Annotated in this window: 75 protein-coding genes, 1 tRNA gene and 1 pseudogene (2 of these 77 cut by a window edge); 35 read left to right on the forward strand and 42 right to left on the reverse strand. The window is 64.1% G+C overall.

Annotated elements, in window-relative coordinates:
• The 3 genes from rbsK to HU772_RS10650 form a co-directional block, all read left to right on the forward strand.
• Positions 1 to 749: the 3' portion of a ribokinase gene (rbsK, locus tag HU772_RS10640; protein ID WP_186661660.1), read on the forward strand. Its footprint begins 160 nt before the window's first position; 749 of the gene's 909 nt are visible here — the last part of the coding sequence; the start codon falls outside the window, past its left edge; it ends in the stop codon at positions 747 to 749.
• The gene (rbsD, locus tag HU772_RS10645; RefSeq protein WP_186661661.1) at positions 746 to 1150 is read left to right on the forward strand and encodes a D-ribose pyranase; all 405 of its coding nucleotides are present in this window, start codon (positions 746 to 748) and stop codon (positions 1148 to 1150) included. The genes rbsK and rbsD overlap by 4 nt, the downstream gene beginning before the upstream one ends.
• Positions 1151 to 1297: 147 nt before the next feature.
• Positions 1298 to 2308, forward strand: coding sequence for a nucleoside hydrolase (locus tag HU772_RS10650; protein ID WP_186661662.1), 1011 nt, complete (start codon positions 1298 to 1300; stop codon positions 2306 to 2308).
• Here the strand turns inward: HU772_RS10650 and HU772_RS10655 are convergent.
• Positions 2280 to 2492: a hypothetical protein gene (locus HU772_RS10655; RefSeq protein ID WP_186661667.1), complete on the reverse strand. Its 213-nt coding sequence runs from the start codon at positions 2490 to 2492 to the stop codon at positions 2280 to 2282. The two genes, HU772_RS10650 and HU772_RS10655, sit on opposite strands and share 29 nt — an antisense overlap.
• A 288-nt stretch (positions 2493 to 2780) precedes the next feature.
• Here HU772_RS10655 and HU772_RS10660 point away from each other — a divergent pair, with 288 nt between their 5' ends.
• Entirely contained in the window at positions 2781 to 3101 is a 321-nt protein-coding gene (locus tag HU772_RS10660; protein WP_186661668.1) for an I78 family peptidase inhibitor, read from the forward strand.
• A gap of 285 nt (positions 3102 to 3386) precedes the next feature.
• Here the strand turns inward: HU772_RS10660 and HU772_RS10665 are convergent, their stop codons facing one another.
• Positions 3387 to 3599 carry a cold-shock protein gene (locus HU772_RS10665; protein ID WP_012313861.1) on the reverse strand — a complete coding sequence of 71 codons (213 nt, stop codon included), beginning with the start codon at positions 3597 to 3599 and terminating at the stop codon, positions 3387 to 3389.
• 164 nt (positions 3600 to 3763) lie between these two features.
• A complete protein-coding gene (locus HU772_RS10670) occupies positions 3764 to 4066 on the reverse strand; it encodes a hypothetical protein (protein ID WP_186661669.1) in 303 nt (100 codons plus the stop codon).
• A gap of 337 nt (positions 4067 to 4403) precedes the next feature.
• Here HU772_RS10670 and thrS point away from each other — a divergent pair, with 337 nt between their 5' ends.
• The 12 genes from thrS to HU772_RS10730 all read left to right on the forward strand — a co-directional run bounded on the left by thrS (position 4404) and on the right by HU772_RS10730 (position 17429).
• The gene (gene thrS, locus HU772_RS10675) at positions 4404 to 6326 is read left to right on the forward strand and encodes a threonine--tRNA ligase (RefSeq protein ID WP_186661673.1); all 1923 of its coding nucleotides are present in this window, start codon (positions 4404 to 4406) and stop codon (positions 6324 to 6326) included.
• The gene (gene infC, locus HU772_RS10680) at positions 6326 to 6877 is read left to right on the forward strand and encodes a translation initiation factor IF-3 (protein WP_023629190.1); all 552 of its coding nucleotides are present in this window, start codon (positions 6326 to 6328) and stop codon (positions 6875 to 6877) included. Before thrS ends, infC begins: the two co-directional genes overlap by 1 nt.
• Before the next feature lie 63 nt (positions 6878 to 6940).
• Entirely contained in the window at positions 6941 to 7135 is a 195-nt protein-coding gene (rpmI, locus tag HU772_RS10685) for a 50S ribosomal protein L35 (protein WP_003250667.1), read from the forward strand.
• Positions 7136 to 7162: 27 nt separating this feature from the next.
• Entirely contained in the window at positions 7163 to 7519 is a 357-nt protein-coding gene (gene rplT, locus HU772_RS10690) for a 50S ribosomal protein L20 (protein WP_003250671.1), read from the forward strand.
• 111 nt (positions 7520 to 7630) lie between these two features.
• A complete protein-coding gene (gene pheS, locus HU772_RS10695) occupies positions 7631 to 8647 on the forward strand; it encodes a phenylalanine--tRNA ligase subunit alpha (RefSeq protein ID WP_186661675.1) in 1017 nt (338 codons plus the stop codon).
• A 31-nt stretch (positions 8648 to 8678) separates the two neighbouring features.
• A complete protein-coding gene (gene pheT, locus HU772_RS10700) occupies positions 8679 to 11060 on the forward strand; it encodes a phenylalanine--tRNA ligase subunit beta (protein ID WP_186661677.1) in 2382 nt (793 codons plus the stop codon).
• Between the two features lie 4 nt (positions 11061 to 11064).
• Positions 11065 to 11367, forward strand: coding sequence for an integration host factor subunit alpha (ihfA, locus tag HU772_RS10705; protein ID WP_009394049.1), 303 nt, complete (start codon positions 11065 to 11067; stop codon positions 11365 to 11367).
• Positions 11348 to 11704: a MerR family transcriptional regulator gene (locus HU772_RS10710; RefSeq protein WP_011533210.1), complete on the forward strand. Its 357-nt coding sequence runs from the start codon at positions 11348 to 11350 to the stop codon at positions 11702 to 11704. Before ihfA ends, HU772_RS10710 begins: the two co-directional genes overlap by 20 nt.
• Positions 11705 to 11803: 99 nt before the next feature.
• Positions 11804 to 11880, forward strand: a tRNA-Pro gene (locus HU772_RS10715).
• A gap of 492 nt (positions 11881 to 12372) precedes the next feature.
• The gene (locus HU772_RS10720; RefSeq protein ID WP_186661679.1) at positions 12373 to 13299 is read left to right on the forward strand and encodes a DUF4007 family protein; all 927 of its coding nucleotides are present in this window, start codon (positions 12373 to 12375) and stop codon (positions 13297 to 13299) included.
• Positions 13289 to 16597 (forward strand): ATP-binding protein, encoded by a 3309-nt coding sequence (locus HU772_RS10725; protein WP_186661681.1) that lies wholly within the window; start codon positions 13289 to 13291, stop codon positions 16595 to 16597. The genes HU772_RS10720 and HU772_RS10725 overlap by 11 nt, the downstream gene beginning before the upstream one ends.
• Entirely contained in the window at positions 16590 to 17429 is an 840-nt protein-coding gene (locus HU772_RS10730; protein ID WP_186661683.1) for an adenine nucleotide alpha hydrolase family protein, read from the forward strand. The genes HU772_RS10725 and HU772_RS10730 overlap by 8 nt, the downstream gene beginning before the upstream one ends.
• Before the next feature lie 155 nt (positions 17430 to 17584).
• Here HU772_RS10730 and HU772_RS10735 read toward each other — a convergent pair whose 3' ends face one another.
• The 3 genes from HU772_RS10735 to HU772_RS10745 all read right to left on the reverse strand — a co-directional run bounded on the left by HU772_RS10735 (position 17585) and on the right by HU772_RS10745 (position 23136).
• Positions 17585 to 19438 (reverse strand): hypothetical protein, encoded by a 1854-nt coding sequence (locus HU772_RS10735; protein ID WP_186661684.1) that lies wholly within the window; start codon positions 19436 to 19438, stop codon positions 17585 to 17587.
• A gap of 2 nt (positions 19439 to 19440) precedes the next feature.
• Positions 19441 to 21846: an ATP-binding protein gene (locus tag HU772_RS10740; protein WP_186661685.1), complete on the reverse strand. Its 2406-nt coding sequence runs from the start codon at positions 21844 to 21846 to the stop codon at positions 19441 to 19443.
• A gap of 162 nt (positions 21847 to 22008) precedes the next feature.
• Positions 22009 to 23136 (reverse strand): HNH endonuclease, encoded by a 1128-nt coding sequence (locus HU772_RS10745; protein WP_186661686.1) that lies wholly within the window; start codon positions 23134 to 23136, stop codon positions 22009 to 22011.
• A gap of 472 nt (positions 23137 to 23608) precedes the next feature.
• Between HU772_RS10745 and HU772_RS10750 the strand changes: the two genes are divergently transcribed.
• On the forward strand, positions 23609 to 23845 hold the full coding sequence (locus HU772_RS10750) for a hypothetical protein (RefSeq protein WP_028688843.1): 237 nt from the start codon (positions 23609 to 23611) through the stop codon (positions 23843 to 23845).
• A gap of 76 nt (positions 23846 to 23921) precedes the next feature.
• Positions 23922 to 24230, forward strand: coding sequence for a DUF3077 domain-containing protein (locus HU772_RS10755; RefSeq protein WP_186661687.1), 309 nt, complete (start codon positions 23922 to 23924; stop codon positions 24228 to 24230).
• Between the two features lie 137 nt (positions 24231 to 24367).
• Here HU772_RS10755 and HU772_RS10760 read toward each other — a convergent pair whose 3' ends face one another.
• A complete protein-coding gene (locus HU772_RS10760) occupies positions 24368 to 24757 on the reverse strand; it encodes a hypothetical protein (RefSeq protein ID WP_186661688.1) in 390 nt (129 codons plus the stop codon).
• Positions 24754 to 25317 carry a hypothetical protein gene (locus tag HU772_RS10765; RefSeq protein ID WP_186661689.1) on the reverse strand — a complete coding sequence of 188 codons (564 nt, stop codon included), beginning with the start codon at positions 25315 to 25317 and terminating at the stop codon, positions 24754 to 24756. Before HU772_RS10765 ends, HU772_RS10760 begins: the two co-directional genes overlap by 4 nt.
• A gap of 433 nt (positions 25318 to 25750) precedes the next feature.
• On the opposite strand from HU772_RS10765, the gene HU772_RS10770 reads away from it, so the two are divergent.
• Entirely contained in the window at positions 25751 to 26722 is a 972-nt protein-coding gene (locus HU772_RS10770; protein ID WP_217858722.1) for an IS110 family RNA-guided transposase, read from the forward strand.
• A gap of 41 nt (positions 26723 to 26763) precedes the next feature.
• On the opposite strand, the gene HU772_RS10775 is transcribed toward HU772_RS10770, so the two are convergent.
• The 8 genes and pseudogenes from HU772_RS10775 to HU772_RS10810 all read right to left on the reverse strand — a co-directional run bounded on the left by HU772_RS10775 (position 26764) and on the right by HU772_RS10810 (position 36347).
• Entirely contained in the window at positions 26764 to 27708 is a 945-nt protein-coding gene (locus HU772_RS10775) for a carbohydrate kinase family protein (RefSeq protein ID WP_186662424.1), read from the reverse strand.
• Positions 27709 to 27749: 41 nt separating this feature from the next.
• Positions 27750 to 29241 (reverse strand): annotated as a pseudogene (gene xylB, locus HU772_RS10780) (xylulokinase).
• A gap of 16 nt (positions 29242 to 29257) precedes the next feature.
• Positions 29258 to 30733, reverse strand: coding sequence for a mannitol dehydrogenase family protein (locus HU772_RS10785; protein ID WP_186662423.1), 1476 nt, complete (start codon positions 30731 to 30733; stop codon positions 29258 to 29260).
• 10 nt (positions 30734 to 30743) lie between these two features.
• Complete coding sequence (locus HU772_RS10790) at positions 30744 to 31856, reverse strand: ABC transporter ATP-binding protein (protein ID WP_186662422.1); 1113 nt, start codon at positions 31854 to 31856, stop codon at positions 30744 to 30746.
• 165 nt (positions 31857 to 32021) lie between these two features.
• Positions 32022 to 32855, reverse strand: a complete 834-nt coding sequence (locus HU772_RS10795; protein ID WP_011533227.1) for a carbohydrate ABC transporter permease — start codon at positions 32853 to 32855, stop codon at positions 32022 to 32024.
• A gap of 10 nt (positions 32856 to 32865) precedes the next feature.
• On the reverse strand, positions 32866 to 33789 hold the full coding sequence (locus HU772_RS10800; RefSeq protein WP_186662421.1) for a carbohydrate ABC transporter permease: 924 nt from the start codon (positions 33787 to 33789) through the stop codon (positions 32866 to 32868).
• Between the two features lie 70 nt (positions 33790 to 33859).
• Complete coding sequence (locus HU772_RS10805) at positions 33860 to 35170, reverse strand: ABC transporter substrate-binding protein (protein WP_186662420.1); 1311 nt, start codon at positions 35168 to 35170, stop codon at positions 33860 to 33862.
• Positions 35171 to 35441: 271 nt separating this feature from the next.
• Positions 35442 to 36347: an AraC family transcriptional regulator gene (locus HU772_RS10810; RefSeq protein ID WP_186662419.1), complete on the reverse strand. Its 906-nt coding sequence runs from the start codon at positions 36345 to 36347 to the stop codon at positions 35442 to 35444.
• Positions 36348 to 36664: 317 nt separating this feature from the next.
• Here HU772_RS10810 and HU772_RS10815 point away from each other — a divergent pair, with 317 nt between their 5' ends.
• Complete coding sequence (locus HU772_RS10815) at positions 36665 to 36967, forward strand: DUF3077 domain-containing protein (RefSeq protein WP_186662418.1); 303 nt, start codon at positions 36665 to 36667, stop codon at positions 36965 to 36967.
• 79 nt (positions 36968 to 37046) lie between these two features.
• Here the strand turns inward: HU772_RS10815 and HU772_RS10820 are convergent, their stop codons facing one another.
• Both HU772_RS10820 and HU772_RS10825 read right to left on the reverse strand, forming a co-directional pair.
• The gene (locus HU772_RS10820) at positions 37047 to 37811 is read right to left on the reverse strand and encodes a hypothetical protein (RefSeq protein ID WP_186662417.1); all 765 of its coding nucleotides are present in this window, start codon (positions 37809 to 37811) and stop codon (positions 37047 to 37049) included.
• A 63-nt stretch (positions 37812 to 37874) separates the two neighbouring features.
• The gene (locus tag HU772_RS10825) at positions 37875 to 39152 is read right to left on the reverse strand and encodes a bifunctional O-acetylhomoserine aminocarboxypropyltransferase/cysteine synthase (RefSeq protein ID WP_186662416.1); all 1278 of its coding nucleotides are present in this window, start codon (positions 39150 to 39152) and stop codon (positions 37875 to 37877) included.
• 221 nt (positions 39153 to 39373) lie between these two features.
• Here HU772_RS10825 and HU772_RS10830 point away from each other — a divergent pair, with 221 nt between their 5' ends.
• Positions 39374 to 39811, forward strand: coding sequence for a hypothetical protein (locus tag HU772_RS10830; RefSeq protein WP_186662415.1), 438 nt, complete (start codon positions 39374 to 39376; stop codon positions 39809 to 39811).
• A gap of 27 nt (positions 39812 to 39838) precedes the next feature.
• The gene (locus HU772_RS10835; RefSeq protein ID WP_186662414.1) at positions 39839 to 40267 is read left to right on the forward strand and encodes a PaaI family thioesterase; all 429 of its coding nucleotides are present in this window, start codon (positions 39839 to 39841) and stop codon (positions 40265 to 40267) included.
• A 27-nt stretch (positions 40268 to 40294) separates the two neighbouring features.
• On the opposite strand, the gene HU772_RS10840 is transcribed toward HU772_RS10835, so the two are convergent.
• Both HU772_RS10840 and HU772_RS10845 read right to left on the reverse strand, forming a co-directional pair.
• Positions 40295 to 41236 (reverse strand): SCO family protein, encoded by a 942-nt coding sequence (locus tag HU772_RS10840; RefSeq protein WP_186662413.1) that lies wholly within the window; start codon positions 41234 to 41236, stop codon positions 40295 to 40297.
• A gap of 114 nt (positions 41237 to 41350) precedes the next feature.
• Positions 41351 to 44746 carry an Ig-like domain-containing protein gene (locus HU772_RS10845; protein WP_186662412.1) on the reverse strand — a complete coding sequence of 1132 codons (3396 nt, stop codon included), beginning with the start codon at positions 44744 to 44746 and terminating at the stop codon, positions 41351 to 41353.
• A gap of 244 nt (positions 44747 to 44990) precedes the next feature.
• On the opposite strand from HU772_RS10845, the gene HU772_RS10850 reads away from it, so the two are divergent.
• From HU772_RS10850 to HU772_RS10860, 3 genes are all read left to right on the forward strand, one after another.
• Complete coding sequence (locus HU772_RS10850) at positions 44991 to 45737, forward strand: sulfite exporter TauE/SafE family protein (protein ID WP_186662411.1); 747 nt, start codon at positions 44991 to 44993, stop codon at positions 45735 to 45737.
• 76 nt (positions 45738 to 45813) lie between these two features.
• A complete protein-coding gene (locus HU772_RS10855; protein ID WP_186662410.1) occupies positions 45814 to 46365 on the forward strand; it encodes an isochorismatase family protein in 552 nt (183 codons plus the stop codon).
• A complete protein-coding gene (locus HU772_RS10860; protein WP_437182434.1) occupies positions 46362 to 47447 on the forward strand; it encodes a DUF1615 domain-containing protein in 1086 nt (361 codons plus the stop codon). The genes HU772_RS10855 and HU772_RS10860 overlap by 4 nt, the downstream gene beginning before the upstream one ends.
• A gap of 323 nt (positions 47448 to 47770) precedes the next feature.
• Here the strand turns inward: HU772_RS10860 and HU772_RS10865 are convergent, their stop codons facing one another.
• Genes HU772_RS10865 through HU772_RS10900 form a run of 8 tightly spaced genes read right to left on the reverse strand, consistent with a single transcriptional unit; the run spans position 47771 to position 53816 of the window.
• Positions 47771 to 48640, reverse strand: a complete 870-nt coding sequence (locus HU772_RS10865; RefSeq protein ID WP_186662409.1) for a metal ABC transporter substrate-binding protein — start codon at positions 48638 to 48640, stop codon at positions 47771 to 47773.
• Positions 48637 to 49536, reverse strand: a complete 900-nt coding sequence (locus tag HU772_RS10870; RefSeq protein WP_186662408.1) for a metal ABC transporter permease — start codon at positions 49534 to 49536, stop codon at positions 48637 to 48639. Before HU772_RS10870 ends, HU772_RS10865 begins: the two co-directional genes overlap by 4 nt.
• Positions 49536 to 50282 carry a metal ABC transporter ATP-binding protein gene (locus HU772_RS10875; RefSeq protein ID WP_186662407.1) on the reverse strand — a complete coding sequence of 249 codons (747 nt, stop codon included), beginning with the start codon at positions 50280 to 50282 and terminating at the stop codon, positions 49536 to 49538. The genes HU772_RS10870 and HU772_RS10875 overlap by 1 nt, the downstream gene beginning before the upstream one ends.
• Positions 50279 to 51187 carry a metal ABC transporter substrate-binding protein gene (locus HU772_RS10880; protein ID WP_186662406.1) on the reverse strand — a complete coding sequence of 303 codons (909 nt, stop codon included), beginning with the start codon at positions 51185 to 51187 and terminating at the stop codon, positions 50279 to 50281. Before HU772_RS10880 ends, HU772_RS10875 begins: the two co-directional genes overlap by 4 nt.
• A gap of 10 nt (positions 51188 to 51197) precedes the next feature.
• A complete protein-coding gene (locus HU772_RS10885; RefSeq protein WP_186662405.1) occupies positions 51198 to 51767 on the reverse strand; it encodes a DUF6162 family protein in 570 nt (189 codons plus the stop codon).
• Positions 51764 to 52081 (reverse strand): hypothetical protein, encoded by a 318-nt coding sequence (locus HU772_RS10890; RefSeq protein WP_186662404.1) that lies wholly within the window; start codon positions 52079 to 52081, stop codon positions 51764 to 51766. Before HU772_RS10890 ends, HU772_RS10885 begins: the two co-directional genes overlap by 4 nt.
• Positions 52078 to 52617, reverse strand: coding sequence for a PA2404 family protein (locus HU772_RS10895; protein WP_186662403.1), 540 nt, complete (start codon positions 52615 to 52617; stop codon positions 52078 to 52080). The genes HU772_RS10890 and HU772_RS10895 overlap by 4 nt, the downstream gene beginning before the upstream one ends.
• On the reverse strand, positions 52614 to 53816 hold the full coding sequence (locus HU772_RS10900; protein ID WP_186662402.1) for a PepSY-associated TM helix domain-containing protein: 1203 nt from the start codon (positions 53814 to 53816) through the stop codon (positions 52614 to 52616). The genes HU772_RS10895 and HU772_RS10900 overlap by 4 nt, the downstream gene beginning before the upstream one ends.
• Before the next feature lie 232 nt (positions 53817 to 54048).
• Here HU772_RS10900 and HU772_RS10905 point away from each other — a divergent pair, with 232 nt between their 5' ends.
• From HU772_RS10905 to HU772_RS10920, 4 genes are read left to right on the forward strand one after another with little or no spacing between them, the layout of a single operon-like run.
• Positions 54049 to 72651: a non-ribosomal peptide synthase/polyketide synthase gene (locus tag HU772_RS10905; protein WP_217858777.1), complete on the forward strand. Its 18603-nt coding sequence runs from the start codon at positions 54049 to 54051 to the stop codon at positions 72649 to 72651.
• Between the two features lie 12 nt (positions 72652 to 72663).
• Complete coding sequence (locus HU772_RS10910) at positions 72664 to 83646, forward strand: non-ribosomal peptide synthetase (protein WP_217858778.1); 10983 nt, start codon at positions 72664 to 72666, stop codon at positions 83644 to 83646.
• Positions 83646 to 92729 carry a non-ribosomal peptide synthetase gene (locus HU772_RS10915; RefSeq protein ID WP_217858780.1) on the forward strand — a complete coding sequence of 3028 codons (9084 nt, stop codon included), beginning with the start codon at positions 83646 to 83648 and terminating at the stop codon, positions 92727 to 92729. Before HU772_RS10910 ends, HU772_RS10915 begins: the two co-directional genes overlap by 1 nt.
• A 55-nt stretch (positions 92730 to 92784) precedes the next feature.
• A complete protein-coding gene (locus HU772_RS10920; protein ID WP_186657426.1) occupies positions 92785 to 93738 on the forward strand; it encodes an alpha/beta hydrolase in 954 nt (317 codons plus the stop codon).
• A gap of 200 nt (positions 93739 to 93938) precedes the next feature.
• On the opposite strand, the gene HU772_RS10925 is transcribed toward HU772_RS10920, so the two are convergent.
• The 6 genes from HU772_RS10925 to pvdM all read right to left on the reverse strand — a co-directional run bounded on the left by HU772_RS10925 (position 93939) and on the right by pvdM (position 103235).
• Positions 93939 to 96365 carry a TonB-dependent siderophore receptor gene (locus HU772_RS10925; protein ID WP_186657429.1) on the reverse strand — a complete coding sequence of 809 codons (2427 nt, stop codon included), beginning with the start codon at positions 96363 to 96365 and terminating at the stop codon, positions 93939 to 93941.
• 243 nt (positions 96366 to 96608) lie between these two features.
• Positions 96609 to 98258, reverse strand: a complete 1650-nt coding sequence (locus tag HU772_RS10930; RefSeq protein ID WP_186657432.1) for a cyclic peptide export ABC transporter — start codon at positions 98256 to 98258, stop codon at positions 96609 to 96611.
• Positions 98259 to 98274: 16 nt separating this feature from the next.
• The gene (locus tag HU772_RS10935) at positions 98275 to 99609 is read right to left on the reverse strand and encodes a lysine N(6)-hydroxylase/L-ornithine N(5)-oxygenase family protein (protein WP_186657436.1); all 1335 of its coding nucleotides are present in this window, start codon (positions 99607 to 99609) and stop codon (positions 98275 to 98277) included.
• A 116-nt stretch (positions 99610 to 99725) separates the two neighbouring features.
• Positions 99726 to 100586, reverse strand: coding sequence for a dihydropyoverdine dehydrogenase (pvdO, locus tag HU772_RS10940; protein ID WP_051101450.1), 861 nt, complete (start codon positions 100584 to 100586; stop codon positions 99726 to 99728).
• 14 nt (positions 100587 to 100600) lie between these two features.
• Positions 100601 to 101875, reverse strand: a complete 1275-nt coding sequence (gene pvdN / locus HU772_RS10945) for a pyoverdine-tailoring periplasmic protein PvdN (RefSeq protein WP_186657439.1) — start codon at positions 101873 to 101875, stop codon at positions 100601 to 100603.
• Positions 101876 to 101891: 16 nt separating this feature from the next.
• A complete protein-coding gene (gene pvdM, locus HU772_RS10950; RefSeq protein WP_186657450.1) occupies positions 101892 to 103235 on the reverse strand; it encodes a pyoverdine-tailoring dipeptidase-like protein PvdM in 1344 nt (447 codons plus the stop codon).
• A 172-nt stretch (positions 103236 to 103407) separates the two neighbouring features.
• On the opposite strand from pvdM, the gene HU772_RS10955 reads away from it, so the two are divergent.
• Positions 103408 to 103842 (forward strand): hypothetical protein, encoded by a 435-nt coding sequence (locus HU772_RS10955; protein WP_186657452.1) that lies wholly within the window; start codon positions 103408 to 103410, stop codon positions 103840 to 103842.
• Positions 103843 to 103886: 44 nt separating this feature from the next.
• Here HU772_RS10955 and pbpG read toward each other — a convergent pair whose 3' ends face one another.
• The 5 genes from pbpG to HU772_RS10980 form a co-directional block, all read right to left on the reverse strand.
• Positions 103887 to 104816 (reverse strand): D-alanyl-D-alanine endopeptidase, encoded by a 930-nt coding sequence (gene pbpG / locus HU772_RS10960; RefSeq protein WP_186657454.1) that lies wholly within the window; start codon positions 104814 to 104816, stop codon positions 103887 to 103889.
• A 516-nt stretch (positions 104817 to 105332) separates the two neighbouring features.
• Positions 105333 to 106436 carry an acyltransferase family protein gene (locus HU772_RS10965; RefSeq protein ID WP_186657456.1) on the reverse strand — a complete coding sequence of 368 codons (1104 nt, stop codon included), beginning with the start codon at positions 106434 to 106436 and terminating at the stop codon, positions 105333 to 105335.
• A gap of 296 nt (positions 106437 to 106732) precedes the next feature.
• Positions 106733 to 106915: a hypothetical protein gene (locus tag HU772_RS10970; protein ID WP_186657458.1), complete on the reverse strand. Its 183-nt coding sequence runs from the start codon at positions 106913 to 106915 to the stop codon at positions 106733 to 106735.
• Between the two features lie 103 nt (positions 106916 to 107018).
• Positions 107019 to 107972, reverse strand: coding sequence for a siderophore-interacting protein (locus tag HU772_RS10975; RefSeq protein WP_186657461.1), 954 nt, complete (start codon positions 107970 to 107972; stop codon positions 107019 to 107021).
• A 57-nt stretch (positions 107973 to 108029) separates the two neighbouring features.
• Entirely contained in the window at positions 108030 to 108905 is an 876-nt protein-coding gene (locus HU772_RS10980) for a helix-turn-helix domain-containing protein (protein WP_186657464.1), read from the reverse strand.
• A 169-nt stretch (positions 108906 to 109074) separates the two neighbouring features.
• Between HU772_RS10980 and pobA the strand changes: the two genes are divergently transcribed.
• Entirely contained in the window at positions 109075 to 110262 is a 1188-nt protein-coding gene (gene pobA / locus HU772_RS10985) for a 4-hydroxybenzoate 3-monooxygenase (protein WP_186657467.1), read from the forward strand.
• Between the two features lie 56 nt (positions 110263 to 110318).
• Here the strand turns inward: pobA and HU772_RS10990 are convergent, their stop codons facing one another.
• A complete protein-coding gene (locus HU772_RS10990; RefSeq protein ID WP_186657470.1) occupies positions 110319 to 110966 on the reverse strand; it encodes an ankyrin repeat domain-containing protein in 648 nt (215 codons plus the stop codon).
• Positions 110967 to 111134: 168 nt separating this feature from the next.
• Here HU772_RS10990 and HU772_RS10995 point away from each other — a divergent pair, with 168 nt between their 5' ends.
• Complete coding sequence (locus tag HU772_RS10995) at positions 111135 to 112016, forward strand: LysR substrate-binding domain-containing protein (protein ID WP_134693019.1); 882 nt, start codon at positions 111135 to 111137, stop codon at positions 112014 to 112016.
• Positions 112017 to 112030: 14 nt separating this feature from the next.
• On the opposite strand, the gene HU772_RS11000 is transcribed toward HU772_RS10995, so the two are convergent.
• Positions 112031 to 112759 (reverse strand): DUF899 domain-containing protein, encoded by a 729-nt coding sequence (locus tag HU772_RS11000; protein WP_186657471.1) that lies wholly within the window; start codon positions 112757 to 112759, stop codon positions 112031 to 112033.
• Positions 112760 to 112910: 151 nt separating this feature from the next.
• Between HU772_RS11000 and HU772_RS11005 the strand changes: the two genes are divergently transcribed.
• Positions 112911 to 113243, forward strand: a complete 333-nt coding sequence (locus HU772_RS11005; RefSeq protein ID WP_186657473.1) for a YdcA family protein — start codon at positions 112911 to 112913, stop codon at positions 113241 to 113243.
• On the opposite strand, the gene HU772_RS11010 is transcribed toward HU772_RS11005, so the two are convergent.
• Complete coding sequence (locus HU772_RS11010; protein WP_186657475.1) at positions 113244 to 113897, reverse strand: HAD family hydrolase; 654 nt, start codon at positions 113895 to 113897, stop codon at positions 113244 to 113246.
• Between the two features lie 495 nt (positions 113898 to 114392).
• On the opposite strand from HU772_RS11010, the gene HU772_RS11015 reads away from it, so the two are divergent.
• Positions 114393 to 114578 carry a hypothetical protein gene (locus HU772_RS11015; protein WP_186657477.1) on the forward strand — a complete coding sequence of 62 codons (186 nt, stop codon included), beginning with the start codon at positions 114393 to 114395 and terminating at the stop codon, positions 114576 to 114578.
• Between the two features lie 14 nt (positions 114579 to 114592).
• Positions 114593 to 115343, forward strand: partial view of an iron-containing redox enzyme family protein gene (locus HU772_RS11020; protein WP_186657980.1) — the 5' portion only. The gene runs 569 nt beyond the window's last position; 751 of the gene's 1320 nt are visible here — the first part of the coding sequence; it begins with the start codon at positions 114593 to 114595; its stop codon lies beyond the right edge, outside the window.

A 115343-nucleotide genomic window follows, 5' to 3' on the forward strand; every position in this document is an offset into this window, starting at 1 on the left:
CCAGCGTGGCGATGGTCGGCAATGTCGGTGACGACGCCTATGGCCAGCAGCTGCGTCGGGCGTTGCAAGTCGAAGGCGTCGATTGCCAGGGCGTGGGCACCTGCACGGGCGTTTCCAGTGGCGTGGCCTTGATCGTGGTGGATGCCGCCAGCCAGAACGCCATCGTCATCATCCCGGGCGGCAATGGCCTGCTGGGGCCCGAGTCGGTGCGCCGCTTCGACGCGCTGCTGCAACAAGCCGAAGTGATCATCTGCCAGTTGGAGGTGCCGGCGGCCACCGTGGCCTGGACCCTGGCCCGCGGTCGCGAGCTTGGCAAGACGGTGATCCTCAATCCAGCGCCGGCCACCGGCCCGCTGCCGGCGGAATGGTTCGCCCATATCGACTACCTGATCCCCAACGAGAGCGAGGCCGAGGCCCTGGCCGGGGTCAAGGTCGACGACCTGGACAGTGCGCGTCGGGCGGCCGAACGCCTGCGCAAGATGGGCGCGGGCAAGGTGATCGTCACTCTGGGCGCTGAGGGCGCTCTATTGGTCGATGCCGCTGGTAGCCGGCATTTTCCGGCCCCGCGCGTGCAGCCGGTGGATACCACCGCGGCGGGCGATACTTTCGTCGGCGGCTTTGCTGCCAGCCTGGCGCGTGGTCTGCCCGAGGCTGAGGCGATCGGCTTCGGCCAGCGCGCCGCTGCGTTGTCGGTGACCCGAGCCGGCGCGCAGCCGTCGATCCCTTACCTGAAGGAGCTGGCGCCATGAAAAAGACGCCGTTGCTGAATATCGCCCTGTCGCGGACCATCGCCGGATTGGGGCATGGTGACCTGCTGGTGATTGGCGATGCCGGCTTGCCGGTGCCGCCAGGGGTGGAACTGATCGACTTGGCGCTGACTCCCGGCATTCCGGATTTCGCCAGCGTGCTGCGCGTGGTGCTGAGCGAGATGCAGGTGGAGCGGCATGTGCTCGCCGAGGAGGTGTTCCAGGCCTTGCCGCCGGGGTTGGCCGAGGTCGAGCGGATGCACGCCGTTGGCGAGATCGGCCAGCGGGAAGTCATGAGTCATGCTGATTTCAAGGCCCTGTGTCGTCAGGCTCGGGCCGTGGTGCGTACGGGGGAGTGCAAGCCCTATAGCAATATTGCCCTGGTGGCTGGCGTTACCTTTTAGACCGAATGCGAGGGCTTTGCCCTCGATCGCGGCGCAAGGCCGCTCCTACAGAGGGGCAACCCGGTTCGTGTAGGAGCGGCCTTGTGCCGCGAAAGGGCCGCAAAGCGGCCCCTGTTGAATCCATCCCCTAGCAACAAGGAGTGCTGAATGTCCCTCAAAACCTTGCTCCAAGGAGCCGTCCTCATGTCCGCGCTGGCCGCCACCTCCCTGATGGCCGCGCCCCGCGACCTGATCATCGACACCGACCCCGGCGCAGATGACGTGGTGGCCCTGCTGTTGGCCATGGCCTCGCCAGAGGAACTGAAAATCCGCGCCATCACCACCGTGGCCGGCAACGTGCGCCTGGAAAAGACCTCGCGCAACGCTCGCCTGGCCCGTGAATGGGCGGGGCGCGAAGAGATCCCGGTTTACGCTGGGGCAGGGCGACCGATGGTGCGCACGCCGATCTACGCCGCCAACGTCCATGGCGAAGAAGGCCTCACCGGCGTGCAGGTTCACGAGCCGAACAAGCCCCTGGCCAAGGGCAACGCCGTGCAGTACCTGATCGACACCCTCAGCACTGCCGAGCCCCACAGCATCACCATTGCCATGCTCGGCCCGCAGACCAACCTGGCCCTGGCGCTGATCCAGAAGCCCGAGATCGTCAACGGCATCAAGGAGGTGGTGGTGATGGGCGGCGCCCACTTCAACGGCGGCAACATTACCCCGGCCGCCGAGTTCAACCTGTTCGCCGACCCCCATGCCGCCGAGGTGGTGCTGGCCAGCGGCGTCAAGCTGACCTACCTGCCGCTGGATGTCACCCACAAGGTGCTCACCAGTGACGCTCGCCTCAAGCAGCTGGCCGCGGTGAACAACCACGCCAGCAAGCTGGTGGTGGACATCCTCAACGCCTATATCAAGTTCGACATGGACAACTACGGCATGCTTGGCGGCCCGGTACATGACGCCAGCGTCATCGCCTACCTGCTCAAGCCCGAGCTGTTCAAGGGCAAGCAGATCCATATGGTGGTCGACAGCCGTGAGGGCCCGACCTTCGGCCAGACCGTGGCCGACTGGTATGGCGTGCTCAAGCAGCCGGCCAACGTGATGTGGATTGAAGAGGGCGACGCCCAGGGCTTCTTCGACCTGCTCAGCGCGCGGCTGGCGCGATTGAAATAGCCTCGCTTGGCGCGTAGCGCTCGAGCACCTGCTCGATGAAGCTGCGCGCCGCCTCGCCACCACGATCGCGCACCAGCAGGTCGACGGCGATCAGCATCAGTTCCTCGGGGGTGCCAGGGCTATAGGCGCTCTGGCCCTCGTCCCACTTGACCTTGATATCGGCATCGATGCTGTGGCTGCTCATGGGGCGGTTCTCGCTGGGGCCTGGGGGATAGGTTGAATACCGCGTCCTGGCGTTCGAAGGGGAGACGTTTCGCGCTCCGCTTCTTGCAGTAAATCATGCCTTTGCCGCAGGGGCCCTGCGACTTAAGCATAAGCGCCGGGCAGGGGAGAACCGCAGGTTTGGTGCAAAATCCGGTCACGATTGCGTTTCGCGTCTAGCATCGTAGTCAGGCAGAATCGTGCGGTTTTGCAACAAACAGTTGGAGGAACTGTCCGAGAGTGCAGTTCCCAGATCGATTTAGGAGGATTCATGTTCCGTACCCGCGCTTCCCTGGCGACCCTGCTGGTGGCTTCCGTTCTGGCTGGTTGCAGCACTGGTGGTTCTACGGGGGGCAGCAGCGCTCCCGCCACCCCGGCTGACAACCATGGCCGCTGCGAAGCCAGCGGCGCCGATTTCACCATCGGCAAGGTGGCCAGCCCGGAGTTGCTGGAGCAGGCGCGCAAGGCCAGCGGCTCGCAGATGGCACGCGTCCTCACGCCGCATGATGTGATCACCCTGGAATACCGCTCCGAGCGGTTGAACCTGAATGTCGATGACAAGGGTGTGGTCACCCGCGTCAACTGCGGCTGATCCGACCCCGGCGTAAAGCCGCTCCCACAGGGAACGCGCCAACCTCAAGCCATGCGCTTCTCCTGTAGGAGCGGCCTTGTGTCGCGAAAGGGGCGCGCAGCGGCCCCAGGTTCTTAGCCACAGCACAGGTCGCCGGGGCCGCTTTGCGGCCCTTTCGCGACACAAGGCCGCTCCTACAGGGGGACTTGGCCAGCCTTCCAGTTCGAGGTAGCCGATTCCGATGGGCTGCAGCGCAGCCAATAAAAAACCCGCCACAAGTGGCGGGTTTTTTACAGCTATCCGAAATTACTCCGGACGAACCTGTGCAGCCTGCATGCCCTTCTGGCCTTTCTCGGCAACGAAGGAAACGGTCTGGCCTTCTTTCAGGCTCTTGAAGCCGTCGGATTCGATGGCCTTGAAGTGAACGAACAGGTCGTCGCCGCCGCCTGCTGGAGTGATGAAGCCGTAGCCTTTTTCATCATTGAACCATTTGACGGTGCCTTGTTGGCGATTGGACATGAGGTGAATCTCCAGAAACATGATTTTTATCGGGGTGCAACGTTGCCGAGGCCACAGGAGCACCGGCAACATCATAGTGCATTTCTGCGAATCTAGCGCCTCTTACCTTCGCAGGATGTTGATCCAGGGCAAAAGATGCCAGGGATGGACCTGAACGGCCCAAGTTATTTAGGTTTGCAGGCCGCCTGCACCACGCTCTGGGCGCGCTGCATCAGCTTGGCGTCGACGCCGTCCTTGCTGTCGAGGTCCTCGATCTCCTTGTCGGTGAAGTTCTTTTTGATGGTCTGGGCACCGCAGTCGCAGTGTTTTTTCGCCATTGCCGCGTTTACGCCCTGGCCGGTGGCTACTTGCTGGCATTGAGCCATGTAGGCTGCTTCCTTGCCCGCAGGGAAATTGCCCGCATTGGCAGCCAGAGGCAGCAGCAGGGCGCTTGCGGCACAGACGGCCAGAAGAGACAGAACTCGCATAACCAGACACTCCTTGGGTTAAGGTCTCATCAAGAGTAGGTTGCTTCAGAAGGTCTGATAGGAAATTTTCCGTACAAGTTCACCACCCCAGCGTAATTTCCAAATATTTCTACGAGCCACGCAACCTGCGTGCTAGCATGCTTGGCTTGCAGCTCGCCACTTGTAGCTTGCAGCTTCTTTATTACCTTCCAGTCACTCTGGTTCGTCCCTGGCAGGCCGAAAGGTCTCTGCCACTGTGAGGCAGGCTTTCCCGCGGGAAAGGCAGGGCGGATCTTGTACTGGCTCATCCCAACCCACGTGACCTTTGGTAGGGGTCACCACTAGGAGAGGAGGCGCCATGCCCGTTATTACTCTTCCCGATGGCAGTCAACGCACGTTCGACCAGCCGGTATCCGTAGCCGAAGTCGCCGCATCCATTGGTGCGGGCCTCGCCAAGGCCACCCTGGCCGGCAAGGTCGACGGCAAGCTCGTCGATGCCTGCGACAAGATCGACCACGACGCCACCCTGCAGATCATCACCCCTAAAGATGAAGAGGGACTGGAGATCATCCGTCACTCGTGCGCCCACCTGATCGGCCACGCAGTGAAGCAACTGTATCCGACCGCCAAGATGGTGATCGGCCCGGTGATCGACGAAGGTTTCTACTACGACATCGCCTACGAGCGTCCCTTCACCCCGGACGACCTCGCGGCCATCGAAAAGCGCATGCAGCAGCTGATCGATACCGACTACGACGTCGTCAAGAAGATGACCCCGCGCGCCGAAGTCATCGACGTGTTTACCCAGCGTGGCGAAGACTACAAGCTGCGCCTGGTCGAGGACATGCCGGATGAACAGGCCATGGGCTTGTACTATCACGAAGAATACGTCGACATGTGCCGTGGCCCGCACGTGCCGAACACTCGCTTCCTCAAAGCATTCAAGCTGACCAAGCTGAGCGGCGCCTACTGGCGCGGCGATGCCAAGAACGAGCAGCTGCAACGTGTGTACGGCACCGCCTGGGCCGACAAGAAGCAGCTGGCCGCCTACATCCAGCGCATCGAAGAAGCCGAAAAACGCGACCACCGCAAGATCGGCAAGCAGTTGGACTTGTTCCACTTGCAGGAAGAAGCGCCGGGCATGGTGTTCTGGCACGCCAACGGCTGGACCGTGTACCAGGTGCTCGAGCAGTACATGCGTAAAGTGCAGCGCGAGAACGGCTACCAGGAGATCAAGACCCCGCAGGTCGTCGATCGTATTCTCTGGGAGCGTTCCGGCCACTGGACCAACTATGCCGAGAACATGTTCACCACTTCGTCGGAAAGCCGTGACTACGCGGTGAAGCCGATGAACTGCCCGTGCCACGTGCAGGTGTTCAACCAGGGCCTGAAGTCCTACCGCGACCTGCCGCTGCGCCTGGCCGAATTCGGTGCCTGCCACCGCAACGAACCATCTGGCGCCCTGCACGGCATCATGCGCGTGCGTGGCTTCGTGCAGGACGATGCGCACATCTTCTGTACCGAAGACCAGGTGAAGAAGGAAGCCGCCGACTTCATCAAGCTGACCTTGGACGTCTACAAGGACTTCGGTTTCACCGATGTCGCCATGAAGCTGTCGACCCGTCCGGCCAAGCGCGTGGGTTCCGAAGAGCTGTGGGATCGCGCCGAAGGCGCCCTGGCCGACGCCCTGAACGATTCGGGCCTGGAGTGGGAATACCAGCCGGGCGAGGGCGCGTTCTATGGTCCGAAGATCGAGTTCACCCTGCGCGATTGCCTCGGCCGTAACTGGCAGTGCGGCACCCTGCAGTACGACCCGAACCTTCCAGAGCGTCTGGATGCCAGCTATATCGCCGAAGACAACAGCCGCGTGCGTCCGGTGATGCTGCACCGCGCCATCCTCGGTTCGTTCGAGCGTTTCATCGGCATGCTCATCGAGCACTACGCCGGCGTGTTCCCAGCCTGGCTCGCACCGACCCAAGCCGTGATCATGAACATCACCGACAAACAGGCCGATTTCGCCCTCGAGGTGGAAAAAGCCCTGAACGGAAGCGGATTCCGTGCCAAGTCGGACTTGAGAAATGAGAAGATCGGCTTTAAAATCCGCGAGCATACTTTGCTCAAGGTCCCATACCTGCTGGTTATAGGGGATCGCGAAGTCGAAACGCAGACCGTCGCCGTACGCACCCGTGAAGGCAAAGACCTCGGCTCCATGCCGGTGGCTGAATTCACGCAGCTGCTCAACAGCGCTGTCGCCCAGCGCGGTCGCCTAGAATCGGAGTAATGACTATTAAGCGTGAAATGAGAAACGATAAACGAACTGCACCGAAAGCCCCGATCAACGAGAATATCTCGGCACGCGAGGTTCGGTTAATTGGTGCTGACGGCGAGCAGATTGGCATCGTCTCGATTGATGAAGCGCTGCGTATCGCTGATGAAGCGAAGCTGGATCTGGTGGAAATCTCTGCAGACGCGCAACCGCCCGTCTGCAAGGTGATGGACTACGGCAAGCACCTCTTCGAGAAGAAGAAGCAGGCCAACGAAGCCAAGAAGAACCAGAAGCAGATCCAGATCAAAGAAATCAAGTTTCGTCCAGGGACGGAAGAAGGGGATTACCAGGTAAAACTACGCAACCTGGTACGTTTCCTTAGCGATGGGGACAAGGCCAAGATCTCTCTGAGATTCCGCGGCCGTGAGATGGCCCACCAGGAGCTGGGCATGGAGCTGTTGAAGCGGGTCGAAGCTGACCTCGTGGAATACGGCACCGTTGAGCAGCATCCGAAGATGGAAGGACGCCAGCTTATGATGGTCATCGCCCCCAAAAAGAAGAAGTAATCTCCCGGGCACGGCAGGCCTGATGATTATTGTGTAATTTTTATTCGAATGCGGAGTTCCAACATGCCAAAGATGAAAACCAAGAGCGGTGCTGCGAAGCGCTTCCTGAAGACGGCTTCCGGCTTCAAGCACAAGCACGCTTTCAAGAGCCACATCCTGACCAAAATGTCGACCAAGCGTAAGCGTCAACTGCGCGGTGCCAGCCTGCTGCACCCGTCTGACGTGGCAAAAGTCGAGCGCATGCTGCGCGTTCGTTAATTCTGGTTAAGATAGAGGAAGTTACTCATGGCTCGTGTTAAGCGCGGCGTTATCGCTCGTAAGCGTCACAAAAAAATTCTGAAACTGGCTAAAGGTTACTACGGTGCACGTTCGCGCGTATTCCGTGTAGCCAAGCAAGCGGTCATCAAGGCAGGCCAATACGCCTACCGCGACCGTCGCCAGAAGAAGCGTCAGTTCCGCGCACTGTGGATCGCTCGTATCAACGCCGGTGCCCGCACCAACGGTCTGTCGTACAGCCGTCTGATTGCTGGCCTGAAAAAGGCGTCGATCGAAATCGACCGTAAGGTTCTGGCCGATCTGGCAGTGAACGAAAAAGCGGCGTTTGCTGCGATTGTCGAGAAGGCTAAAGCCGTACTGGCTTAAGTACCCACGACAATCATCCGGCGGCGCCTGCGCCGTCGGGTGTAAAACGTCATCGGATAGGGGAAGAGCCTTCAAAAGCTCTTCCCCTATTTTCGTATCTGGAGTCTGTACATGGAAAACCTGGACGCGCTGGTCGCCCAAGCCCTAGAGGCCGTGGAACGCGCTGAAGACATCACTACCCTGGAACAGATCCGGGTTCAATTCCTCGGCAAGAAAGGCGAGCTGACCCAGGTGATGAAGACCCTGGGCAACCTGCCAGCCGAAGAGCGCCCCAAGGTTGGCGCGCTGATCAACGACGCCAAGGAACGCGTCACCGACGTGCTCAACGCACGCAAGGCCGGTTTTGAAGAGGCTGAGCTCAACGCTCGCCTGGCCGCCGAATGCATCGACGTGACCCTGCCAGGCCGTGGCCAGACCACCGGCGGGCTGCACCCGATCACCCGTACCCTCGAGCGCATCGAGCAGTTCTTCACCCACATCGGCTACGGCATCGCCGAAGGCCCCGAGGTCGAAGACGACTACCACAACTTCGAAGCGCTCAACATCCCCGGCCACCACCCGGCCCGGGCGATGCACGACACCTTCTATTTCAACGCCAACATGCTGCTGCGCACCCACACCTCGCCGGTCCAGGTACGCACCATGGAAAGCACCCAGCCGCCGATCCGCATCGTCTGCCCAGGCCGTGTGTACCGTTGCGACTCGGATATCACCCACTCGCCGATGTTCCACCAGGTCGAAGGCCTGCTGATCGACCGCGGCATCAATTTTGCCGACCTCAAGGGCACCATCGAAGAGTTCCTGCGGGTGTTCTTCGAGAAAGAACTGGCCGTGCGCTTCCGCCCGTCGTTCTTCCCCTTCACCGAGCCGTCCGCCGAAGTCGACATCCAGTGCGTGATGTGTTCCGGCAACGGTTGCCGCGTGTGCAAGCAGACCGGCTGGCTGGAAGTGATGGGCTGCGGCATGGTCCACCCGAACGTGCTGCGCATGTCTGGCATCGACCCGGAAGAGTTCCAGGGCTTCGCCTTCGGCATGGGCGCCGAGCGCCTGGCCATGCTGCGCTATGGCGTCAACGATTTGCGTCTGTTCTTCGACAACGACCTGCGGTTCTTGGCTCAATTCCGCTAGGCCCAATCGACGCAACTTTCAGGAGAACAGCATGAAATTCAGTGAACAGTGGCTGCGCGGTTGGGTAAACCCGCAAGTCTCCCGTGACGAACTGGTCGCCCGCCTGTCCATGGCCGGCCTCGAAGTCGACAGCGTAACCCCCGCTGCCGGCCAGTTCAGCGGCATCGTGGTGGGCGAGATCCTCACCACCGAACAACACCCGGACGCCGACAAGCTGCGCGTATGCCAGGTGAGCAACGGCGCAGAGACCTTCCAGGTGGTCTGCGGCGCCCCGAATGCCCGCCCAGGCATCAAGATCCCGTTCGCGATGATCGGCGCCGAACTGCCGGGCGACTTCAAGATCAAGAAAGCCAAGCTGCGCGGCGTCGAGTCGTTCGGCATGCTCTGCTCGGCTTCCGAGCTGCAGATCAGCGAAGAGAACGACGGCCTGCTGGAACTGGCGGCTGACGCCCCGGTTGGCGAAGACATTCGCAAGTACCTGAACCTGGACGACGCCAGCATCGAGATCGGCCTGACCCCGAACCGCGGCGACTGCCTGTCCCTGGCCGGTCTTGCCCGTGACGTCAGCGCCCTGTACGACGTGCCGGTCACCCGCCCGGTGGTGCCAGCGGTACCGGCCGCCCACGACGAAGTGCGCCCGGTCGAAGTCAGCGCCCCGGCCGCCTGCCCACGCTACCTGGGCCGCGTGATCCGCAACGTCGACCTGAGCAAGCCGACCCCGCTGTGGATGGTCGAGCGCCTGCGCCGCAGCGACGTGCGCAGCATCGACGCCGCCGTCGACATCACCAACTACGTGATGCTCGAACTCGGCCAGCCGATGCACGCCTTCGATCTCGCCGAAATCAACGGCGGCATCCGCGTACGCATGGCCGAGGAGGGCGAGAAGCTCGTCCTGCTGGACGGCCAGGAAGTCGCCCTGCGCGCCGACACCCTGGTGATCGCCGACCACACCCGCGCCCTGGCCATTGCTGGCGTGATGGGTGGCGAGCACAGCGGCGTCAACACCGAGAAGACCCGCGACCTGTTCCTCGAGAGCGCCTTCTTCGAGCCGATCTCCGTCGCCGGCAAAGCCCGTTCCTATGGCCTGCACACCGACGCCTCGCACCGCTACGAGCGCGGCGTGGACTCGCAACTGGCCCGTGAAGCCATGGAGCGCGCCACCGCCCTGATCCTCGAGATCGTTGGCGGCGAAGCAGGCCCCGTAGTCGAGACCGTGAGCGAGCAGCACCTGCCGAACATCGCGCCGATCACCCTGCGCGCCGAACGCATCACCCAGATGCTTGGCATGGAGATGGACGCCGCCCAGGTCGAGCAGCTGCTCAACGCCCTGGAGTTGAAAACCAGCGCAAACGGGGCAGGGCAATGGACTGTCACCGTCCCAAGCCACCGCTTCGACGTCAGCCTGGAAGTCGACCTGATCGAAGAGCTGGCCCGCCTGTACGGCTACAACAACCTGCCGGTCCGCTACCCGCAGGCCCGCCTGGCCCCGCAAGCCCGCCCGGAAACCCGCGGCGAGCTGCCGAACCTGCGTCGCCTGCTGGTTGCCCGCGGCTATCAGGAAGCCATCACCTACAGCTTCATCGACCCGAAACTGTTCGAGCTGTTCACCCCAGGCGTCGAGCCGCTGCTGCTGGCCAACCCCATCTCCAGCGACATGGCCGCCATGCGCGCCTCGCTGTGGCCGGGCCTGGTCAAGGCGATGCAGCACAACCTCAACCGCCAGCAAGACCGCGTGCGCCTGTTCGAAAGCGGCCTGCGCTTCGTCGGCCAGCTCGGTGACCTCAAGCAGCAGCCGATGATCGCCGGCGTCGCCACCGGCAGCCGCCAGCCCGAAGGCTGGGCCAACGGCCGCGACGGCATCGACTTCTTCGACGTCAAAGCCGACGTGGAAGCCCTGCTGGGCTACTCCGGTGCCCTGAGCGACTTCAGCTTCGTCGCCGGCAAGCACCCAGCCCTGCACCCAGGCCAGACCGCCCGCATCGAGCGCGACGGCAAGGAAGTCGGCTACCTCGGCGCCATCCACCCGGAGCTGGCCAAGACCCTCGGCCTCGACCGCCCGGTGTTCGTCTTCGAGCTGGTGCTCGGTGATGTCGTGGAAGGCCGCCTGCCGAAGTTCAGCGAGCTGTCCAAGTTCCCGGAAACCCGCCGTGACCTGGCCTTGATCGCAGGTCGTGATGTGGCTTCTAGCTCGGTGCTTGAAGTAATTCGTGACAATGCAGGCGAATGGCTCACAGACCTCAGGCTGTTTGACGTCTACCAGGGTAAAGGCATTGATCCTGATAGAAAAAGCCTGGCCGTCGGCTTGACCTGGCAACATCCATCGCGCACTCTTAACGACGATGAGGTGAATGAAACCCTGCAAACCATCCTCACCTCGCTTGAACAAAGGTTGAACACCACGTTAAGGAAATAACGGCATGGGTGCTCTGACGAAAGCTGAGATGGCCGAAAGGCTGTACGAGGAGCTGGGGCTTAACAAGCGTGAGGCCAAGGAGCTGGTCGAGCTGTTTTTCGAAGAAATTCGGCACGCGCTTGAAGACAACGAGCAGGTCAAGTTGTCCGGTTTCGGCAACTTCGACCTTCGCGACAAACGCCAGCGGCCGGGCCGCAACCCTAAAACAGGGGAAGAGATCCCGATCACCGCGCGCCGTGTCGTCACCTTTCGTCCAGGGCAGAAGCTGAAAGCCCGGGTAGAGGCCTATGCTGGAACCAAGCCATAACGACGAGCTGCCCCCCATCCCGGGCAAACGCTACTTCACCATCGGTGAAGTCAGCGAGCTCTGTGCGGTAAAACCGCACGTGCTGCGCTACTGGGAGCAGGAATTTCCGCAGCTCAACCCGGTGAAGCGCCGTGGCAACCGGCGGTATTATCAGCGGCAAGACGTGCTGATGATCCGCCAGATCCGCGCTTTGCTGTATGACCAGGGCTTTACCATTGGCGGGGCGCGGTTAAGGCTCTCCAGTGATGAGGTCAAGGATGAGTCCAGCCAGTACAAGCAGCTGATTCGGCAGATGATTGCGGAGTTGGAGGATGTGTTGGTGGTGCTGAAGAAGTGACCTGGTTGACGACGAGTGGAAATTTTTGAAAAAAAGCTTCCATTATTCAAAAGGTTAGGTTAAATTCTTCAACGTTCTCAGCGGTATCGAGAATGATGTCGGGGCGTAGCGCAGCCCGGTAGCGCACTTGCATGGGGTGCAAGGGGTCGAGTGTTCGAATCACTCCGTCCCGACCAAAATACTCCAAAGAATCCAGTCACTTAGCGGTGGCTGGATTTTTTTATGGCTGTCCGCTTTTCTCTCGTTAACAATTTCCCTCACTTTCTGCCCCGCCGAATTTCAACTGTTAGTTAATCAAAAATTCAGAATCGGCAGAGTCTTGGTAATTTGCGTCCGCTCATACGGAGTGGCAATTACCCCTCCGAGTTTCGGTGGCCTCGAGCTCACCTTGCGAAGGCATACGACTTCGCGTTCCGTAGAATTCCTAACCGCGAAGCGGAGCCTAATTCGATAGCAAGCAAGAATCGTATCTACATTGCAGGCTTGTCCTTGCACGGAGCCGTAAGCCTACCGTCGGTACCGGTGAGTCGTGGATGAAATCGAGACCAGCTTTTGTAGAGTGATAGGAGGTTCCTATACAATGCGCCCTTATCACCTTGGACGACTGGATGGGTCCTCCAGGCCGGACCTCTGGTACTGGAAAGGGTAAGCATTTTGGGATGGGGCCAATGACTTCGATGCACGATGGCAAGATAGACGCCCATTTTTCTGGGCATGAGACGTTTCCGCTTCGTCAGATGTGGCTAAAAAAAGCGGTTGAGACCGCAGATGCAGATGGGCTCGTGCCCAAGACCACTTTCACTGACGATAGGGCTATCGCAGAATTCGGTGTAGGCCGAAACATGGTTGCGGCTATCAAGCATTGGGCACTTGCGTGTGATGTTTTGGTGGAGGATGAGTCACGACGTAATTTCCAGCTCAGCCCGGCAGGTAGAGAAATCTTCCTCGATGAGGGTTTGGATCCATTCTCTGAAAATCCTACTACCGCATGGTATGCACATTGGTGCTTGGCCGGTCGCGGGAACCGTTCCACCACATGGTATTGGCTTTTCAATGTATTCACCTCGCAATCATTCAGTCGAGACGAGGCGCTGCCTACGCTCACCAAATTTGCCCAAGCCATTTCTGGCGGGAGAAAACTGTCTAGCGCAACGCTGAGTCGCGATTTGGATACATGCTTGCGAGGATACGCTCCTAGATCCGCAATGTCCTCGGTTGAGGAAGCTGCTGAGCCTATGCTTGCTGAGCTCGGTTTACTCCAAGAGGAGCGAAAAGGCGTCTTCTCCTTCCGGCGCGGACCTAAATCAACGCTTACTGACGCTTTCTTCACATGGGCCCTCCTCGATTTTTGGCAGCGGCACCGGGTAGGTGAATCTTCCCTCACATTTGAAACCACAGCCTACGCGCCAGGCTCTCCTGGTCGAGTCTTCAAACTCGATGAGGAATCAGTAGCGGAACGTCTTTTCACTTTAAGTGAGCTTACTGACGGCAAGCTACGGTGGTCTGATACCTCCGGACTACGTCAGGTTTACCGCGGTGATTTTGAATGTGAATTGATGATGGCCAAATTGTTGAGAGAGTCCTATGTCCGTTGAGCCTGATGTTTTGCTCGAGCCCGCGCCAGTGAGAATCGAACGACACTATCGGCGCTCAGTCCGGATAGATGCAGATCTTGGACGGGATGATGCTTTGGACGGCTATGTGCTGACCGAGACTGCACGTGAAGCGCTTTCGATCATGACGCGACAGATCGTTGGCAGTAGTCAGCGCGCGTTCACTTGGACAGGTCCTTATGGAGGAGGGAAGTCGTCTCTGGCTCTCGTCCTAGCTGCTGCTATCGCCGATGATGCATCATTGCGCGAAAAGTCGGAGTGCTTCGTTGATAAGGTTCCCTCATTTCGAGAGGCGTTTAACACTGACGATGGCAGCTGGCTTGTTATTCCGGTTGTTGGACGTCGCAGCAGTATCCTCGCAGAACTTTCCAAGTCGCTTAGTAAAGCCACCGGTCGGTCGGAATCAGCTGATAGCTCAGATGCATTGATACATGCGTTGGTGAGTGAGGCTGAAAAGGATGGCCGTGCCGGCGTACTTCTAATTGTCGACGAAATGGGGAAGCTGCTTGAGGCATCAGCCGCGGGTGGTGACGATGTTCACTTCTTCCAAGATCTGGCGGAAGTCGCGGCTCGGAGCCGGGGAAAACTAGTCGTTTTGGGTGTTCTTCATCAGGCGTTCCGACAATACGCATCCCGTCTTGGCATTGAAGCAAGAGAAGAGTGGGCTAAAGTTCAAGGGCGTTTCTCAGACGTCTCTTTTGTTGCCACGGGTGATGAAGTAGTCGAGCTCATAGGAAGGGCGATCCATTGCGATATTGCCCATCCAAACACAGCCGATATGAGCGACACTATTGGAGCTGCCATTTCCGGCCGTCGTCCTGCAGTAGGGTGTGGTATGGGATCTCTTCTTGATAAGTGTTGGCCACTTCATCCAATAACTGCAGCGTTACTTGGACCTGCTTCTCGTAGGCAGTTTGGCCAAAATGAGCGAAGTGTTTTTGGGTTTCTAACATCGCTTGAGCCCCACGGTTTCCAAGATTTTCTTTCGACTTGGGATCAGCAATCTGTTTATGGGCCAGATCTTTTTTGGGATTATCTGCGAGCAAATCTTGAGCAGGCCATTCTCGCTTCTCCTGACGGGCACCGCTGGGCTCAGGCTGTTGAGGCAGTAGAGCGCGCTGCTTCCAAGGGTGCCACAGAAATAGAAATTTCGCTGGCAAAAGCACTCGCGTTGATCGACATGTTCCGCAGTGTTTCGGGACTTGCGGCAGATGAGGCTGTGCTGCACACCGTTTTACCTGGCTACTCGAAAGTTGAGATAGCCCGGGCTATGGAGCGCTTGGCGACTTGGCGGGTGGCGCTCTATCGAAGTCATCTCGGGGCCTGGACCATTTTTGAGGGCAGCGACTTTGATATTGATCAAGAAGTCGCGAAAGCTCGGGCGACGTTCGTGGAGGCTGACACGAAAGCATTGACGGCGCTGGCGAGTTTGAATCCGATCATCGCCAAGCGTCACTACCACTCCACCGGTACGTTCCGATGGCTAGGTGTGACTATGCATTCTGTGCAAGAAGCAGAGAGATTGTCGAAAAGCTACGAACCCGATAGTGGAGAGTTTGGTAGGCTGGCATTGGTTCTCCCTGAACGTGCGTCCACGCTCGAGGATGTGGCTAGGACCCTAAGCAAGCTGCAGAGTAACTCGAAGAAGACGCTGTTCTTCGGCATCCCGCCTAACCACCAGCTCATAGCTGACCTTGGTGCTGAGCTTATGTCATTGCGACTGGTTTACGAGAGCAGCCCTGAATTAGAGGGAGACTCGGTTGCTAGGCGCGAGGTGGCTGCGCGTTTATCTTCTGTAAAGGGCGCGATAGAAGAAGCGTTGCGTGAGGCTGTCGCGCGTGCCGAGTGGTTGTACGAGGGGCACTTTATAAGACCGGCTAGCCTGTCCTCACTTGCCTCGGACGTGGCAGCTCGAACCTTCAGCTCTGCTCCTCAAGTGTGGAGTGAGCTCGTAAATAGAGATGCCCTATCCAGTAATAGCGTGAAAGCACGCCGTGATCTGCTCCATCGTATGGTTCAAAATCCGCATGAGGAATGTTTAGGCATCGAGGGATACCCTGCAGAGCGGGGTCTGTACGAAACTCTTCTTTCCTCAACGGGGCTGCATCGTTTGGATAAGCAAGGAGTTTGGGGTTTCCAAGCACCCAAAGCAAGCAACTCGAGGAATTTCCATCCTCTGTGGAATGCAGCACTCAAGAAGTTCGCCAGCCAAATTGTCGGTCCGGTAGGGGTTAGGGAGCTTTACACCCTTTGGAGCGGCGCTCCCTATGGAGTGAAAAGTGGAATGCTCCCAGTGCTTGCTGTGGCGTTAATGCTCGCTCACTCTGACAAGGTTGCTATCTATCGGGACGGGATCTTTGAGCCTCGATTTACAGACGTCGACGTGGACGAAATGCTGCAAGACCCTAGCCGCTTTGCGCTTCGGTGGGTTGATGAAGATCTTGAAAAATCCCAGCAGCTTAAAACTATCTCGGCTGTACTGATTAAGTGTGGTTTTGAAGCTACTTCCGAATCTCCGCTAGATATTGCCAGAGCGCTTGTAAAGGTCATTTTCACTCAACCGTTGTGGACAAGGCGTACGCAGCAGTTGTCGGGGCTGGCACGTGCTGTCCGCGATCTCTTGGTGAAAGCATCTGATCCACATCAGCTGCTGTTCGTAGATCTACCGAGCGTTTTTGAGAATGGCGCTGTGCGAGATGGAGCTCTCCTTGAGAGTGTTCTATTGGAGCTAACAGAAGCGTTTCCAGCAATGTTGAGAAAGGTAGATAACCGGCTAGCAGAAGCCATTGACGCCAAAGAAGGAGATGATCCCGAACTCAGGGAGCGTGCCGGTTACGTCTCCAAAGCTACTGGAGATCTCCGCCTTGAGGGCTTTGCACTCCGCTTGCAGGAGCGGGATGGCACGGTTTTGGGGATGGATAACATACTGAGCCTGGCAGCGAAAAAGCCCCCACGCGATTGGACTGATTTAGATGTAGACGCTGCCTTGATTGCAGTAGCTGATCTGTCGCTTGCTTTCAGGAGGGCCGAAGCGCTGATCGCGGTGAATGGTAGAGCACCAGGGCGTGAAGCCTTCTCTATTGTGATTGGTTCCGGCGGGTCGTCAGATGTGGTCAACAAGACCTTTGAGGTTGCCGGCAGAGATAGGGAGGCAGTTTCAGGTGCAGCCACGAAGGTTCTGGAGTTACTGCGTAACTCCGGGCTTGAGGGGGATCTGCTCCTCGCAGCTCTTGCTCGGGCTGGATCCACGATCGTGAACGAAGGGCCAGGTCATGCGTGAGCGTCATCTGTTGGGGCTTTCTGGGGGACGTGATAGCGCTGCTCTAGCGGTATACATCCGCCAGACCAGGCCCGAATTGGATATCGAATATTTCTTTACCGACACCGGTGAGGAGCTGCCAGAGGTGCAGGACTTTCTCGGCCGGCTTGAAGGATTTTTGGGTAAGCCAATCCTGAGGCTGAATCCCAGGAGAGATTTTGAGTTCTGGTTAAGGGAGTACAACAATTTTCTTCCTTCACCTCAGACACGCTGGTGTACGCGGCAATTGAAGCTTGCACCCTTCGAGGAGTGGACTCGACCGATGCTAGCGGCAGGTGAGAAGGTTTTCTCTTACGTCGCAATCAGATCCGATGAAGACTATCGCGAAGGGTATGCCTCAAAGCATGAGAGCCTTAAGGTAGTGCTCCCTTTCCGTGAGGAGGGAGTAGATAAGCCCGGGGTTATCGAGATCCTGGAGTCCTCTGGTGTCGGCTTGCCCGAGTATTACGAGTGGCGAAGCCGAAGCGGTTGCACCTTTTGTTTCTTCCAACAAAAAATTGAATGGGTTCGACTGCGCGAACGGCACCCTGGCGCTTTCGAAGAAGCTAAGGCGCTGGAAAAGACAGCTTTGGATCATGGATCACCATTCACCTGGACTAAAGGTGAGCCGCTTTCTGATTTAGAAAAACCTACGCGCGTCGCTGCAATCCGTAAAGAATACGAAGCTCGTAAATTACGTGCCAAAGCACGGCGGTCAAGAAACCCTCTACGTCCATGGGAATACAACATGGATATCGATGATATTTATGGGGTCGATGAGGCTGACGGGGGCTGTAACATCTGTCATAAATAAAGCGGTCGCCCCAGTAGTGCTCTGCGGTTCCCCTAAACCAATGTGTACAAATGGTAACGAGCTGCCGAATTTCTCGACTATGTAATATCCTGGTCTGTTAAACTTGGTACGGCATTTGCAAAAAAAATTGCGAATGCCGTCCGTGTCATATTGAGTTAGGCGTGCCAAACGGCCAGCACTAGCTTTGCTTTATTCTGTCCGTTGCTAAGCCAGTTATCATGATTGATTAGGAATTTCAAATCTCTCATGGAGCTAGGCTTTTCTTTGCAGTAAATCAGTAGCGTCTCGTTTATGAGTTTGTTGCCGGCCTTGAGTTGTACCCCCATATATGCGCGTAGTAACTCTTCATTGATAGAGGCTGGAAACGCCTCAATGATGGAGCTCATACTTTCTCGATCTATATGAAGTTCGTCTGAGTTCCCTCTGCTCATGGCGTGTCCCGTTAAAGGGGTTCCTGCAAGTACAGACTCAGGGTCAGCTTCCGATAGTGTGCCGGCTAGTAAGGCAGTCCCTTGCAAATGCCAGCTAGACAACCTTCGCTGGAGTCCGACTCTCGATGCTCTCGAGCTATAGGTGGCTGCGATACTTTGAGCTTGGTCGAGGCGAAGCTCGCCTAGACCGGACCAGCCGTTTACAAAATCTTCCGCAAACTCTTGTATTGATGGTGTTCGGATGTTTCTTAAGTTCCATCCCAGGATTTCAGTTTCCGTATCGGTCGCTGTCGAGCTGAGGTAGACCATCGCCTGGTTTTTTTCTTGATTCAAGGGGCGCGAACGAACCCCGCTTATAAGCAATAATGATACCTTGTCGAATGCATCCTCTTTGGCTTGAGCAAGATCACATGCTTGCGTTAGATTAAGCCACTCTGTGCCATCATTAGAGCGTAGTACCATGCCAAAGCGAAGGCTCTTCTTTAGCCATTGCGCTTTGTTTAAAGCAGAGGACTGGGCAGGGTAAGTCGTATGATCAAGACTTGGTCCGCCACGCCACTCCATACTTCTCATAAGCCCTCGAATAGCTGCTCGAGAATCGCCTATCTCGGCCACTGGGGCTATAACATTTGTGTTGCGATGCTCCATCAATGAGTCGCCGAGCACGCGAAGTGAACTACGTATTCCAGTATACGACTCCAGTGCTGTCAGTAAGTGGCGACTAATGCATTCCTCCACGTAGCGGCAAAAGTCATCATTGTCCAATGTTGCTGTTTCGTGGAGTATGTCCATGGCTTGCAAGTCTAGCTCCCAAAGCTTATTTGCTTGGTCTCGAGCTGCAAGCTCTAGTCCTTTAGATGTCTCACTTACAAAGTCTTCGACTGCTGAAACGAATGGTCTGTCGGACGCTAGCTGATGCAGCGCAGTCTTCCAGTGGATTAAATCATCATCAGTCATAGGTTTGCCCATGATGCGCATTCTGGAACTTGATGCTTTCAGAAGTGGGCGGATACTGCGAAACTCGGACTGCAGTTGCGTGACGTGGGTTGACATCAATATAACTTGGAGTGGGTTGTCGCAGTCTTTGTGTGCGGTTATTACTGTGTCTATGAAGGGGAGCGTTTGCTGATTGGAGTTTCGAACTAAGTAGTAATCAACTATTATCAGGTCGTAGAATTTATCCGCAGGGATGAGCGGGGAGGAGTAGAAATCGATGTTTTTCGTCAGAAGTCCGCCATCTTCTAATAATTTTAGTACGCGTCTTACAGGTGCAGCGTTATCATGTCGGGCCTCTAATATTTTATGAACTGCGTCACTTAATCGGGTTGGCGCTTCTTCGAGTATGGCCTTATCGGAAAGCGGTGTGGCAAGGTCAGGAATTGTTTCTATTTTCAGACCATGCTTGGTTAAGACGCCGATATATGCCTCATAGTCAGGATCGTGAGGATCTCCAAGCAGTGCTGCGACGTCACCGTCGATGGAGAGCAGGTCTGCGGTACAAATATCGTTAGATAAGTCATCATCAATTATAGCAATTTTGATGATTTTTGCGTCTTGCAGAGATTTTTTGAGATCCATACCTATTCCTTGGGAAGCTCAAGTACAAAGCCCCGAAAACGGCCGTCATCGTCCGCTGAATCCAATACAAGCTTTGCTTCGTGATAAGTGGCAACCTCGGCTGCAATGAAAAGCCCGAGACCTTGGCCGCGTGGCCTTAGTGAAAAGCCCGCCGTGAATATTCTATTTTTATCGGCAGGTGAAATTCCAGGGCCGTTGTCCCTTAGAGTTAATGTCCGTGATTCAGGGTCAAGTTCGATGGAGATGCATCTGTCAGTTTGGCCCGGCTTGATACTTTGTTGTACCCAGTAGATGGAGTTTGTGATCAGGTTCTCAATTGCCAGGCTTACAAAACCTCGAACCATATTTACCTTTACTGGTCGAAGCTCTGGTTCATTTGAGATTATCAGCTTGCATTTTACTTCGTGGCGTTCAAATCGAGCCGCATAACCTTCAATTATGGTGTTTAGCAAGGCCGATAGGTCAAATACCTCTTTTCTATGTCTGCCGGACGGAGTGAGTGGGTCTAGTTGACGTAACCGAGTATTGATAGCTTTGATTTCAGCGTCTAGTTTTCCGAGCAGTGCTTTGGTTTGTGGTGATTCATCTTTAGACAGTTTTTGCATTAACTGCCTAGTGTGACCGGTTGTTCTCGTTAGCTCGTGGAGTACGCCCGACATAACCGTGCCAACTCCGGCTAGCTCAAGAATGTCTTCGCGGCGTTCTCCTGCTAGTTTGCTTGCCTCTTCGAATCTTGTTACTTCATTCTTTATGAAGTGAAGATGGTCTGCAATGGACTGAACAGAGCCTTGAACTTCTAGCGGAACCTTTGAGCGGATGTCAGTTAAGCCTTGTTCAGCTTGAACGACCCTCGCCCTTATCGTAGCTGGGGCGCTTTCGACAATGTCATCAAGTTTTGCTTTTTTCTCCTCGTGACCTTCATGTCCGATGTATCGCCGTAGCTCATCAATTGCGAATTTTGTCAGCATTTCTCGGACGAGGTTAGATTCAGGAGATTCGATAAGTCCTTCACGGTTTGAACGATCAACTAAGCCGGGATTCTCTGCTCTGGAAATCTCTAATGCGCCTACAGTTTGTATTCGGTTGACTGCAAAGCCCCCGCGTTTTAGCGCTGAGCTGTCTAAACCCAACCAGTCTTCACCGGTAGACTGTCCTGAGAATCCTACGCGAAAGCCGTCGCGATAAATTGCTATCCCGCCACTCCATATGTCAAGCTCTGCTTTCGCTGCCTTCCAGTTGCCATGTAATGTCGCTTGTTGGCGAAGTCTGTCACGGTTGAACCAGCGAATTGTCGCACGGATAGGGCCAATTTTTTTTAACGCAACTATGCTAGTGGTTAGCGCATGAGTAAGTTCGCTGGTGGTTCTTACAGTTATTTCTGGTTCGTTTCCCCGTTGATAATCAATTAGCTCAGTTCGCAGTGCTGGTCCGTTATTATCACTCAGTTCTTTTGGGTTGAATTCCAGCTCTATGTCGGTCTGAACGAGGTCGGTTAATAGTTTCTTCATTCCTTCAATGGGGATGCGGGCACCACCATTTATGTGGATGTCGATAGGAAAACCTAATATTTTTGTCTTTTCGATTGTGCCAGCTTGCAGGTTTTTATCTGCTCCTTCATTTGTTTCTTCCGGCTTTACGAATGGATTTTGCAAGCGACGGAGGAAATCTCCAATTAGCTTGTTCCTTATTTTTTCCTCGGTCCAGTGACTCTTCAAGGCCGAAATCGTTATGACTGTTCCCGATTCAGTCTGTCGAACGCGAGTGCTAGATTTTATGTCTAGACTTATGTCGTTGATGTCCTTGGTAGGGTCGTCAAATAATCGCCAATCAAAAAGTATTTCGTGTGCGTTTCCACCCTTGCTCCAAGAAGTTACTTTGGCACTGTCTCCAAGGCGCATCATTGCTAAGCGGCCGATACCTTTATTGCCTAAGATTTTGCGGCTAAGATCCTTGGAGTTATTGGTTGTTAATTTGGATGGTGTTCCAATTGCTAGGAATACGGATTCAAGTGTTTTTGCATCCATTCCGCAGCCTGAATCTTCAATAGAAATATAATTGAGTGATTCAATTGTTCGTGTTGCTTGCTCAGCTGTGGGGTGAGAGTCGAATTCCTCAAGTAGCTCTATTACTCTTGAGTGTTCGCTAGTGCCGTAGGTTTGTTCGGTGATTTCTTTTTTTATTTCTTGTATGACTGCTTTGAATGTTGGGGTGCCTTTGCTTCTATTGATCTTGCTGATGCTCTCGTCAACTACTGGCTGAGGCACAGGGATATGGATGTCAATTTTTACTCTGGGGGATTCTGCGTCAAACGCATTTTTAATGAGCTCATTAATTGCGACCTCGTCTGAGGTGATCAGTTCTGCACCAAGATGCACTAATGTCCTAGCTGCTACCGAAAATGTTGCCACGTGATTCAATTCCCTGAATAGATGTTAATAAGTACAGGTTTAAGCCAGGAGGATGACTTTACATCGACCTACTATCCATGAAGCCAGAGCACCCTGTAGCCATAGGGTCAAGATCCTCCCTAGGTTAGCATTTGTAGATGATGCCATGATGATGTCGTGGTCTCAATGCATGCCAGCCTCAGCTCTGTAGTGGTCAACTCGGCCTTCAATTGCTTTAAGTCGCAGCTTCAACTGCTCGTTAAGCAACATTCCGTGCACGCCTGAGTGAATCTCGCGATGGCAGGACGGGCAGACAGCACCTACGTATCGAGGGTGGTCGAGGCCTCCGTCGGAGAGCCGATTTACATGATGCGGTTCGAGGTACGGGGATCCATCCTTCTTAATGAAGGGGGCTGGTTTTTCACAGCTTTCACATAAGCCTTTGGCACGCATGAGGACGTAGTGAGCGACCTTTCGGCTGCGCTGGTAAATTTTGCGTTGCGCTGATTGGCCCATTGCATTCGTTACCGGCTTGCAGGCAGCCAGTGCGGCTATCCGAGCAGCCGTTGACGAATCTGCGAGTTCGACCTCTGCCTCTAACTCAGTTTCGATGTTCAGCTCTGGACTACCCACAGGTACCAATCTGAATACAAGAGCAGTGCGGTCCTCGCCATCAACATCCGGCTGGGTTCGTTCAAAGACGTCGGCGCAGCAGAACTCACCTATGTAGCGATTACCTTTTCCTTTACCGAGCGATGTGAACAGATGAAGCGCACGACCTGTCTCAGCATGCTCAGCGACAGCTCTATTGCCTCGGTTCAATGTCATAGGCCCACGCTGCCCCTCACCGGTGTAGAGAAACGCACCGTTCTCCCAGCGGTCGGCATAGCCGTATTGTTCGCCACTATCACCTGTAAACAAGAAAATCACTGGGTGGGTAGCGGATGCCGCTATGCCGCTCTGCCGGCTACCCCCGAATGGCCCGTTGATTTCAGTCACGCGATCGTAAATGGCCCCAGGCTCGAACTGCAGGACTGGTTCTAGACCAGTGCTTTGCAGCTCGATAATGGTAAACCCACGCTTTTCTAAATAGCGGTTTGTGAGGTGTCCGCCAGGGAATTGGCCCACTGCGATACCGGTAGCCAAGGAGACTATTTTCTTTGCTGGGTACGATGTACCCCCTACAGCAATCGCGTAGCGGTGGGCAGGGTTCGTCTCCCAACCATGCCACTCTCGTCTTCCTCTAAAGTCGCGGTCAAATTCCAGCAAAGCCTCGTCAATACGTTCCTTCGATACAGCTTTGATCGCCACGTGCGCTGCCCTTTGTCGCCGATGTTTGTAGGAAATTTCCCCATCGTCGCCAAAGTGATCAAACGGTTCAAGAAAAACTGGCAAAGCGCCACTGCGATCGTAGCGTCCGCGCGCGAGTTCGTATGCGTATCAGGTCCATATTCGTTGTGGCAGCAGGCGTGCCCAGGGTCTACGGAATCGGATTTTCCCTCTTCTCTGTAGTCCGTTTCCGAAACATACTTCTACCCCCTTACAGCCCGTTGCAGCCGCTGCATCACCCATCTAGTCTCGCCAAGTCGCTGCCAATTCAGCGACCGGTTTTGACAGACCGGGAAGATAGTAACGCGCGTGCATGGCCGTCTATGGTGGCTGTACGTGGGGCACTTCGGTGCGCCGGTTTCCTATTTTCCCGGTCTGTCAACCCGCGTACAGCTGCCACCTTTCTGTTTGACAGCAGAGAACGGTAGCTCCATTTGAAAATAGGAGCTCTACCATGCTGAAAATAGTCCCCGATCCACCCCTACACGACAAATACACCACCCACACCCTCGAAGACCTCCTGGTCCAGATCTCCGAGTACCTCGTCTGCGCCCTGACCGTCAGCCAGCAGACCGTCCTGCTCCACGCCAAACCCCCAGGTCAGGTCCTGACCCTCGCCGCCATGCACGAAATCGACAGCGCCCGCACCTTGGTGGAGGTGGCGCTGAGCCGCGTGCAATCCCGGCACTGACCTGGCGAGCCTGGGCTCGCACTGGATGTTCACCGATCAGGCCCCGCGCCGTTCGCGGGGCCGCAGGAGGAATGGTATGGATAAGGAATTGCAAATCCCGCGCATCAAGAAACTCGCCACCACCGGCGTCGGGCATTTTGGCGAAGGCGCGCAGGTGAGTGTGCAAGACCCGCTGTTCCGCGTGGTGGCGGGGCATCCGCTGGACCATGCGGTGGAGCAGGCGACCGTGCTGATGTGTGCGGTGCACATGATCAGTGATCTGGCGATGGTGGAGACTGATCATCTGCCTACGCTGCTGACGGCGGTGCATTACCTCAGTGGCATGGCCAAGGCGTTGGCCCAGGATGTGAATCATGGGTTGATGGTTGTGCGGGGGGCTGAGTAGGGGAGGGTATCTGGCTGGGGGCTTGGTTGTCTGGGCGGGCGCTATCGCGGGGCAAGCCCGCTCCCACGAGTCCGCGCCTGCGAGCCCGATTCCTCGAACCCGGTCCCACAGGGCTGCTCCCGCGTTTCGGATAGCCGTTATGGCGCCAGGTTCACGCCGTTACAGCGGCCCTTGGTGGAGAAATCGTTGATCTGCCGGGCCTTGTTCACCGACATCAGGATCGTACAGCCGCCAGGATGGGCCACGTCGTCCCAGTAGTTGGTATGGACCATCACGTTGCCTTGCATCTCGGCGGTGCTGCCGACCACCTCCTTTTGCACGTAGGTGGTATCGCGGTACCAGCCCAACTGCACCCCGCCGCCATCGGGCAGCGGCTCCATGCGCATGGGCGGGCCGAAGAAGTCGATGGCCTGCTTGGCGTCGCGCCCTTGCCATTGGTTGCCCGCCATCAGCTCCGACAGAGTCGGGATGCAGCCGGCCAGCGCCGGCAATAACAGGCCAAGGACCAGCAGAGGGCGTGTGTTCATCGTGGGGTGTTCGCCAGCATGTCGTCCAGCTCCTGCACCGCCTGGCTGTTGGCCTGCACGCCAATCAACTGGATGAACATGGCCTGGATGGTGGCGACCATTTTCGCCGTCGGCATCTTGCCGATCGACAGCATCTGGTTGCGTGCGCGGTTGTCGGGGGCGCAGACGAAGGCGAAGGTGCGCTGCAGCCAGTAGTCCTTTGGTGCGACCCAGTCTTTGGCGTTGGTTTTCACATCGCGCACGGCGCCGTCGAAGCGACGTATCGCCCGGGCGCTGTCCAGGCGGATCTGGCGCTGTTTGCATTTGACCTGCACCTCGTAGGCGGCGAGGGTCGGGAAGGCCGGGTCTTCGAACAGCTGCATGACCTGGGCCGATTGCACGCCACCGGGCTTTTGCAGGATGCCGGCGGCATCGGCGACGTAGACCTCGTTGTGCAGGCGTTCGCCTTTGCCGTAGATGATCCAGTAGTCGCCTGAGGCGGGTGCGGCGAGGGCCGGGGTGCTGCAGGTGAGGGCCAGGATGGCCAGCCATTGGCAGAGGGGTGGAAGTTTGTGACCCATGGCGTCCTTTCCTGGTTTTTGTAATTCAGAAGGGACTATACGAGCGCTGGGTGAGTAGGGTCGATTAGGGCGGTTGTGCTAATGGCTAAAGGCCTGTAACACGTTGAGGCAATAATGGTGGGTGAGGTCGGGATTGTGGTTTGAGCGAAAATCGCTGGGACCGCTTTGCGGTCCTTTCGCGACGCAAGGCCGCTCCTTGTATCTCGACTTTCGCCTCCCTAGAGGCGAAAGTTCTCGACTGATCATCGAGGGAAGGCCTTGAAGCAGAGCCGCTCCAAGGGCATCAAGCCCGCACTGTAGATAACGCTCTGGTCTTCCAACCCCACTCGACGAGTTCGAACGGTATCTAGTGCCCGCCCCCGGCGTGAGCACGCATTAACAAGGTTGAACTGAGTGTAGGGTGATCGACTTTCGTAGTTTGAAGGAGGAGATCATGTCCGTCTTTGTTGGCGTTGATGTCGCCAAAAAATCTTTCGACATTGCCATCCCGCTCCCCAATGGCAAGATGCGCACCAAAGCCAAGCTGTCCAATGATCCTGGAGGGTTCAGGCAGTTTAGCGACTGGCTTGAGCGCCATGCTGAACCAGGCGCCTGGATTGTTATGGAGGCTACAGGCATCTATCACGAAGCGCTGGCCGAGCACTGTCACAACCAAGGTTATCGGGTGTGCATTCTGAACCCGGCGGTGATTGCGAAATTCGCTGACGTGGAGCTTCGGCGCGTCAAAACAGATAAGGCTGACGCCAAAGTCATTGCTGCCTATGGCCAACAAAAGGCTGTCTCGCTTCGCCAGTGGGAGCCTGAGCCCCCTGCGCAGCGCCGCTTGCGTGCTCTGGTGCGGCGACTGGACGACCTCAAGGAAATGCGCCAGATGGAGCAGAATCGTTTGGATGTCGCACTAGATGCGGTACAGCAGTCGATTCAAGACGTAATCGGGCACATCAACGAAGAGCTGGAAAAGACCAGGAAGGCCATCGAGCAGACGATCGATGATGATCCAGACCTGCGCAAGCGACGTGAGCTGATTACCTCGATTGATGGTTTGGGTGACACCACTGCTACGTTGCTGCTCGCCGAACTGGGCGATCCACTGAAATACCAAAGCCCTTCTGCGATTGTCGCGTTTTCAGGCTTAAACCCAGTGGTGCAGCAATCGGGAGAGTTCATAGGTAAGAGCACTATTTCGCGTACAGGCGCCTCAAGGCTGCGTGCAGGCTTGTGGATGTCAGGCACTGTCTCAATCAGACATAACCCTGTTGTGAAGGAACTGGCAGAGCGGTTGAGCAGCCGGCACAAAGCTTACAAACAGATCGTCTGCGCGGCGATGCGCAAGCTGCTGCACCTGGTTTACGGGGTGGTGAAGTCGGGGATACCGTTTGACCCCAAAATCCCTCTTGCGGGGTGAGGGTCAAGACGGTATCTACAGGGGGCGGCGTTTGGGTTGGGTTAGGCGATAGGTGGCAGCTCATGCTCGAAGGGCAGGTTTGGGCCTGTTCGCGAGCAGGTGATTGCTGCGGCATGGATTGCGTAGGCGAGGATTGCATCGATGGTTTTATGGGGGAGCGTCGCTATCGCGGCCGGGCTGTCTGCACCGAGGCGAGCCAAGTAGGCGAGCACGGCGGCTTGGAAGGTGTCACCGGCGCCGACGGTGTCGCATACCGGCAACGAGGTATCTGCTGGGCGCTGCCATGAGCCATGTGCGCAATGCACGCTGGCACCATCCGCCCCATGAGTAATGAAAACCAGTCGGCAGCGCTCGTTTAGCCAGCCTTGAGCCACGTCACGGGTCTCCCGGCCTGGGTAGAGCAGGGCGATGTCTTCCTCACTGGCCTTGATCACATGCGCATACCCAGCAAACGCTTCCACCTGCCGCCGCCACAGCGCCACATCCGGCTGCGGATTCAGCCGCACATTCGGATCCAGGCTGATCAGCCGCCGGTCCCGCTCGCGCTCCACCAGCGCCATCAGCGTATCGGCCACGGGCTTCACCACCAGGGTGTACGAACCCACATGGATTCCCCGCACACGCTCATCCAGCTCCGGCAAATGCGCCAGCGTCACCTGCCGATCCGCACAGCCTTCACCGCGAAACTGATACTGCGCCGAGCCATTGGCATCCAGCCCGACCATGGCCAAGGTGGTCGGTGCATCGCTGGTTACCACATAGCGGCAGTCCACCCGTTCCTCTTCCAGTACCCGGCGCAGCCGGGCACCGAGGTAGTCGCTGGACAACCCGCCGAACAACGCCGATTCCACGCCCAACCGGCGCAGGCCGACGGCCACGTTGAACGGCGACCCGCCGGCAATCGCGGTAAACCCCAGCTCGCTGCTGCGGTTGCTGTTTTCCAGGCTGAACACATCGAACAGGGCCTCGCCACACACCAGGTACATGCAGTTCTCCAGAACGATAGATAAGGGAAGGATACCCGCACTCAGCGTGCAGGCAGTTGTTCCCGGTAGCGTTGATAGGCGACCTCGTACTCGGCCTGTTGCGCCGGGCGGGGCAGGGTTCGGGTGCTTTCGTCGAGGGCGACGCAGCGTTTGCACAGGGTTTCGAGGCTGTCGCCCTGGCCCAGCTGGCGGCCGAGGCTCCAGGCGGCCTGGATCGCGGCGCCCAGGGCGGCGGCTTCGGTCTGTTGGGGGCACACCACTGGCAGGCCGAGCAGGTCGGCCAGTGTCTGGCGCCATAGCGGGCTTTTCGCCGCGCCGCCGACCAGGCGGATTTCGCTGCCTGGCAGGCCGCTGGCGCGCAGCAGGTCGAGGCCGTAGCGCAGGCTGAAGTAGGTGCCTTCGAGCACGGCGCGGCAGAGGTTGGCGCGGGTCAGGTTGGCGCTGGTCATGCCGTGCAGGCTGGCCGTGGCTTCGGGCAATGCGGGTACGCGCTCGCCGTCGAAGAAGGGCAGCATCAGCAGGCCGTCGGCGCCGATTGGGGGCTTGGGCGGCGAGCTCAGTGAAACGCTCGAGGTCGAGCTCCAGCAGGTCGCGCACCAGGGCGCAGGCGCTGGTGAGGTTCATGGTGCAGATCAGCGGCAGCCAGCCGCCGCTGGAGGCGCAGAAGGTCGCCACTTCGCCCTGGGCGCTGACGTGGGGCTGGTCGGCGTGGGCGGCCAGGGTGCCGGAGGTGCCGAGGCTCAGGGTGATCATGCCGGGGGCGATATTGCCGGTGCCGATGGCGCCGAGCATGTTGTCGCCGCCGCCCGTGGCCACCCAGGTCTGCGGGCTCAGGCCGAGGGCCGTGGCGGCCTGTTCGCGCAAGGTGCCGATGCAATCGCCGGATTCGAGCAACTCAGGCAGTGCGGCCAAAAGACGCTCGCCCGGCTCGATGTGTTGAAGGACATCGGGTGCCCAGGATCGTCGGCGCACGTCGTAGTAGCCGGTGCCGGAGGCGTCGCCGGGTTCCGTGCAGGCGCGACCGGTCAGCCAGTAGTTCAGGTAGTCGTGGGGCAGCAGGAGATGGGCGAGGCGGGCGAACAGCTCGGGATGATGGTGCTTGGTCCACAGCAATTTGGACAGGGTATAGCCCGGCGCGATCACCAGCCCGAGGCGTTCGAGCGAGCCGTGGGCGCCACCGAGGGCATCGAGCAGTGCCTGGTTCTCGGGCGCGCTCTCGGTGTCGCACCAGAGCTTGGCCGGGCGCAGCACCTGGCCCTGGGCGTCGAGCATCACCAGGCCGTGTTGCTGGCCGGACACCGCCAGCGCGCGGATCGCGTGGCCATCCACACCGGCGTCACACAATGCAGCGGCCACCGCCGCTCGCAAGGCATCCAGCCAGTCGGCGGGGTCCTGTTCACGCCGGCCGTCACGGCCCTGGGGCGGGGCGTGGGCGGCGCTGCCCAGGCCAAGCACCTGGCCGCTGCCGGCGTCCAGCACCAGGGCCTTGGTGCCCTGGGTGCCGCAGTCGATGCCGAGGAACAATCCGTCCATTTCGAAACACTCCGTATCAGTCACCGAGGACCTGGCGCAGGGTTTCACCCACGCCGACTTCGCGCAAGCTGTCGTACAGGCGCTCGAAGGCGCTGACGAAAGCCTTGGACGCAGGGATGGCGCTGCCGAAGATCGCCTCGTCGCCCAGCACCCGGGCGGCCAGGCCGTCGCGCTGCACCACCCGGGCCTGGCAGTCGGCGGCGCGGGGGTCGGGGATGCTGTAGCGGGTGCCGTGTTCGTCTTCGCCGCGCAGGTACAGGGCCCAGGCGGCCACCACCAGGGCCACGCGCTCCAGCGGCTTGCCGTCGGCGATCAGGCGGCTGGCGGTGGGCACGATGAACTTGGGGAACTTCGACGAGCCGTCGGAGCACACGCGCTCCAGCTGGTCGGCGATGGCGCGGTTGGCGAAGCGTTCGCTGAGGCTTTGCTTGTAGCGCTCAAGATCGATGCCGGGCACCGGGGCCAGTTGCGGGGTCACGTCCTGGTCCATGAAGGTGTGCATGTAGCGGCGCAGCAGCGGGTCGGCGAGGGTTTCGTGGACGAAGCGGTAGCCTTGCAGGAAGCCCAGGTAGGTGAGGGCCAGGTGGCTGCCGTTGAGCAGCTTGATCTTCATCTCTTCATACGGGGTGACGTCGCGGGTGAACTGCACGCCGACTTTCTCCCAGGCCGGGCGGCCCGCGACGAAGTCATCTTCCACCACCCACTGCAAAAACGGCTCGCACACCACCGGCCAGGCATCGTCGACGCCGTGGCGTTCGCGCAGTTGCTGGCGGTGGGCGGGGCTGGTCATCGGGGTGATGCGGTCGACCATGGCGTTGGGGAAGCTGACGTGGCTGGCGATCCAGCTGGCCAGGTCGGGGTCGAGGCGCTGGGCGAAGGCCAACAGGGCCTTGCGGGCGACGTCGCCGTTGTGCGGGAGGTTGTCGCAGGACATCACGGTGAACGGGCCGGTGCCGGCTTCGCGGCGGCGGCGCAGGGCTTCGCAGAGGTAGCCGAAGACGCTTTGCGGGGTTTGTGGGTTGGCCAGGTCGTGCTGGATTTGCGGCAGGTCGGCGCGGAACTCGCCGGTGCTGTCGTCGATGCAGTAGCCGCCTTCGGTGATGGTAAGCGAGACGATGCGGATATTGGGCTCGGCCAGTTTGGCCAGCAGCGGTTCGGCGCCGTCCTCGGCCAGCAGCATGCCGTTGATGGCGGCGATTGCGCGTACCTTGGTGTCGGGCTGGTCGCCCAGTTCGAACAGGGTGTAGAGGTGATCCTGGCCGGCCAGGGCGTCGCGCATGGCGCGGTCTTCGCTGCGCAAGCCGACGCCGCAGATGGCCCAGTCGAGGCCTTCGCCGCAGTTCATCAGGGCGTCGGTGTAGGCGGCTTGGTGGGCGCGGTGGAAGCCGCCGACGCCGATGTGGACGATGCCCTGGCGCAATTGGGTTGGGTTGTAGGTAGGGCGAGCGACAGTAGGCGGTAGTTGGCCGAGGTTGTGCTGGTTCAGTTTCATCCTGGAGTCCTTAGGCCGCTTGTTGCAGGCGTTTGTCGAGGGCCTGGCCGTTGCTGTCGAACAGGTGGCAATGGGCGGGATCGAAGGTCAGTTCCAGCGCCTCGCCAAAGGCTGGTGCGAAATCCCCGCGCACTCGCACGGTGAGCATTTCCCCGGAGGCGGCGCGCATATGGCAGTAACTGTCGCTGCCCAGGCGCTCACTCACATCGGCAGTCACCTGCAGCGAGCCTTGGGTACCTTGCCCGGCGCGATCAATGTTCAGATGCTCAGGACGAATCCCCAGGGTCACCTGGCTACCGGTGTGCAACTCCCCCGCGCACAACGGCAAGGCGATACGGGCACCGCACTCAAGCGCGACCTCGCACTGGTTGCCCTGGTTGCGGCTCAGGTGCCCACGCAAGAAGCCCATCTTCGGCGTCCCCAGAAACCCCGCTACAAACAGATTGGCCGGATGGTGATACAGCTCCAGCGGCGAACCAACCTGCTCGATGCGCCCGCCGTTGAGCACCACCACCTTGTCGGCCAGGGTCATCGCTTCGACCTGGTCGTGGGTCACGTAGATCATGGTCGCCGCCAACTCCTGGTGCAGGCGCGCCAGCTCCAGTCGCATCTGCACGCGCAGGGCGGCGTCGAGGTTGGACAGCGGTTCGTCGAACAGGAAGATCTTCGGATTGCGCACGATCGCCCGGCCGATCGCCACCCGCTGGCGCTGGCCGCCGGAGAGCTGGCGGGGCTTGCGTTCGAGCAGCGGTTGCAGCTCGAGGATGCGCGCGGCGTTGTCGACCTTGGCGGTGACCTCTTGCTTGCCGACGCCGGCCAGGTCCAGGGCGAACGACAGGTTCTTGCGCACGGTCATGTGTGGATACAGGGCGTAGGTCTGGAACACCATGGCCAGGTCGCGCTTGGCCGGGGCGGTGTCGGTGATGTCGGCGCCGTCGAGGGTGATGCTGCCGCTGCTGACTTCCTCGAGGCCGGCGATCAGGCGCAGCAGGGTGGACTTGCCGCAGCCGGAGGGGCCGACGAACACCACGAACTCGCGGTCGCGCACGTCCAGGTCGATGCCCTTGATGATGGCGTGGCCATCGAAGCCTTTGTGCAGGTTGCGGATTTTCAGGTCAGCCATGTCGAGTCACCTCAGTGGTGGCCAGGTTTTGAGGGGAGATCACAGTTCCCTGTGGGAGCGGGTTTACCCGCGAAGCAGGCGGCGCGGTGGATGGCACCGGCTTTGCCGGTGTTCGCGGGTAAACCCGCTCCCACAGGAGCAGTGGCACATATGAAGGGGCACGATTCATTTCACAGCCCCAAACGAAAGCCCGCGCACCAACTGCTTCTGGCTGATCCAGCCAAAGATCAGGATCGGCGCGCAGGCCAGGGTCGAGACGGCCGAGAGCTTGGCCCAGAACAGCCCTTCAGGGCTCGAATAGGAAGCCACCAACGCTGTCAACGGCGCGGCGGCGGACGAGGTCAGGTTCAGCGACCAGAACGCCTCGTTCCAGCACAGGATCAGCGACAGCAGCAAGGTCGAGGCCAGCCCGCCGCGGGCAATCGGCAGCAGCACGCGGACGATCTCCTGCCAGGTGCCGGCGCCGTCCAGCCGCGCGGCTTCGAGGATGTCCACGGGGATGTCCTTGAAGTAGGTGTACACCATCCACACCACGATCGGCAGGTTGATCAGGGTGTAGACGATGATCAGCGCCAGGCGCGAATCGAGCAGGCCGAACTGCTTGGCCAGCAGGTAGATCGGCATCAACACGCCCACCGGTGGCAGCATCTTGGTCGACAGCATCCACAGCAGCGTGCGCTTGGTGTGGCGGGTTTCGAAGAAGGCCATCGAGTAGGCCGCCGGCACCGCGATCAGCATGCACAGCAGGGTCGCCGAGAACGAGATCAGCACCGAGTTCCAGGCGTAGGCGAAGTAGTCGCTGCGCTCGTTGATGTGCAGGTAGTTCTCCAGCGTCGGCGCGAAGATGAATTGCGGCGGCGTGGCGAAGGCGTCCAGCTCGGTCTTGAAGCTGGTCAGCAGCATCCAGAAAATCGGGAAGAAGATCACCAGGGCGATGGCCCAGCACAACAGGCCGAGCAGCGCGTTCTTCAGGGTGCGGGTTTGCTTGAGTGTCAGCATGGCGGGCTCCTCAGCTGCGCGCGGTGAGGTTCTTGCCGATCATGCGAACCAGCACGATGGCGGCGATATTGGCGATCAGCACGGCGATCAGGCCTCCGGCCGAGGCCATGCCGACGTCGAACTGCAGCAGCGCCTGGTTGTAGATCAGGTAGGCGAGGTTGGTGGACTCGTAGCCCGGGCCGCCGCTGGTGGTGGTGAAGATCTCGGCGAATACCGAGAGCAAAAAGATCGTCTCGATCATCACCACCACGGCAATGGGCCGGGCCAGGTGCGGCAGGGTCAGGTGCCAGAAGATCGCCAAGGGGCCTGCGCCATCCAGGCGGGCGGCTTCCTTCTGTTCCTGGTCCAGCGACTGCATGGCGGTCATCAGGATCAGGATGGCGAACGGCAGCCACTGCCATGACACGATCAGGATGATCGACAGCAGCGGGTAGTGCGCCAGCCAGTCCACCGGTTGCGCGCCGAACAGGCGCCACACGGCGGCGAGAATCCCCGACACCGGGTGCAAGATCAGGTTCTTCCACAGCAGCGCGCTGACCGTGGGCATGATGAAGAACGGCGAGATCAGCAGCACCCGCACCACGCCACGGCCCCAGAATTCACCGGCCTCCAGCAGCGCGGCGATCAGCACGCCGAGCACCACGCTGATCGCCAGCACGCTGCCGACCAGGGTCAGGGTGTTGAGGGCGCCAGGCATGAAGCCGGCGTCGGTGACGAAGTAGCTGAAGTTCTCAAGGCCGACGAATGCGTTTTCGCCGGGGTACAGCAGGTTGTAGCGGATCAGCGAGAAATACAGGGTCATGCCCAGGGGCACGATCATCCACAACAGCAGCAGCGCCACCGAAGGGCTGACCAGGAACCAGCCGGGGCCGACGCGGCGTTTGCCGGGGCGCGCGGTGGCGAGGCTCGGGGTGTCGAGGGCCGAGGTATTCATGGCGACTCCGTGTGCAGCGCAAAGGGGTGGTCACCGCGCCTTGGTTCGGCGCGGTTGGCGGCGTGACGGGTTACTTGGGGTAACCGGCGCGTTTCATCTCGCGTTCGGTGGACTGCTGGGCCGAGGCCAGCACCTGGTCCACTTTCATCTGCCCGGTGAGGGCGGCGGCGAACAGCTTGCCGACCTGGGTGCCGATGGCCTGGAATTCGGGGATGGTCACCAGCTGGATGCCGACGTAGGGCACGGGCTTGAGGGTGGGATGGTTGGGGTCGACGCGTTTGAGCGATTCCAGCGTCACCTTGGCGAACGGCGCAGCGGCCAGGTACGCGTCGCTGTAGGTCGAGGCGCGGGTGCCCGGCGGCACGTTGGCCACGCCTTCCTGCTCGGCCACCAGCTTGCCGTAGGCCTCAGAGGTGGCCCAGGTGGCGAACGTCCTGGCGGCGGCCTTGGATTTGGAACTGGTGGGGATCGCCAGCGCCCAGGAATACAGCCAGGTGGCGCCCTTGTCGGTGACTTCCTTGGGCGCGAAGGTGAAGCCGACCTGGTCGGCGACCTTGCTCTGGGTCTTGTCGGTGACGAACGAGCCGGCGACGCTGGCATCGACCCACATCGCGCACTTGCCGCTGTTGAACAGCGCGAGGTTTTCGTTGAAGCCGTTGCTCGAGGCGCCGGGCGGGCCGTATTGCTTGAGGGTGTTCACATAGAAGTTCAGCGCGTTCTTCCACTCGCTGCCGCTGAACTCGGGTTTCCACTGCTCATCGAACCAGCGCGCGCCGAAGGCGTTGGCCACGGTGCCGATCAGCGCCATGTTCTCGCCCCAGCCGGCCTTGCCGCGCAGGCAGATGCCGTACTGGCCCTGGTCGGGGTGGTTGAGCTTGGCGGCGAACTCGCCGAGCTGGGTCCAGGTGGGTTGCTCGGGCATGCTCAGCCCGGCTTTTTCGAACAGGTCCTTGCGGTAGTAGGTGATCGAGGCTTCGGCGTAGAAGGGCAGGGCGTACAGCGTGCCGTTTGCCGACAGGCCGTTGCGCACCGAGGGGAATACGTCGTCGAGGTTGTAGTCGGCGGGCAGGTCGGTCATCGGTGCCAGCCAGCCCTTGGCGCCCCACAATGCGGCTTCATACATGCCGATGGTCAGCACATCGAACTGCCCGCCTTGGGTGGCGATGTCGGTGGTCAGGCGCTGGCGTAGCACGTTCTCTTCGAGCACCACCCACTTGAGCTGGATGTCCGGGTGCTGTTGCTCGAACACCTTGGCCAGGCGCTGCATGCGGATCATGTCGTTGTTGTTGACCGTGGCGATGGTCAGGGTCTCGGCGGCCTGGACGTGCAGCGGCAGGCTGAGGCAGGCGGCGGCCAGGCAGGCCTTGATCGAGTCGTTCATCGGTGAACTCCCTCGGGGATGACGTTATTGTTTTTGTGTCGCTCGCGGTGGATTACACCGTTGTGCGACGACGACGACAAAGCCTCGCCTGCACCTTGACTGATACTTTTTTGCAGTTGGCTTGGGGGTGTGCATTCCCCTGTGGAGCGGCCTTGTGTCGCGAAAGGGCCGCGCAGCGGCCCCGGCGATTGATGCGTTAACGCCGAAACCCTGGGTCTGCTGCGCAGCCCTTTCGCGACACAAGGCCGCTCCAGGAGATTGCGTATGACGTTCAGGCGCGGTTCTGCTCGGTCAGCCGCTGGGTCACCAGGCTGCGGTAGTCGGAGGGCGTCATGCCCTTGAGCTGCAGGAAACGCCGGTTGAAGTTCGATAGGTTGCTGAACCCCGACTCGAAACACACCTCGGTCACCGGCAGCTCGCCCTTGGCCAGCAGCTCGCACGACTTGCTCACCCGCAGCCGATTGACGAACTCGACAAAGCCACGCCCGGCGGCCTGCTTGAAGAAGCGCGAAAAGTAGGTGGGGGTCATCCCCAGGTGCTCGGCGACTTCGTTCTGGCTCAGGTCCTGGGCGTAATGCTGGAAGATGTAGTCCACCGCCCGATTGATGCGCTCGACGTTGTGCTCGTCGGCCAGCTGCGAGGAGGTGACGGTGGACAGCAGCTGGTAGTCGTCACAGGCGGCCAGCTGCTCCATGAGGATAAAAAAGTATCCCAGGCGGGTCATGCCACGGCTGTCGGCGATGCGTTGCAGCAGCTGGCGGCTCTCGCGGATCAGCGTCGGATCGCGAAACTCGATGCCATAGCGCGCTCGGGCCAGCAGCGGGGCAAGTTGGGTAAGTTCGGAGAACACCTGGCCGCCGTCCTCGAGCACTTCGTCGGTGAAGTTGACCAGCATGTCGCGCTTGCCCACCACCTCGTCGGGGCCAACCTGGCTGATCCAGTTGTGCGGCAGGTTGGGGCCGGTGAGGAACAGCGTGTCGGGGGCGAAGTTGCCGATGTAGTCGCCGATGAACACCTTGCCGGCGCTGGCGACGATCAGGTGCAGCTCGTATTCCTTGTGGAAATGCCAGCGCACCAGCGGGCTGGGGAAGCCGTGTTGGCGGTAGATCAGCGAAGCGCCTTCGTGGTCGTCCATCAACTCGTAGGACGGGTCGGTGACTTTGCTCGTTCTGGGCATCGCGCTGGCAGGCTCCGAGGGGCGAGGGGGCATCGTAACGCGAAGTCCGCGAGCCGGGCAGGGGGCGCGATGTGTTCCTACACCTCAGATTCTGTGGTTTTTGTAGTCCGATTCCTAAAGGCCATTTTCTCCCTGTTTGGCCATTGTGGCGGAGCGCCTGGCCGCTTTAGTCTCGCCCTGCCTGTCGCGGTCAGCGGTATGGGCAGCCAGGCTACTGGGCAGAGCACCACGCAAGGATCGCGTGGTCTGGCCTGGTCGGATATGGCGCTGATCGCGGTAGGTTCCTGGTTTTCCAACGGCATTGCAGGGGGGCGCAAGTGGACAAGGACGACTGGCCGAAAGGCCCGGGGCAACTGAAAATCATCAGCCTGGCGGCACACGCCGGGCGCCAGCCGATCCGCAACTGGGTGCAGGCGATACCGGGGTTGCCGACGCGGGCGGTGCTGCAGGAAACCGCCGTCATCCTCGGGGTCATCACCGGCCTCACGCAACAGGCGTTGGTCAAGCCGCGCGAGGCACAGACGCTGATGCGCGCCACGTACTACCTCAGTGGCATGGCCAAGGCGATGATCGATGGGCAACTGTCGGTGCTGCGGGGAGACAAGGGTGACTGTGAATGAAAAGCCGCTTTCGTGTACCCGAAAGCGGCTTTTCATTGCCGGTTGCGTAAAGCGCACGCGTGCCGCGAGCCTGTCTTTATCAAGCCTTGCGCAAGGCCGCGGCCAGTGCGACGGTCAATAGCACCGCCAGCACCATCGCCAGGGTAATTGTCGCGCCAATCCCCAGTGCTTCGAGCAGCGCCGCCACGGCCAGGTAGAACGCTATCACCCCCACCGCGCCAATCGCATTGCCCCGCACCATTGCCGCCATGCCCGCCCGGCCGCCCTGCACATGGGCGAATACCATCAATGGCCAGGCGATCACCGGGATCGGCGCGAGCATGCCGCTGGTGGCCGGTCCCAGCCAACTGGCCAGGCTGGTGGTGATCATCAGCAAGGCGGTGGCGGACACCATGCGCAGAGGGATTTCCCAGTAGCGGTGCCGCGGGCGGGCCAGGGTGTCGGGTTTTGGCTCGCGTGCGCTGGTGTGGATCAGCACACCGATCAGCAACAGTGCCACGGTGACCGACACATACAGGTTGCCCCAGTGGGTAAAGGCGTAGGCCGCCAGGCTGTAGAACAGCAATGCCAGCAGCACCGCAGGGGCCAGCCCGACCTTGCGCGTGGCGAGCACGTAGCAGGCATAGGTCGCCTGCACCGCCGCCAGGCCGCCCAGCGCGCCGGGCACCGCGCCCAGGGCGAACGCCGTGCCCTGTTCCAGGCTCAGGAAAGTCATCACCAGCCCAGAGGTGATCGGCAGGCCGGACAGCAGCCCGCCCAGCAGGCTGCCCCAGCGGCGAGCGGCGAGGGAGATGGCCCACATCAGCAGCGGGGTGACCAGCAGTTTCAGGTAAAGCAGGGTCATTGCGGGGGTATCCAGGCTTGCAGGGGGGCGCCCGCCGTCGGCATTGGGTAGGGCGCGGATGGATCAGCCGCGGCTGGCCTCCAGTGCCTGGGCCAGGTCGGCGATGATGTCGTCGCAGTGCTCGATGCCGATCGACAGGCGCACCATGTCCCGCGGCACACCGGCCTTTTCCAGCTCTTCATCGTTGAGCTGGCGGTGGGTGGTGGAGGCGGGGTGGCAGGCCAGCGACTTGGCGTCGCCGATATTGACCAGTCGCACCACCAGTTGCAATGCATCGATGAACCGCGCGCCGGCCGCCTGGCCGCCCTGGATACCGAACGAGAGGATCGATGCCGGCTTGCCGCCGGTGTAGCGTTGGGCCAGGGCGTGCTCGGGATGGTCTGGCAGGCCAGCGTATTTGACCCAGGCCACCTGTTCGTGTGCTTGCAGGTACTCGGCGACCTTGAGCGCGTTCTCGGTATGGCGCTGCATGCGCAGGGCCAGGGTTTCCAGGCCTTGCAGGATCAGGAAGGCATTGAAAGGCGACAGCGCGGCGCCAGTGTTGCGCAGCGGCACCACGCGGCAACGGCCAATGAACGCGGCGGGGCCGAAGGCTTCGGTGTAGGTCACGCCGTGGTAGGACGGGTCGGGCGTGTTGAGCAGGGCGAAGCGCGCCTTGTGCTCGGCCCAGGGGAACTTGCCCGAATCGATGACGATGCCGCCGATGCTGGTGCCGTGGCCGCCGATGTACTTGGTCAGCGAATGCACGACGATATCGGCGCCATGTTCGAACGGCCGGCACAGCACCGGGGTGGCCACGGTGTTGTCGACGATCAGCGGCACGCCATGGCGGTGGGCGGCCGCGGCCAGGGCGGCGATATCGACGATATTGCCGGCAGGGTTGCCGATGGACTCGCAGAACACCGCCTTGGTGCGTGGGTCGATCAGCGCTTCGAGGGCGGCGATATCGTCATGGGCGGCGAAACGGGTGTGGATGCCCATGCGCGGCAGGGTATGGGCCAGCAGGTTGTAGGTGCCGCCGTACAGCTTGGCCACCGAGACGATGTTGTCGCCGGCCTCGGCCACGGTCTGGATGGCATAGGTGATGGCCGCCATGCCCGAGGCCACCGCCAGCGCGCCAACCCCGCCTTCGAGGGCGGCCATGCGCTGTTCGAGCACGTCGTTGGTGGGGTTCATGATGCGCGAGTAGATGTTGCCGGCCACCTTGAGATCGAACAGGTCGGCGCCATGTTGGGTGTCGTCGAAGGCGAACGAGGTGGTCTGGTAGATCGGCACGGCCACGGCCTTGGTGGTCGGGTCGGGGCAGAAGCCCGCGTGCAGGGCAAGTGTTTCCAGCTTCATGCGGTCGTTCCTTGAGCGTGGGGTGGAAGCGTTCGAGCATGGAATGGGCCGCAGGCGTGGGTCAAGGCCTGGTGAGCGTGGATGTCGCCGCTGGCTAGCGCCCTGGCGATGCGGGCACCGTTGGAGGCCTGGTAGTTTTGCCAGTAGCCGCCCCTGGCAGCGCTGCGCGATTATCGTCCCGTGTGTTTCGCCTAGTGGACGGGCCTCTCAGGAGCCATGCCATGTCGACCATGATGCTCACCTCATCCGCCTTCTATGGTGCTGCGTTGTTCGTGGCGCTGGGGATTGCTGCGGTCTATTGCACACGTCGGCAGATCCTTCCCTACCACCGTGTCGCATTGGCTCGCAGCTGGCTCGACCTTGACCAGCGGCAACAGCTCCTGCTGCTGGCGTTGGTCCATTTGTTGGGCTGGGCCTGGGTCGCGATCGCCTTCGCCGGTTTCATCCTGTTGTATGCCTGGCTCTTGCAGCCGGACCAGCCTGGCCTGGTCATGGCGCTGCAGGCGTTGATCTTGCTGGGGACCGCCCCGGTGATCCACGTGTCCTCGCGAGTCAGGAGGGGCACAGGGGCTTCTCCACCGACCATTGTCAGCTGGATTGTCCTGGGGCTTAGCCTGGTGGGTTTCCTGTGCGCCTGGCCGGTCTGGGCCAATGCGTGAATCAAATGGGTGAAGGAGGGCAAAGCCATGGAGCGTGATAACCCGTTCTGGAGAGTCGTCAGGGGCCAGTTGCCGCAGCCCAATGCCGCCAAGCTGCTGGGGTGGCGTTTCGTTGACTATCGAGAGGATCTGCGACAGATCGAAGTCGAATACGAGGCCTCTTCCTCGCTTACCAATCCACTGGGGTATATCCAGGGCGGAATGTTGACGGCGATGCTCGATGACTGCATGGGGCCTGCTATCTACGCCATGCTTGGGTGGGAACAGGTGGCGCTAACAACGCGGATGACCACGCGCTTCTTGAACCCTGCGTTACCTGGTCGCATCCTGGGCTGCGCCAGGCTGATTCGACGCGGGCCAAAGGGCTGGTACACCAGCGGCCAACTGATGGATGCCAAGCGCAATGTGCTGGTAACAGGTAGTGCGCGCTTCAAGGTGTTCGAACTGCCGCGCTGAAGATGAGGCCGGGTCGTCATGGGACTCTCAGCGCCCGTTAAGCCGCGTGGTCTCTTCTTCCAGGTATCCCAGCAAGGCGGCCACCTCGGTCTCTCCCAACCGCATGTTCGGCATCGCCAATTGGTTGTATTGCTCATACAGCAGCATGGCCAGAGGGTCCTTCTCCGCCAGCATCCGGTCTGGCTCTTTCAACCAGCGCGTCAGCCAATGCGCATCGCGCTGCCGGGTCACCCCCAGCAGATCCGGCCCCAGCCCACGGGTGATCCCAGGCTCGGCATCGCCCAGGGTATGGCACGACGAACAGCGGGTGCGAAACAGCTGTTCCCCGGTACTGGGCGGGCGAATGACCGGGGCCTCGGCCTCGGCCTGGGCATTGGCCTGTTTCCAATTGTGCAGGCTGTTGGCCAGGCGGTCGGCAAGGATGTAGGGGCTTTCGAACGGCGAGGCCTTCATCCAGCGGCCGGTGGCCTGGTTGCCGATGATCAGACTGAGGTTGTGGTCCTTGCTGCGGCCGTTCTCCAGGCCTTCGATGTACAAGCCGAGGCTGCGGCGCAGTTGCTCGATATCGGCGGCCTCGCCGGTGAGCAAGGTCCAGCCGGGGCCGATGGCGAACTTCTGCGCGTAGCGCTTGAGGGTGGCGGGGGTGTCGTTGTAGGGGTCGATGCTGATCGAGTAGAAGAAGATGTCCTGGCCGACGCGTTCGCCCAGCAGTTTCTGCACTTGGCGCAGGCGCGCGGTCTCCACCGGGCAGGAGTCGCCGCAGCCGGTGAAGATGAAGTTGATGGCCACCACCTTGTCCTTGATCAGGTCGTCGAAGAAGCGCACGTGGTCACCGTCCTGGGTGAGCAGGGGGATATTGGGGAAGTAGTCCGCCCCCCAGGGAGTGGCTTGCGCGAGGGTGGGCGGCAGGGAGCAGGGCAGGCTCAGGCTGAGCAGCACCAGGCACAACAGGCGCAGGACGCGGGGCATGGTCTGACCCTCTTGGAGGTGTTGGGCTGGCCTGTGGCGGATGGCACTGGCCTTGCCGGTGTTCGCGGCTGAAGCCGCTCCCACAGGGGCCGCGTGGCGGCCCCTTGGGTGATTTCACTTGATGCTGACCGGCACGGTCACGCTCTGGCCCAGTGCCGATTTCACCGTCACCGACGGCGGCGACGCCGGGCCACTGCCGGTGGTGGTCACCGACAGCCGCCAGCGCGCGCCACTGCCGCTGGCGCTCAAGGTGGCACTGCCCAGGTCCAGCGGGCCGCTGGTGGTGTTGGTGGTCACGCGGATGCTGTTGCCGTTGTAGACCGTGGTGGTGCCGGCGATGTCCCAGGTCCAGCGGCTGTTGCTGCGCAGCTGCACGCTGGCGCTGCTGACCTGGATCTCGTCCATCGGCAGGGCCGGCGACACCGCGATGCTGACCGTAGCCGGAGCCAGCGACTCCAGGCCTTTGGCGTCGCGGGCGGCATAGGTGAAGCTGGCGGTGAACGGGCTGGCGACCGTGGCCGGCGGGGTGTAGGTCACCTGGGTGCCATTGCTGCTGGTCACGCCCTGGCCGGAGTCAGGCTGGGCCAGGCTGCTGACCGTCAGCGGCAAGTTGCCGTCGGGGTCGGTATCGTTGGCCAGCACATTGAGCACGACCGGTTTGCCCGCGCTGGTGGCGGCGCTGTCATTGACCGCCACCGGTGGCTTGTTGCTGTCGTTGCCTGAGCCGTTACCGGCGGTGCGGAAGGTCGGCAGGGCAGCGGAGTTGACATACTTCACCCCATCCCAGCCGGGCAGTGGGGTCGGCATCAGCTGGAACTGCCCGGGGTGCTCCAGGTCCCAGCGCAGCAGCATCGAGGTGTCTTCATGCTGGGTGTTGTGGCAGTGCTCCATGTAGGTACCGGCGAACTCGCGGAAGCGGATGGCCATTTCCACTTCTTCCGAGGAGTCGGCATCCGGGCCGATGCGGTAGACGTCCTTGCGTGCCCATTTCTCCCACTCAGGCGGTGCCTTGCCATCGCGGCTGAGGATCACGCCTTCCTCAAAGTGCACATGCACCGGGTGGCTCCAGCCGTTGCCGCCGTTCTTGATCTTCCACACCTCGAGGGTGCCGTCGCCGCTGAAGCCGCCATTGGTGGCTTCGTTGGCCAGTTGCGGGGCGGCGCTGATGCGCCGTGGGTCCATGCTGTAGCCGAAGCCGCCATCGGTCTTGATGGTCCAGGGCGCGCTGTCGGTGCCGTCGGAGCGGCCGAACAGGAACTCGCGGTGGCGCGCGGCCTTGATCCTGGCCTGGTCGCTGCTGCTGGTGCGGTCGATCGGCAGCGGGATCATCACCAGGCCGGCCGCCTTGCCGGGCTTGGCGGGCTCGTACAGCGCCGGGTTCATGCTGACATCCTGGCCGCTGTAGGGCTGCACGATCAGTTGCAGGAACTTGCCCACCACTGGATCGCCGCCATCCCATTCCGGGCCCTTGCTGGTCTGTTTGATCACCGCCTTGTACTTCTCCGAGAGCACGTCGGCCAGGGCGATGGCCTGTTTCGGGCCTTTGCCGGTCTCATGCTCCATGAGGTTGACGAAGTACAGCTTGTCGCCGACCGAGATGCCGTTCCTGGCGAAGTTGATGATGATGTCGTAGCGCTCGGCGATGCCTTGCAACGGCAGGATGGCGTTGTTGTCCTGCAGGTCGCCATTGCCGTTGAGGTCCAGGGTGCCGTCGAACGGCACGGCGTGCTCCATGATGTTGCCGTCGTTGGCGATCATGTGGAACGGCACGCGGTTGTAGGACAGGTTGGAGCCGGCCGGGCCTTTGAACTCACCCGCATTGCCGGCCACTTCGCGGACCACGGCGAACTTGAAGTAGCGTGATACCGAGCCGTTGAGGATGCGGAAGCGGTAGCTGCGCGCGCGCACTTTCAGCTTGGGCTGGTACTGCCAGTTGACCAGGATCTGGTCACCGAGGAAGCCGTCGGTGTTGAACGGGTTGAACCACAGTTGGCCGCTGGCGTCCCAGGCCTTGTCGGCCACCACCAGGTTGACGTCGTAGTCGCGGTTGCCCCAGGGCATGGCGCTGCCGCTGGGCAAACGCAGGTTGACGCCATCCTGCAGCGCCTCGTTGCCACGGTCGATGGCCGAGTAGTAGTTCATCATCACCGCGTTGCCCTTGTAGACGTTCTGCGCGGTGAAATCGAGCATGTGGTCGTGGAACCAGTGGGTGCTCATGGTTTCGCGCCAGTCGCCGCGGATCTTGATGCTGCCGTTCTCGCAGGTCTTCAGGCCCGGCGAGGCGTCGTTGACGAACAGGGTTTCGCCCGGCGAGCAGGGGAAGGCGGCGCGTGGGTCCTGGGCGCGGGTATTGATGGTGTCGTAGCCGGCCAGTTGGATCGGCCAGCGATAGTCGTAGTACTGGCCGGGGAAGAAGTAGGCGTTGGCGAAACCGTCGCTTTCGGCGGGCGAATGGCCGTTGTGCTCGTGGGTGGAGATGGTGTGCAGGCCGAAGCCGTTGTTGGCCGAGGGATCGATAGGCAGGGCGTTGTAGTGGCGCATCAGCACCGGCTGGCCATAGCGCACCATCAGCAGCTTGACCGGGAAGGTGCCGTCGAAGGTCCATAGCGCCTTGTGGTTCTGCAGCGGCATCTTCGGGTGGAAGCGGGTGTCGATGCCCTTGGTGGTGCCCAGGGTGGTGGGGATGTCGGAGGTCTGGTAGTACAGGCCGCCGGGGGCGAATTCGCCCTTGGCGTAGTTGTGCAGCTGCTTGCGGTCACGCAGGCCCTGATTGATGCGCGCGCCGGCCTGGGCGGTCTTGAACGCGGCCTGCGGATAGAACTCGTTCCAGCGCTGGTGCGACCAGCCCTTTCCTGGCGGCCGGCCTTCGGCGGGCGAGCCGACGCCGCTGCGGTTGAGGAACATCTCGATCTGCGCCTTCCACGGGTTGCGGTCGAGCACGTTGGCATACTGCGATGGGAACGGCGTCAGCCCCGGCTGGGTGAGGAAGGCTTCCAGGGCGTTGCCGTTGGGGCTGCTGCGCGCGGCGTAGTCGGGGTCTTGCGCGGGCGCGGCGCCGATCACCGGGGGCGGGAAGCTCAACGAGTAGGGCGGGGTGGTCGGGTCGAGTTTTTCCGGGCCGAACTCTTCGAACAGCAGCAACTGCTGGGTGAACGGCTCGGCGCCGAACAACGGGCTGGGCTTGCCGTTGGTGGGGTACTTGCGCGAGGTCTGCAAGGTGGGCGGCAATACATTGTTGCTGGTCACCGTGGCGCGATCGCCATAGACGCCGTTGCTCAGCTCCAGCGACCCCTCGTTGGCCTCGGGCATCGATTTCAAGGCCTCCAGCGCTGCAGCGGCATCCACCGGGTTGGCGGGTAGGTCGCTGTAGGCCGACGGGTCGGTGGGCGGTGGTTGGCTCACGTCGTCGAGCGACCCGGCGACCGCGCTGGCCAGCCCGAGGCTGAGCAGCAAGACGCTGAGAGCGGACAACCTGAACACCGGGAGGGATGCTGTCGTTGCGTTGTTCATTGCCGTATGCCCCGTGTTGTGCAGACTGGCATCTGGGCCACCGGTGGAGGTGGCAATGTGCCTTGGAGGGGCTTGAGCAACGGCTGTGCCAACGGATAACTGGCGAAAAGCCACGTGTTTCAAGATGTTGCAAAGATGCGAAAGAGGAGCACTTCGGTGTTTGCCGCAAAGCTGGGGATAGACACCCAGTGCTGGGTGGGGAATGCTTCCCACACGCCACCACGGTCACTTGCAGGGAGCTGCCATGGATCCGCTCTACCTCATTGCCCTCGGCGCCATCGTCGCCGGATTTGTCCAGGGCTTGTCGGGCTTTGCCTTCGGCATGGTGGCCATGTCGTTCTGGGCGTGGGGGCTGGAGCCGCAAGTGGCAGCGGTGCTCACGGTGTTTGGCAGCCTCACCGGCCAGCTGATCGCGGTGTTCAGCGTGCGCCGGGGCTTCAGCTGGGCATTGCTGTGGCCGTTCGTGCTGGGTGGGCTGGCGGGGATCCCGCTGGGGGTCTGGGTATTGCCGTACCTGGACATGCTCTGGTTCAAGGCGGTGTTCGGCGCCCTGCTGGTGGTGTGGTGCCCGCTGATGCTGCTGGCGCCACGCCTGCCGCGCCTGCGGGGTGGGCGCCTGGCCGATGGCGCGGTGGGCATGGTTGGCGGCGTGCTGGGGGGCATTGGCGGCTTTACCGGCACCGTGCCGACCTTGTGGTGCACCTTGCGCGGATTCGAGCGCGACACCCAACGGGCGGTGATCCAGAACTTCAACCTGTCGATGCTGGCAGTGACCATGTTGACCTACCTGGGCAGCGGGCTGGTCACCCGGGCATTGTTGCCGTGGTTCGCGGTGGTGGCGCTGGCGATGCTGCTGCCAGCGGTGCTGGGCACGCGGTTGTACCTGGGCATCAGCGAGCTGGCGTTCCGGCGGATTGTGCTGGGGCTGCTGACGCTGTCCGGGGTGGCGATGCTGCTGGTGGCGGTGCCGGGGTTGCTGGCGCGAGGCTGACCGCCAGCTCCACGCGCATTGACGCCACGCAGCGCCTGGGGGAGGCTAGCCGTTTTCCCAGGCAATGAGGCTGACCATGCTGATCGATCCGCGCCAGGCCACGCTGTTGGTCGTCGATATCCAGGAGAAACTCATCGGCGCCATGAGCGACCCCGAAGGCACCGCGGCCCGCGCACGCTGGCTGCTGGCCGCGACCGCCGAGCTGGCGCTGCCGACCGTCATCTCCGAGCAATACCCCAAGGGCCTGGGCCATACCCTGGCCGCGCTCAAGGCCGCCGCGCCGGCCGCTGAAATTGTCGAGAAGCTGCACTTTTCCTGCGTCGCCGCCGAATGCCTGCCGGCCAGCCTGCTGGCGCGCGAGCAAGTGATCGTCTGCGGCATGGAGACCCACGTCTGCGTGCTGCAGACCGTGTTCGGCCTGTTGGCCCTGGGCAAGCAGGTGTTTGTGGTCGAGGACGCCTGCGACAGCCGCACCGCGGCCAGTAAGTCGGCAGGGCTGGCACGCATGCGGGACGCCGGAGCGCAGGTGGTGACCCGTGAAATGGTGCTGTTCGAGCTGCTGGGCAGCGCGGGCCACCCGCTGTTTCGCCAGATCAGCAAGACCTACCTGGTCGGGGAACAGCCCTGAACGGGCGCCTGCTGGCCGCCGGGTTGCTGTGCCTGGGCCTGCTGCAGGGCTGCGCCGGCCGGCGCGAGGCGGCGCAGGAGGAGACCGACCCGGCCAAGGTTCGCGCCCAGCTCATGCGCCTGCTGCCGGCCCAGGCCAAGGACCGCCAGGGCTGGGCCGAGGATATCCAGGTGGCGTTCCAGGCCCAGGGCCTCGCCCCGAGCAAGCGCAACCTGTGTGCGGTGCTGGCGGTGACCGAGCAGGAGTCGACCTTCAATGCCGATCCCCAGGTGCCCAACCTGGGGCGCATTGCCCGTGAGGAAATCGACCGCCGCGCGGCGCGGCTGCATATTCCCGGATTGCTGGTCGATGGCGCCCTGCGCACGCCGTCGGCCAATGGCCAGAGCTATCAGCAGCGGCTGCTGGCCGTGCGCAGCGAGAAGCAGCTGAGCGCGCTGTACGATGAAGTCATCGACCGCCTGCCCTTGGGCCGCACCCTGCTGGGTGGGCTCAACCCGGTGCACACCGGTGGGCCGATGCAGGTTAGCGTCGACTTTGCCGAGCAGCATGCCAAGGGCTATCCCTATGCGCACCAGGGCAGCATTCGCCAGGAGGTTTTCAGTCGCCGTGGCGGCATGTACTTCGGCATCGCCCACCTCTTGGGCTATCCCACCCATTACGACCGCCAGCTGTATCGCTTCGCCGACTTCAATGCCGGGTGGTATGCCAGCCGCAACGCCGCGTTCCAGGCGGCGCTGAGCCGGGTGACCGGTGCGTCGTTGGCTCTTGATGGCGACCTGATCGCGCCGGGGGCGATCCTGCCGGGCAGCACCGAGCGGGCCGCGCGTACGTTGGGACGGCAGTTGGGGCTGCGCAATCCGCAGATTCGCGCACAGTTGGAAAAGGAGGGCAGCCTGGCGCTGGAGGAGACAGCGCTGTATCGCGGCGTGTTCGCCCTGGCCGAGGCCAAGGCCGGCAAGGCGCTGCCGCGCGCGGTACTGCCGGGGATCGAGCTGAAGAGCCCGAAGATCACGCGCAAACTGACCACGGCGTGGTTCGCTGGCAGGGTGGATGAGCGCTACCAGCGCTGCATGAAGCGGTGAGCGGCATGCTGGCGTGGCGCATGCCCTGAGGTCGGCGCGCTCCCTGTGGGAGCGGCTTCAGCCGCGAACACCGGCGTAGCCGGTGCCAGGCACCGCGTCGCTTGCTTCGCGGGTAAACCCGCTCCCACAGGTGTAGTGCATGGCTTGAGGTCGGGGCGATCCCTGTGGGAGCGGCTTCAGCCGCGAACACCGGCGCAGCCGGTGCCAGGTACCGTATCGCCTGCTTCGCGGGCAAGCCCGCTCCCACAGGTGTAGCGCATGGCCTGAGGCCCGCTCTGTTCCTGTAGCAGCCAGTCTTGCTGGCGAACGGGCCGCAAAGCGGCTCAGCCCTGGCTGAGGGCCTGGATCACCTGCTCGACACTGGCCTTGAGCCCGGCCACGGTATCCTCCGGGTCGCTCTCCACCACCAACAGTCTCGCCCCCGCCGCGGCGATCACCTCGGTGACCTTGGCTGGCGGCTGGCGGTGGTGCAGCACCAACGCCACGTCCTGCCCCTTGAGGTTGTCAGCCAACGCCTTGAGCGCGGCCTCGTCCCACTGATCATCGCTCGGCAGCGGCTGCTCGACCACGTCCAGGTTGAGCCCACTGGCCAGGTAGCCCAGGCGCTCGGACAGGCTCACCACGCTGAGGTTGTCGACCTCGGCCAGCCGGCCCTGGCTGCTGGCGGTCAGTTCCAGCATCTGCCGCTTGAGCGCGGCCAGGTTGGCCTGGATCCTGGCCTTGTCCTGCGGCGCCAGGCGCTCGAGGTCGTTGGCCACTACATCGGCCATGCGCCCGAGGTTGCTCGGGTTGAGCCAGGGGTAGCTGGCAAAGGCTTCGTCACCCTTGACCGCGATGCCCGGCAGGGCACCGTCCACCGGTCGCGCCGCGTCGATCTCGACGATGCGGATATTGCTGCGTCGGGCCATGGGGTACAGCGGGTCGTCGCGCCAGATCGAGCGCACGCCGATCACCGCGTCGGCCCGTTGCGCGACCTTGTGCAGGCTGGCGCCACCACGGCCACTGAAATACGACGGCTGGCGGCTGGCCGGCAGGTTGGCCGGGGCGGCGCGCTCGAGCTGCACCGAGGTGCCGGCGAGCAGGGCGCTGGCCAGGCTGTGGGTCACCGGCAGGGTGGTCAGCACTTGGGTGGCGTTGGCCAGCAGTGGCAAGCCGGCCAGGGCCAGGGCGAAGGTGAGCTTTTTCAGGGTCATGCCGGGTTTCCTTGCAGGCGGGGGACGAGGGCACGGGCCAGGGCGGCGAGGGCGAAGCAGATCCCGGCGACCAGGATGATCGCCGCGCCCGAGGGCACCGGCAGGTCGAAGACGATCGGCAACAGGATGCCGAGCAAGGTGCTCAGGGTAGCGATCAGCACCGAGACGAAGAAGAACCCCTTGAGCGACTGGCTGACCAGGCGCGCGGCCGCTGCCGGAATTACCAGCAGGGCGCCGACCAGGATCGCGCCGATCACCTTCACCGAGGCCACGGTGACCAGGGTCACCAGCACCACGAACAGGTAGTCCAGGGTCTTCACCGCCACCCCGCGCACTGCCGCCAGTTGCGGATTGAAGCTGGCGAGCATGATGCGGTTGTACAGCGGCAGCGCCAGGGCCAGCACCAGCACCGCGACGATGCCCAGCACCAGCAGGTCCTGGGCGCTGACGGTGAGCACCGAGCCGAACAGCACGTTCTCGAGGATGTGCACGTTGATCTTGCCGGCCAGCATCAGCAGCAGGCTCGCCCCCAGCGCCAGCGACACCGAAAGGAACACGCCGATCAGGGTGTCCGGCGACAGGCCGGTACGGTTGCGCAGGAAATTGAGCAGGATGCCGAACAGCAGGCAGTAGCCGAACAGGCTGCCATAGGGGCCGGTGTAGGGTTCGCCGAGCAGGATGCCGATGGCCACGCCGGTCAGCGCGGCATGGCCGACCGCCTCGGAGAAGAAGGCAAAGCGCTTGACCACCACCAGGGTGCCCAGGCCGCCCAGCACCGGGCCGATCATCAGCCCGGCGAGCAGGGCGTTGACCACGAAACCGTAGGCCAGGGCCTCCGGCAGAAAGCCTGCATTGGCCCATTCCTGGACCAGTTGGCGGAAGGATTCGAAACTCATCAGGCAAGGCTCTCGCTGCGCGGGTGGACGGAGAACAGCCCGAGCAGGCGCTCGGGGGTCAGGGCCTGGGCGGGCGGGGCGTCGAACAGTACCTGGCGGCTCAGCCCGGTGACCCGGTCGGCCAGGCGCAGCACCGCTTCAAGATCGTGCTCGATCCACAGCACGGTGGTGCCGGCCTGGCGCCAGCCGTGCAGCAGCTGTTCGAACACTTGGATGCCGGCTTCGTCCAGGGCCGACATCGGCTCGTCGAGCACCAGCAGCTGCGGCTCGGGGATCAGGCCCTGGGCCAGCAGCACTCGTTGGCGCTCGCCGCCGGACAGCGCGCCCATGCGCCGCTTGCGCTTGTCGAGCATGCCCACCCGCGCCAGCGCCGCATCGATCGCCGGGCGCACGTTGCGCGACAGGCCGAGGAACGCCGGGCGGCGCTGGCACATGGCAGCCATGAAGTCGTCCACGGTCATGGGCAGGCCACGGTCGAACTCCAGGGCCTGGGGCACGTAGCCGATCACCTCGCGCGCGCTTGGCCAGTGCAGGGTCAGCTGGCCCTGGTGGGGCATCTGCCCGAGCAGGGTCTTGATCAGCGAGCTCTTGCCGCCGCCGTTGGGGCCGACGATGGCGTGCACGCTGCCGGGGGCGACACTGAAACGCACGTTCTCGAGAATGCGCGTGCGGCCGAGGGTGAGGTCGATGCCGTCGAAGTCGATGCGCGGCCCGCAGGCGGCGGTGAGATTGGCGGCGGCGGTCACGCGCGGTTCTCCTGGATGGCGCGGACCACGGTGTCGAGGTTGCGCTTCATTTCCACCTCGTATTTTTCCTTGGTGTATTCGCCATAGGAGATATGCGTCAGCGGGTAGATACGCACGCCGGATTCGCGGTGGATGGTGTCGACGTAGGCTGAGGGGAAGTCCATTTCCGAGAAGATCACCTTCACATCCAGGGCCTTGAGCTGGTCGATGGTCTTCTTCAGTTGCGCCGGGCTCGGCTCGATGCCGTGGGCCGGCTCGACTACCGCGGTAACTTCCAGGCCGAAGTCGCGCACCAGGTAGTCGTAGGCGGCGTGGATGGTGGCCACGCGGAAGGTGGCGTCCGGCGCCTGGGTAACCTTGGCCAATGCCTCGGCGCGCAGCGCGCGCAGGCGCTTGGCGTAGGCGCGGGCGTTCTGCTGGTAGAGCTTGGCGTTGTCCGGATCGAGCTTGCCCAGTTCGCGGGCGATGTTGTTGACCTGGGCGATGGTCGCGCTGATCGACAGGAAGGTGTGCGGGTTGACCACCTTGCCGGCGCCGCGGGCGGCGATGCCGGTGGCGGCCAGCAGCGGCACGTTGGCATTGGACTCGATGGTCTTGATCTCGGGCTTTTCGCTGGCGGCGATCATGCGGTCGGCGAAGTCGTCGTGGCCGACGCCGTTGAGCACGATCACATCCAGCGTGCCGATACGCTTGATGTCTTCGGCGCGCGGCTCGTAGGCGTGCGGGTTGAAGCCGGCCGGAATCAACGGCACCACCTCGGCCTTGTCGCCGACGATGTTGCTCACGTAGCTGTAGTAGGGGTGCAGGGTGATGCCGATGCGCAGCGGTTTGCCGTCGCCGGCGAACGTCAGGGCGGGCAGGGTGCAGGCCAGAAGCAGCGCCAGGGCGCGGGCGAAGCGGAGCATGGGCGGATCCTTAATGACGGTGTTGGCGGGTGACCCCGGCGTCGTAGTGGGTGACGATCTGCTGCCAGCCGGCGGCGATCAGCGTGTCGTTGTCGAGCGCGTCCGGCGCCATCGCGGCGCTGTCGCGGCGCAGCCAGATATCGGCCTGGGCATCGGCGGCGACTGGCACGATCACCAGGAAGCTGCCGGCCACCTGCGGATCCTGGGTGCGCCCCAGGTAGGCCCCGTTCTCGAGCCGCGACCACTGGTGGCCGCCGCGACTTTGGCTGCTGGCATCGGCGACGAAGGGCGGCAGGCCTTCTTCGGCCAGGGCCTGAGCATCGGGTGCTTCACCGCTCTCTTCACGCAGGGCGCGGATTTCGTCGGCGGCCACCCACAGGTCGGTATGAATGCCTTGCTCGGCGCCGTTGAGGTCACGCCGGGCGTCCAATTGGTGGGCGGCGATGCTCACCTCGTCCTGGCGCTCGCCGCGCAGGGCCACCACGCCAGCCGCCAGCAGCACGATCAGCGCGGCGGCCAGCAACACATAGAGGGTTTCATGCCCGGCGCCGGCCGGGCGCACGACCTGGGCGCGGCTCATGGCGCACCGATGTCGGCGTGGTCGACTTCCACCACGTGGCCGGGGCCGGCGTCGAACAGCACGTAGAACTCGCCATCCGGTCGCTTGAAGGTCAGGGTCGAATCGTCGCCGAGCTTGCTCGCCACCAGCACCTGCTCGTCGTAGCCGATCACGTCCAGGGTCACCCCCGGCGCGCCGCTGCCGTCGGAAAAGCCACCCTTGCAGGTGATCTGCTCGCCGCTCTCGGTGCATTCGCACATCGGGTTGTGCGCCAGCGCCGGGGTGGCGGCCAGGGCCAAGAGGGGCAGGGCGAGCCTGCGCATCAGTTGCTTCATTTCTTGCCTCCTTGTTTGGCGAGCCAGGCTGCGGTGGCCGGCGACGCCTTGGCCAGCGGCACCGAGGCCTGGTACATCTTGCCGTCCCAGCCTTCGATGGTGATCCAGATGTCGGCATCGGGCTGGGTGCGGGGGGGAATCGGCAGCAAGGTGCCCATGCGCGCGGGCGGGCCGAAGAAGATCGTGCCCGCCGCGCGCAGGCTGCGTGGCTTGCCGATGCGCAGGTAGATGGCCTTGACGCCTTCGGTGCAGGTCGGGCACAGCGCCGCGTTGAAACTCTTGAAGTGGCCGGCCGGGCCATCGGCACGGGGCGGTTCGTCGAACAGTTCGGCCAGGTCCAGGCTCCAGCGCCCGACCTGGATGCCCTGGATAGGGTTGGCACCCAGGCCGCTGTCGCCACGGAACAGGCTGGCGTCGGCGAAGTACTTGGGCATGAAACCCAGGGGGATGAGGATCAGCAGGATATTCAGGTGGAAGCGCCATTTCAGCCACCACTGCTTGAGGCCGCCCTGCGGCACTGCACTTGCCTGGCTCATGGCTGGGCCTCCACGGGTTTTTCACTGATCGGCTGGCGTACCCGCGCCGGACGCTCGGCACGCTTGAGGGCGGCGGCGGTGGCCTGGGCGGTGCGCTTGGTCCAGATCAGCAGGCCGCTGAGCACCATCAGGGTCAGCACCAGGCCGAAGAAGAACCAGATCAGCTTGATCGCCAGGCCACCGAAGTCGCCGGTGTGCAGCGGGCGCATGGATTCGGTGACGAACTCCAGGGCCGAGCGGTCGCCGAGCAGGAACTGGCTGTCGACCGCGCGGGTGTAGGGGTTGACCTCGGCGGTCTGGAACATCAGCGGATACCAGCCGCGCCCGCCCATGCTGTAGTGGCTGTAGGCGGTGGCGGGCAACGAGATGAAACTCACGTCCAGGCCTGGGATCGTCGCGGTGGCGATCCGCGCCGCCTCGTCCAGGTCGATGCGCGGCGCCGGGCTGCCGTCTGCGGTCTGCGGCACCTGCTCGCGGGCGATCACCGGCACGATCGGCTCGCTGGAAATGGTCACGTGGTTGTCGCCAAGGATCGCCTGGATCAGGAACCAGGTGCCGGTGATCGAGATCACCGCGATGAACCAGATCGACCAGACCCCCGCCAGGCGATGCACGTCACCCCAGAAGATCCGCGAACCATGGCCGGTGCGCACAGGCTTGAAGAAGCCGCGCCAGAACTTTTTGTAGACCACCAGGCCGGTGACCAGCGAGGCCAGCATCGGCAGCCCGAGCAGCGACACCAGGTACCAGCCCCAGCTGTAGCCGTTGGTGAAGGGCACCAGCCACCAGCCGTGCAGGGCGCGGGTGAAGGCCTCGAAGTTGAAGTCCGGGCTCTTGCCCTGGATCGCGCCGGTGTAGGGGTTGACGTAGAGCGTCGGGCTGGTGCCGTCGGGGTAGGTGACCTGGGCCTGCAGGGCGAAGTGCGAACCGTCGGGCTGGCTGAGTGAACTCACCGTCAGGTCCGGCTCGGCCTTGTGCATGGCATCCAGCACCTGCTGGAAGCTCAGGCGCTCGGCGTCGTCGCTGGGCTTGCTGGCACGAACATCGGCGTTGGCCAGCCAGACGATTTCCTGGCTGACCACGGCCAGCATGCCGGTGAAGCAGACGATCAGGACGAAGAACCAGATCGGCAGGGCAAGCCAGCTGTGGACCAGGAACCACAGCTTGGACGTGGATTTCTTTTTCGGTTGTCGGGCCATCAGTCGGTCTTCTGCGGGAAAAGTGCGGTCGAGTCTCGGCTCAACCTCGAGGGCTGCACTTAATAGGACGAATGAGAATCAGAAACCAGCGCGATTAAATGAAAGCAAATGTTTCAGGATTTGCCGTGCTCTGCGCAAACCCCTGGCTTGCCGGTAATTTTTCCGCCGTTTTATCCGTTTCGTAGGGATAGCCGGGCCCCGCCCGATACCTCACTCGTACGGAAGCAATCTGATGAATGCCGAAAAGTCCCTGCTACTGGCCCGCCGTTTCATTGAACTGCCGCAGGAGAAACGCGGCGTGTTCCTCGAGACCCTGGCCAGGGAGGGCATCGACTTTTCCCAGTTCCCCATTCCGGCTGGGGTCCAGGCGTCGGACCGCCAAGGGTTGTCCTATGCCCAGCAGCGCATGTGGGTACTTTGGCAGATGGACCCCCAGGGCGGCGCCTACAACCTGCCGGGCGCGGTGCGTCTGACCGGGCAGCTGGACGAGCCCGCGCTGGAGCAGGCGTTCGCCAGCCTGCTGGCGCGTCACCAGAGCCTGACCACGGTATTCGAGGTGCAGCCTGACGACAGTCTGCTCCAGGTCCATCGCCCGGTCGGCGAGGCCTTGATCGAGCGTGTCGACCTGCGCCAGTGGGATGAGGCCGAGCGCGAAGCGCAGGTGCGTGCCGAAGCCGAGGCCGAGTCATTGCGTCCATTCGACCTGGCGCAAGGGCCGCTACTGCGCGTGCGCCTGCTGCGCCTGGCCGAGCAGGAGCATGTGTTGCTGTTGACCCTGCATCACATTGTTTCCGACGGTTGGTCGATGAACGTGCTGATCGACGAGTTCAGCCGCTGCTACGACGCCTTCGCCGCAGGCCATGCGCCGCAACTGCCGGACCTGCCGATCCAGTACGTCGACTATGCCCTGTGGCAGCGCCGCTGGCTGGAGGCCGGCGAGCTGGCACGGCAATTGGCGTACTGGCAGGCGCAGTTGGGCGATGAGCAGCCCGTGCTCGAGCTGCCCTTGGATAATGCCCGTCCGGCGACCCCGAGCTTCAGCGGCGAGCGCCGCTCGTTCGCGGTCGATGCGGCCTTGGCCGAGCGGCTGCGTGGCTTCGCCCGCCAGCACAACCTCACGCCATTCATGGTCATGCTTGGCGCGTTCGGCTTGCTTCTGCAACGCTACACCGGCCAGTCCGACCTGCGTATCGGCAGCCCGGTGGCCAACCGCAACCGCGCCGAAGTCGAAGGGCTGATCGGTTTGTTCGTTAACACCCAGGTGCTGCGTGTGCAACCGGACGCGCACCTCGATGTGCTGGCCTACCTGCAAGGCATCAAGCAGGTCGTGCTCGGTGCCCAGGCGCACCAGGACCTGCCGTTCGAGCGTTTGGTCGAGGCGCTCAAGGTCGAGCGCAGCCTGAGCCATGCGCCGCTGTTCCAGGTGATGTACAACCACCAGCCGCAGGTCGCCGACCTGGCCACCGTGACCCTGGCTTCGGGGTTGCAACTGTCGCCCCTGGCGTGGCGCAGCCGCACCACTCAGTTCGACCTGAGCCTGGATACCTACGAGCAGGGTGGCACCTTGCACGCCGCCTTCACCTACGCCAGCGACCTGTTCGAGGCCGCCACCATCGAACGCATGGCGACGCACTGGCAGGCCCTGCTGCAGGCCCTGGTCAGCCAGCCGCACAGCGCGCTGTGGCAGCTGCCGATGCTCGATGACGCCAGCCGCCGCACAGTGCTGGAAGATTGGAACGCCACCGCCCGCAATTACCCGCTCGGGCGCGGCGTGCACCAGCTGTTCGAGGATCAGGCGCGCCACGCGCCAGACGCCCCGGCGCTGGTGTTCGGCGATACCGCGCTCAGCTATGCGCAGCTCGATGCCCGCGCCAACCGCCTGGCTCACTTCCTGCGCGCGCAAGGCGCCGGAGCCGACAGCCTGGTGGGTATCAGCGTGCTGCGCAGTGTGGAAATGGTCGTCGGGCTGATGGCGATCCTCAAGGCCGGCGCGGCCTACGTGCCGCTGGATCCGGAATACCCCGAGGAACGCCTGGCCTACATGATCGAGGACAGCGGCATTCGCCTGCTGCTGACCCAGCAGGCGCTGCAGGGCAGCCTGCCGGTGCCCGGCGACGTGCAGTGCATCACCCTGGACCAACTGGCGCTGGACGACCAGCCAGACAGCCCGCCACAGGTGGCGATCGACCCGCGGCAGCTGGCCTATGTCATCTATACCTCCGGCTCCACCGGTCGGCCGAAAGGCGCCGGCAACAGCCATGAAGCCCTGGCCAACCGCCTGCACTGGATGCAGGAAGCCTATGGCCTGGGCGCCGGTGACACGGTGCTGCAGAAGACCCCGTTCAGCTTCGACGTCTCGGTCTGGGAGTTCTTCTGGCCGCTGATGACCGGTGCTCGACTGGCCGTGGCCGCGCCCGGTGACCACCGGGATCCGGCGCGCCTGATCCAGACCATTCATCGCCACCAGGTCAGCACCCTGCATTTCGTGCCCTCGATGCTCCAGGCCTTCATCCACGAGCCCGGCGTCGAGACCTGCGCCAGCTTGTGCCGCATCGTCTGCAGCGGCGAGGCATTGCCGGTCGACGCCCAGCTGCAGGTGTTCGGCAAGTTGCCGGCGGCGGCGCTGTACAACCTCTACGGCCCCACCGAGGCGGCCATCGACGTCACCCACTGGACCTGCCTCGACGAAGGCCGCGACAGCGTGCCCATCGGCCAGCCCATCGCCAACATTCGCACCTATGTGCTCGATGCCGGCCTCGAGCCGGTGGCGCCGGGCGTTGCCGGCGAACTCTATCTGGGTGGCATTGGCCTGGCCCGCGGTTACCACCGGCGTCCGGGGCTGACCGCCGAGCGCTTCGTTGCCGACCCCTTCGTTGCCGGACAGCGTCTGTACCGTACCGGTGACCGGGTTCGCCAGCGTGTGGATGGCGTGATCGAGTACCTGGGGCGTTTCGACCACCAGGTGAAAATCCGTGGCCTGCGCATCGAACTGGGCGAGATCGAGGCGCGCCTGGCCCAGCATGCCTGGGTGCGCGAGGCCGTGGTGCTGGCGCTGGACGGCAAGCAACTGGTGGCCTACCTGGTGCTCGACGAAACACCAGACGGCTGGCAGCAAGGGCTCAAGGACTGGCTGTTGCAGGCACTGCCGGAATTCATGGCGCCCAGCCATCTGATACCGCTGGAGCACTTCCCGCTGACCCCCAACGGCAAGCTCGACCGCAAGGCCCTGCCGCAACCGGATGCCGCCCCGCGCGGCGCCTACGTGGCGCCGCAAACCGATGTGCAACGTACCCTGGCGCAAGTCTGGAGCGAGGTGCTGGGTGTGGCCGAGGTCGGCCTGGACGACAACTTCTTCGAGCTGGGCGGTGATTCGATCATCGCCATCCAGGTGGTTGGCCGCGCTCGACGCCAGGGCCTGCAGTTCAGCCCGCGCGACCTGTTCCAGTTCCAGACCGTGCGCGGCCTGGCCGGCGCGGTCGGACGCCAGCCATCGTTGATGGTGGAGCAGGCACCGGCCACTGGCGAGGTGGCGCTTAGCCCTGTGCAGCGACATTTCTTCGAGCAGACCATCACGGTCCGCCAGCACTGGAACCAATCATTGCTGCTCAGTGCCCGGCAACCGTTGCAGGTCCAGGCGCTGGTCGATGCCCTGGGCGCAGTGGTCAACCACCATGACGCCCTGCGGCTGCGCTTCGAGCCCGCCGCCGATGGCTGGCGGCAGCACTATGGCGCGGCGGTCGCGCAGGTCGAGCTGTGGCAGCGCCAGGCGGCGGATGCCCAGGCACTGACGGCGCTCTGCGACGACGCCCAGCGCAGCCTCGACCTGGGCAGTGGACCGCTGTTGCGCGCCATGCTGGTCGATTTGCCACAAGGCGAGCAGCGCCTGTTGCTGGTCATCCACCACCTGGTGGTCGACGGCGTGTCCTGGCGTATTCTCCTGGAGGACCTGGAGCAGGCTTACGCCCAGCGCCTGGCCGGGCAGCCGCTGTCGCTGGCGCCGCGCACCAGCAGCTACCAGGCCTGGTCGGCGCAACTGCACGAGCAGGTGCCGGCGTTCCTCGGACAATTGCCCTACTGGCAAGCGCAGCGCGGCGATGGCGCGCTGCCGTGCGACAGGCCGGACGCGCCGGTGAGCAACCGCCATGGCGCCAAACTGGCGTCGCGTCTGTCCCGCGAGCGCACCCGTCAATTGCTGCAGGTCGCGCCCGCGGCTTATCGCACCCAGGTCAACGACCTGCTGTTGACCGCCCTGGCACGTGTCATCTGCCAATGGAGCGGTAGCCAGGCAGCGTTGGTGCAGCTGGAGGGGCATGGCCGCGAAGAGCTGTTTGACGGCATCGACCTGACCCGCAGCGTCGGCTGGTTCACCAGCCTCTATCCGCTGCGCCTGGCCCCGCGTGCCGATCATGGCGACTCGATCAAGGCCATCAAGGAACAGCTGCGCGCGGTACCGGACAAAGGCATGGGCTACGGCGTGCTGCGCTACCTGGGTGACGCTTCGGTGCGCGAGGCCCTGGCGACGCTCGATGCGCCGCGCATCACCTTCAACTATCTGGGCCAGTTCGACAGCCAGTTCGATGCCCAGGCCTTGCTGGCGCCGGCCACCGAGCGCGGTGGCGACGGCCAGGACCCGGACGCGCCGCTGGCCAACTGGCTGACCCTGGAAGGGCAGGTCTACAACGGCGAGCTGTCGCTGCAATGGGGCTTCAGCCTGGCGATGTTCGACACCGACACGATCCAGGCGCTGGCCACGGCCTATGACCAGGAGCTGGAGGCGCTTATCGAGCACTGCCTGGGCGTGCCTGCCGGGCAACCGTCACCGTCGGACTTCCCGTTGGCGCGCATTACTCAGGCGCAACTGGATGCATTGCCGGTGCCCGGCCACGAGATCGAGGACCTCTACCCGCTGTCGCCCATGCAGCAGGGCATGTTCTTCCACTCGCTGTATGAAACCCAGGGCGGCGCCTACATCAACCAGTTGCGCCTGGATATCGGCGGCCTGGACCTGGAACGCTTCGGCGAGGCCTGGCAGGCGGCCCTGGCGCGTCACGAGATCCTGCGCAGCAGCATTCACTGGCAGGGCCTGGACAGTGCCCACCAGATCGTCCAGCGCCAGTTGCCACTGCCGCTGCGCATCGTCGACGAACCTGTGGCAGACCTCGATGCACTGGCTCGGGCCGAGCACGAAGCGGGCTTCGACCTGTCCCGCGCGCCCTTGTTCAGGCTGCTGCTGGTGCGTACCGGGGCCGACGACTGGCACCTGGTCTACACCTGCCATCACATCCTCCTGGATGGCTGGAGCAATGCCCAGCTACTAGCCCAGGTGATCCAGCACTACGTCGGCGAGCGCACGTCGGCGCCGGCCGGCCGTTTCCATGATTACCTGGCATGGCTGCAACGCCAGGACGCCAGTGCCGGCGAGCGTTTCTGGAAGACCCGTCTCGGCGCCTTGCAGGCGCCGACGCTGCTCGCTCAGGCCCTGCGTCGCCCCGCCGACGCCCAGGGCGAGGGTGAGTACCTGGCCCGCATCGACGCCGTGCAGACCGCCGAACTGGAGCGTTTTGCCCGTCAGCACAAGGTGACCTTGAACACGCTGTTCCAGGCGGCCTGGGGCCTGTTGCTGCAGCGCCTGACCGGGCAAGCCTGCGTGGCCTTCGGCGCCACGGTGTCCGGACGCTCGGCGCCATTGCCGGGCATCGACGACCAGCTCGGGTTGTTCATCAATACCTTGCCGGTGCTGATCGATGCCGCGCCTGATCGCCAGGTGGCCGGTTACCTGGCCGATGTGCAGGACTTCAACCTGGGCCTGCGCGAATTCGAGCATGTGCCGCTGTATGCCATCCAGGGGTGGGCTGGCCAGCAGGGCGCGGCGCTGTTCGACAGCCTGCTGGTGTTCGAGAACTTCCCGGTGGCCGAGGCTCTGCGCCAGGGCGCGCCTGCCGGCCTGCGTTTCGGCGCGGTGAGCAATCACGAGCGCACCCACTACCCGCTGACCATCGGCATCGAACTCGGTGATGGGGTGAGCCTGGCGTTCGGCTACGACCCTGCGCTGTTCGCGGCAGAGCAGGTGGGGCAGCTGTGCGCCGGGCTACGCCAGGTGCTGGCGCAGATGGTCGCCACGCCGGCGGCGCCGGTAGGCGCGCTGGGCCTGCTCGACGAACAGGGCCAGGCCGAGGTGCTTGGCTTCAGCCAAGGCCTCGCGCTGGCGTTGCCGAGCCAGGAACTGGTTCACCAGCGTATCGCGGCACAGGCCGCGCGCCAGCCACAGGCCTTGGCCTTGCAATGCGGCGAGCTGCGCCTGAGCTATGGCCAGCTCGATGGCCAGGCCAATCGCCTGGCGCATGTACTGATCGCCGAGGGTGTGCGCCCTGGCCAGCGTGTCGGCCTGGCCCTGCGTCGTGGCCCGCAGCTGATCGTCAGCCTGCTGGCCGTGCTCAAGTGCGGCGCGACCTATGTGCCGCTGGATCCGCAGTATCCGCATGAACGGCTGGCCTACATGATCGAGGACAGCCGTCTGGACCTGTTGCTGTGCGACGACGGCCTGCTGGTCGAGTTGGCGCTGCCGGCGGGGCTGCGCCGCCTGGAGCTGGGGCTGTTGGGCGAGCAGGTCGCGCAGTGTGGCGACCACGACCCGGATGTGCAGGTCGCCGCCGAGCAGCTCGCCTATGTCATCTACACCTCTGGTTCCACCGGGCGCCCGAAGGGGGTGGCGATCAGTCATGCGGCTCTGCGCGAGTTCAGCTACAGCGCCACCGACTACTCCCGTCTTGAACGCGACGACCGGGTGCTGCAGTTCGCCACCTTCAGCTTCGACGGCTTCGTCGAGCAGTGCTATCCGCCGCTATGCGTCGGCGCCGCGCTGATCATGCGTGGCGAGGAACTGTGGGACGCTGATCAACTGGCGCGGTTGATCGTCGAGCAGGGCGTGACCCTGGCCGACCTGCCGGCCGCCTACTGGCACATGCTGGCCAAGACTTGCGCGACGCGGCCGGGCCACGGCCTGGGCAAGCTGCGTCAGGTGCACGTGGGCGGCGAGGCCATGTCGGTGGAAGGGTTGCGCCTGTGGCATACGGCGGGGCTGGGCGGGATCCGCCTGGTCAACACCTATGGCCCGACCGAGGCGACGGTGGTCTCCAGCGTGCATGACTGCCGCCTCGAGGACGCGCAGGGCGCGTATGGCGTGCCGATCGGCCAAGCCATCGCCGGCCGCTCGCTGTATGTGCTGGACAGTGCCGGCCAGCTGTTGCCCAGCGATGGCGTCGGCGAGCTGTGCATCGGCGCGCCGAACTGCCTGGCGCAGCAATACTTCGACCGCCCGGGGTTGACCGCCGAACGTTTCCTGCCCGATCCCTTCGCCGAACAGCCTGGCGCACGCCTGTACCGTAGCGGCGACCTGGCGCGCTATACCCAGGCCGGGGTACTGGAGTACGTAGGGCGTATCGATCACCAGGTGAAGATTCGCGGCATGCGTATCGAGATGGGCGAGATCGAGGCCTGCCTGCAAGGGCTGGCGTCGGTGCGCGAGGCGGCGGTGCTGGCCCTCGCCGGGCCGACCGGGCCGCAACTGGTGGCCTACCTGGTCGCTGCCCAGGCCGCGCCGTCCGCTGACTGGCTACAGGAGGTACGGGCTGCCTTGGGCCAGGCGCTGCCTGACTACATGATCCCCGCCCACCTGCTGGTGCTGGAGCGGCTGCCGTTGAACAACAACGGCAAGCTCGACCGCGCGGCCTTGCCGGCGCCGGACTTCAGTGCCGCCCAGCAGGCCTACGAAGCACCGCGCACGCCGTTGCAAGCACAACTGGCGACGATCTGGGCGCAGGCCTTGCAGGTCGAGCGCGTCGGCCTTGCCGACAGTTTCTTCAGCCTTGGTGGCCACTCGTTGCTGGCGACCGAGGTCATCGCGCGCATTCGCCAAGGGCTCGGGCTCGAAGTGCCCCTGCGGCAGCTGTTCGAGCAGCCGACCCTGGGGGCCTTCGCCGACCGTTGCGCCGAGCTGGGCCAGGGCGCGGCAGCGGCGATTGCGGTATTGCCGCGCACGCCTGCGATGGCCGTGTCCTATGCCCAGGAGCGCCAGTGGTTCCTCTGGCGGCTGGACCCACAGAGCGCCGCCTACAACGTTCCGGTGGCGTTGCGTGTGCGGGGGCCGCTCGAGTTGTCAGCGTTGCAGTCGGCGTTCGACCGGGTCATCGCCCGTCACGAGCCATTGCGCACCACCTTCGATGACAGCACGGGGGCGCTGCGACAGCATATTCATCCGCACCTGGCGCTGCCGATTGCGCTCGAGCATCCAGGCGAACTGGACGATGCGGCGCTGGCGGCCTGGGTCGATGCCCAGGTGCGGGCGCCATTCGACCTGGTGCGAGGGCCGTTGCTGCGGGTCAAGTTGCTGGCCATGGGCGAGCAGGATCATGTGCTGGTCATCGTCCAGCATCATATCGTTTCCGACGGCGCCTCCCTGGAGGTGTTGGTCGAAGAGCTGCTGCAGGGCTACCACGGCGAGCACAGTGCGCCGTTGCCCGTGCAGTACGCCGACTACGCGGCCTGGCAGCGCCAGTGGCTCGACGGTGGCGAGCGTGCGCGCCAGCTCGATTACTGGATGGCGCAGCTGGGCGGTGAGCAGGTCGTGCTCGAGCTGCCGTTCGACCGGCCACGCCCGGCGCAACGGCGCCTGCGTGGCGCCCGCCTGGACTTCCCGCTCGAGGCTCGACTGAGCCATGGCCTGCAACAGCTGGCCAAGACTCAGGATGCTTCCTTGTTCATGTTGCTGCTGGCAGCGTTCCAAGCCTTGCTGCACCGCTATAGCGGCCAGGCCGACATCCGTGTCGGCGTACCGGTGGCCAACCGCACGCGGGCTGAAACCGAGCGGCTGATCGGTTTCTTCGTCAATACCCAGGTGATGCGTGCCGAGGTCGAGGGCGGGCAGGGCTTCGACGTCCTGCTGCGCCAGACCCGGCAGGCGGCGCTGCAGGCCCAGGCCCACCAGGACCTGCCATTCGAGCAACTGGTCGAGGCCCTGGCGCCGGAGCGCAACCTCAGCCACAGCCCCCTGTTCCAAGTGCTGTTCAACCACCAGTACGCTGCGCGCGCCGAGCGGAACTGGGGTGACCTGCATGTCGAACCGCTGCATTGGGACAGTGCCACGGCGCAGTTCGACCTGGTGCTGGATACCAGCGAGACCGCGCAGGGGCTGATGGTTTCCCTGGCATACGACACCGACCTGTTCGAGCGCTCGACCATCGAGCGGCTGTCGACCCACTTTATCAATCTGCTGCAGGGCATCGTCGACCAGCCGCAACAAGCGGTGGCCGAACTGCCATTGCTGGCGGCAGCCGAGCGCGAGCGCACCTTGGTTACGTGGAACGCCACCGCTGAGCACTACCCGCTGGAGCAATGCATCCAGCAACTGATCGAGGCCCAGGTGCAGCGCACCCCGGATGCCCCGGCACTGGCCTTCGGCGAGACGCGCCTGAGCTACGCCCAGCTCAACGCCCGCGCCAACCGCTTGGCCCATCGCCTGATCGCCCTGGGCGTCGGCGCGGATGTGCTGGTGGGCATCGCGGTGGAGCGTTCGGTGGAGATGGTGGTCGGCTTGCTGGCCATCCTCAAGGCCGGTGGCGCCTACGTGCCGCTGGACCCGGAATACCCCGAGGACCGCCTGCGCTACATGATCGAGGACAGCGGCGTGCAACTGCTGCTGACCCAGAGCCACCTGCAACTGCCGCTGGCCGAAGGCGTGCAGACCCTGGCGCTGGACTTGGAACCGGGCGCCGATGACGCGGGCAACCCGAACGTGGTGGTGGCCCCTGAAAACCTGGCCTATGTGATCTACACCTCCGGCTCCACAGGCCGGCCGAAAGGCGCGGGTAACCGCCATTCGGCCCTGGTCAACCGCCTGTGCTGGATGCAGCAGGCCTATCGACTGGACGCCGGCGACAGCGTGTTGCAGAAGACACCGTTCAGCTTCGACGTGTCGGTGTGGGAGTTCTTCTGGCCGTTGATGACCGGTGCGCGCCTGGTGGTTGCCGCACCGGGCGATCACCGCGACCCGGCCCGTCTGGTCGAGCTGATCACTACCGAGCAGATCACCACGCTGCACTTCGTGCCATCGATGCTCCAGGCGTTCCTGCAGGACAGCGGCGTGCCGCGCTGCACCAGCCTTGCGCGCATCGTCTGCAGTGGCGAGGCGCTGCCGGCCGATGCCCAGCAGCAGGTGTTCGCCAAGCTGCCGAAGGCCGGGCTGTACAACCTGTACGGCCCGACCGAGGCGGCCATCGACGTGACCCACTGGACCTGCCGCGAGGAAGGGCGCGACAGCGTGCCGATCGGCGAGCCGATCGCCAACCTGGCCTGCTACATCCTCGACGCCGAGCTGCAACCGGTGCCGGTAGGCGTGCTGGGCGAGCTGTACCTGGCCGGCGCAGGCCTGGCGCGCGGCTACCACCGCCGCCCGGGGCTGACCGCCGAGCGTTTCGCCGTGAGCCCGTATGGCAACGGCGAGCGCATCTACCGCACCGGCGACCTGGCGCGCTACCGCGCGGACGGGGTAATCGAATACGCCGGGCGTATCGACCACCAGGTCAAGCTGCGTGGCCTGCGCATCGAGCTGGGCGAGATCGAGGCACGCTTGCTGGAGCACGACCTGGTGCGTGAAGCCGTGGTGACGGTGCCGGATGGCAAGCAGTTGGTCGGTTATGTGGTGCTGACCGGCGAAGCTGAAAACTGGCAGGCACAGCTGGCCGAGCATCTGCGCCGTGGCCTGCCGGACTACATGGTGCCGAACCAGTGGCTGGCACTGGACAGCCTGCCGCTGTCGCCCAACGGCAAGCTCGACCGCAAGGCCTTGCCCGCCGTGGATGCCGCGCAAGCGCAGCGTGCCTATGTGGCGCCGCAAAGCGAACTGGAACAACAGGTCGCGGCAATCTGGGCGCAGGTGCTGCACTTGGAGCAGGTTGGTCTGGGCGACAACTTCTTCGAGCTGGGCGGGCATTCGCTGTTGGCTACCCAGGTGTTCTCGCGTCTGCGCGAGCTAGGCATCGACGCACCGCTCAAGACGCTGTTCGAGCAGGCCAGCCTGCAGGGCTTCGTCGCCAGCCTGCCAGCACCGTCGTTGGCGGCGCGGGCTCCGGCCATCCAGCCGACGCCGCGCGATGCGGCGCTGCCGGTGTCCTATGCCCAGCAACGCCAGTGGTTCCTCTGGCAGTTGGAACCACACAGCAGCGCCTACCACATCCCCATGGTCCTGCGCCTGAAAGGCAGCCTCGATCGTGCGGCGCTGCAACACAGCTTCGATACGCTGGTAGCGCGGCATGAGGCCCTGCGTACTCGCTTCGTCGAAAGCGACGAGGGCATCGTCCAGGTGATCGAGCGCTCGGCAGCGCTGGTCATTGCCCATGAACGACTGGCGGACGAGGCGACCCTTCAGGCGCGTGTCGCCGAGGAGATCCGCCAGCCGTTCGACCTGGCCCGCGGCCCATTGCTGCGGGTCCGCCTGCTGGAGCTGGCGGCCGACGACCAGGTGCTGGTGCTGACTCAGCACCATATCGTCTCGGATGCGGCGTCCATGCAGCTGATGGTCGGCGAACTGATCGATGGCTATGCCCGCCACCGCGAGGGTGATACCGCCCCACTGCCTGCCCTGGCGCTGCACTATGCCGACTACGCCCGTTGGCAGCGTGAATGGATGGAGGCTGGCGAGCGTGAGCGGCAACTGGCCTACTGGGTCGGGCAACTGGGCAGCGAGCAGGATGTGCTGGCCTTGCCGCTGGACCATCCGCGTCCTGCCGAGCAGAGCTATCGCGGCGCCCAGTTCGACCTGGTCGTGCCGTCGGCGTTGAAGGACGGCCTCGAGGCGTTGGCCCGCCGCCAGGGCGCGACCTTGTTCATGGTGCTGCTGGCGTCGTTCCAGGCCTTGCTGCATCGCTACAGTGGCCAGCGCGACATCCGCGTCGGCGTGCCGGTGGCCAACCGCAACCGGGTCGAGACCGAAGGGCTGATCGGCTTCTTCGTCAACACCCAGGTACTGCGTGCCGATATCGATCCAGGCCAGCCGTTCGGCGTGCTGCTGCAACAGGTGCGTCAGGCCGCGCTGGGCGCCCAGGCGCACCAGGACCTGCCGTTCGAGCAACTGGTGGATGCGCTGGCGCCGACCCGCAGCCTCAGCCACAGCCCGTTGTTCCAGGTGATGTTCAACCACCAGGCCGCCGCGCTGGCGCCGGTACGCGCCGTGCCAGGCTTGGCGGTCCAGGCCATGGCCTGGGACAACGACACCACGCAGTTCGACCTGAGCCTGGACACCTGCGAGACCGATGAAGGGCTGAGCGCTGCGCTGATCTACGCCACCGACCTGTTCGACCAGGCCACCATCGTGCGCTTGGGTGAGCATTGGCTGAACCTGCTGCAAGGCATCGTCGACCAGCCGCAACAACCGGTGGCCGAACTGCCGTTGCTGGCGGCCGCCGAGCGCGAGCGCACCCTGGTCACGTGGAACGCCAGCGCTGAACACTACCCGCTGGAGCAGAGCATCCAGCAACTGATCGAGGCCCAGGTGCAGCGCACCCCGGATGCCCCGGCACTGGCCTTCGGCGAGACGCGCCTGAGCTACGCCCAGCTCAACGCCCGCGCCAACCGCTTGGCCCATCGCCTGATCGCCCTGGGCGTCGGCGCGGATGTGCTGGTGGGCATCGCGGTGGAGCGTTCGGTGGAGATGGTGGTCGGCTTGCTGGCCATCCTCAAGGCCGGTGGCGCCTACGTGCCGCTGGACCCGGAATACCCCGAGGACCGCCTGCGCTACATGATCGAGGACAGCGGCGTGCAACTGCTGCTGACCCAGAGCCACCTGCAACTGCCGCTGGCCGAAGGCGTGCAGACCCTGGCGCTGGACCTGGAACCAGGCGCCGATGAGGCGGGCAACCCGAACGTGGCGGTGGCCCCTGAAAACCTGGCCTATGTGATCTACACCTCCGGCTCCACAGGCCGGCCAAAAGGCGCGGGCAACCGCCATTCGGCCCTGGTCAACCGCCTGTGCTGGATGCAGCAGGCTTATCGACTGGACGCCGGCGACAGCGTGTTGCAGAAGACACCGTTCAGCTTCGACGTGTCGGTGTGGGAGTTCTTCTGGCCGTTGATGACCGGTGCGCGCCTGGTGGTTGCCGCGCCGGGCGATCACCGCGACCCGGCCCGTCTGGTCGAGCTGATCACTACCGAGCAGATCACCACGCTGCACTTCGTGCCGTCGATGCTCCAGGCGTTCCTGCAGGACAGTGGCGTGCCGCGCTGCACCAGCCTTGCGCGCATCGTCTGCAGTGGCGAGGCGCTGCCGGCCGATGCCCAGCAGCAGGTGTTCGCCAAGCTGCCGAAGGCCGGGCTGTACAACCTGTACGGCCCGACCGAGGCGGCCATCGACGTGACCCACTGGACCTGCCGCGAGGAAGGGCGCGACAGCGTGCCGATCGGCGAGCCGATCGCCAACCTGGCCTGCTACATCCTCGACGCCGAGCTGCAACCGGTGCCGGTGGGCGTGCTGGGCGAGTTGTACCTGGCCGGCGCAGGCCTGGCGCGCGGCTACCACCGCCGCCCGGGGCTGACCGCCGAGCGCTTCGCCGTGAGCCCGTACGGCAACGGCGAGCGCATCTACCGCACCGGCGACCTGGCGCGCTACCGCGCGGATGGGGTGATCGAGTACGCCGGGCGTATCGACCACCAGGTCAAGCTGCGTGGTCTGCGCATCGAGCTGGGCGAGATCGAGGCGCGCCTGCTGGAGCACGACCTGGTGCGTGAGGCCGTGGTGACGGTGCCGGATGGCAAGCAGTTGGTCGGTTATGTGGTGCTGACCGACGAAGCTGAAAACTGGCAGGCACAACTGGCCGAGCATCTGCGCCGTGGCCTGCCGGACTACATGGTGCCGAACCAGTGGCTGGCACTGGACAGCCTGCCGCTGTCGCCCAACGGCAAGCTCGACCGCAAGGCCTTGCCTGCCGTGGATGCTGCCCTTGTGCAAAAGGTCTACGAGGCACCGGCCAACGCGCGGGAGCACCGTCTGGCCGCCGTCTGGGCTGATGTGCTGCGCCTTGAGCGGGTCGGGGTGAACGACAACTTCTTCGAGCTTGGGGGCGATTCCATCGTCTCGATCCAGGTCGTCGGACGTGCGCGCCAGCAGGGCCTGCACTTCACGCCCAAGGAGCTGTTCCAGCACCAGACCGTGCGCGGCCTGGCAGCGGTGCTGCGCGAAGGCGAGGGGGCGGTGAAGGCCGAGCAAGGTCCGCTGGTCGGGGGCATGCCATTGCTGCCGTTCCAGCAGTGGTTCTTCGATCAGCGCATGAGCGAGCCGCAGCACTGGAACCAGTCGCTGTTGCTGCGCGGCACCGAAACCGTGGACGCTGCCGCGCTGGAGCGGGCGCTGCTGGCACTGTACGCCCAGCACGACGCCTTGCGCCTGCGCTTTGCCGACGGCAGCGCCGAACACGGTCCGCTGCAACCGGCCCAGCCATTGCTGTGGCGTACCGCGCTGCGCAGCGCCGAGGAAATCGAGGCGACCTGCGAAGAGGCCCAGCGTAGCCTGGACCTGGCCCAGGGCCCGCTGCTGCGCGCGGTGCTGATCGACCTGGCCGACGGTGGCCAGCGCCTGCTGCTGGTGATTCACCACCTGGTGGTCGATGGCGTGTCCTGGCGCGTGCTGCTGGAAGACCTGCACGATGCCTACCGCCAGGCCCTGGCGGGCGGCACGCCGAAACTGCCGGCCAAGACCAGCGCCTTCAAGGCCTGGGGCGAGCGCCTGCAGCAGCATGCCGCAAAGCTGGACAGCGAACTGGCCTACTGGCAAGGGCAACTGGCCGGTGCGCCGCAGGGCCTGCCCGAGGCCGAGCCAGGCGCCAGCCTGCAAAACCGTCACCGCCAGAGCGTGCAGGCACGCCTGGATACCGAGCTGACCCGACGCCTGCTGCAACAGGCCCCGGCAGCCTACCGCACCCAGGTCAACGACCTGCTGCTGACCGCCCTGGCCCGGGTGCTGTGCCGCTGGAGCGGCGCCGATTCGGCACTGGTGGAGCTGGAAGGCCATGGCCGCGAAGACCTGTTCGACGACATCGACCTGAGCCGCACGGTGGGCTGGTTCACCAGCGCCTACCCGGTGCGGTTGACCCCGGCCACCGAGCTGGGCGCCTCGATCAAGCAGGTCAAGGAACAGCTGCGCGGCGTGCCGCACAAGGGCATCGGTTTCGGCGTCCTGCGCTACCTGGGCGACGAGGCCGCGCGCGCAAGCCTGGCCGAACTGCCGGTGCCGCGCATCACCTTCAACTACCTGGGCCAGCTGGACGGCCAGTTCGATGAGCGGGCGCTGTTCGTGCCCGCCGCCGAAAGCGCGGGCGAGGAGCAGAGCCCGCTGGCGCCGCTGGGCAACTGGCTGGTGCTCAATGGCCAGGTGTATGACGGCGAGCTGAGCCTGGCGTTCAGCTTCAGCGGGCAGATGTTCGCCCGTGCGAGCATCGAGCGGCTGGCGCGGGCCTACGAGGCGGAACTGGCGGCGCTGGTCGAGGACTGCCAGGCACCGCAAGGGTTGACGCCGTCGGACTTCCCGCTGGCGGGCCTGAGCCAGGCGCAACTCGACGCGCTGCCGGTGGCGGTGGCCGAGGTCGAGGACATCTACCCGCTGTCGCCGATGCAGCAGGGCATGCTGTTCCACTCCACGTTCGGCGAGAGCGACGGCGACTACATCAACCAGATGCAGGTCGAGGTCGCAGGCCTGGATGTGGCACGCTTCGAGGAGGCCTGGAACGCTGTGCTCCAGGCCCATGACAGTCTGCGTTGTGCCTTCGTCTGGTCCGCCGACCAGGCCCAACCGGTGCAGGTGGTGCTGCGCGAGGCCCGCGTACCGTTCAGCGAGCTGGACTGGCGCGGTCGTGATGACCTGGCGCTGGCGCTCCCGACACTGGCCGCCGAAGAACGTGGGCGCGGCTTCGATATGCTGCAGGCGCCGTTGCTGCGCCTGGTGCTGGTACGCCTGGATGATGACCGCCATGCACTGATCTACACCAGCCATCACATCCTCATGGACGGCTGGAGCAATGCGCAACTGCTGGGTGAAGTGCTGCAACGCTACTGTGGCGAGCGGCCCACGCAGGCGGCGGGCCGTTTCGGTGACTACATCGCCTGGTTGCAGCGTCAGGACCGAGCGCAGAGCGAAGCTTTCTGGCGCGAACAACTGGCCGCACTGGAAGAGCCCACCCGCCTGGCCAGCACCTGTCAGCATGTCGGTGTCGATGGCTACGACGAGCACAGTCTGTCGATCGATGCGCAGACCACCGCGCGCCTGGGTCGCTTCGCCCGTGAGCGCAAGGTCACCGTCAACACCTTGGTGCAGGGTGCCTGGGCCTTGTTGCTGCAGCGGCGTGTCGGCCAGGACTGCGTGTCGTTCGGCGCTACCGTGGCCGGGCGACCGGCCGAGCTGGCCGGTATCGAGCAGCAGATCGGCCTGTTCATCAACACCTTGCCGGTGATCGTGCCGTGCACCGCCGGGCAGGCGCTTGGCGACTGGCTGGACGATCTGCAGGCGCTCAACCTGCGCATCCGCGAGCAGGAGCACACGCCACTGTTCGACATCCAGCGCTGGGCCGGGCAGGGCGGTGACGCGCTGTTCGACAGCCTGCTGGTGTTCGAAAACTACCCGGTGGCCGAGGCCCTGGAGCGTGGCTCGCCCTCGGGGCTGCACTTTGGCCCGGTGCGCACACAGGAGCAGAGCAACTATCCGCTGACCCTGGTGGTTGGCCTGGAGGACAGCCTGTCGCTGCGCTGCAGCTATGACCGGCAGGCGTTCAGCGCGGCGATCATCGAGCAGATCGGCCAGCAACTGCGTCACTTGCTGCTGCAGATGCTCGAACAGGGCGCTGAGGCGCCTGTCGAGACCTTGCAATTGCTCGATGACGAGCAACGCCAGACTGCGGTACGGGCCTGGAATACCGCCCCGGCCACGTTCGAACCGAGCCAGCCGCTGCATCGCCTGATCGAAGCCCAGGCGGCCCGCGCGCCGCAGGCGCCGGCGCTGGTCTGCGAAGGCGAGCAGTTGAGCTATGCCGAGCTGAACCGTCGGGCCAACCGGATCGCCCACGCGCTGATCGCCCGCGGCGTCGGCCCGGACGTGCTGGTGGGCCTGGCCGCGCCGCGTTCGCTGGAGATGGTGGTCGGCCTGCTGGCCATCCTCAAGGCCGGTGGCGCCTACGTGCCGCTGGACCCGGCCTATCCGCTGGACCGCCTGCATTACATGATCGAGGACAGCGGCCTGCAGTTGCTGCTCGGCCAAGGCGACCTCGGGCTGAACCTGGCGGCGGACGTGCAGGTGCTGGACCTGGCCGGCGACTATGCTGGCTTTGCCGAGGTCAACCCGAGCGTCGCGGTGGACCTGGATAACCTGGCCTATGTCATCTACACCTCCGGCTCCACCGGCAAGCCGAAGGGCACCTTGCTGCCGCACCGCAACGTGCTGCGCCTGTTCGAGGCCACCGACGGTTGGTTCGGCTTCGGCCCGCAGGACTGCTGGACGCTGTTCCACTCCTATGCCTTCGACTTCTCGGTATGGGAGCTGTTCGGCGCCTTGCTGCACGGTGGCCGCCTGGTGATCGTGCCGCAGGATGTCAGCCGTTCGCCGGAGGCCTTCTACCAACTGCTGTGCGAGCAGCGGGTGACCGTGCTCAACCAGACGCCGTCGGCGTTCCGCCAGCTGATGCAGGTGGCCTGCGCCGAAGGCCAGCGCAGCGACCAGCAACTGCGCTACGTGGTGTTCGGCGGCGAGGCACTGGAGGTCGGCAGCCTGCGCCCGTGGTTCGAGCGCTTCGGCGATCGTGCCCCGCAACTGGTCAATATGTACGGCATCACCGAAACCACGGTGCACGTGACCTACCGTCCACTGTCGCTGGCTGACCTGGCGCAGGGCGCGTCGAGCCCGATCGGCGTGCCGATCCCGGACCAGAGCCTGTACGTGCTCGACAGCGACCTCAACCCGGTGGCCGCCGGCTGCGTCGGCGAGCTGTACGTCGGTCGCCAGGGCCTGGCCCGTGGCTACCTCAAGCGCGCCGACCTCAGCGCCACGCGCTTCATCCCCGACCCGTTCGGCGACAGCGGGGCGCGGCTGTACCGCAGCGGCGACCTGGCCCGCTGGCGCGCCGATGGGGTGATCGAGTACGTCGGGCGGATGGACCATCAGGTGAAGATCCGTGGCTTCCGCATCGAGCTGGGCGAGATCCAGGCGCGGCTGCAAGCGCTGCCCCAGGTGCGCGAGGCCGTGGTGCTGGCCCAGGAGGGGCCGAGCGGCACCCAGCTGGTCGGCTATCTGGTGGCCGAACAAGCGGTGACGGACCAGGCGATCTGGCGTGAGACGGTCAAGGCCGCACTGCGCGAAGACCTGCCGGAGTACATGGTGCCGGCGCACCTGCTGCTGCTCGAGCGCATGCCGCTGACCGCCAACGGCAAGCTCGACCGCCGCGCCTTGCCGGCGGCCGATGCCAGCCTGCTGCAACAGGCTTATGTGGCGCCAGTCACTGAACTGGAACAGCAGGTGGCAGGCATCTGGGCTCAGGTGTTGGAGCTGGAACAAGTGGGCTTGAGCGACAACTTCTTCGAGCTTGGCGGCCATTCGTTGCTGGCCACCCAGGTAGTGCTGCGCCTGCGCGAGGCGCTGGGCCATGAAGTGCCGGTCAAGACGCTGTTCCTGGCCCGCGACCTGGCGGACTTCTGCGAGGCCTTGCAGGCCCTGCAGCCCGCGCTCGATCCACTGCACGATGTTTTGGCTAAATCCTTGGAGGACCTCAATCGTCTAACTGCCGATGATCTTGAAAAACTGATTTCCTAGTGAGGACACGGCATGCAGCAACTAATCGAATCGGTAAGCGCGCTTTCTTCCGAGAAGCGCAAAGCCTTGGCGATTCTGCTGAGTCAGAAGGGGGTCAACCTCTATGGCATCGCGCCGATTTTCCGGCGTGATGCCGACGAGCCCCTTCGGCTGTCCTATGCCCAGGAGCGTCAGTGGTTCCTCTGGAACCTGGAGCCGCACAGCGCGGCGTATCACATCCCCACGGCGCTGCGCTTGCGCGGCGCCCTGGACATGGCCGCGCTGCAGCGCAGCTTCGCGACGCTGATCGAGCGTCACGAAGTACTGCGCAGTGTGTTCGTCGAGGTCGACGGGCAGTTGCTGCAGCAGGTTCGCGCGCCGTTCGCGCTGCCGCTGCCGGTGCAGGTACTGGCCGATGCCGGGCAGCTGGAACAGGCCGTGGCCGGGGAGATCGCCGAGCTGTTCGACCTGGGCGAAGGGCCGTTGCTGCGCGCGCGCCTGCTGCAGGTGAGCGAAGACGACTATGTGCTGGTGTTGACCCAGCACCACATCATTTCCGACGGCGCCTCGATGCAGTTGATGGTCGAGGAGCTGATCAGCTGCTATGCCGCGTACAGTCGTGGCCAGCAGCCCGAGCTGCCGGTGCTGCCGATCCAGTACGCCGACTATGCGTTGTGGCAGCGCCAATGGATGGAGGCTGGCGAGCGCGAGCGCCAACTGGCCTACTGGACCACCCGCCTGGGCGGCGAGCAGCCGGTGCTGGAACTGCCGCTGGATCGTCCGCGGCCGGCGCTGCAGAGTTTGCGTGGCGCGCGCCTGGATATCGCGCTGTCGGCCGAGCTGGGCAAGGGTTTGCAAGAGCTGGCGCGACAGCAGGGGGCGACCCTGTACATGGTCCTGCTGGCGTCGTTCCAGGCGCTGTTGCACCGCTACAGCCGACAGCGCGATATCCGTGTCGGCGTACCGATCGGCAACCGCAACCGCGCCGAGACCGAGCGCCTGATCGGCTTCTTCGTCAACACCCAGGTGCTCAGCGCCGAAGTCGACGGTCAGGCACCGTTCACCACTTTGCTGCAACAGGCCAAGGAGGCGGCGCTGGGCGCCCAGGAGCATCAGGACCTGCCGTTCGAGCAACTGGTTGAAGCCTTGGCGCCGGAGCGCAACCTCAGCCACAGCCCGTTGTTCCAGGTGCTGTTCAATCACCAGGCGCACCGTGGCGAGGGCCGGCAGGCCCATGAGCTGCCGGGGCTGCGGGTCGAATCGCTGAACTGGGAGAGCCAGACCGCGCAATTCGACCTGATGCTCGATACCCATGAAGAGCAGGGGCAGTTGTGGGCGTCGCTGACCTACGCGACCGACCTGTTCGACTCAGCCACCATCGAGCGCCTGGCGGGCCACTGGCAGGCGTTGCTCGAAGGTATCGTCAGCGCCCCCGGCACGCGCGTCAGCGAGTTGCCGATGCTGACGGCGGCGGAACGTGCCGCAACCCTGGCTGCCTGGAATACCGTCCCGGCCACGTTCGAACCGAGCCAGCCACTGCATCGCCTGATCGAAGCCCAGGCGGCCCGCGCGCCGCAGGCGCCGGCGCTGGTCTGCGAAGGCGAGCAGTTGAGCTATGCCGAGCTGAACCGTCGGGCCAACCGGATCGCCCACGCGCTGATCGCCCGCGGCGTCGGCCCGGACGTGCTGGTGGGCCTGGCCGCGCCGCGTTCGCTGGAGATGGTGGTCGGCCTGCTGGCCATCCTCAAGGCCGGTGGCGCCTACGTGCCGCTGGACCCGGCCTATCCGCTGGACCGCCTGCATTACATGATCGAGGACAGCGGCCTGCAGTTGCTGCTCGGCCAAGGCGACCTCGGGCTGAACCTGGCGGCGGACGTGCAGGTGCTGGACCTGGCCGGCGACTATGCTGGCTTTGCCGAGGTCAACCCGAGCGTCGCGGTGGACCTGGATAACCTGGCCTATGTCATCTACACCTCCGGCTCCACCGGCAAGCCGAAGGGCACCTTGCTGCCGCACCGCAACGTGCTGCGCCTGTTCGAGGCCACCGACGGTTGGTTCGGCTTCGGCCCGCAGGACTGCTGGACGCTGTTCCACTCCTATGCCTTCGACTTCTCGGTATGGGAGCTGTTCGGCGCCTTGCTGCACGGTGGCCGCCTGGTGATCGTGCCGCAGGATGTCAGCCGTTCGCCGGAGGCCTTCTACCAACTGCTGTGCGAGCAGCGGGTGACCGTGCTCAACCAGACGCCGTCGGCGTTCCGCCAGCTGATGCAGGTGGCCTGCGCCGAAGGCCAGCGCAGCGACCAGCAACTGCGCTACGTGGTGTTCGGCGGCGAGGCACTGGAGGTCGGCAGCCTGCGCCCGTGGTTCGAGCGCTTCGGCGATCGTGCCCCGCAACTGGTCAATATGTACGGCATCACCGAAACCACGGTGCACGTGACCTACCGTCCACTGTCGCTGGCTGACCTGGCGCAGGGCGCGTCGAGCCCGATCGGCGTGCCGATCCCGGACCAGAGCCTGTACGTGCTCGACAGCGACCTCAACCCGGTGGCCGCCGGCTGCGTCGGCGAGCTGTACGTCGGTCGCCAGGGCCTGGCCCGTGGCTACCTCAAGCGCGCCGACCTCAGCGCCACGCGCTTCATCCCCGACCCGTTCGGCGACAGCGGGGCGCGGCTGTACCGCAGCGGCGACCTGGCCCGCTGGCGCGCCGATGGGGTGATCGAGTACGTCGGGCGGATGGACCATCAGGTGAAGATCCGTGGCTTCCGCATCGAACTGGGCGAGATCCAGGCGCGGCTGCAAGCGCTGCCCCAGGTGCGCGAGGCCGTGGTGCTGGCCCAGGAGGGGCCGAGCGGCACCCAGCTGGTCGGCTATCTGGTGGCCGAACAAGTGGTGACGGACCAGGCGATCTGGCGTGAGACGGTCAAGGCCGCGCTGCGCGAAGACCTGCCGGAGTACATGGTGCCGGCGCACCTGCTGCTGCTCGAGCGCATGCCGCTGACCGCCAACGGCAAGCTCGACCGCCGCGCCTTGCCGGCGGCCGATGCCAGCCTGTTGCAACAGGCCTATGTAGCCCCGCAAAGCGAAATGGAACAGCGCATTGCCGCTGTCTGGGCCGATGTGCTGCGTCTGGAGCGGGTCGGCTTGAGTGACAACTTCTTCGAACTGGGTGGCGACTCGATCATTTCCATCCAGGTGGTCAGCCGTGCCCGTCAGGCCGGCATTCATTTCACGCCCAAGGAACTGTTCCAGCACCAGACCGTGCAGGGCCTGGCCCGCGTGGCGCGCGAGGGCGGCGCGGCGCAGTGCATCGACCAGGGGGCGGTGCAGGGCGGCATGCCGCTGCTACCGGTACAGCAGTGGTTCTTCGGCGAAGTGAGCGACGAGGCGCACCACTGGAACCAGTCGGTGCTGTTGCGTCCTACTCGGGCCTTGCAGGCGGCGACCGTCGAGGCGGCCTTGCAGGCCCTGCTGGTGCAGCACGATGCGTTGCGCCTGCGCTTTACCCGCGAGCAAGGTCAGTGGCAGGCCAATCACGCTCAGCCTGGCCAGGCCAAGGATTTGCTCTGGCAGCGACAGGCCGCCGACCAGGACGCGCTGCTGGCGTTGTGTGAAACGGCGCAACGCAGCCTGAGCCTGGACGGGCCGCTGCTGCGTGCCGTGCTGGTCGGCATGGGCGACGGCAGCCAACGCTTGCTGTTGGTGATCCACCACCTGGTCATCGACGGCGTGTCCTGGCGCGTGCTGTTCGAAGACCTGCAACAGGCCTGCGCGCAACTGGATGCGCAGCAGCCGGTGCGGCTGCCGGCGAAAACCAGTGCCTACAAGGCCTGGGCCGAGCGTTTGCGGGAACACGCCCAGAGTGACGCCATGGCGCGCGAGCTGGCCTGGTGGCAGGGCCAGTTGGCCGATGTTCCGCAGGACCTGCCGTGCGCCAATCCGGCCGGCGGCCAGCAAAACCGCCATGCTCGCAGCCTGCATACGCGGCTGGACAGCGAGCTGACCCGGCAGTTGCTGCAGCAGGCCCCGGCGGCTTACCGCACCCAGGTCAACGACCTGCTGCTGACCGCGCTGGCCCGGGTGGTGTGCCGCTGGAGCGCGCAGCACACCGCGCTTATCCAACTCGAAGGGCATGGCCGCGAAGACCTGTTCGACGACATCGACCTGACGCGCACCGTCGGCTGGTTCACCACCTTGTTCCCGCTGGCCCTCACGCCTGCGCAGGACCTGGCGGGCTCGATCAAGGCGGTCAAGGAGCAACTGCGTGCGGTCCCCGCCAAGGGCATCGGCTATGGCATGCTCCGCCACCTGGGCGATGCCGCGGTGCAGGCCGGTCTTGCCGCCTTGCCGGTGCCGCGTATCACCTTCAACTATCTGGGGCAGTTCGATGGCAGTTTCGACGCCGAGCAGGGCGCGCTGTTCGTCCCGGTCGGCGAGCCGCGCGGCGAGGAGCAGAGCCCGGCGGCGCCGCTGGGCAACTGGCTGACGCTCAATGGGCAGGTCTACGGTGGCGAGCTGGCCATTGGTTGGACCTACAGCCACGAGATGTTCGACGAGGCCACGGTCCAGGCCTTGGCCGATGACTATGCCGCCGAGCTGAAGGCGCTCATCACCCATTGCTGCGACCCGCGCCATGCTGGTGTCACGCCCTCGGACTTCCCGCTGGCACGCCTGGATCAGGCGCACCTCGACCAGTTGCTGGACGATCCGCGCGCGGTCGAGGATGTCTATCCGTTGTCGCCGATGCAGCAGGGCATGCTGTTCCACAGCCTGTATGGCCAGGGCAACGGCGACTATGTCAACCAGATGCGGGTGACCGTGGAAGGCTTGCAGGTCGAGCGTTTCCGCGCGGCCTGGCAGGCGTCGGCCGATGCCCAGCCGATCCTGCGCAGTCGCTTCGCCTGGGAAGGTGATATCGGCCAGCCGCTGCAGATCGTCCAGCGCCAGGTCCAGGTGCCGTTCGACTACCTCGACTGGCATGCCGAGGCCGAGCCAGGCGCGCGCCTGGACGCCCTGGCCGAGGCCGAGCGCGCTCGCGGTTTCGACCTGCGTGAGGCGCCGTTGCTGCGCATGACCGTGGTGCGCACCGGCGAGCAGCGCTTCGAGCTGATCTACACCAACCATCACATCCTCATGGACGGCTGGAGCAACTCCCAGTTGATGGGTGAAGTCCTGCAGCGTTATGCCGGGCAGGCGCCGGCCCAGGCCGGGCGCTACCGCGACTACATCGACTGGTTGCAGCGCCAGGATCCGGCGGTCAGCGAAGCGTTCTGGCGCGAGCGCCTGGCCGAGCTGGAGACGCCCACGCGTTTGGCCCAGGGCCTGCAGGCCGAGCCTGGCAGCGGGTACGCCAGCCATGTGCGGCTGGTCGACGCCGAGCGCACGCAGCGCCTGGAATCCTTCGCCCGCCAGCAGAAGGTCACTGTCAACACCCTGCTGCAAGCGGCCTGGCTACTGCTGTTGCAGCGCTACAGCGGGCAGGCCACGGTGGCCTTCGGCGCCACCGTGGCGGGCCGGCCGCTGGAGCTGTCGGGTATCGAGCAGCAGATCGGTCTGTTCATCAACACCCTGCCGGTGATCGCCACGCCACAGCCGGCCCAGTCGGTGGCCGACTGGCTGCAGGCCGTGCAGGCGCTCAACCTTGGCTTGCGCGAACATGAGCACACGCCCTTGTTCGACATCCAGCGCTGGGCCGGGCAGGGCGGTGACGCGCTGTTCGACAGTCTGCTGGTGTTCGAGAACTACCCGGTGGCCGAGGCCCTGGAGCGTGGCGCGCCGCAGGAGCTGCGCTTCGGCAGCGTCGACAGTCGCGAGCAGACCAACTACCCGCTGACCCTGGGCGTGAACCTGGGCGGTACCCTGGAGCTGCACTACAGCTTCATGCGTGCCCATTTCGACGAGGCGGCCATTGTCCGCCTGGACCAGCAACTGATCGGCCTGATGGAGCAGTTCAGCCAGGCGCCCGCCGCGGCGTTGGGCAACCTGAGCCTGCTCGATAGCCAGGCCCAGCAGGCCCTGGCCATGGCCAACGCGCCGCAGCCATGGCAGGACGGCTTGCTGGTGCACCAGCGCATCGCCGCCCAGGCCGCGCGCCGGCCTCAGGCTCCCGCGGTACTGTTCGGCGACCAGGTGCTGGACTTCACCAGCCTGGAACGTCAGGCCAACCAACTGGCCCATCGCCTGGTTGCCGAAGGCGTAGGCGCCGAGATCCGCGTCGGCGTGGCCTTGCCCCGTGGGCCGCAGGTGATCGTCGCCTTGCTCGCGGTGCTCAAGGCCGGTGGCGCCTATGTGCCGCTGGACGCCAGCTATCCGGCCGAGCGCCTGGCCTACCTGATGCAGGACTCCGGTATCGCCCTGTTGCTCACCGACTCGACCCTGCGCGGGCAACTGCCGCTGCCGGCGGCGTTGGCTGCGCTCAATCTCGACCAGCTCGACCTGACCGCACAGCCGACCCATGCGCCGCAAACCGTGGTGCAGCCGCAGAGCCTGGCCTATGTGATCTACACCTCCGGTTCCACCGGCAAGCCCAAGGGGGTGTGCGTCGAGCATGGCCCGCTGGCGATGCACTGCGAAGCCATCGGCCGGCGCTATGCCATGGTCGAGGACGATTGCGAGCTGCACTTCATGTCGTTCGCCTTCGACGGCGCTCATGAACGCTGGCTCACCGCGTTGACCCACGGCAGCCGCCTGCTGGTGCGTGATGACAGCCTCTGGGAGCCAGGCCAGACCTGCGCGCGCATGTGTGAGCACGGCGTGACCGTGGCAGCGTTTCCACCGGCGTACCTATTGCAGATGGCCGAGCACGTCGAGCTGCATGGCCAGGCGCCGAAGGCGCGCATCTACTGCTTCGGCGGCGATGCCGTGCCCCGTGACAGCTACCAGCGCGTGCATGCCGCCCTGGCGCCGGAGCACATCATCAACGGCTATGGCCCGACCGAGACGGTGGTGACCCCGCTGATCTGGAAAGCCGACCGCGCTACCGACTGCGGCGCTGCCTATGCACCGATCGGCACGCGTATCGGCGACCGTCGTACCTACGTGCTGGCCGCCGACCTGAGCGTCCTGCCAGCCGGCCTGCAGGGTGAGCTGTACCTGGGTGGTCACGGCCTGGCCCGTGGCTACCTGGACCGCCCGGGCATGACCGCCGAGCGCTTCGTTCCCGATCCGCACGGCGAGCCAGGCGCGCGCCTGTACCGCAGTGGCGACCTGGTGCGCGAGCGCCGCGATGGCGTGTTCGACTACCAGGGGCGCGTGGACAACCAGGTGAAAATCCGCGGTTTCCGCGTCGAGCTGGGCGAAGTCGAGGCCCGCCTGCTGGCCCAGGCTGGCGTGCGCGATGCCGCCGTGGTCGCCCGGCCGGGCCCGAGCGGCCAGCAGTTGGTCGGCTATGTGGTGGCGTTGCAGCCCGATCAGGCTGATGCCGCATGGTGCGACGGGCTCAGGGCGAGCCTGCGCGAAGTGCTGCCGGACTACATGGTCCCGGCGCATGTCCTGTCGCTCGCCAGCATGCCGCTGACCCCCAACGGCAAGCTTGACCGCAAGGCGCTGCCGCAGCCTGAGGCCAGCCAGTCCCGACATGACCACCAGCCACCGCGTACCGCGCTGGAGCAGACGGTGGCGGCAATCTGGGCCGATGTGCTCAAGCTGCCGCAGGTGGGCTTGCACGATCACTTCTTCGAGCTGGGTGGTCACTCGTTGCTGGCCACCCAGGTCGTCGCCCGGGTGCGCCACGCCCTGCAGGTCGAGGTGGCGCTGCGCACCTTGTTCGAGCATGGCACCCTGCAGGCGTTCTGCGCCCAGCTATCGGCGTCTGGCGGCGCGGCGGTGCCCGCCATCGGCCTGGCCGATCGCTCGCGAGCGCTGGCATTGTCCTATGCCCAGGAGCGCCAGTGGTTCCTCTGGCAGCTGGCCCCAGACAGCGCCGCCTACCATATTCCGGTGGCCCTGCGCCTGCGTGGCGCGCTGCGTGTCGAAGCCCTGCGCCGGGCGTTCGAGCACCTGGTGGCGCGGCATGAGAGCCTGCGCACGGTGTTCGTTCATGCACAGGGGCGTACCGAGCAGGTGATTCAGGCGCCGTTCGCCTTCGAGCTGCCGCTGGAGGTGCTGGCCGATGCCAGCGATGCCGCGCTGCTGTCGCGGGTGGAACAGGAGGTCGCACGTCCGTTCGACCTCGGGCAGGGCCCGCTGCTGCGCGCCTGCCTGTTGCGCCAGGGCAGCGATGAACATGTGCTGGTGCTGGTGATGCATCACATCGTCAGCGATGGTGTGTCGATGCAGGTCATGGTCGACGAGCTGGTGGCCCTGTACGACACCTTCGGCCAGGGGCAGGCGCCGAGCCTTGCGCCGTTGCCGATCCAGTACGCCGACTATGCCGTTTGGCAGCGCCAGTGGATGGACGCGGGTGAGCGTGAGCGGCAGCTGAGCTATTGGGTCGAACGCCTGGGCGGCACGCAGCCTGTGCTCGAACTGCCGCTGGATCACCCACGTCCGGCGATGCGCAGCCAGGCCGGTGCCAGTTTGACGCTGGCCCTGTCCGGTGAGCTGCAGCAGGCGTTGCGCGCGCTGGCCCGGGAACAGGGGGTGACGCTGTTCATGCTGTTGCTGGCGGCTTACCAGACGTTGCTGCACCGCTACAGCGGCCAGTCCGACATCCGTGTCGGGGTGCCGATCGCCAACCGCAACCATGCTCGCACCGAAGGCATGATCGGCTTCTTCGTCAATACCCAGGTGCTCAAGGCCGAGTTCGCGCCGCGGGCGACCTTTGCCACGCTGCTCGGCCAGGTGCGCCAGGCGGCGCTGGAGGCCCAGGCCTACCAGGACCTGCCGTTCGAGCAACTGGTCGAGGCCCTGGCGCCGGAACGCAACCTCAGCCACAGCCCGCTGTTCCAGGCACTGTTCAACTACCAGAGCGGCGCGCGCCGTGGCCAGGGCGCGCAACAGGCGCATGCCTTGAGCGTCGAAGGGCTGCAATGGGATACCGGTGTCGCCCAGTTCGACCTGACCTTGGATGTGTTCGACAGCGAGGAGGGCATGCTGGCCTCGTTGGTGTATGCCACCGACCTGTTCGAGCGCTCGACCATCGAGCGGCTGTCGACCCACTTCATCAATCTGCTGCAGGGTATCGTCGACCAGCCGCAACAACCGGTGGCCGAACTGTCGTTGCTGGCGGCCGCCGAGCGCGAGCGCACCCTGGTCACGTGGAACGCCACCGCTGAGCACTACCCGCTGGAGCAAAGCATCCAGCAACTGATCGAGGCCCAGGTGCAGCGCACCCCGGATGCCCCGGCACTGGCCTTCGGCGAGACGCGCCTGAGCTACGCCCAGCTCAACGCCCGCGCCAACCGCTTGGCCCATCGCCTGATCGCCCTGGGCGTCGGCGCGGATGTGCTGGTGGGCATCGCGGTGGAGCGTTCGGTGGAGATGGTGGTCGGCCTGCTGGCCATCCTCAAGGCCGGTGGCGCCTACGTGCCGCTGGACCCGGAATACCCCGAGGACCGCCTGCGCTACATGATCGAGGACAGCGGCGTGCAACTGCTGCTGACCCAGAGCCACCTGCAACTGCCGCTGGCCGAAGGCGTGCAGACCCTGGCGCTGGACCTGGAACCAGGCGCCGATGAGGCGGGCAACCCGAACGTGGCGGTGGCCCCTGAAAACCTGGCCTATGTGATCTACACCTCCGGCTCCACAGGCCGGCCAAAAGGCGCGGGCAACCGCCATTCGGCCCTGGTCAACCGCCTGTGCTGGATGCAGCAGGCCTATCGACTGGACGCCGGCGACAGCGTGTTGCAGAAAACGCCGTTCAGCTTCGACGTGTCGGTGTGGGAGTTCTTCTGGCCGTTGATGACCGGTGCGCGCCTGGTGGTTGCCGCGCCGGGCGATCACCGCGACCCGGCCCGTCTGGTCGAGCTGATCACTACCGAGCAGATCACCACGCTGCACTTCGTGCCGTCGATGCTCCAGGCGTTCCTGCAGGACAGCGGCGTGCCGCGCTGCACCAGCCTTGCGCGCATCGTCTGCAGTGGCGAGGCGCTGCCGGCCGATGCCCAGCAGCAGGTGTTCGCCAAGCTGCCGAAGGCCGGGCTGTACAACCTGTACGGCCCGACCGAGGCGGCCATCGACGTGACCCACTGGACCTGCCGCGAGGAAGGGCGCGACAGCGTGCCGATCGGCGAGCCGATCGCCAACCTGGCCTGCTACATCCTCGACGCCGAGCTGCAACCGGTGCCGGTAGGCGTGCTGGGCGAGTTGTACCTGGCCGGCGCAGGCCTGGCGCGCGGCTACCACCGCCGCCCGGGGCTGACCGCCGAGCGCTTCGCCGTGAGCCCGTACGGCAACGGCGAGCGCATCTACCGCACCGGCGACCTGGCGCGCTACCGCGCGGATGGGGTGATCGAGTACGCCGGGCGTATCGACCACCAGGTCAAGCTGCGTGGCCTGCGCATCGAACTGGGCGAGATCGAGGCACGTTTGCTGGAGCACGACTTGGTGCGTGAAGCCGTGGTGACGGTGCCGGATGGCAAGCAGTTGGTCGGTTATGTGGTGCTGACCGACGAAGCTGAAAACTGGCAGGCACAGCTGGTCGAGCATCTGCGCCGTGGCCTGCCGGACTACATGGTGCCGAACCAGTGGCTGGCACTGGACAGCCTGCCGCTGTCGCCTAACGGCAAGCTCGACCGCAAGGCCTTGCCCGCCGTGGATGCCGCGCAAGCGCAGCGTGCCTATGTGGCGCCGCAAAGCGAACTGGAACAACAGGTCGCGGCAATCTGGGCGCAGGTCCTGGGGCTTGAGCGAGTCGGCCTGACTGACAACTTCTTCGAACTGGGCGGGCATTCCCTGCTGGTGATCAATATCGTGTCGCGTATTCAACTCGAACTGGGGCTGAAGCTGGTCCCGCAACTGCTGTTCCAATACCCGGTGCTGGGTGCTCTGGTGGCGCAACTGCAAGCCACCGGCGCACAGGTGCAGGACTCGACCCTGAGCCGTCTGGAAGACCTGCTCGACGACATGGAGGGGCTGTGATGGACAGCACTGTTGCCGCGCGGATCGCTCGCCGCTTCATTACCTTGCCACTGGACAAGCGTGCCCTGTACCTGGAGAAGATGCTGGCCGAGGGCGTGTCCCCGGCCAACCTGCCGATCCCCGAGGTGCAGTCGGCCTTCGAGCAACTGCCGCTGTCCTTCGCCCAGGAGCGCCAGTGGTTCCTCTGGCAGCTGGAGCCGCACAGCAGTGCCTATCACATCCCCATGGCCCTGCGTCTGCGCGGCCGGCTGGATCGCCAGGCGCTGCAAGGTGCCTTCGAGCGGTTGGTGGAGCGGCATCAGACGCTGCGCACCCGTTTCGTCTTCGACCAGGCGCGCCCATTGCAGGTGATCGACCCTGTGGCCGGGTTGGCTATCGCCCATGAGGTCGTCGGCCCGCTGGACCTGGCACAGCTGGAGGCCCGGGTGGCCGAGGAAACCCGTCAGCCGTTCGACCTCGAGGCGGGGCCGCTGCTGCGGGTCTGTCTGCTGGAGCTGGCGCCCGACGACCAGGTGCTGGTGCTGACTCAGCACCATATCGTTTCCGATGGCGTGTCGATGCAGGTGATGGTCGGCGAGTTGATCGCTCTGTATGCCGGCTTGAGCCTCGGCCAGGCGCCGACCCTGGCGCCGCTGCCGATCCAGTACGCCGACTATGCCCTGTGGCAGCGCCACTGGATGGAGGCGGGCGAGCGTGAGCGCCAGCTGGCCTACTGGACCGAGCGCCTGGGCGCGCAGCAACCGGTGCTGGAACTGCCGCTGGATCACTCGCGACCGGCGCAGCCCAGCTACCGTGGCGCGCGCTGCAACCTGCAACTGCCGGCGGCCTTGAGTCATGACCTGCAAGCCCTGGCCCGGGCCGAGGGTGGCACCTTGTTCATGGTGCTGTTGGCGGCATTCCACGCGTTGTTGCACCGCTACAGCGGCCAGGACGATATCCGCATCGGGGTGCCCAGTGCCAACCGCAACCGGGTCGAGACCGAAGGGCTGATCGGTTATTTCGTCAACACGCAGGTGATTCGCGCCCAGGTCGCCGGCGAGCAGCCCTTCGTCGAATTGTTGCGCCAGGTGCGCCAGCACGCACTGGATGCCCAGGCCTATCAGGAGCTGCCGTTCGAGCAACTGGTAGAAGCCCTGGCGCCGGAGCGCACCCTGGGGCTCAATCCGCTGTTCCAGGTGATGTTCAACCATCAAGCGGCTGGCCGTGGCGGGGCGACCAGCGCGCGCCTGGGCGACCTGCAGATCGAAGGCGTGGACAGTGTCACCGAAGTGGCCCAACTGGACCTGACCCTGGAGACCCGCGAATCGCCGGAGGGATTGGAGGCGTCGTTCATCTATGCCACCGACCTGTTCGAGCGCTCGACCATCGAGCGGCTGTCGACCCACTTCATCAATCTGCTGCAGGGTATCGTCGACCAACCGCAACAACCGGTGGCCGAACTGCCATTGCTGGCGGCAGCCGAGCGCGAGCGCACCTTGGTTACGTGGAACGCCACCGCTGAGCACTACCCGCTGGAGCAATGCATCCAGCAACTGATCGAGGCCCAGGTGCAGCGCACCCCGGATGCCCCGGCACTGGCCTTCGGCGAGACGCGCCTGAGCTACGCCCAGCTCAACGCCCGCGCCAACCGCTTGGCCCATCGCCTGATCGCCCTGGGCGTCGGCGCGGATGTGCTGGTGGGCATCGCGGTGGAGCGTTCGGTGGAGATGGTGGTCGGCTTGCTGGCCATCCTCAAGGCCGGTGGCGCCTACGTGCCGCTGGACCCGGAATACCCCGAGGACCGCCTGCGCTACATGATCGAGGACAGCGGCGTGCAACTGCTGCTGACCCAGAGCCACCTGCAACTGCCGCTGGCCGAAGGCGTGCAGACCCTGGCGCTGGACCTGGAACCAGGCGCCGATGAGGCGGGCAACCCGAACGTGGCGGTGGCCCCTGAAAACCTGGCCTATGTGATCTACACCTCCGGCTCCACAGGCCGGCCAAAAGGCGCGGGCAACCGCCATTCGGCCCTGGTCAACCGCCTGTGCTGGATGCAGCAGGCCTATCGACTGGACGCCGGCGACAGCGTGTTGCAGAAAACGCCGTTCAGCTTCGACGTGTCGGTGTGGGAGTTCTTCTGGCCGTTGATGACCGGTGCGCGCCTGGTGGTCGCCGCGCCGGGCGATCACCGCGACCCGGCCCGTCTGGTCGAGCTGATCACCGGCGAAAACATCACCACACTGCACTTCGTGCCGTCGATGCTCCAGGCGTTCCTGCAGGACAGTGGCGTGCCGCGCTGCACCAGCCTTGCGCGCATCGTCTGCAGTGGCGAGGCGCTGCCGGCCGATGCCCAGCAGCAGGTGTTCGCCAAGCTGCCGAAGGCCGGGCTGTACAACCTGTACGGCCCGACCGAGGCGGCCATCGACGTGACCCACTGGACCTGCCGCGAGGAAGGGCGCGACAGCGTGCCGATCGGCGAGCCGATCGCCAACCTGGCCTGCTACATCCTCGACGCCGAGCTGCAACCGGTGCCGGTGGGCGTGCTGGGCGAGCTGTACCTGGCCGGCGCAGGCCTGGCGCGCGGCTACCACCGCCGCCCGGGGCTGACCGCCGAGCGTTTCGCCGTGAGCCCGTATGGCAACGGCGAGCGCATCTACCGCACCGGCGACCTGGCGCGCTACCGCGCGGACGGGGTAATCGAATACGCCGGGCGTATCGACCACCAGGTCAAGCTGCGTGGCCTGCGCATCGAGCTGGGCGAGATCGAGGCACGCTTGCTGGAGCACGACCTGGTGCGTGAAGCCGTGGTGACGGTGCCGGATGGCAAGCAGTTGGTCGGTTATGTGGTGCTGACCGGCGAAGCTGAAAACTGGCAGGCACAGCTGGCCGAGCATCTGCGCCGTGGCCTGCCGGACTACATGGTGCCGAACCAGTGGTTGGCACTGGACAGCCTGCCGCTGTCGCCCAATGGCAAACTGGACCGCAAGGCCTTGCCACGCCCGGACCAGACCATCAAGGCTCGCGACTATCAGGCGCCGGCCACACCGACCGAAATCGCCCTGGCCGAGATCTGGCAGGCCGTGCTGGGCGCAGGCCCGGTGGGCGTTACCGAGAATTTCTTCGCCCTGGGCGGCGACTCGATCATGTCGATCCAGGTAGTCAGTCGTGCGCGACAGGCCGGGATTCATATCACGCCCAAGGCATTGTTCCAGCACCAGACCGTGCAGCGCCTGGCGGCCGTGGCCCAGCTCGGGGAGGCGGTGGTGCCGCGTATCGACCAGGGCCCGGTGACGGGCAGCGCGCCGCTGCTGCCGTTCCAGCAGTGGTTCTTCGACCAGCGCATGAGCGAGCCGCAGCACTGGAACCAGTCGCTGTTGCTGCGCGGCACCGAAACCGTGGACGCTGCCGCGCTGGAGCGGGCGCTGCTGGCACTGTACGCCCAGCACGACGCCTTGCGCCTGCGCTTTGCCGACGGCAGCGCCGAACACGGTCCGCTGCAACCGGCCCAGCCATTGCTGTGGCGTACCGCGCTGCGCAGCACCGAGGAAATCGAGGCGACCTGCGAAGAGGCCCAGCGTAGCCTGGACCTGGCCCAGGGCCCGCTGCTGCGCGCGGTGCTGATCGACCTGGCCGACGGTGGCCAGCGCCTGCTGCTGGTGATCCACCACCTGGTGGTCGATGGCGTGTCCTGGCGCGTGCTGCTGGAAGACCTGCACGATGCCTACCGCCAGGCCCTGGCGGGCGGCACGCCGAAACTGCCGGCCAAGACCAGCGCCTTCAAGGCCTGGGGCGAGCGCCTGCAGCAGCATGCCGCAAAGCTGGACAGCGAACTGGCCTACTGGCAAGGGCAACTGGCCGGTGCGCCGCAGGGCCTGCCCGAGGCCGAGCCAGGCGCCAGCCTGCAAAACCGTCACCGCCAGAGCGTGCAGGCACGCCTGGATACCGAGCTGACCCGACGCCTGCTGCAACAGGCCCCGGCGGCCTACCGCACCCAGGTCAACGACCTGCTGCTGACCGCCCTGGCCCGGGTGCTGTGCCGCTGGAGCGGCGCCGATTCGGCACTGGTGGAGCTGGAAGGCCATGGCCGCGAAGACCTGTTCGACGACATCGACCTGAGCCGCACGGTGGGCTGGTTCACCAGCGCCTACCCGGTGCGGTTGACCCCGGCCACCGAGCTGGGCGCCTCGATCAAGCAGGTCAAGGAACAGCTGCGCGGCGTGCCGCACAAGGGCATCGGTTTCGGCGTCCTGCGCTACCTGGGCGACGAGGCCGCGCGCGCAAGCCTGGCCGAACTGCCGGTGCCGCGCATCACCTTCAACTACCTGGGCCAGCTGGACGGCCAGTTCGATGAGCGGGCGCTGTTCGTGCCCGCCGCCGAAAGCGCGGGCGAGGAGCAGAGCCCGCTGGCGCCGCTGGGCAACTGGCTGGTGCTCAATGGCCAGGTGTATGGCGGCGAGCTGAGCCTGGCGTTCAGCTTCAGCGGGCAGATGTTCGCCCGCGCGAGCATCGAGCGGCTGGCGCGGGCCTACGAGGTGGAACTGGCGGCGCTGGTCGAGCACTGCCAGGCGCCGCAAGGGTTGACGCCGTCGGACTTCCCGCTGGCGGGCCTGAGCCAGGCGCAACTCGATGCGCTGCCGGTGGCGGTGGCCGAGGTCGAGGACATCTACCCGCTGTCGCCGATGCAGCAGGGCATGCTGTTCCACAGCCTGTCCGACGAAGGCGACGACCTGTACATCAACCAGCTCAGCCTGCCGGTCGAAGGGCTTGAGCAAGAGCGCTTCCGCGCAGCCTGGCAGCATGTGATCGGCCGTCACGAGATCCTGCGTACCTCCTTCCACTGGGAAGGCGGCCAGAGCGCGCCGTTGCAGGTGGTGCACCGTCACGTCGAGGTGGCGATGACCGTGCTCGACTGGCGCGCACGCTCCTTCAGCGCCGCCGACCTTGAGGCGGTCGCCCGCGCGCAGCGTGGCTTCGACCTCGGCCAGGTGCCGCTGCAACGCCTGTTGCTGGTGCGCACGGGCGACGCCGAGCACCAGTTGGTGTGGACCAGCCACCATATCCTCATGGACGGCTGGAGCAGTTCGCAGTTGTTTGGCGAGGTGCTGCAGCATTACGCCAGCGGCGAAGTGACCGGCGACAGCGGCTGCTACCGTGACTTCATCGCCTGGTTGCAGGAGCAGGATCAGGGGCGCCTGCAGGACTACTGGCAGGGCCGTCTGCGCCTGCTCGACGCGCCGACCCAACTGAGCCAGTCGATCCACCCGCGGCACACTGCCGACCTGCCGGGACACGAGGCGCTGTACACCCGCTGGGACGCCCAGCGCACCGCCGCGTTGCAGCAGCACTGCCGGGCCGAGGGCATTACCGCCAACACCCTGATCCAGGGTGCCTGGCTGTTGCTGTTGCAGCGTTACACCGGACAGCGCAGCGTGGCCTTCGGCGCGACAGTGGCCGGTCGCCCCGAGAGCCTGGCCAACGCGCAGCACATGCTTGGCCTGTTCATCAACACCTTGCCAGTGATCCAGACCCTCGAGCCGACGCAGCGCCTGGATCATTGGCTGCAGCAACTGCAGGCCGACAACCTGGACCTGCGCGAGCACGCCCATGCGCCGCTGGCCGATATCCAGCGCTGGTCGGGGCAGGGCGGCCAGGCCCTGTTCGACAGCATCATCGTGTTCGAGAACTACCCCATCGACCAGCGCTTGGAACAGGCCCAGGGCGGCCTGCGCTTCGGCGCCTCGAGCAGCCACGACGTCACCAACTTCCCCATGGACCTGGCGGTCACCCTCGGTGAGACCCTGGCCATCGAGTACCTGTTCCTGCGCAGCCACTTCACGCCCGAGGCCGTGCAGGGCATTCGCGCACTGATGGAAACCTTGCTGCAGTCGATGATCGACAGCCCTGTCGAATACATCGGCAACCTGCAACGGCTCAGCCCGGCGCAGTATCAGGCGCTCGACGCCTGGGGCGCGGTGCCGGCGCAGGCCGGCGAGCGGGTGATGCTGACGCAGCTGATCGCTCGCCAGGCGGCCGCGCGGCCGGAGGCCATCGCCGCCGAGTGTGCCGGGCAGAGCCTCAGCTACGCGGCGCTGGAGGCCCGTTCCGACGTGCTGGCGCGGCAACTGCTTGCCCGTGGCGCCGGCCCGGAGGTACTGGTGGGCGTTGCCCTGGAGCGCTCGGTGGACATGCTGGTGGCCTTGCTCGCGGTGTTCAAGAGCGGTGCGGCCTATGTGCCGCTGGACCTGGACTACCCGGCCGAGCGCCTGGCCTTCATGATCCAGGACTCCGGCATGCGCCAACTGATCGGTCGTGCCGACCTGGGGCAGCGCCTGGCCCTGCCCGAGGGCCTGGAACCGCTCGACCCGGCGACCCTGGCGTGCGAAGCCGGTACGCCGGCCAGCGTGTTCCCGGTGCCGGGCGAGCACAGCCTGGCCTACTTGATCTATACCTCTGGCTCGACCGGTGTGCCCAAGGGCGTGGCGGTCAGCCACGGACCTTTGAGCATGCATTGCCAGGCCATCGCCGAGCTCTACGAGATGAAGGCCGGCACCCGAGAGCTGCACTTCATGTCGTTCGCCTTCGACGGCGCCCACGAGCGCTGGCTGACCACGCTGGCGGTGGGCGGTACGCTGATCCTGCGCGACAACGAACTGTGGACGCCCCAGCAGACCTGCGAGGCGCTGAGTCGGGGCCGGGTCGACATTGCCTGCTTCCCGCCCGCCTACCTGAAGCAGGTGGCCGAATATGTGCAGCACAGCGGTGTCGAGCCGCCCCCGGTGCGTATCTATTGCCTGGGCGGCGACGCGGTGCCGGAGCAGACCCTGGCCGAGGTGCGTGAGGTGCTGCGGCCACGCTACATCACCAATGGCTATGGTCCGACTGAAACGGTAGTCACGCCGATGCTCTGGAAGGCCTCGGCCGAAGAGCCCTGCGGCGCGGCCTACGCCCCCATCGGCCGGGTCGTGGGGCAGCGCTCGCTACGGGTGCTGGACGATGACCTCAACCCATTGCCGGTCGGTTTCGCCGGGCAGTTGTTCATCGGTGGCCATGGCGTGGCTCGCGGCTATCACCAGCGGCCATCGATCACTGCCGAACGGTTCGTGCCGGACCCATTCGGTGAGCCGGGTGCGCGTTTCTACCGTTCCGGCGACCTGGTGCGCCTGCGTGAAAGCGGAATACTGGACTACGTCGGGCGCCTGGATCACCAGGTGAAGGTGCGGGGCTTCCGCATCGAACTGGGCGAGATCGAAGCCAGCCTGCGCCAGCAACCGGGTGTCGGCGATGCCGTGGTGATCGCTCGCGACGGCGTCTCCGGCAAGCAGTTGATCGGCTACGTTGCGGCCAGCGCCGAGGTCCGCGGCGATCAGCTCAAGGCCGCCCTGGCCGAGACGCTGCCGGCCTACATGGTGCCGTTGCAGGTGATCTGCCTGGAGCGCCTGCCGGTCTCGCTCAATGGCAAGCTCGACCGCAAGGCCCTGCCGGAGCCCACCTTCGACCTGGCCAGCCATGTGCCCCCGCGTTGCGAGGAGGAGCAATGGATGGCGCAGATCTGGGCCGAGGTGCTGCAGGTCGAACAGGTGGGGATCGCCGACAACTTCTTCGAGCTGGGTGGCGATTCGATCCTCAGCCTGCAGGTGATTTCGCGGGTGCGTAACCACGCGCAACTGAAACTGGAGCTCAAGCTGCGCGACCTGATGCGTTGCCAGACCATCGCCAACCTGTTCGACCAGCAGGGCGTGTCGCGGGTCAGCGGCGAGCAGCAGGCCGTGGTGGTGGAGGGTGCCTTCCCGCTGATCCCGATCCAGGAGTGGTTCTTCACCGCGCAGACCCATGCCCCGGAACACTTCAACCAGGCGTTGATCCTGCGTGCCAACCAGCCACTGGATGCGCGGGCACTGGAGCGCACGCTGACCTGCATGCTCGGCCAGCACGATGCCTTGCGCCTGCGTTTCAGCCACGAGCAGGGGCGCTGGATCCAGCGTTACCAGCCGTTGCAGGAGTGCCTGCAGCGCCTGGGTGACGACCCGCTGCTGTGGGTGCGCGAGGTGGCCGACGAAGAGGCGCTGGAGGGCTTGGCCAATCAGCTGCAGCGCAGCCTGGACCTGGCCCAGGGGCCACTGATGCGCGGCTTGCTGGCGACCCTGGGCAATGGCCAGGTACGCCTGCTGCTGGTGATCCATCACTTGGTGATCGACGGTGTGTCCTGGCGGGTGCTGCTGCAGGACTTGCAGGAGGCCTACCAGGCGTTCCTCGACGAGCGGGAGCCGCGGCTGCCGCTGCGCACCAGCAGCTTCGGTGAGTGGGCCGCAGGCCTGGCCGGCCATGCCGTGACCCTGCGCGAGCGTGAGCTCGACTACTGGGTGGCGCAGCTCGACCGGCAGGACGGGCCGCTGCGCTGTGACAACCCACGTGGCGGCAATCTCATGTGCCACCGCGAAGAGGCCGCGTTCAGCCTGGATGCGCAACGGACCGCACAGTTGCTCAAGGAGGCGCCCGCGGCCTACCAGACGCAGATCAACGACCTGCTGCTGACCGCGCTGAGCCGGGCCTTGTGCCGATGGGATGACAGTGCGTCGGCGCTGGTGCTGCTGGAAGGCCATGGCCGCGAGGATCTGTTCGAGCAACTGGACCTGAGCCGTACCCTGGGCTGGTTCACCAGCATGTATCCGGTACGCCTGAGCCCGGTGTCCGAGCCCGGGGCGTCGATCGTGGCGATTCGCGAGCAGTTGGCCCAGGTGCCGGACAAGGGCATCGGCTACGGCGTGCTGCGCCACATGGACGAACCGTGGGTGCGCGCGCGCCTGGCCGACCTGCCGCAGGCGCAGGTCACCTTCAACTACCTGGGCCAGCTCGACCAGAGCTTCGATGCCGAGCAGGCGCTGTTCCTGCCCGCGCCGGAGAGCGTCGGCGACAGCTTCTCGCAGCAGGCGAGCCTGGCCAACTGGCTCGAAGTGGTAGGCCAGGTGTTCGACGGCAAGCTGTCGTTCCGCTGCATCTACAGCAACCGACGCTTCCGCCAGGGCACCATCACGGCCTTCATGGAGCAGTTCCAGACCGAGTTGGTGCTGTTGATCGAGCACTGCCTGCAGGTCCAGGCCAACTGAATTTTCCTTCTTCTGACAGGCCGGACGCGGGTGCGTCCGGCCCAGGAACCGAGTCATGCCACTGAATCCTGAAATAGCCGAATTCCTCGACCTGGTCGACGCCAGCCCTGGCGATGGCCAGTCCATGGCCTTCCACCGCTCGACCCCCGCTCAGGCGCGCGACGCCTTCGAGCAGGCCTCCGTGCGCATGCGTTGGGAAGCGCCACAGGTGCACAGCGAGGACCTGCATTGCCAGGCTCGCGATGGCGCCACCCTGGCACTGCGTCTTTACCGGCCCTGCGTGCCTGCCGAGCAACCACTGCCGGTGCTGCTGTACCTGCACGGCGGTGGATTCGTGGTGGGCAGCATCGCCTCGCACGATGGTGTCTGTCGCGAGTTCTGCGCGCGCACTCCTTGCGCGGTGCTGACCGTCGATTACCGACGCGCCCCGGAGCAACGCTTTCCGGTGGCGCTGGACGACTGCGCCGATGCCTTGGCGTGGCTGGCAGACAACGCGCGCGAATGGGGGCTGGATGCCAGCCGGGTGGCCGTGGGCGGCGACAGTGTCGGCGCGACCCTGGCCAGCGTGCTGGCGATCGACGCCGCCCGCCTGGGCGGACCTGTCCAGCCACGGCTGCAATTGCTCTGCTACCCAGTGGCCGATGCCTCGAAAAGCTGGGAGTCGCGTACGTTGTTCGCCGAGGGCTATCTGCTGGAAAGCGCCACCCTGGAGTGGTTCTACGATCACTATGCGGGCCAGGCCGAGGACCGCTCGAACTGGCGTTTCTCGCCGCTGCTGGCCACCGGCTTGCAGGGCGTGGCGCCGGCATACATCGGACTGGCAGGCTTCGATCCACTGCTGGATGAAGGGCAAGCCTATGCGCGTCACCTGCGCGAGCAGGGGGTGACGGTCAGCAGTGAAGTGTTCGAGGGGTTGGTGCACGACTTCCTGCGCATGCGCCTGGTCACGGCCGAGATCGACACGGTGTATGCGAGGTTGGCGCAGGTGCTGCGTGATGCCTTGAACTGATGTCTCGCACTGGATATCGAGGGCCGCTATGCGGCCCTTTTGCGTTGCCCCGCAGGCAAACCCGCTCGCGCAGATGAGCGTATGGCTTGAGTGGCGAGGGTTCTGTGGGGGCGGGCTTGCCGGCGAATGGGGGTGTTGCTGAGTGGGGTGTGGCACCAGGCCCACGACCCAGGGCCTTGCGCCCTGGGTCGTGGTTGCGGTCAGAACTTGTACTGCACGCTGGTCATGAAGTTGCGGGGCGCGCCGTACACGCCCCAGCTGTCGACGTAGGAGAAGTACTTGCGGTCGAAGACGTTGTTGAGGTTGAGCGATGCGCTCAGGTTCTGGGTGATGTCGTAGCGCGCCATGAGGCTGGTCACGGCATAGCTGCCCTGGGTGAAGGTGTGCAGGTTCTGGCCGGTCTTGCTCTGCCAGTTCACGCCACCGCCGATGGTCAGCTTGTTGTCCAGAATGCCGGGCAGGCGATAGGTGGTGAAGGTCTTGGCGCTGTGACGCGGGGTGTTGGTGACGATGCGGTTGTTGTCGGAGTCGGTGCTGACGCTGTAGGCGTAGCCGGCGAACGCCTGCCAGCCCTCGGCCAGCTCGCCGTTGAGCTCCAGCTCCACGCCCTTGGTGGTGGTGTCCTGCTCGGCGCGGTAGATGTCCGGCGCACGCACATAGACGGGCAGGTTGTCTTGCTCGATGCGGAACAGCGCCAGGCTGGCGTTGAGTTTTTCGTCGTTGAAGCTGCCTTTCACGCCCAGCTCGTAACCGGTGCCTTCCTGTGGGTCGAGGGCTTTGAACTTCTCATCGCGCACGCCATAGGGCTGCGGGTTGAAGATCTTGGTGTAGCTGCCGTAGACCGACCAGGTGTCGTTGAGGTCGTAGACCACGCCAGCATAGGGCAGGAACACGCCGTGGCGGTTTTCGTCGCTCTTGTTGTCGAGCGTCGGATCGTTCCAGTTCTGGTAGTCGCTGGTGCGTCGCCAGTCGGTGACGCGACCGCCGAGAATCACGGCCAGGTCGTCGGTCACGTGGAAGCGCCCGGTCATGTAGGCAGCGTATTGGTTTTCCTGGATGTAGGTCTTGCCGACGGTGGTGGTGTCCGGGCGCGGGCCCTGGCCTTTCCAGTCCCAGATATTGCCGATGCTGCCGTCATAGCCGGTCCAGGGACCGACCCAGCCACCGTGATCCGGGGTGTTTTCGGTGTAGCGGGACAGGGTGACGCCGGTGATCAGCTCATGCTCGCGACCGAACAGGGTGAACGGGCCGGTCAGGTAGGCGTCGAGGTTGTTCTGGCGCGGCTTGCCCGACCAGCGGTTGGGGTACATGTAGGCGCCGGAGCCGTCCACCGAACTGATCTCGCCGTTCATGTAGTTGATCAGCTCGTCGAAGTCCATGATGCTGTGGCTGAGCTCGACCTTGCCGCTCCAGCCGTTGTCGAACTGATGCTCGAGGGAGGTGAAGACATTGGTCTGTTTGCGGTCGTTGTACGACCAGGTCGGCGAGCTGTTCTTCGAGCGGCTGAAGTCGGTCTTGCTGCCGTCGGCGTAGCGGACCTGGAAGCCGGTGCGCAGCGGGTCGTCGACCTGGGTCTTGAGGTAGCTGAAACCGACGGTCAGCATGGTCGCTTCGCTGAGGTCGAACTCGGAGATGCCGTAGATCAGCTGCGTGTCCTGCTCGACGCGGTCGACGAAGGAGTTCTGGGTCTTGTAGTCGACCACCAGACGCCCGCGGACGTTGCCGCTGTCGGTCAGTGGGCCGGAGACGTCGAATCCGGTGCCGTAGCGGTCCCAGCTGCCCGCTTCGGCGGTCACGCTGCCCTGGAAGGTCGCGGTCGGACGCTTGCGGATCATGTTGATGGTCGCCGACGGGGTGCCGGTGCCGCTGATCAGACCGGTGGCGCCACGCACGATCTCGACACGGTCGTACATCGCCGTGCTCTGGGTGGTGTTGTCCAGGCGAGGGGAGGTGGGAACGCCGTCGATCTCGAAGTTGTTGACCTGGAAACCGCGCGACCAGTAGGTGTCGTTCTCGGCGCCAATGCCGGTGCGCAGCACGGTGATGCCTGGGGTGGCCTCGAGCACTTCGGTCAGGTTGGTCAGCTTCTGGTCGTCCAGGCGCTGGCGGGTGACCACGGTGACCGATTGCGGGGTTTCCTTCTGGGTCAGGTTCAGGCGCGTCGAACTACTGGACATGTAGGTGGTGTACAGGCCGGTGCCTTCGGTGACCGAGCCCGGCGCCATGCCCGAAATCGAAGTCGGGCTCAGCTCCAGTGCGGCCTCGCCGGCACTGGGTGGCGGCATCAGCAGGATGGTGTGGCCGTCCACGCGGTAGGACAGGCCGCTGCCCTGGAGCATGCGCTGCAGCACCTCGTCGGTCGACAGCGAGCCGGATACCGGGCTGGACTTCAGACCTTGCACCAGCTCTGGGCTGTAGAGGATCTGCATCTGAGTCTGCTGGCCCAGTTGCTGCAAGGCGCTGGACAGCGGCTGGGCGGCGATGTTGACGGAGACCTGCTCGGCGTGCGCTGCGCTGCTCCCCAGCAGCATCAGCGCGAGCAGGGCGCCCGGCAGTACCGTACGGTTCGACTGCGATGGACGTACGGCGCGTGCCAGAGGGGTCGGGGACAGATTCGGGCGGTGCATGGGTGAAAGGGACTCCTGAAGGAAGCGGGCAGTTTTTCTTTTGGAATAACCAGTAACTGATAATTAGACGCATCACGGATTGAAAACCGGAAAAACAGAATCAACAATCTGTCTTTTGCGATTTATCTGATGAAAACCCCGAGGGGGTAATGCTATGGCGTCGACTGTTCCAGCTTCCTTGCGGGCCGGTCGCGGCGCCGTGCTCCGGACAGGCCGGGCCGTGCGCCGCGCTCGTCGGAGTGGTCAGGCCGGGACGTGCTGGGTGACCACGCGACCGGCTTCCATGCGTACCAACTGGTCGGCGATATCGAAGTAGCGATCATCGTGGGAGATCACGATGATGGTCTTGCCCAGGCGCTTGAGGTCGGGCAGCAGCTCGGTGTAGAAGATCCGGCGGAAGGTCGGGTCCTGGTCGGCGGCCCACTCGTCGAACACCAGCACCGGGCGATGCTCCAGCCAGGCATTGATCAGCGCCAGGCGCTTGCGTTGCCCGGTGGACAGGTCGGTGGTGGTGAACTTGCCGTCCTGGATGCTCACCTTGTGTGAGATTTCCAGGCGTTCCAGGTACTGGTTGGCATCTTCGGGAATGCTCTGTTCACCCTGGATCACATCGTCGAACAGGTAGTAGTCGGCGAAGATCGTGGTGAACAGCTGGCGATACTGGTCCCTGTCGCTGGCATCGATGATCTGGTCATCCAGTGCGATATGCCCCTGTTGTGGTGCATAGAGTCCCAGCAGCAGCTTGATCAGCGTGGTCTTGCCACAGCCGTTCTCGCCGACGATGAAGACGATTTCGCCTTGTTCGATCCGCAGGTTGACCGGCCCCAGTCGGAAGGGCGCGGCATCGCCCACCGCGGGGAAGGCGTAGCTCACCTCGACCAGTTCCAGGCTGCGCACCGTGGCCTTGGCCGCCGGTGCGTCGGTCAGCAGCAGGTGCGGCTCGGGGGAAGAGAACTGCCGGGAAAGATCGGCGATGCGCTGGAAGGCAATGCCGGCACGGCCGACGATGGGCAGCGTGCCGATCAGGTGTTCCAGCGGGCCTTTCATGTACAGCAGCACCAGGACGAAGCCACTGATGACCGCTTTGTCCTGCCCAGGGCCGGCCCCGTGCATCAGCAGTGCGACGCCGATGACCACGAAGAACAGCATGGAGCCGAAGGTCTTGGCGATCACGAAGGTGTTGATCGCGCGGATCTGGGTCTTGCAGATGAAATCCGCGGTGGCCTGGATGCCATGCACGAACATGCGGTGGCGACGGGGGCGGTGGATGCGCAGTTCCTTCGCGCCACCGGCGACGGCGTTGTACTGGCGTTGCAGGTCGTCCTCGGCATCGCGGGCGGCCATGAAGCCGCGCACGCCTACCGATTGCGCCAGGTACTGGGCGCTCGTGCCCACGGCGATGGCCGCCAGCATCAGCAGGAACATCGGCCATGACAGCATGGCCAGGTAGCCCAGGCAGCCCAAGGTCACCGTCAGCGAGATCGCCAGGGGCGCGAAGGCGAAGGCGAAGTCGCTGATGGTGTCGACATCATGGGTCAGTACCGGAATCAGACGGTGGCTGCGAAAGCGCTCGATCTGCTCGATCGGCGCGGCGAGCACCTTCTCCCCCAGTGTTTTACGCAGGCGGGCGATGATGTGCTGGCCGACATAGTTGGTACCGATATCCGACAGGATCGTGCTCACCAGTGCCAACAGGCACAACCCGGCAAAGCCCAGGATCAGGTTGTGCCCCAGTTCGCCCTCGGCGTGCAGCGCGCCGTTGATGGTGGCCAGCAGCGTGGTCACGCTCAGGCCCCCGATCATGCCGAGGAAGATGGACAGGGTGACGATCGGCCAGAATGGCCTGAGCAGGGCCAGCAATTCACGCAGGGCCCCGCGGTTGGAAGTGCTCATCGACTGGTTCCCGTCCTCAGGCGCAGGTCTGGCGCAGGCTGGCCGGCGCGTTGCTGGCCTGCTTGCCCAGGTGCTGGTAGAGCGACTGACCGATCTCCGCCGCGCGTGCCGGCAGTACCGACAGCAGCGTGTCGCTCAGGCCATGGGAGGCTTCGCAGAACCCTTGCAGGTAGACGTTGGCGCCAAACTCGGGGTTGGCCAGCGCGCGGTAGTCGCGGTCCACCTCGAAGTCCTTCAGGTGCTGCTGCAGTGGCGCCAGCAATTCGCGGTGCGAGCGGCGTTCGTAGCCAGTGGCGAGGATCACTGCGTCGTAGCGGTGGGTCTGGCGCACATCGGTGGCCAGGTCGCGCAGGGTCAGCTCGATGCCTGCGGCGGTTTCCACCACGTCTTCGATGGTGCGGCGGCACAGCACGGCGTGGCGGTACTGATGGGCGACCTTCTGGCGGTAAAGGATGCCGTAGATGCGCTCGAGCAGGTCGACATCGACTACCGAGTAGTTGGTGTTGTGGTATTCGCTGACCAGCTTCTCGCGCTCGGCGTGGGGTTGGTTGAACACCAGGTCGGTGTACTCGGGGGCGAAGATCTCGTTGACGAACGGGCTGTCGTCGGCGGGCTTGAGGGCCGAGGCGCGCAGGATCATGTCGACCTTGACCGATGGGTAGCTGTCATTGAGATCGATGAAGGCCTCGGCGGCGCTCTGCCCGGAGCCGACCACGGCGATGCGCATCGGCTTGCCTTCGTTGCAAGGCAGCTGCTGCAGCGCGCTCAGGTACTGGGAGTGGTGGAATACCCGCGGGTCGTTCTTGAAGGCGCGGAAGGCGTCGGGGATCTTCGGCGTGCCGCCGCTGCCGACCACCACCGAGCGGGCGCGGCGCTGGGTTTCACGGCCCTGCGGGTCGCGGGAGACGATGCGCAGGTGGTCGACCTTGCCCTCGCGCAGCTCAGGCTCGATGCGCAGCACTTCCTCGCCGTACACCGCCTGGGTGGCGAAGTGCTCGGCGGCCCAGCGCAGGTAGTCGTTGTACTCCAGGCGGCAGGGGTAGAAGGTGCCCAGGTTGATGAAGTCGGCCAGGCGCTGCTTCTGGTGCAGGTAGTTCACGAAGCTGTAGGGGCTGGTAGGGTTGCGCAGCGAAACCAGGTCCTTGAGGAAGGAGATCTGCAGCTCGCTCTGGGTGGCCAGGGTGTTGCCGTGCCAGCGGTAGTCGGTCTGCTTGTCGATGAACAGGGCGTCGAGGGCGTGGCCGTTGGTCTCGGCGAGCTCTTCCAGGGCGATGGCCAGGGCCAGGTTGGAAGGGCCGAAGCCGACGCCGATGAGGTCGTGGATTTTTTCGGGGGAAGAGGTCTGGCTCATGGTTGCGGTTCCTTGGATGGTCGAGTGGGGGCGCCGCTGAAGGGCGCCCCGTGTCCTGCGCAAGTACACCGATAGGAACGAGCCTGCTGGCGGAGAATTTACCGCCGCCGGGCGCTTTACAGCTCGCGGACCACGCGGAATCCGATCCAGTCGCCACGGTCGTCGCGCACCGTGGTGTTGCGGTTGCCCGAGCGCGAGAAGATCGGCGCCTCGCCCCAGTCGTTGCCGCGGATCGAGATCTGCCGGCAGTCGGCTTCCTTCCTGGCGCTGCCGTCGGCCGGCGCGCCGACATAGCTGTCGTGGTAGCAGTCGGCGACCCACTCGTAGACGTTGCCGTGCATGTCGTACACGCCGAAGGCATTGGCCGGGAAACTGCCCACCGGTGAGCTGTAGCTGAAGCCGTCCTTGGGGCCGTAGACGTTGGCGTTCTTGCTGATCTCGAGGTTGGCGTCGGGCTCGAACGGGAACATGCCGGTGCTGCCGCCGCGGGCGGCGTATTCGCGCTGGGCTTCGCTGACCATGGCGTAGTGCTTGCCGGTTTTCTTCGACAGCCAGGCCACATAGTGCTCGATGTCTTCGTAGCTCATGCACACCGCTGGCTGGCGAGGGCCCTGCTGGTAGCTGGGTTTGCTGTTGGTGCAGCGCCGTCCGGGGCGATCGTCGCCGTCGGCGATGACGATGCCGGTGGCTTTCTGGTAGTCGGCCCATTCACCGGCGGTGATCTGGAAGCGGCTGATGGCGAACGGCTTGGCGAAGGTCACCGGGTGCTGCGGACCTTCGTCGTCCTGGCGGCCCATTTCGTCGGGCGGGGTGCCCATGGTGAAGGTGCCGGCGGGCAGCACGACCATTTCCGGGCAGGTCTTGTCACAGTCGCGGAACACCGTGCCGGGCTTGTCCGACGGCTGCGCGGCCAGGGCCGGCAGGCTGCAGGCGGCCAGCACGGCGGCCAGGGTGAGGCGGTGCAGGGGTGCGCTCATGGAAGATGCCTTGTTCAAAGTTGCTGGGTAATGAGGGACATGGCCCGGTCTATCTGCTGCTCGTCGTTGAGCAGGCTCGGCGCCAGGCGGATCACCGGGCCGACGTCGCGGTATACGGCGTCGCACATCACCTTGTTGCTGGTGAGGTGCGCGGCGACGGCGTCGGCGTCGCGATCCTTGATGCGGAAGAAGGTGAAACCGGCGGAGAACTGTTCGCTGCGCGGGGTCACCAGTTGGATCTGACGGTGCTCGGTCAGGCGCTGTTTAAGCAGGCTGTTGAGCTGGTGGATGCGCTGCTGCACCTCGGCCTTGCCCAGCTGCAGGTGCAGCTTGAACGCTTCGCTGGCGGCCCAGCGATGCTCGAAGGCGTGGTAGCCGCCCGGGGTCATGATGGTGGCGAAGTCTTCGTCGCGGGAGAAGGTGGCGACGCTGGGCACCAGGTGCTGCATGCCGGTGGAGGCGGCGCAGATGATCCCGGTGCCGCGCGGGCCGAACATCCACTTGTGGGTGCCGGCGATGAAGTAGTCGCAGTTGAAGTCGGCGAAGCGGGCGTTTTCCACGCCGAAGCCATGCACGCCGTCGACCACATACAGGATGCGCTCGGCTTCACTGCGCTCGCGGTTGTGCCGGCGCACCAGTTCACCGATCTCGCCTACTGGCAGCTTGACGCTGCTGCCAGAGTGCACCCAGGTCATGCCCAGCACCCGGGTGTTGGGCTTGATGGCCTTGTCGAGGGTGCTCAGCACCTGGTCGGTGGACACCGTCCACGGGTCGTCGAACAGGCGGATCTGGCGCACCGCGGTGCCTTGGCGCTGGTTGCGGAACTCCAGCGCCTTCTGCGCGGAATAGTGTTCGTGCTCGGTAATCAGGATCTCCTGCCCGGCGCCGACTTTGAGGCCGCCATAGATCATCGCCAGGCCTTCGGTGGTGCTGCCGGTCAGGGCGATCTGGCGCGGGCCGACCTCCAGGTAGCGCGCGGCCCACTCGCGTACTTCATCCTCGCGCTGCCATTCGTACTGGCTTTCCCAGTCCATCAGCGCGGCGGGGTTGCGGTCGAGGTCGGCGCGGTGGCGGTCGATGGCGGCCTGCACCGGACGGGGGTGGGCGGTGACCAAAAAGTTGGCGAAGTGCGCCACGTTGGGGTCGAGGGGGAACAGCTCACGCAGGTTGCGCCATTTGTCGGCGCCGCTCAGCGGCTTGTCGGGGGTATCGGCCAGGGCCTGGGGCAGCAGCGGCAGGCTGGCGGCCAGCAGGCTGGCCTGCTTGAGAAAGGTGCGACGGTTGCTCATGGAAGACAGGCTCGACTCAACGGTTGGCGACGGGGTGGGCGGACTTCTGCACCTGCTCCCAGACGCGCAGGAAATTGCCCGCCCAGAGTTTGGCAATGTCGGTTTCGCTGTAGCCGCGGCTGAGCAGCTCGGCGGTGACGTTGCGAATCTCGCTGACATCCTTCCAGCCGTCCAGGCCGCCGCCGTCGTTGAAGTCCGAGCTGATGCCGACATGGTCGATGCCGACTTTCTTCACCGTGTAGTCGATGGCGTCGACGTACTGCTTGAGGGTCGCCTTGGGCTCTTCTTCGAGGATGCCGTACAGGGTGCTGGCGTATTCGCCGAAGCGCTGCTCGGGCCAGATGGCGATCACCGCGTCGCCCGGCATCAGCGCATTGGCCAGGCCCTGCAGCGGTTGCAGGTCGAAGCGCGCGCGCAAGGCCTCGAGCTTGTCCAGCACCGGCTTGCCCAGCGGCTTGAGATACTGGCCGAAGCCAACCACCTGGATGACCCCGCCGCTGTCCTTGATCAGTTGCATCTCCTTGTCGGAGAGGTTGCGCGGGATGTCCACCAGCGCCCGGGGCGCCGAGTGCGAGGCGACGAAGGGCGCGCGCGACAGGCGGGCGACGTCCTCCAGGGCCAGGGTCGACATCTGCGACACATCGATGATCACGCCCAGGTCGTTGAGGCGCTTGACCGCCTGTTCGCCGATCGGCGACAGGCCGCCGAGGGCGTCGGCGCTGTCGTTGAAGAACGGCAGTGGGCGCGAGGAGTCGGCCCAGTCGTTGTTGCCGGTGTAGCTGAAGCCGAACATGCGCATGCCGCGCGCGGCCCACAGGTCCAGCTGCGCCAGGTCGTGGCCGAGCGGGTAAGCGTTGAGCATGCTGATGAAGATGGCGAACTTGCCTTCGCCATTGAGGCGGCGGAAGTCCTCGGGGGTGTAGGCGATGCCGACCTGGTTGGGGAAGTCGCGGACTATGCCGCTGATGATCTTGTAGCGGGCTTCCTGCTCCTGGCGCGCCGCGTCGACGAAACCGGGGGTGGGGCGGTGCGGGGCGTTGGCGCCGTTCCAGATCTCCGGCCAGCCGAAGATGGTCAGCGCCGCGCCCGACAAGCGACCCTTGCCGGCCTTGACCAGGTCGAACTGGCCAGGGCCGTCCTTGTCCAGCTCGTGGCCGGCGGCGCCCAGGTCCAGGGGCACGGTGATGTGGCTGTCGAACGACAGCATGTGCTCGTGCAAGGCGTTGGCCTGCTCGACGACCTGGCGTGGGTAGCCGGCCTCGCGTGGCCAGTAGAGGTAGCCGGCGGCGCTGCCCAGGGCGACTGCCAGGGCCAGCGGCAGGCCGATGTACAGGGCTTTGCGGGAACGGGTCTTGGTCATTGCCATCTCGTTGCGGACTGATCGGATCGGCCTGCCGACAGGGACGGGCAGGGCTCGGGTATCAGGTGGACGAACGGCAGGGGGGGAAATTTATCGGTGTGGCGTCATTCAAGAACGCGCGGGGGCGGCCGATAACCGTTTGTGTAAAAGTCCATTTCAAGGAAGGTTCGCAATGGTTGGAATAACCACCGCCAACATCAACATCCCGCCGCTGACAGGCGCCGCCCAGCCATCGACTGCTGCAACGCCGCCGGGCACGCCGCAGGTCAACGAGCAGGGCAACCTGGTCTTCAAGGGTGATGCGTTCAAGGTCCAAGACACCAAGCCCGAGGAACTTGCAACCGGCAAGGACGAGCCGCCGAGCATCAAGGAGCTGCGCGAGCAGATCAAGCGCTTGCAGAAGCAGCTGGAGCAGGAGCAGAAGCAACTGGCCCAGTTGCAGGAACAGGCCAAGGATGACCCGACCAAGATGGTGGCGGTCCAGGCCAAGCAGGCCAGCATCGCCACCCTGACCGGCCTGATCATGGCCGCGACCGGGCAACTGCTGGAGGCGCTGAACAAGATCGGTGGCAGCAGCGCTGGTGGTTCGGTCGACACCACGGCCTGATGCACTGATGCACCGGGGCCGCCGACGGCCCCGGTGCCTTGACCTCAGTCCTGGGCCAGGCGCGCGCGGTTCTGGCGCTCGCTCTTGTACTGCATGGCCACCGCCGGTGCCGGCTTGGCGTTGCCGGTTTCCAGCCATTGGCGCATGCGGCTGGCGTCGGCGAAGTGAGTGTACTTGCCGAAGGCATCGAGGATGACCATCGCCACCGGACGGTTGTCCATCTTCGTCAGCAGCACCAGGCAGTGGCCGGCCTCGTTGGTGAAGCCGGTCTTGGTCAGCTTGATGTCCCAGTTGCTCTTGTTGACCAGGTGGTCGGTGTTGCGAAAGCCCAGGGTGTAGTTGGGCTTGCGGAACGCCACGGTCTTCTCGCGGGTGGTCGACAGCTCGCTGAGCATTGGGTACTTGCGCGAGGCCATGAGCAGCTTGGCCAGGTCCTGGGCGGTGGAGACGTTCTGGGTCGACAGGCCGGTCGGCTCGACATAGCGGGTGTGGCTCATGCCCAGGCTGCGGGCCTTGGCGTTCATCGCCTTGATGAACGCGCCATAGCCGCCGGGGTAGTGGTTGGCCAGGCTGTTGGCCGCGCGGTTTTCCGACGACATCAGGGTGATCAGCAAGGTCTCGCGGCGGTTCAGCTCGCTACCCAGGCGCACGCGCGAGTACACGCCTTTCATCTCCGGGTTGTTGGCGATGGTCATGCTGAGCATTTCGTCCATGGGCAGCTTGGCGTCGAGCACGACCATCGCGGTCATCAGCTTGGTGACCGAGGCGATGGGGCGCACGCGATCGGCGTGGCTGGCGTACAGCTCCTTGTTGGTGTTCAGGTCGATCAGCAGGGCGCTGCCGGAGGCCAGGTGCAGCTTGGCGGGGTCGCGCTGCTGCTGGGGCGGGGGTTGTTGTGCAGCAGCGGTCGACGGCAGGGTCGCGGTACCTGTGAGCAACAGCAGCAGGCTGAGGATGGACAGGGAAGTTTTCACGTTGAGGCTCACTAAATGTTGGTATGTCGTTGGCTGTGCAAGGGTTTCCCCCAAAAAACCGTTGCATTTTGGAGTATGGCTCAGCGGCTGTCGAATGCCTTATATCCAAAGGGCGCAAGGTGAAGGAAATTTAATCCTTCTGCTGCCTGCTCTGCCAAAGCCAAAATATCCAGCTGCGTCGGTGCTTCACGCTGCGGGTACCATTCGTATTCATGTAACTCGCCAGGCCTGCTCCGGCTATGGTTCAGTCTCGGTCGAAGCGACTGGTCGGTATCAAACCGATTCGTACAGTGCCTAGAAAGGTACTTTCGAATGGCCTTTGTTGGGCCTCTGGACGGGTGCGTTAATTGCTCCTCTGAAGGCTAAATGTCATTGATCTGTGCGGATTATCGAAGATTCAGCCCGTGGCAAACCTGGGGTTTGCCACGGTGCTCAAACGGTATGTGACGGAAATCATTGCCACTGCCGACGACGCCTCGGCAGCCGGCAATGCCTATCCCGCGCAGCAGGTGCCTTTCAGGGCGTGGCGTCAACAGGTTGCGCAGACTTTCTTGAGTCGAAGCTTTCAGCGATCCGTTTCCCAAGCTTCATGCATGGCTTCTCAATGGTGAAGTAAGTAATTGTGGAGGCGGCAAATACCACACTCATACCGAGCATGCTACAAATCAAGAAACTCAGCGTGTCACCGAGGCCGAGACTATAGATGTTGACGAAGGTCCGGCCCATGAAGTTGTAGACGGGCCCATGCAATAGATAGATTGAGAAGCTGATGGTCCCCAGTGGGGCGATAATACGTGTGGCTATCGTATCTCTAGAGCGTATCGCTGAGTACAGAAGAAGAGCGGCGCCTGTCGCATTCCAGAGATGCGTATCAAGCATGAACGGGAGCTTGCCTGATTTGTTTGCATAGAGGATGAATATCCCCGCTGCAAGTAGGTAGATGTTAGCGTGTTTTGTGAGTTTCTCAGTGTCTATCTTGGCAAGCAGCATGCCGATCAAGAAAACGGGCAAGTGGGCAAAGAAGTTAATTAAGGTGTATTGTCCAATGACGTTGGTCGGAAGCCCTGAGCGAGCTATGATTTCTGAGGATAGCGATCTCAGTATCAGCGATATAACGAGCGCCAAGGCGATCTGGCTTGGGCTTTTGAGGACCAAGAATAATGCTGGGAAAATCAAGTAAAATAGAATTTCAACGCCTACAGTCCATCCTGCAAAGACTGTAGAGTGTGCGTTGCTTGGCGAGAGATTGAAAAGAAGGGAGAGCGTCCAGATGGAGCGCTCAGCGCTCGGGAAGGGAGGTGCGCCAACGTAGAATTTGTAGAGGGCCCAAATAAGGAAGGTAAAGAAGAACATCGGCGCAATTCTGAACCAGCGTTTCACCCAGAATCCTAGCGTCCACTTCAAGTCAACGTTTGAATGTGTGGTTATCTTGGTAAGGAGGTAGGCTGAAAGGGTGAAGAATAAAAAAACACCTGTCCCGCCTAGCGATGTAACCTTCTCCAGCCACCAAGGGAGCTGAAGAGGTCCGCCTATGGCAATTAGCTTTAAATGATAGATGGCTACTGCTATTGCTGCGATTCCTCGCATTGCATCAATTTGAATGTTTCTTGAATTATGCAAGATAGAGTCCTTTGCTATGTTACCTGCAATATGAGCCTGGGGTCATAAGTCGATTAAAAAGCCGAGGATTCTATAGTTTTTAGTTTGAGCAGTCGAGCATTGGATTCCTGGTGCCACATGCAGTCGCCCGAGCGCGGTTTGCCTGGAGAAACCCGGATGCCGATCACCGAGCAGCTGTGTTTTGAACATTCAAGGTCATGCGCTTGCCTTGGCAATTGGCCCAGGCAAAAAAAGCCCGCCATGAAGGCGGGCAACAAGAGGCGTTTAGGGAGCAACGCACAACAACAGATTCGGGGTCAGGCCAGCATTGCGCAGTGGTCGAGCTGCTGGGCCATGTCCTGCGCCGTGGCGCGGGAGGTGAGCGGGCCGCTGATAGCCTCGCCGTTGCACATCAGGTACCAGCAGGCCAGCAAGCCTTGCTGACGCAATTCGCGGGGGACGGCGCTGCCGACGACGGACATGATCTGGATGCTGGCCATGGAGGTGTCTCCGTGTGATTCATGGCGCTACCTTACGTGGCGGCGGCCAGCGGCGGAAATCGACACGCTCGATAGTGGTCATTGATGAAATCAACCAAGGCGCTTATTCCAGGCTCCGACCATGGCGCCAGTAGCCCATCAGGGTCAGGCTGCGGCGATCGAGGTGGCGTTCGTTGATCCAATGCTTGCGGATCGCCATGACCGCCGCCGATTCACCCGCCACCCAGGCATAGAAGGTGCTGTCGGTGGGGCTGGCCAGCTCCCAGAGAATCTCCTTGTCGATATCTACCTCTTGCAACGGGGCGGTGGAGGTCTGGCTGGACTGCGGCAGGCGCGCCAGCTCGAAGGCGGCATGACGCATCGCCTCGCCGTGGTCGCAGCCGAGTTCGCTGCGGGCCAGCCAGTGCAGTTCGGTGCCCGGTGCGTGGCGCAGCGCGACGCAATCCCCCGGTTCGGGGACCTCGAGGAACACCTGGGTCGCGGGTGGGGTGGGTTGCTCGGCCAGGCTTTCGAGAATGCCGGCGATGGCGGGTAGCGCGGTTTCGTCACCGATCAGCAGCAGTTGGCGCAAGCCGTGCGGCGGTTGCCATTCATAGCCGCCGGGGTCGCCCGGGGCGTCGCGGTGCGGGGCGACGATCTGCAGGCGATCGCCGGGCTGCGCGCGTTCGGCCCAGGCCGAGGCCGGGCCGCTGTCGCCGTGCAGGACGAAGTCGATGTCCAGTTCGCCCGCTTCGGCGCGCAGGCCGCGAATGGTGTAGGTGCGCATGGGGTGCTGGGCCTGGCGCCGAGCGGCTTGCCAGTCGTCGTTCTTCGGCAGCGCCGGTGCGCGGCCCTGGGCGTCGGGGAACAGCAGCTTGACGCGCTGGTCGGCCGCCAGGGTGCGCATCTGCCGCACATCATCGCCGCTGAAGACGAAACGGCACAGCGACGGGCTCAGGCGTTCGCGACGCTGTAGCTGGATATCGAACAATTGGTAGGCGCGGGGGCCGCTGTCGGCCTTGATGATCTTGCGCAGGTTGCGCGCGACGCTGGAGGCCAGGGTGCTCATGCTGCTCATGGGGATACCTCGTTGCAGATGACCGATAGCCGAAAGACGACTGGCAAGCGAGGTGATTTAGCCGCGGACGCTGCTACGCCGATAGGCGTTGGGCGTCTGCCCGGCCAGGCGCTTGAAGAAACGCGCGAAATAGGTCGGGTCGCTGAACCCCAGGCTGTCGGACAGCTGGCCAATGCTCATGCGCGTGTACACCAGGTTGCGCCGGGCTTCGAGCAGCAGGCGCTGGTGGCTGACCTGCAGCGCCGTCTGCCCGGCCAGGCCGCGGCACAGCTGGTTCAGTTGCAGGCTGGAAATGCCCAGGCGAGCGGCGAACTCGTCCACGGCCAGGTGTTCGCGGTAGTGCGCTTCGACCAGCCGCAGGTAGCGGCCGAACAGGTGCTGGTCACGCTCGTGCGGGCTGCGCGGCGCGCACAGGGGCTGTTGGCGATGCAGCCAGACCATCAGCGCCGTGACCAACGCCGGCAGCAGCGCCGCGCGTGCTGGCGCGCTGCCCTGATATTCCTGTTGCAGCGTGTCGAGCAGCCCGCCCAGGCGCAGGCGGTCCTTGCCCAGCGGGTAGCAGCGTGGTGTCGCCAGCACGCTCAAGGGCGCGCCGAAGCGCTGTTCAAGGTCGGCCACCAGGGCGGTGCCGAAGGTCAGCACATGCCCCTGGATATCGGCGCTGAAACGAAATCCATGCACGGTCAATGGCGGCACCACCTGGATGGCCGCCTCGTCGATCAGGCTGTGCTGGCCTTCGATCTCGACCCGCGCCTCGCCGCGCTGCACATACAGCAACTGGAACAGCTCGGCGTGCCGGTGCGGCTTGATTTCCCAGTGATGCAGACGGCTGCGTGCCGGGATCGACTCGCAGTGCAGCAGGTCGGTACCGGGCCAGGCGTGGTTTTCTCCATAGAGCTGGAACAACGGGATGCCGGGGAGGGGGCTGGGCATGTGGATGGCCTGTCCGTTAATCGAACGCATTTTGTAAAAGTGCAGGTTTTACAGCGGATAACGCACTTTTTACCCGCCAGCACCACGTAAAAATACAGGTGCAAACCCTAACAGCAGATGCCTGGCCAGGGCCAGTCGCGGCCGGCATCGTCACCACGAGACAACAATAATGAACACTCAGGTTGCAATCATCGGCGCCGGCCCTTCCGGCCTGCTGCTCGGCCAACTGCTGCACCTGGCGGGCATCGACACCGTGATCGTCGAGCGCCAGACCCCCGAATACGTGCTGGGACGGATCCGCGCCGGGGTGCTCGAACAGGGCACTGTCGATTTATTGCGCGAAGCCGGCGTGGCGGCGCGCATGGACCGCGAAGGGCTGGTGCACGAAGGCGTCGAACTGCTGGTGAAGGGGCGCCGCCAGCGCCTGGACCTCAAGGCGCTGACCGGCGGCAAGACGGTCATGGTGTATGGCCAGACCGAAGTCACCCGCGATCTGATGCAGGCCCGCGCGCAGAGCGGGGCGCCAATCATCTATGGCGCGGCCAACGTCCAGCCCCATGACATCGACGGCGAGCGGCCCTACCTGACCTTCGAGCAGGACGGACGCCAGCAGCGGCTGGACTGCGACTACATCGCCGGCTGCGATGGCTTTCATGGCGTGGCCCGGCAGAGCATTCCACCTGGGGTGCTGAAGACCTTCGAGCGGGTCTACCCATTCGGCTGGCTGGGGCTGCTGGCCGACACCCCGCCGGTCAACCATGAGCTGATCTATGCCCATCACGCCCGCGGTTTCGTGCTGTGCAGCCAGCGCTCGCAGACTCGCAGCCGCTATTACTTGCAGGTGCCGCTGCAGGAGCGGGTGGAGGATTGGTCGGACAATCGCTTCTGGGACGAACTCAAGGCGCGCCTGCCGCAGGAGGTGGCGGCGCGGCTGGTGACCGGGCCGGCGCTGGAGAAAAGCATCGCGCCACTGCGCAGCCAGGTGGTCGAGCCGATGCAGCATGGGCGGCTGTTCCTGGTCGGCGATGCCGCCCACATCGTGCCACCCACCGGGGCCAAGGGGCTGAACCTGGCAGCCTCGGACGTCAACTACCTGTACCGGATCCTGGTCAAGGTCTATCGCCAAGGGCGCACCGACCTGCTGGCCCAGTATTCCCCCATGGCCCTGCGCCGGGTGTGGAAGGGCGAACGCTTCAGCTGGTTCATGACTCGGCTGCTGCATGACTTTGGCGAACACCAGGATGCTTGGGACAGCAAGATGCAGGAGGCTGATCGCGACTATTACCTGGGCTCGGCGGCAGGGCTGGCGAACATTGCCGAGAACTATGTGGGGTTGCCGTTCGAGGTGGTGGAGTAGGCCATGCAGCGCACCGCCGCGAACACCGGCAAAGCCGGTGCCATGCGCCAGGTGATCTACTCCAGCAACGCCACCATGGCCTGATAGCCGCGCTGGCGCGCATGTTCCAGTGCGGTCACGCCGTCCTTGTCGGCGATCGTCGGGTCCGCCCCGGCGGCCAGCAGGCGGCGCACGATCTCCACATGGCGTGGGCCGCCATCGCCCAGGATCACCGCCTCCAGCAAGGCAGTCCAGTGCAGGCGATTGAGGTGATTCACTTCCACTCCGGCATCGATCAGCAACTGCACGGTCTCGACATGCCCACGCTCGGCGGCCGGGATCAGTGCCGTGCCGCCGTAGCGGTTGGTGCTGTTCAGATCGGCGCCGTGGGCCAGGGTCAATTGCAGGATCTCGTTCAAACCACGGGCACCGGCATACAGATAGGGGCTGTCCTGGATGGCATCCTTGGCATTGACGTCGGCACCGGCTTCGATCAATGCCTTGGCGGCTTGGACCTGGTTGCCGTGGGTGGCCACCAGCAAGGCAGTCTGGCCCTGGTCGTCGCGGGCCTCCAGCGCGGCGCCCTGGGCCAGGGCCTGGTGGATGGCGGCAGTATCGCCACGGCGGGCGGCATCGAACAGCTGGGCATTCATGGCAGGGGGCTCGGCATGGGCGGCAAGGCCGGTGAACAGGGCCAGCAGCAGGGTGGCGATGGGCAGGCGCATGGTGTCGGGTCCTGAGGGGCAAGGCCCCATCCTAGGCAAGTGGCGGCGGCGACAGAAGTAAAGAATCCGCATGGCAGGCAGTGGCCAGGCGAATGGGCCGTGGCGAGTTGCCGGGCCGGGGCGCGCGTGATAGAAGTCAGGCTTGTCATTCATTCGTTGAATAACCCGATGTCTTCCAGCGTGAAATCGAATAGAGCCCTGTTCGACCTTGACCTGTTGCGCGCCATCGTCGTGGTGGCCGATTGCGGCAGTTTCACCACCGCGGCCGCGCGCCTGCATTCCACCCAGTCCACCATCAGCCAGAAGGTCCGCCGCCTCGAGGATATGGTCGGCCATCGCCTGCTGGTGCGCGGCAACCGCGATGTGCTGCCCACCGATGCCGGGCAGACCTTGCTCGGCTATGCCCGGCACATGCTGGCGCTCAACGACCAGATGCTCGAAGCGCTGGCCGGAGCCATGGTCGGCATGACCGTGCGTCTGGGCGTGCCGGAGGATTTCGTCGGCGGGCGCACCACCAATGCCTTGTCCGCGTTCAGCCGGCGTCATCCACAGGTCAAGCTCGAAGTCACCAGCGGCCTGTGCCGTGACCTCAGCCAGGCCTACGACAACGGTGAGCTCGACCTGGTGCTGCTCAAGCAGCGACGCAACAGCCGCGAAGGGGTGGCCTGCTGGCCGGAGCGGCTGCAGTGGATCGACAGCGCGCGGATGCCGGCCTTTGAGCTCGACCCGGTGCCGCTGGTGACCTTCCCCCCGCGCGGGCTTTACCGCGACGATATGATCAGCGCGATCGAGGGCATGGGCCGGCGCTGGCGCATCAGCTTCACCAGCTCGAGCCTCAGCGGCATCCAGGCGGCGGTGGCCGACGGCATGGGCATCAGCCTGCTGCCGCCACGGGCGGCGAGCGCCGAGCACCGCGTGCTCGGCGCCGGGCAAGGGCTGCCGGAAGTGGACAGCTACGAGATCGTCATCGTGCACCGGCCCACGGCGGATGTGATGGTCAAGGCGCTGGCCGAGGTGTTGACCGAGTTGCTGGCGGTGCAGGCGATCTGAATTTCTATGTGGCGTCATTGCTTGCAGCAATGCGGCTTGCTGGCCATCCCTTCATAGCGGTCGTGGTGGCGTACCCAGTCCATGGTCCCGGCCTCGTTGCGCCCCAGCGGCGCCAGGTCGAGGAAGTTGTAGGCATTGACCAGGATGTCCAGGCCGCGGGCATAGGTGGAGTAGGTGTGGTACACGCGGCCATCGGCCTCCTTGTAGAAGGCGCTCAGCCCCGGTAGCTCGGCCTCGTTGCCCGTATACACCTCATAGTTGTACTCGGCGCTGCCGTCGGTGGCGACGCTGACGCCGAAGTCCTGGTTGAAGCGGCTGCCATGGGAAGAGAACCACGGGAAATGCCAGCCCATGCGTTGACGAAACGCCTGGAACTCGGCATAGGGCGCCCGTGACACCGCAGCCAAGGTCACATCGTGGTGCGCCAGGTGCAGGTTGGCGCCGTCGAAGTGATCGGCGAGGAAGGAGCAGCCGGGGCAGCCTTCGTCCCAGCCCTCGGCGAACATGAAGTGATAGACCAGCAACTGACTGCGCCCGGCGAACAGCTCGGCCAGGCCCAGTTCGCCATGCGGGCCGTGGAAGCGGTAGTCCTCCTCGACCTGTACCCAGGGCAGGGCGCGGCGGGCGGCGGCCAGTTCGTCGCGTTGATGGGTGAAGGCTTTCTCGTGCAGCCACAGTTGCCGCCGCGCGGCCAGCCACTGGCCACGCGAGACCACGGCGTGCTTGGGATCGGAAGGGCTCATGGTGGCGACTCCAGCGTAAGGGATTCAAACAGTGGTCGAACCATCCTCGGCGCTTTCGACAGCCACATCGCCAATACCGACAAACGGCCAGTACCTATTTCGTTGTCGATTGTTTGATAGCATTGCGCCATCTATCACAAGGAGCGTGGCGATGGCATTCCTCTCCCGGCGTAGCTATGTGCTGCCGTTGCTGGTCCTGTGCCTGGCGACTCCCGTGGCGCTGGCCGGCAATACCCCCTGTTCCGGGCGCAAGGGCGGCATCGCCGGTTGCGACGGCGATACCTTCCTGTGCAACGACGGCTCGATCAGTGCCTCGAAGAAAAGCTGCAGCGTCCAGTTCGGTGGCCCGGCGCGGGTGCAGCCCTTGCGGGCCAGCGGCAGTAGTGAGGGCTGTAGCTGCGGCACGGGCCAGTACTGCGTCGGCCCGCGCGGTGGCGTGTACTGCCTGACGCCATCGGGCAGCAAGAGCTACAAGCGCCGCTGATCAGCGACTGGCGATCAGCTGCCACAGGCGTGGGTCGTCATAATCGGCGACCACCAATTTCGCCCCGGCATCCAGCAAGCGTTGCTCAGGTTGCGTGGTCGCCAGCCCCACCGTGAAGATACCTGCATCGACCGCGGCCTTGACCCCCGGCAGCGAGTCCTCGAACGCCAGTGCCTGCCCGGCCTTGGCCCCCAGGCGCTGCAAACCGGTGAGATAGGGCAGGGGATCGGGCTTGGGCCGGGCCAGTTCATCGGCGACCAGCACATGGTCGAAACGCTCGTCCAGGCCCATGGCGCCGAGCATGTGCTCGGCGTTCAGGCGCGGGGCGTTGGTCACCACGCACATGCCAATACCGTACTCCTCGGCATGTTCGAGCAGGCGCAACAGCCCCGGCATGGGCTCGAGGTGCGGCGACAGTTCACGGAACAAGGCTTCTTTGCGCTCGGCCAGGGCCTGGCACTGGGCCGCATCGGCCTCGGGGAACAGCTCGGCGAACAACAGACCGTTGGAGCGGCCGCTGATTTGGGTATTGAACTGTTCCTGGGTCAGTTCGCGGCCGTCGTGCTCGTGCAGCAGCTGGCGGAAGGCCTGCAGGTGCAGGGTGTCGGTATCGGTGAGGGTCCCATCGAGGTCGAACAGCAGGGCGGTCAGCATCGGGCATCCTGGCGGTGGAGAATCAATTCAGCAGCATAAAGTCATCTTAACTAAATCTTCCAATTTCTGGCTAGTCGATAATCTCGGTATTTCAATAGATTGCGTTCCAGTCATTTCGCGGATTGGAATATTTACTTGTTGTTTTCGAGGTGAGGGTTTAGTTGGGCTGGAGCGGTTTTACTAATAATTGGCGAATACGCTGCGCAATAAGAATTGTTATTTTAATTTCTTGAGGCTATATGGTTTTCTGCGGCTCGGCTGTAATGACCCAAGATAGTCGTCAGGACGCTATCTGTTGGTAAGTCCCTATCTATCCTCGGGCCTCAAGAGCTGAGCTGAGCCGCAGGAGTGGGTGAAGGCTTACTTTTTCTTCGAGCAATGTGCTGACGAGGCGCGGTGAAAGCGCCGCTCATCTGCTGCGGCGGAATCAAAACGAATCCTTTACGGTGTGGTGAACTCGTTTGTTGTAGACCTCATCAAAACAGCGAGAACCCCATGAAAACGAATCTATTGGCCACAGTGCTGCTCAGTGCCTGCACTACGCTGCTCGGTGGTTGTTTCGATCGTGACAACGATCATCCAGCCAAGGACGCCGACCCGAGCAAGCCATCGCTGCAGATGCAGCAGCCCGATACACCCACGACCAACCCGTCCCCTGAGACCAGACCGCAGAATCCATGAGCGAGGTACCGGGCATGGTGGCGATGACTGAGGGTGTGACCGACAAGGCGACCGCTGGACTTGAGCATCGCTATCAGCTTCTGCTCAAGGGCCCTGATCCGGCAGGCGAGGCTTGGCTGCAGCAGCAGCTGCGCCATGTGCGTACGCTTGCGGACGACCTGCCGGATGATCCCGGGTGCTTGCCGGAATGGGCAGAAGCCCATGCCCAGCGGGTCGCCAGTGAACACACGGCCTATCTTGAACAACGGCGTCAGGGGGCTGTGCGCCGCTACTTCGACAACAGGGCCCATGCCTTGTGGTTCCTGCAACAGGTCGCGCCGACCAAGGCGGTCGACGGCGCATGGTTGCACGGCGCCCTGTGCCATTGGCGGGATCCCCGTTTTCACGGGTTGATCCGCACCTTTCTCGAAGAGCTGGGTGACGGCGATCCGCGTTGCAATCACGTGTTGATCTATCAGCGGTTGCTCAGTCGGCTCGGCTGCCTGCAAGGGGCACCACTACCTTCAGCACGTTACCTGCAAGGCACGCTGCAACTGGCCTTGGGGCAGCACTGCGATCGATTTCTACCGGAAGTGATCGGTTACAACCTGGGGTACGAGCAGCCACCGTTGCACCTGCTGATCACCACCCATGAACTGGCAGAGCTGGGCATTGACGCCCATTATTTCCAGCTACATGTGACCATCGACAATGCCGCCAGCGGTCATGCGCGGCGCTCCCTGGAGAGCTTCATCGACCTGTCCCGTGACCAGGGGCCGGCGTTCT

Source organism: Pseudomonas xantholysinigenes, from assembly GCF_014268885.2.
GTDB classification, from domain to species: Bacteria; Pseudomonadota; Gammaproteobacteria; order Pseudomonadales; family Pseudomonadaceae; genus Aquipseudomonas; species Aquipseudomonas xantholysinigenes.

Coding starts and splice junctions, on each gene's coding strand:
- rbsD (WP_186661661.1), top strand. CDS start 746: ATGAAAAAGACGCCGTTGCTGAATATCGCCCTGTCGCGGACCATCGCC.
- HU772_RS10650 (WP_186661662.1), top strand. CDS start 1,298: ATGTCCCTCAAAACCTTGCTCCAAGGAGCCGTCCTCATGTCCGCGCTG.
- HU772_RS10655 (WP_186661667.1), bottom strand. CDS start 2,492: ATGAGCAGCCACAGCATCGATGCCGATATCAAGGTCAAGTGGGACGAG.
- HU772_RS10660 (WP_186661668.1), top strand. CDS start 2,781: ATGTTCCGTACCCGCGCTTCCCTGGCGACCCTGCTGGTGGCTTCCGTT.
- HU772_RS10665 (WP_012313861.1), bottom strand. CDS start 3,599: ATGTCCAATCGCCAACAAGGCACCGTCAAATGGTTCAATGATGAAAAA.
- HU772_RS10670 (WP_186661669.1), bottom strand. CDS start 4,066: ATGCGAGTTCTGTCTCTTCTGGCCGTCTGTGCCGCAAGCGCCCTGCTG.
- thrS (WP_186661673.1), top strand. CDS start 4,404: ATGCCCGTTATTACTCTTCCCGATGGCAGTCAACGCACGTTCGACCAG.
- infC (WP_023629190.1), top strand. CDS start 6,326: ATGACTATTAAGCGTGAAATGAGAAACGATAAACGAACTGCACCGAAA.
- rpmI (WP_003250667.1), top strand. CDS start 6,941: ATGCCAAAGATGAAAACCAAGAGCGGTGCTGCGAAGCGCTTCCTGAAG.
- rplT (WP_003250671.1), top strand. CDS start 7,163: ATGGCTCGTGTTAAGCGCGGCGTTATCGCTCGTAAGCGTCACAAAAAA.
- pheS (WP_186661675.1), top strand. CDS start 7,631: ATGGAAAACCTGGACGCGCTGGTCGCCCAAGCCCTAGAGGCCGTGGAA.
- pheT (WP_186661677.1), top strand. CDS start 8,679: ATGAAATTCAGTGAACAGTGGCTGCGCGGTTGGGTAAACCCGCAAGTC.
- ihfA (WP_009394049.1), top strand. CDS start 11,065: ATGGGTGCTCTGACGAAAGCTGAGATGGCCGAAAGGCTGTACGAGGAG.
- HU772_RS10710 (WP_011533210.1), top strand. CDS start 11,348: ATGCTGGAACCAAGCCATAACGACGAGCTGCCCCCCATCCCGGGCAAA.
- HU772_RS10720 (WP_186661679.1), top strand. CDS start 12,373: ATGACTTCGATGCACGATGGCAAGATAGACGCCCATTTTTCTGGGCAT.
- HU772_RS10725 (WP_186661681.1), top strand. CDS start 13,289: ATGTCCGTTGAGCCTGATGTTTTGCTCGAGCCCGCGCCAGTGAGAATC.
- HU772_RS10730 (WP_186661683.1), top strand. CDS start 16,590: ATGCGTGAGCGTCATCTGTTGGGGCTTTCTGGGGGACGTGATAGCGCT.
- HU772_RS10735 (WP_186661684.1), bottom strand. CDS start 19,438: ATGGATCTCAAAAAATCTCTGCAAGACGCAAAAATCATCAAAATTGCT.
- HU772_RS10750 (WP_028688843.1), top strand. CDS start 23,609: ATGCTGAAAATAGTCCCCGATCCACCCCTACACGACAAATACACCACC.
- HU772_RS10755 (WP_186661687.1), top strand. CDS start 23,922: ATGGATAAGGAATTGCAAATCCCGCGCATCAAGAAACTCGCCACCACC.
- HU772_RS10760 (WP_186661688.1), bottom strand. CDS start 24,757: ATGAACACACGCCCTCTGCTGGTCCTTGGCCTGTTATTGCCGGCGCTG.
- HU772_RS10765 (WP_186661689.1), bottom strand. CDS start 25,317: ATGGGTCACAAACTTCCACCCCTCTGCCAATGGCTGGCCATCCTGGCC.
- HU772_RS10770 (WP_217858722.1), top strand. CDS start 25,751: ATGTCCGTCTTTGTTGGCGTTGATGTCGCCAAAAAATCTTTCGACATT.
- HU772_RS10775 (WP_186662424.1), bottom strand. CDS start 27,708: ATGTACCTGGTGTGTGGCGAGGCCCTGTTCGATGTGTTCAGCCTGGAA.
- HU772_RS10785 (WP_186662423.1), bottom strand. CDS start 30,733: ATGAAACTGAACCAGCACAACCTCGGCCAACTACCGCCTACTGTCGCT.
- HU772_RS10790 (WP_186662422.1), bottom strand. CDS start 31,856: ATGGCTGACCTGAAAATCCGCAACCTGCACAAAGGCTTCGATGGCCAC.
- HU772_RS10795 (WP_011533227.1), bottom strand. CDS start 32,855: ATGCTGACACTCAAGCAAACCCGCACCCTGAAGAACGCGCTGCTCGGC.
- HU772_RS10800 (WP_186662421.1), bottom strand. CDS start 33,789: ATGAATACCTCGGCCCTCGACACCCCGAGCCTCGCCACCGCGCGCCCC.
- HU772_RS10805 (WP_186662420.1), bottom strand. CDS start 35,170: ATGAACGACTCGATCAAGGCCTGCCTGGCCGCCGCCTGCCTCAGCCTG.
- HU772_RS10810 (WP_186662419.1), bottom strand. CDS start 36,347: ATGCCCAGAACGAGCAAAGTCACCGACCCGTCCTACGAGTTGATGGAC.
- HU772_RS10820 (WP_186662417.1), bottom strand. CDS start 37,811: ATGACCCTGCTTTACCTGAAACTGCTGGTCACCCCGCTGCTGATGTGG.
- HU772_RS10825 (WP_186662416.1), bottom strand. CDS start 39,152: ATGAAGCTGGAAACACTTGCCCTGCACGCGGGCTTCTGCCCCGACCCG.
- HU772_RS10830 (WP_186662415.1), top strand. CDS start 39,374: ATGTCGACCATGATGCTCACCTCATCCGCCTTCTATGGTGCTGCGTTG.
- HU772_RS10835 (WP_186662414.1), top strand. CDS start 39,839: ATGGAGCGTGATAACCCGTTCTGGAGAGTCGTCAGGGGCCAGTTGCCG.
- HU772_RS10840 (WP_186662413.1), bottom strand. CDS start 41,236: ATGCCCCGCGTCCTGCGCCTGTTGTGCCTGGTGCTGCTCAGCCTGAGC.
- HU772_RS10845 (WP_186662412.1), bottom strand. CDS start 44,746: ATGAACAACGCAACGACAGCATCCCTCCCGGTGTTCAGGTTGTCCGCT.
- HU772_RS10850 (WP_186662411.1), top strand. CDS start 44,991: ATGGATCCGCTCTACCTCATTGCCCTCGGCGCCATCGTCGCCGGATTT.
- HU772_RS10855 (WP_186662410.1), top strand. CDS start 45,814: ATGCTGATCGATCCGCGCCAGGCCACGCTGTTGGTCGTCGATATCCAG.
- HU772_RS10865 (WP_186662409.1), bottom strand. CDS start 48,640: ATGACCCTGAAAAAGCTCACCTTCGCCCTGGCCCTGGCCGGCTTGCCA.
- HU772_RS10870 (WP_186662408.1), bottom strand. CDS start 49,536: ATGAGTTTCGAATCCTTCCGCCAACTGGTCCAGGAATGGGCCAATGCA.
- HU772_RS10880 (WP_186662406.1), bottom strand. CDS start 51,187: ATGCTCCGCTTCGCCCGCGCCCTGGCGCTGCTTCTGGCCTGCACCCTG.
- HU772_RS10885 (WP_186662405.1), bottom strand. CDS start 51,767: ATGAGCCGCGCCCAGGTCGTGCGCCCGGCCGGCGCCGGGCATGAAACC.
- HU772_RS10890 (WP_186662404.1), bottom strand. CDS start 52,081: ATGAAGCAACTGATGCGCAGGCTCGCCCTGCCCCTCTTGGCCCTGGCC.
- HU772_RS10895 (WP_186662403.1), bottom strand. CDS start 52,617: ATGAGCCAGGCAAGTGCAGTGCCGCAGGGCGGCCTCAAGCAGTGGTGG.
- HU772_RS10900 (WP_186662402.1), bottom strand. CDS start 53,816: ATGGCCCGACAACCGAAAAAGAAATCCACGTCCAAGCTGTGGTTCCTG.
- HU772_RS10905 (WP_217858777.1), top strand. CDS start 54,049: ATGAATGCCGAAAAGTCCCTGCTACTGGCCCGCCGTTTCATTGAACTG.
- HU772_RS10910 (WP_217858778.1), top strand. CDS start 72,664: ATGCAGCAACTAATCGAATCGGTAAGCGCGCTTTCTTCCGAGAAGCGC.
- HU772_RS10915 (WP_217858780.1), top strand. CDS start 83,646: ATGGACAGCACTGTTGCCGCGCGGATCGCTCGCCGCTTCATTACCTTG.
- HU772_RS10920 (WP_186657426.1), top strand. CDS start 92,785: ATGCCACTGAATCCTGAAATAGCCGAATTCCTCGACCTGGTCGACGCC.
- HU772_RS10925 (WP_186657429.1), bottom strand. CDS start 96,365: ATGCACCGCCCGAATCTGTCCCCGACCCCTCTGGCACGCGCCGTACGT.
- HU772_RS10930 (WP_186657432.1), bottom strand. CDS start 98,258: ATGAGCACTTCCAACCGCGGGGCCCTGCGTGAATTGCTGGCCCTGCTC.
- HU772_RS10935 (WP_186657436.1), bottom strand. CDS start 99,609: ATGAGCCAGACCTCTTCCCCCGAAAAAATCCACGACCTCATCGGCGTC.
- pvdO (WP_051101450.1), bottom strand. CDS start 100,586: ATGAGCGCACCCCTGCACCGCCTCACCCTGGCCGCCGTGCTGGCCGCC.
- pvdN (WP_186657439.1), bottom strand. CDS start 101,875: ATGAGCAACCGTCGCACCTTTCTCAAGCAGGCCAGCCTGCTGGCCGCC.
- pvdM (WP_186657450.1), bottom strand. CDS start 103,235: ATGACCAAGACCCGTTCCCGCAAAGCCCTGTACATCGGCCTGCCGCTG.
- HU772_RS10955 (WP_186657452.1), top strand. CDS start 103,408: ATGGTTGGAATAACCACCGCCAACATCAACATCCCGCCGCTGACAGGC.
- HU772_RS10970 (WP_186657458.1), bottom strand. CDS start 106,915: ATGGCCAGCATCCAGATCATGTCCGTCGTCGGCAGCGCCGTCCCCCGC.
- HU772_RS10975 (WP_186657461.1), bottom strand. CDS start 107,972: ATGAGCAGCATGAGCACCCTGGCCTCCAGCGTCGCGCGCAACCTGCGC.
- HU772_RS10980 (WP_186657464.1), bottom strand. CDS start 108,905: ATGCCCAGCCCCCTCCCCGGCATCCCGTTGTTCCAGCTCTATGGAGAA.
- pobA (WP_186657467.1), top strand. CDS start 109,075: ATGAACACTCAGGTTGCAATCATCGGCGCCGGCCCTTCCGGCCTGCTG.
- HU772_RS10990 (WP_186657470.1), bottom strand. CDS start 110,966: ATGCGCCTGCCCATCGCCACCCTGCTGCTGGCCCTGTTCACCGGCCTT.
- HU772_RS10995 (WP_134693019.1), top strand. CDS start 111,135: ATGTCTTCCAGCGTGAAATCGAATAGAGCCCTGTTCGACCTTGACCTG.
- HU772_RS11000 (WP_186657471.1), bottom strand. CDS start 112,759: ATGAGCCCTTCCGATCCCAAGCACGCCGTGGTCTCGCGTGGCCAGTGG.
- HU772_RS11005 (WP_186657473.1), top strand. CDS start 112,911: ATGGCATTCCTCTCCCGGCGTAGCTATGTGCTGCCGTTGCTGGTCCTG.
- HU772_RS11010 (WP_186657475.1), bottom strand. CDS start 113,897: ATGCTGACCGCCCTGCTGTTCGACCTCGATGGGACCCTCACCGATACC.
- HU772_RS11015 (WP_186657477.1), top strand. CDS start 114,393: ATGAAAACGAATCTATTGGCCACAGTGCTGCTCAGTGCCTGCACTACG.